This window comes from Leptospira johnsonii (assembly GCF_003112675.1).
Classification (GTDB): Bacteria; Spirochaetota; Leptospiria; order Leptospirales; family Leptospiraceae; genus Leptospira_B; species Leptospira_B johnsonii.
In genome coordinates this window covers 173,015-288,357 of record NZ_BFAY01000007.1, presented here as the reverse complement: position 1 = coordinate 288,357, position 115,343 = coordinate 173,015, and the positions used below count along the sequence as shown (strand labels likewise).

Sequence of the window (115,343 nt, the reverse complement as noted above, 5' to 3'; positions counted from 1 at the left end):
ACTTCAGATGTTTCCCTTTCCATATCACATCAATAGAGCTAGACGTGAATATGAATCCGAACCAGAGGATGAAAGCAATCGATTGGCCATGAGCTTTATTTTGTAGGCTCATATATTGTAGTATTAATGAGAGAGAAAAGGCCGTGGCTAAGAAAACGCAGAAATTCAAAAATATTCGGAACCCAAGATTTTTCTTATCTTCTTGTGTAGGTAAATTCAGAAATTTTGAAAGACCGAAATAAAGAGGGCCGCTAAAAAGAAATGCGCAAATAAATCCGGCTATTCCGGAAACGATAGGTGCAATGATACTTTGTGTCATGAAATCTCTCCCGACAAACTACCTCAGGCGAATATTTATTCATTTTTACTTTCTAAAGTAAACAAATTTCCGAATCTAAATTCTATTGTAGGAATTCCAACAAGGTAGAACGAGGGATTTTCTCTTGCTAAGTGGAATAAAATGTGGTAAAGCAGCTTCGTGTACCACCGCACCGGCCCCCCTTCGCAGCGACAATAGGAGAGAGAAGACGACCGTCTTTGGCGAGTCGGTGGCCGAAAGAATTGAGGCCAAACGAGACTGAAGATAGAATGAATACGAAGCGATCATATCGAAAGCAGCTTCATGTACCACCGCACCGGCCCCCACCCAAAGCAGGGTGGGGCGCGCTTTTAAATCCGGTCAATATCATTAGTATATCTTCTTATAGTACAAACAATATCCTCGGGAGCTGCCTTCCAAATCCCCAGCATGATCATCACATGTGCTTCGAAGATAGAAAAGTTTTGAGAGAGTATTTTCTGAACTCTAAGCGTGTAATTTGGATCACTACTTTCTATTCGAAACGACTCTATGATCGGCTCTTTTAAGGTAATCAGAACTGAAATATTTCCGACTACCTCTGCCACTTCCCAAGATTGGAAAGATGCCCAAGGAATTGTGTGACTACCGTTGCGCAAACCGATAGTAAGCCCTTCTTCTGAGAATTGGAGCCAACCAGAAGGTGTTCTCTTAATAAGAAGGAATAATAGAACAAAAATACCTATTATCAATATTAAACTTACGGCAATCATATATATTGCATTAATTCGGACAAAAACGACCGCATGACCTCCAAAAAGGATTAATGCAATTCCGATAAATAACATCTTATTTCGGTTCGCAACAATACGGTCATTCGGTGAGAGAAGCTTTCCGGATGGGCTCGCAAATTCTTTTCGAATTCTGCGACGATCCAAAAAGGAAAAAACAAATGAGCCTATAATAAACGTAAAGAATAAGCCGAAGGAAATGAGTAAATGCATATCTCTCGGAGCTTAAGATCCGAAGAAGTAAATTCAAGTAGGAATTTGCATTTCTATTTTTCACCACCAGAATGAATAGATTTTCGAATCAAGTATAAAAATGTAGTAACTACAACATTATGCTTGATTTAAATTTGATGTCGCATAAAATTGACACTGACTTCAGGTATGGGGGCGATTTCCAGGATGGGATTACGTGAAATAAAGAAAGCCAAAACTCGAAAACTCATTTCAGATATTGCTCGTGATCTCTTTATTGAAAAAGGATACGACGCGGTCACCATTACTGAGATAGCCGAAAAAGCGGAGGTCGCAGTTACTACACTTTTCAATTATTTCCCGACTAAAGAGTCTCTTATTTTTGATCTTGAGGACGAAATAGATCACGATATCTTGGTAGCGATCCGAGATCGGAAAAAAGGCCAATCCATCCTGGATGCTCTCCAGCAATATTTTTTCTCGAGTAAACTATTCAATCCGCCCGATAAGAAGACCTTCTCCGGATTTGGGAAACTCATTAGATCTTCTCCTGAACTTACTTCCTATTTGCGCGGGCTATGGGCCCGCTATGAAAATACCTTGGCTAAAGAAATTCAAAACGATTCGGGTGCGAATAAAATCGAAGCGGAATGTGTCGCAAAATTGATCTTAGAAGGAGTGAGTTTTGCGTGTAACTCACCGTCCCCTAAGGAAACCTTAGGTCTCACATTTAAGGTTTTGAAGAATGGATGGAATAAGTGAAACAAGGCCAATCTATTTACGATGTCATTATTTCCGGCGCTGGCCCAGTTGGACTTTTCCTAGCTTGTGAATTGGCGCTGGCCAAATGTGGAGTTCTTATATTAGAAAAAGCAGATAATCCAAACTCACCAATGAAAAAGCTCCCCTTCGGTATAAGGGGACTCTCTTCTCCTACTATCGAAGCTCTGTATCGCCGCGGATTATTAGGTGAACTTGAGATTCATAAGCGTCTAAAAAATCCTCATGCAACCGCGGTTCAACAAGGACCGCGTCGTCAGGTAGGCCATTTCGCCGGTATTCCATTTCATGAAGGCAATATCGACACTTCACAGTGGCAACGTTTGCCAAGTTCTACTGAAACCAATTTGATATCTGAAATGGAAGAGATTGAAACTGTTCTGACACGTCGTGCACTAACCTTAGGTGTAGAAATTATGCGAGGGCTCGCATTGACTTCCTTTCATCAAACAGAGGAGGGAGTAACTGTTCAATCAGGTGAACAAACCTTTAATGGTCGATGGCTTGTGGGTTGTGATGGAGCTCGTAGTATTGTCCGCAAGTCGGGAGGTTTTGAATTCGCAGGTACAGAACCGGAATTTACAGGCTATTCTACTAAGGTTGATATCGCCGATCCGGAGAAACTTGGCTCGGGACGTAACCTAACACAAACAGGTATGTATTTGCAATCTCAACCTGGATTCATCATTATTCAGGATTTTGATGGCGGTGCATTTCATAATTCTGAAAAACCGATTACAAAAGAACATGTGCAAGAGGTTCTTCGTCGAATCTCGAACACGGATGTTACTGTCACCACACTTCATTTCGCAACAACTTGGACGGACAGAGCAAGACAGGCTACGAGCTATCGAAATGGAAGGATCCTTTTGGCCGGGGATGCAGCACATATCCATTCTCCTTTGGGAGGCCAAGGACTGAACCTTGGATTGGGCGATGCAATGAACTTGGGATGGAAACTTGCCGCAACCATCCAAAACAAAGCGCCGGAAGATTTGCTGAACAGTTATCATACGGAACGATTTCCGATAGGTGCCCAAGTTCTGGATTGGTCGCGGGCTCAGGTTATGATCATGAAGCCAAATGTAGAGGCACGTGCACTGAACTCTATCATTCGCGATCTAATGGACACTCGCGATGCCGCCACCTATATGGCGGGAAGGGTATGGGGTATTTTCACTCATTATGATCTAGATGGGACTCATCCTTTCGTAGGGTATAGCGTCCCGAACTTTGAGTTTATAGATGGCAGAAGGATTGGCGAATTTATGCAGGACGGCCACGGAATACTTCTCGATTTTGATACAAATCCTTCCCTTAAAACTTTGGCAAATGAATACGGAGATCGAATAAAATACGTTTCTGGACCAGCAAATGAACGATTAGGCTTAAGTAGTGTATTGATACGTCCTGACGGGGTAATTGCTTGGGCTTCTGATGGCGAACCCGATGAGCAATCTATCAAGAAAGCTGCTTCCAAATGGTTTACTCAATTTATTTCCTGAAAATTATATGAGAGAATCATTAACAGAACGAACGTTCTGTTTTTTATATGCTTTCGGATCGCCAAAACCTAGGAAAATAACGAGATTTCCAAGAATTCTGTCCCATTAGGGCTAAAATGAACGCTTAATCAGCCATGTTTTTCTTGATTGAATCGACCCTGGCGAAAAATTAGGATTAGAAACTCTCGCAAGAAGGGAAAAGATGTATCAGGAACTGACTGAGCAACAAATCGAGATTAGGGACACGATCCGCAGCTTCGTTAAGAAGGAGATCACCCACGAAGTTGCAATCCACTGGGACGAAGAAAACAAACATCCAGAAGAACTTATCAATAGAATGAGAACCGAGTTAGGAGTCAATGGACTCACTATCCCCGAAGAATACGGTGGATGGGGACTTGGTTCCGTAGAGCAGTGTTTAGTAACTGAAGAGCTTTCCAGAGGATGCCTTGGAATCAGCCTTTGCTTCGGTTATACTGGCCTTGGTATCCTTCCAATCATGAAAGGTGCAAGCCACGAACAAAAGAAAAAATGGCTTCAACCGGTTATCGACGGAGAATACGGAGTTTCTTTCTGTCTTTCCGAGCCTGGTGCAGGTTCTGACGTTCCGGGTATGAGCACTACTGCCGTTAAAAAAGGCGACAAGTGGGTCATTAACGGAACTAAACAATGGATCACTGGTGGTGGTAGCGCTGGAGCATATACAGTTTTTGCTTATACCGATAAAGGTCGCGGAACTCGTGGAGTTTCCTGCTTCTACGTAAAACGTGATACCCCAGGTTTGATCGTTGGTAAAAAAGAAGATAAACTAGGAATTCGTGCATCTGACACTCGTCAGATCATCTTTGAAGATTGTGCAGTTGAAGAAGCTACTATGATCGGAAAAGAAAATCTTGGATTCATCTACGCTCTTCAAACTCTGAACGCTTCTCGTCCATACGTTGCTGCTATGGGAGTTGGTGTTGCTCAAGCTGCTTTAGATCACGCTTCTAAATATGCTCGTCAGAGAGAGCAGTTCGGTTCCAAAATTTCCAGCTTCCAAGCTGTTCAGCACATGCTTGCAGATATGTCTATCGGTGTGGAAACAGCTCGTCAGATCTGTTATCTTTCCGCTCGTATGTCCGACGCTGATGATCCTCGTCTTCCGAAATATTCCGCAATTGCGAAAGCATATTGTTCTGAAACCGCAATGAAAGCGGCTACTGACGCGGTCCAAATTTTCGGCGGATACGGATACACTAAAGAGTATCCAGTTGAAAAACTGATGAGAGATGCAAAAATCCTTTGTATCTTCGAAGGAACCACTCAAATCCAAAAGAACGAGATCGCAGCTTATGTGATCCGTGAGGCAGCTTCTGCTAAATAATTAGAATTTTCTAAATTAGAAAATTTTTCTAAAAGGCGTCGGATTCCGGCGCCTTTTTTATTTTCTCTTCGCTCTAATCCTGCTTAAGGAAACAGGTGTGATCCCCAAATAGGAAGCGATATGATACTGGGGGACAATATCTTCTATATCCGGTCTGGATTCTAAAAGTAGATCATATCTTTCTTCTGCGCTGAGCGCCAAGAGTTCGTATTCTCTTCTTGCTTTTTTTAAGAATAAGTTTTCAGCGAAAATCCGACCAAGTCTTTCCCAAACGATGTCTTGGGAGAAAAGTTTTCTGAATTCTGAAAACTTTGCTACTGCAAGTTCGCAATCTGTGATTGCTCGGATATTACAAGTGGAAGGTTGTTCAGTAAGCAGGTCGAAATAAGATCCTGTAAAGTCTCCCGGAAAATTAAAACTTTTGATGTACTCGTTTCCCTGGTCAGTGAGATAATATTCTCTCAAAACTCCTGAGAATACGAAAGCGAACTCTGTGGGTTTGGCTCCTTGTTTGATCAGAAAATCCCCGTATTCTAATTTGCGAACCGTGTATAGTTGTTCAGACTTTTTCCAAACTTCTTTTGGAATAGGAGAGATTCGGTTCACGGTCTGGTAGATTTTTTCCCAATCAAGATCTTTCTGATCCATACAATTCCCGCTAACGGATTTCTCTTAAGAAAGTCCGCAAACGGAAATTTTACAAATCTATTTATTGGAAAAATCCAAAAACAATCATATGGAATTCAAAAAGGGGAGAGCTGTCTTCAGGAATTCCTGAGGGTTTTCCGCAAAAGGTACATGTCCCGTTTTTAGATACACGAGTTTTGAACCTTTTACTTTTTCGTGAAGTCTGAGTGCAAGTTTGGGATCTATAACCGGATCATATTCTCCCCATACGATCAATGTGGGCGCTTGGATTTGGGAGACTTTTTCTCTTAGGTCATGTCTTTCGTCTAAAAAACTTTTCCAGATGGAGGCATTCACTTCTTTTGCTCCTTCTACATTTTCTCTTTCTTTGATCCTGGTTAGAATGGACTCTGTATATTTGTTTCTGATCTTTATATAATGGTTTGGGAAGAAGTTCCAAACGAGTCCGGTAAACCATACCTTGGATTTTAATCCTGCAAAACTTTTAGTGATCCAGTCAGGATCGTTTAATCCTCCGGAGTCTACGATCACTAGTCCTTTTACCAGTTCCGGTCTTTGGACGGCAAGGTTCATGGATGCAAATCCTCCTAAGGAGTTCCCTATAAATATCCCGCCTTCCGGAGCCAATTGTTGGACCAGGTCAGGTAATATTTCTGCATACTCTACTGCAGAAGCGGAAGTCGCTGGTTGCGGATTTTCGGATAAGCCGTGACCTGGCCAGTCCAGGGAGATTACTTTATATTTTTCTGATAAACTCGGTAGGATGGATTCGAAATCGTTATGATCATGTCCTGCGGAGTGGAGTAAGAAGATCGGTTTTCCTTTTCCTTCTATCCAATAGGCAATCTTTCCTAATTTAGAAGAATAATATCCGCTGGGCAATTTTGGGGATGTAGTTTTGTTTTCTAAAACAGTTTCCATCTTTTCTCCTCCACTGCATTGAATAAATAACAAGCCGAGTAATAGACTTGTCGTTAGTGTTCGTTTCATACTCGGATCTTCTCTTAAAGAAGACTACAAGTCAAGAAAGGAGAAGGGGATCTGCTGATAAACGGATTATCCTATGTTAATCGGTTTTCATCTTACAATGGCCCATTTGACTAATTTAGCGACTGGGTTTAACCATTTTGCGACCTTCTTACGATATGTATGAGGGAATAATAAGAAGTTTTCTAGAGGATAGATCAGACCCTCATCTATTAATTTTTGTTTATTCTGCATTGATCCTAATTTATCTGGGTTGAGAACCGAATAAATTTTAGAGATCCCATCTTCGTCTATAAGGAAGCTTTGCATATAAGCCGGTTGGTCTTTGTAATAACCGATTAATGTTTCCGCTCCGTTCACCATTCCAAAATAAAAATCCAGAGTGTATTTGAGCTTGTTACTACCTGTTCGGATGAAGAAATGGGAAGCCCGTTCTTTTCCAATGATCGGAATTCTGGCGGCATTTACCTTTCCACCACCATCAGACCAAAGAACGATTTCTTCTTTCAAGAAAGGAACAAGTAGTTCCGGTTTTCCCTTGGAAGATGCGAGTAAAAAATCACGGAATATCTTCTTTCTTTTTTCGGAAGGCGCGTCGTATTTTTTGCGATCCGATTTGAGCGATTCTTTGGCTCGTTTTAGGATTTGCCTGCAATTCTCTTGATTTTTTCCCACAATTTTGGAAATGGAATCGTAACCCATCTCGAAACTTTCTCTGAGCAAAAAAACTGCTCTTTCAATCGGATTCAATTTTTCTAATAGATGTAAGAATGCCAGATCTAATGTTTCGGGATCCGGCTCTTCTTCCATAGGTTCCGGAGCCAACGGCTCCGGTAACCAAGGACCGATATAAGTTTCCCTTTTTCTTTTTGCTTTTCTTAAAGAATCCAGAGAGAGTCTGGCTGCAACGGTGGATAAGAATGCTTTTGGAGATCTGATCTTTTCTTCCTTGGATTTTTCCCATCTCAGAAAAGTTTCCTGCACTATATCCTCTGCTTCTACCACACTCCCTGTCATCTTATAGGCGATTCCGAAGACCAAACCTTTGTTTTCTATGAATTGATCTAGTCTTTCTTGGGTGCTCATTTTTCTGCCGTTACTAATCTTTCGTTTTCTTTGACTAAAGTTTTTTCTTTAGGTGTGGGGATTACATAAAAATCGAAATATTTTTCGGCCTTAAAGGAGAAGACTGTGAATTTACAAATTAGCTCTTTCACAATGGCTCCTAATCTTCCTGTCCAAATTTTTTCCTTAGGGCTATCGTCGTAGTTTAGGAATTGGAATAGTCCTTCTTTTCTTCCTAAACTCACGCAACGTCCCACATATGCTAATTGAAAAGGTTTTTGCCCTATTTCAGATTTTTTCCCTATTAGATTTGAGATCCTTTCTCCCAGATAAATTCCCATAGGAAGTGCCGTTGCACAGGCCATTCTTAAATAAGAATATTCTTCTCCAGGAACTTTCACTCCATCTCCTGCACCTAGAATATTAGAATATTCAGGAACCTGCATATACTCGGTCAAGTATATCTGGCCGATCTTATTTGCTTCTAATCCCGAATTTTTTCCCAGGTCGGATGCCACAAGTCCAGCGGAGATCACACAATAATCGTGAGGGACTTGGATTCCATTAGAAGTTTTGATCTTATTTTCTAATAGATATTCTCCTCTTTCTCCTTCAATCAGATCCACTTTCAGATTTTTCAGGACTTCTTTCATATAGAGAACTGCATTTGAGGAGAAATTTTTGCCTATCTTATCCGAATCCAAAAGTGTTATTTTTGCGAGTGGATAATTTTCCGCAAGTTCTGTTGCTACTTCGATCCCTGAAAGTCCTCCACCTAATACGGTGATTTTTGCTTCAGGATGCTTGGCCAATTCCTTTCTCAAACGTTCAGAATCCTGGAAACTTGCGACTGAGAAATAATTGATCCCTTTAGTGCCCGGATCTCCTGCTCTCATTCCTGCAGTATAACCCAGGTAATCGTATTCAAAATAGGTCCCGTCATTTAAGAGTACTTTGTTCTCTTTCGGAAATATTTTTTCGACTCTTTGGATGATAAGACTTACCTTTGGATTTAACAAATTTCGGATCTGGAAATCTTTTCCCTTAGTCCCTGCGATGACTTGGTGGTTTCTGATCTTTTCTCTAAAGGTCGGCTCTGCCGTGATCAACGTAATTTCTACCGCTGAATTTTTGCGGGACAATCTATTTGCCGCCGCGATCCCTGCATAACCTCCCCCTACGATCAATACCTTCTTCTTTGACATACTTGCCTCCGGTTCTACAAGCAAGACGAGTCTCGGTCATTTCTTGTGACAGTGTTTTCTATTTTCTTTGAGAAGAGGTCTCAGGCGACTTTTGGAAGGGTTTTCATTAGGAGATTGACAGAGGCATTCTTTTGAGCATCCTGGATAAGGAATTATGAAGCGTAATTTTTTCCTGATCCTTTCCTTGGTTTCGATCTTAGGATTGATCGTATGTAAGGAAAAAAAGCCTATCCCTGAACTGGAAGGATTTGTTGTTAAAAATGTAATCCATCCAAGTAATAATCCGTTCAACCAAGAAAAGGTAGAGCTGGGTAAAACCTTATATTTCGATCCAAGGCTTTCCTTTAATCAAGATGTAAGTTGCGCGAGTTGTCATAATACCTCCTCACCTTCCGAAGGTTTCCCTCGTACTAAGATCCATAATCCTGCTCCTTCTCTCACAAATGTCGCATTGTATAAAGATGTATTTAAGGATCCAGAAGCAAAAGAGCTAGAAGATATCGTAAAAGAAAAAGTACATTCTAAGCTATTATTCCAGAATGAAACAAAGCTCATACAAAGGATCTCTTCTATCCAAGGATATAAGGAACTTTTCGAAAAGGCTTATGGAGATCCTGAAATTTCTGGAGAAAGGATCGTTTTAGCGCTTTCTACCTTTCAAAGAACGATTGTGAGTAAAAATTCTAATTTCGATAAATTTGTGATGGGAGAGGAGACTGCTTTGACTCCTGCTCAGATCAGAGGTTGGAACGTTTTCCAGAACAAGGCAAAATGTATCCAATGTCACCAAGGTCCTAATTTTTCCGATTCTGAATTGCATACGACCGGTCTTGCAGGGATCAAGGATAAGGTTAGAACACCTACTTTGAGGGATGTTACCAAAAAGAAAACTTTCATGCATAACGGGATTTTTGGATCGATAGAAGATACTGTGAACCATTTTGCGGAAGGCGGACATTCCAAAGCGGTACATGATCCGATGTTAAGACCTGCGGAGCTTTCCGATCAGGACAAAAAGGATTTGATCGAATTCTTAAAAGCATTAGAAGGAGAACCCATTCAATGGGAAATCCCTTCTATTCCAAAAGCTTAATAGATTCTAAAATTAATTGTTGGAAGGAGTAGCCTGCTGTGCTTTTGCTACTTCGTTTTTGATGATGGTGTCTACGATCTCATCTACATTCACTCCGAACTTTTCAAAAACGGAATTTCTTGCCAGTTCGTAGCGGATAATATCCACGTTAAAGTTGATCCTTGCTTGGGCCACTTGTAGCTCGGCTTGGATCAAACCGTCCAAAGCGGATTTTACCAATACTGCGGTGAATCTACCCTGATTGAAGCGTGCTTGGACACCTCTGTAGAACTTCTCCGCTTCTTCTTTTCGAGTGTTTGCGGTTTCCAGAAGTTCCTGTCCTGCAACGATCGCATAATATCTATTGTCCAATTCTTCTTTAATCAGAGTTCTCAATTCGGTTTCTTGTTTTGCCAAAATATCCAATTTGAGTTTCGCATCTCTGATATCGGTTTGGATCCCTGTATCGAAGAGAGGATAAGAAAGTGCGAAATTTAAAGTTTTTTCGGGATATTTAAAAGACATCATCCCGGTTTCAGGATTCACATAGTTCGTCTGAGGATTTAAAAAGGTCTGGCCTCTTGTGGAATAACTTCCTGTAATTTTTAGAGAGGGCATATCTTCCGCATTTTTGATCTTCAGCTCTAACTCTGCGATCTGTCTTTGGCGGATCAAATTTTTTAGATCTATTCTATGATCCAAAGCGTATTGATAATCTTTACTAGGATTGATATCGTTCGGAACTTTTTCTTGAAGGTCGGTGATCCCGGAAATTTTAGAACTAGGATCTACGTTTAAAACACGGATCAAATTCCTTTCCGCTTCCGATCTGGCAAGTCTTGCTCTTTCTAAACTATTTTCAGTCTGAGTAAGAGCGCTATTCCATTGATTCACTTCGAATCCTTCGGAAAGACCTAGGTTCCGTTTTCTAACGGTTAGATCCCGGATGTTTTTGGTATTCTTTTCTAATCTATCGAATGTCTCTACCTGAGAATCGTAAACACTTAAGCTCCAATAATCTACCAAAGTTTTTACTACAAGCTGTGCTAGAATATTGACTAGCTCGTCCCTACGAATGACTGCATTTTGTTTCAGTACTTTTTGTTTTTCTTTCTCAGTTTGGCCGAAAGAATACTTTAAAAGTTCCTGACCAAGAGTTACAGTCAGAGCATCTGTGTATTGAGGAGGGGCTGCTAAATAAGAACCAACTGCACCTAATCTGGATGCGGCTGCCTGGGTCTCGAATGCGTCCGCGTCGAATCGAGTATGGCTGAGCTCTAAACTGAAATATGTCTGGGTTTCGAAGTTTTTTTGGATCCCTACGTTCACCCTATCGTTTGAGATCTTTGTTCCGGAGAGAACGTTATTATTATTCAGAGGAAGAGTAGTTTTTGTTTTCGAAAAACCGCCGACCAGCGTCCATGCATATTGAGATAGATTTTTTAACTCGGCAGTATCCGCTTTTACGAATTCCATCCCAGCGTTTCTAACTGTGATATTATTCGCTAGGACATAATTGACCGCTTCTTTCAAAGTGAGTTTAAGAACTCTAGGCCTATTTTGAAAGGATGGGTCTAACTCTTGGGCGAACTGGGAAGCTGGAAAACCGAAAGCTCCGACAAGCAAGAGTCGCAGATAAAATTTCCTTAACGAAGGAATATTTGCAGGCCTAAGCATATGTCGTTGGTCTTCCTACGGAGCATGGTTTTTGGTTCGGAAGAATTTGCCAAATCGAAAAATCTAAAGTAAAAGTCTAGACAGCTTAAAATCGATGAAAACTCCTGATAAAAAATTGAACCGACTCGCGTCTGAAAAAAGTCCTTATTTACTCCAACATTCTACCAATCCAGTGGATTGGTTTCCTTGGTCGGAAGAGGCATTTGCAAAGGCAAAATCCGAGAATAAACTGATCTTCTTATCCATTGGATACGCTACTTGTCATTGGTGCCATGTAATGGAGAAGGAATCGTTTGAGAACGAAACAACTGCGGAAGTTTTGAATAAAGATTACGTTTCCATCAAGGTGGATCGGGAAGAAAGACCGGACGTGGATCGGATCTATATGGATGCGTTACATGCCATGGGACAGCAGGGAGGCTGGCCTTTGAATATGTTCTTAACGCCTGAAGGTAAACCGATTACAGGGGGTACTTATTTTCCTCCTGTTCCTAAGTATGGAAGGAAAAGTTTCACAGAGGTTTTGGGAATTTTAACGGGCCTATGGAAGGAGAAGAAGGAAGAATTACTCGAGGCTTCCGAAGATCTGACCAAACACTTAAAAGAATCCGAAGAGACTAGAGCACTTGCGGGTGCTTCCGAGATTTCTTCGCCCGGATCCGAAGTATTCGAGAATGGATTTTTATTATATGATCGATTTTATGATCCGGATTACGCAGGTTTTAAATCTAATTCCGTAAATAAATTTCCGCCCAGTATGGGACTTAGCTTTTTATTACGTTATCATAAATCTACAGGTGAACCCAAAGCTCTCGAAATGGTAGAAGAGACCCTGACTGCAATGAAGAAGGGTGGGATCTACGACCAGATCGGTGGAGGACTTTGTAGGTATTCCACCGATCATCATTGGTTGGTCCCTCACTTCGAGAAAATGTTGTACGATAACTCTCTCTTTTTGGAAGCATTGGTAGAATGTTACCAGGCAGTAGGGGAAGCAAAATACAAGGACTATGCATACGATGTGATCGAATATCTTCATCGAGATATGAGATTACAAGGTGGTGGGATCGCAAGTGCAGAGGATGCAGATTCGGAAGGAGAAGAGGGGTTATTCTATCTTTGGACAAAAGAAGAAATAAGAGAAGTCTGCGGACAAGATTCTTTTCTCTTAGATGAATTTTGGAATATTACCGAAAAAGGAAATTTCGAAGAGAAAAATATCCTGCATGAATCTTTTAGAATGAATTTCTCCAGACTGCATGGTTTGGAGCCTTCCGAGTTAGCAGAGATTGTTTTACGAAACAGAAAAAAACTTTTAGAAAGACGTTCCCAAAGGATCAGACCTCTCAGGGACGATAAGATCCTATTCTCTTGGAATTGTTTGTATATCAAGGCATTGACAAAAGCTGCAATCGCATTTGGGGATGGGGACTTATTAAGAGAAGCGGAAGAAACCTATAAGTTCCTGGAAAAAAATCTGATCCGAGAGGACGGAAGATTGCTCAGAAGATTTAGAGAAGGTGAAGCCAGATTCTTAGCATATAGTTCTGATTATGCGGAATTCGTATTAGCTTCTTTATATCTATTCCAAGCCGGAAAAGGATTCAGATATCTGGAGAATGCGATCCGATACACAGAGGAAGCGATCCGACTTTTCCGAAGTCCTTCCGGTGCGTTTTTTGATTCCGGGATAGATGGAGAGGTATTACTCAGAAGGACAGTAGATGGGTACGATGGAGTGGAACCTTCTGCCAATAGTTCCTTTGCGACTGCATTCGTGCTACTTTCAAAGTTAGGAGTGGACTCGGAGAAATATCTGCAATATGCGGATTCTATCTTCTCTTATTTCAAACCTGAATTGGAAACATATCCTATGAATTATCCATATATGCTTTCCGCATTATGGCTCAGAAAATCTCCAGGAAGAGAACTTGCAGTAGTATATTCCAGCCAAGAGGAACTATTACCGATTTGGAAAGGTGTAGGTTCCTTATTCTTGCCGGAGACAGTGTTTGTATGGGCAAACGATAAGGAAGCGGAAGAGAATGGAGAAAAATTCCTACTTCTAAAAAACAGGAATTCAGGAGGAGGAGTGAAAGCTTACGTTTGCGTAGGATTTCACTGCGAACTCCCCGTATCAGACTGGACTAGTTTAAGAGAAAAATTGGTAGAAGATTAAGAGAGTTCTATTCTCTCTGCATCTCTCCAGAGCCTATCTAGATTATAATATTCTCTTTTTTCCGGGGTCATGATATGGACTATGAATTCACCGTAGTCCAATAAGGTCCAACCGGAAGAAGCGGACGTTCCTGTTTTATCCGTTTCTTTATGAGGTAATTTAAAACTTTTTAATGCTTTTTTGATCTCTCTTGCGACTGCATTTGCTTGCACTGCGGAGTTCACAGTACAGATCAAAAAGAAACTTAGGTATGAATGCACGGATTCTAGGTTTAAGACCGCGATCTCTTCGCATTTTTTATCCTGCATGATCTTATGGATAGTTTTCAGGATTTCCATTGTGTTTTCCGGGGTATTTTTGGGAGAAGAAGGACTCATATTTATTTTTTAGGCTCTATATCGGATCCAAGAAGAACTGTGGAGTCCAGTCCTAGATCCTTTCTTAATACATGATATACTTTTGTTTTTTCTAATATGGAGGAAATCTTATCCGCCACGGCGGTGTTCCCGGAACGATCTAAGATGATCGTCTTCTTAATATCTTTGGTCCAAGCATTGTCCACGGAAAGGACCTTGATCCTTTTATCAGCCAGAGTAGTTCTTACATCTTTTGCAAGTCCTGCCACTTCGGTTCCGTTCAATACTTCCGTTCTGGCATATTCTCCGTCTGTGAAAATTTCAGCAGATACATCCTTATGAAATTTTCGAACAGCAACAGAAGCCCTCGCAGGATCTGCAGTTAAGAATAAACGTCTTGTTTTTGGATCTAAAGCCGGCTCACCTGGGAGCTCGGTGATCCCGAATGCAAGTCTATGAGAAGTTGCGAATTTTAGAAGAGTGTAAAAATCTTCCTTGGAAAAATCGGAATCTACCAGACTGAAAACCATCTCCGACCAAAATGAATTCAGTAACTCTTTGTTTTCGTATAAGGTCTCGTAAACGGATAGAACCGCACTTTCTTGTCTGCTGATACGGTCCAGATAGTCCAAGGTTTCCTTCTTATCCATATAAGAAACGTAATCGTACGCATCTTCTCCAGAATAAGAATACAAACCTGGTTCTCTCACGTAAGAAGGAGAAACTCTATTGGTCCTATTATCAGTATATAAATTCACTCCACCTAAGATATCCACTATCTTAATAAAGGCAGAAGCGTTTATCTTTACAGTATAATTCGGCTTGGAACCTAAGATATCCTGGACTGCATCTTTTACTACGGATGGTGCCTTGGATTTAATTTGTTCTAAACTATCTTCCGGATCTTCGAATGTAGTGATCGGATGAAAGAAGAATAAAGCCACCCTTTCTTGAGAAGGGAAGATGGTCGCTAAAAACCCGAACTCATATACATCGTCGTTCCCAACTGCATGGAAAAGTATATGGATCGGTTTACCTGAGCTGATCTTTTCGTCCAGGCCGGTCCTTCTGAAATTACGAAAAAGAAAAAATAACAATGCCAAAAACAGAAAGCCTGCGGCGATCCATAGTGGAAAAAGATTAAAAGTTCGAATCGGTTTGTTAGGACTCAAGTCAAAGCCTCGGATTCCATTCAGAAAGAAAAAATAACCCTGTCAATTGGATAATTTTCCCAAGGCGAAATGATACATAGAGATCGTTCTTTTATGGATTTCTCTTTTATGATCCAAAAGGTCCTGCATGGTATGGATAGCCTTATTCAAAACGGCAAAGTAAAGATTTTCCTTTGCCTTGTGTCTCCATTCCGAATAGTCCTTTTGTTTTTCCGCAAACTCGGAACCTAAAAAGTCGGCTGCATACAAGATACAAGCCAAAAGGTTTAAGTCCTCTCCGCCTAATGTATGGTGTTTCACAGCATCTAAAACGGATCTTGTCTTTAAACCGTATTCTGTTTCCAAATAATAAGCCGCGGATCTGGAATGCCAGGCTGCTTCCGGAAGTTTAGGAGATTCAGAGTCCTTTACTTTTGCAAAAAGTTCCAAATGGAATTCTTTGGTTTTTTGTTTGGTGATATCGTGAACCACACCTGCTAAATAAGCTTCCTTGGATTCATTAGGTGAATGAACATTTGCAAGCTCTTCTGCGATCTCGGCCACCCTAAGACTATGTTCCCAACGTGTCTTAGTGATTTCCTTCGGGACAATATCGGTAAAATATTTTATCTGTTCTGGAGTAGTATTCGGAAGCATTAGCAATAAGATCTATTTTTAAGTATGATATCCCATACTTTATCAGACAAAGCAACCGGTTTCCGATTTTCCAAAATACATTTGGGAAGTTCTTCTCTCAGATCTATGGACGCCGCTTCGATGATCCGATTTCGTAAAAATACGATCTTATCTTTGAATTTTTGCAGGTTTTGATTTTGAGGAATGGACTCTGAAAATCTTCTGAACACCAATAGATAATCTAGCTTATTCAAAATATTCTCCCAGTTTTTCCATTTATGGAATTCGGAATAATTATCCTCCCCGATCAAAAGGCAGAGTTTCGCTCCAGGCATCACTTTCAAAAGTTCTAAAATAGTTTCGTCAGTATAACTTGGGGTTTCTCTTTTGATCTCCCAGTCCCAAACTTTTGTATTCGGGAAACTTTGGAACTGTGCCTGAACTAGATCTAAGATCATATCCGGAGGAGTTTTTTTATTCTTTTTCCATGGAGAAGTATGGTTGGGAACGATCAAAAGTTCTTTTGCGTTCGGGAAATTTTCCCAAAAACTAGACGCCACTTCTGCATGGCCTAGATGAGGAGGATCGAAACTCCCGCCAAACACTCCGACCAAACCGGAAGAGTTCATGAAGATAGAAGGTCCCTTATCCTCGGACCTGTCCTTCTCCTTCTGCGTATGTAGTGGTAGTTGTAAGATGTACAAGTCCCATCGGACCTCTTACGTGCAATTTTCCAGTAGAAATTCCAACTTCTGCTCCGAGTCCGAATTCTCCTCCGTCATGAAAGCGAGTGGAGATATTTACAAAGATCGCAGCGGAATCCAAGGAACGACTGAAAAAATTCGCAGCGCTAATATCTTCCGTTACGATCGCTTCCGTATGACCTGAGCTAGTCGCCTCAATAAATTCGATAGCTTCTTCTATCTTATCTACCGTTTTTACGGAAAATCTCAGATCTAAAAATTCTTCTAGATAATCTTCGTTCTTAACAGGTTGTCCTTTCGGAAAAATTGCCAAGGATTTTGGGTCCAAAAGAAGTTGTACACCTTTGGATGCAAGTTCGTCCAAAAGTTCTTTAATATAAGGATATTCGGAATGTATAATTAAGTTTTCGGCTGCATTACAGACCCCAGGTCTTTGCACCTTGGAATTCACCGCGATCGGTAAAACTTTTTTAGGATCTGCGGACTTATCTATATAAAGATTCACCACTCCCTTATCATGTTTTACAACAGGGATGAGAGAATTTTCCGAAACAAAACGGATAAGACCTTCTCCACCTCTAGGAACTACTATGTCAATGTATGAAGTCTGTTTGAGGAAAGGAACCATGTATTCCCTTTCCGTTCTGTCTACGAAGGTGACAGCATTCGCAGGCAGACCTTCTTCTTTTAAACAGTCTTGGAAAATTTTTGCGAGTATCGTGTTAGAGTGGATTGCTTCGGAACCGCCACGCAAGATACATGCGTTCCCGGATTTGAAAGATAAGGCTCCCACATCGATGGTAACATTCGGTCTGGATTCGTAAATCACCATGACCACACCCAAAGGAACTCTTTTTGTGTTTAGTCTGATCCCATTCGGAAGAGTAGCGCCTCTTACAGTTTCTCCCACAGGATCGGGAAGAGCCTTAATTTCAAGAACTGCGTTAGACAGACTTTGGATCCTTTTTTCGTCCAGGGTCAATCTGTCCAAAAGTGCAGAAGATAAACCTTTTGATTTTCCTGCTTCTAAGTCCTTTGCATTCTCTTTTAAAATTTCGGATTTTCTAGAAACCAAAGCAGAGGCTAACTTTTCCAAAACCTTATTCTTTTTGGAAGTATTGATGGATCGGATTTGTCTATAAGCATCTTTCGCGGATTTACAAAGTTCGTCTACGTAGATGGATTCTGCGGATCTTTGGATCATTCCTGACCTCCGTTACGTTTGGCTCGGAGAATGGATTTAATTTCCTCCTCCGTAAAGTGTTTCTTCTTACCGTTAGAGACAACCAATGTCCCGAGTGTATTCGTTTCTATAAACTCACGCACGCAATTTTTGCGATTTCCGTCTATGATCCCGCAAGGAATTCCTGCCTCGCTTGCGATAGAAGCCGCCTTGAGTTTGGTATACATTCCTCCGGTGCCTGGGCCGCTTGGGCCTCCCGCTTGAGAAAGTTCAGATTTTCCTACTTCTTCCAAGAAAGGCAGAAGTTTTCCATCTTTTAAAAAACCTTCTACACCTGTGAGTATGATCAGAAGATCCGCCTCTACGATTAGACTTACGATAGCGGAAAGTACGTCGTTATCTCCGAATTTTACTTCTTCCGTGGCGACTGAGTCGTTTTCGTTTACGATCGGAAGAATGCCCCAATCCAAAAGTTGTCCAAAGGTATTTTTTAGATTTTTAAATCCTTCCGGATTTTCCATGTCCAAGACGCCGAATAGTATCTGAGCGATCGGGAGATTTACCTTGGAAAAAAAACTGTCGTATAAATTCACCAGGCGGTTTTGGCCCATGGCAGCCAGAGCTTGCTTTTCCGGAAGAGATTCTCCGGCTTCTGCGGAGTTTGGAAGTGTTGCTAAAAGTTTTCTTCCTCTTGCGATTGCTCCGGAGGAAACTAGGATCACTTGTTTTCCAAGATCCCTGAGATGGCGTATGTCCGAAACCAGACTAAAAAGGAAATCATTCACTTCCTCTTCCGAGCCTGCAAGTCTTGCGGAACCTATTTTAATTACTATTTTATTGGATGTTTTGATTCTCTCGTTCAGATCATTTCTATTCATCTGAATTTTCCCGCTGTTCTTCTTCGTTAAAATGTAATTCTTCCAGTTCTTTTTGGAAGAATGTGGAATCCATTACAGAAAGTAATTCCTCTAAGTTAATTTCTTCCTGGGCGGAGATTGGGATCACCCTTCCCAAGGAAGAAACGGACTTGAGTAATTCTTCCGTAAAACTCTGGTCTTCCCAGATATCGATTTTATTTAAAACGATCAAATGCGGTCGGTTGAGAAGTTCCGGATTATAAGATCTCAATTCTGCCTGCAGCATCTTGAAATCCTCTTGGATGTCCAATGCAGCTGCATCAAAAACGTATAATATACCTTTTACTCTTTCTATATGTCTTAAGAAGGAAAGTCCTAGGCCGATACCTTTGCTTGCGCCTTCTACGATCCCTGGAATATCCGCCAACGTATAACGGTAGATATCTCCTTTTCTTTTTACCACACCTAGGTTAGGAGAAAGTGTGGTGAATGCGTATCCTGCGATCTTAGGATGTGCTTCCGTAATTTTGGAAAGTAGGGTAGACTTGCCTGCATTAGGAAGTCCTACAATTCCCACATCTGCCAGTAATTTTAGGCTCAGGCGTAGATGTTTGTATTCCCCGTCTTCTCCCGGTTGGGAAAATTTAGGGGTTTGGTGGGTAGAAGATTTGAAATGGGTATTTCCTTTTCCTCCTCTTCCGCCTTTGACGACCTGGAACTCTCCGTCGTCCTTTATAAAATCGTAAAGTAGTTCTCCGCTTTCCTCGTCGTAGATCTGTGTCCCGAGAGGAACAAAAAGGATTAGGTCTTCTCCTTTTTTTCCGGATCTTTCGTTACCTTCTCCTGGAAATCCGTCCTGGGCTCTAAATCTTCTTTTAGTAAGATAACGATCTAATGTGACCATGGAAAGGTTAGGGCGGATGATAATATTACCACCGATCCCACCGTCACCACCATCAGGTCCTCCGAATTCCACGTATTTCTCTCTTCGAAAATGCATGGATCCGGCTCCACCATGTCCGGCGGTAACTTCGATCACAACTTCATCTATAAACTTTTCCATGTTGAATTAGGCCCTTAAAATAAAAAAAGAAAGGCTCGAGGAAAAAATCCCCGGAAGGCCTTTCTTTTCCACGCACTAAATCTGAGATCTAATGCTTATTTCGGGTAAACGGAAACTTGAACTTTAGTTTTGGTAACTTGTTCAAATTTAACGTGACCTTCGACAAGAGAGTAAAGTGTATGATCTTTACCTACACCTACGTTTTTTCCGGCGTTTAATCTTGTTCCTCTTTGGCGAACGAGAATATTACCAGCTAAAACTAGTTCTCCTCCGAAACGTTTTACACCAAGACGTTTGGATTGGGAATCGCGTCCGTTTTTGGAAGAACCGCCACCTTTCTTATGTGCCATGTTTATTCTCCTATGAGTTCAATTTCAGAAGGATATTGTTCCTTCAAGTTGACCAATCCGCTTTTTACGAGATTGAATCCCGCATGAACGATCGGATCGGTCGTTTTTCCGGAGACGATCTTGAAGTCCAAGAGCCCGTCTCCGATTACCGCTTCTTTTGCCAACCCTTCCTTGCTTAAATGCAGGTAAAGAGTTTGGATGAGTACTCCGACAGCGGCGCAGAGAAGATTTTGTCCTTTGGATCCGTGCATCTTGGAAGCATGCCCGGAAGATTCCAAACCTAGGATTTCTTCTCCTTTTCGGAGTATCTTAATCCGGATCAAACTGCCGAAAGAGAAACTACCTTAACTTTTTGCAGTTGTTGTCTATGTCCCCAGGTTCTCTGAGAGTTTTTACGTTTTTTGTAAACGTAACCTCTTACTTTTTCTCCCTTTACGTCTTCCAATACTTTCAGAGAGACTTTAGCGGATTTAAGTTCCGGAGATCCGATATGGACCTTATTATTTTCAGCAAATAGTAACACCTTAGCGTCGAAGGTGTCTCCGGCATTCTTACCGGTCTTTTCAGTCAGGAATTCAAGATCCTGAGTGACTTTGAATTGTCGGTTGCCGACAGAGATGATCGCGAACATGATTACTGGCCTAGTTTTCTCGAGTTTTGACCAGTTTTGACTGGTCTGGGCCGGTGTCAAGGGTTTTGGGGTACGATTTCCAAGGAAGAAGATTCGCTTTCACCCGATACCTTCCGTTATTCGGGTTTTAAATCTTGCTTAGAATTCAGGGAATCGGATCTAATAGTCTATACTATTATGAGATATCTTATCGCTAAGAAAAAAGATTTGGGAGACGGTTTTTTTGTAAGAAGAGTGCTTCCTCAGATCGAAGCCAGGTCCGTGGGACCTTTTGTTTTTTTGGACCATATGGGTCCACTTCCCATCAAGACCGGGACTGAAATTGTAGTCCGCCCTCATCCTCATATAGGTCTTGCAACAGTCACTTATCTGTATGACGGAGTGATCACCCATAGAGACAGCATCGGAAAGGTAGAAGATATCCGCCCTTTCGAAGTGAACTGGATGACCGCAGGTTCCGGAATCGTACATAGCGAAAGATCCAAACTAGATCCTGAATATAATATCTTAGAAGGTATCCAGACCTGGGTGGCGCTTCCTAAAGAATTCGAAGAAACTTCTCCTGAATTTTTTCATCATGAAAGAGAAGAATTGCCCACAGTCAGCGGAGGAGGTTGGGAACTCAGGCTGATCGCAGGTTCCTTCATGGGAGAAGTTTCTCCGGTTAAAGTATATTCTCCATTATTCTATGCAGACCTCGAGGTCGAAGCAGGCGCAGAAGTAGAACTGCAAGTCTCTCAAGAACAAGAAGCGGGCATCTATGTCGCCAGAGGAAAGGTCGACGCGGAAGGAAAGGACGTCTCAGTAGGAGATATGGCAATCTATCCGAAAGGTGGAGCCGTAAAATTCAGAGCGGAAGAAACTTCCAGGATCGTACTCTTAGGTGGGACCCCACTTTCTACCCCAAGGCATATGTATTGGAACTTTGTATCCAGTTCTTTAGAAAGAATAGAACAAGCAAAAGTAGATTGGAAAGAAGATCGATTTGCTCATGTGCCCGGTGAGACAGAAAGGATCCCATTGCCTGAACATTAAGATCTTTAGGATCGTTTAAAACTGGCTATTAATAGCGATTTTATAGGTTCTTTTTCATCTCTTTGAAAAGAATTTCCTAAAATTCCACCTTGTCACCCTGGCCCCTGCGTAAATTTTGGTCATAGCATGGAAATCCGCAATATAGCCATTATCGCACACGTTGACCACGGTAAAACAACCCTTCTAGACGGCATTTTACGCCAAACCGGCGCAGTTACTGCCAAGGAAGATGGGGAAAGAATCATGGATAGTAATGATCTCGAAAAAGAAAAAGGGATCACTATTAAAGCCAAAAACACTGCAGTTATTTATAAAGGAACTCGCATCAACGTAGTGGATACTCCAGGTCACGCGGATTTCGGAGGAGAGGTGGAGAGGGTTCTTTCCACAGCGGATTCCTGCCTTCTTCTTGTAGACGCATTCGACGGACCCATGCCTCAAACCAGATTCGTATTAGGTAAGTCACTTCAATTAGGACATAAGCCTATCTTAGTGATCAATAAGATCGATAGAGATGGAGCTCGTCCTGACGCAGTCGTAGACATGGTTTTCGACTTATTCAGCGATTTAGGTGCAACCAACGAGCAATTGGATTTTCCGATTGTATACGCGTCTGCAAAACAAGGTTGGGCAGTCAGCAAATTGGAAGATGCTCCTAGCACTAATTTAGATGCACTGTTAGATACAGTGCTCTCGCATGTTCCTCCGGTAAAAGCGAATATAGACGCTGCGTTACAATTCCAAGTTACTTCTTTGGATTATAACGATTACGTGGGCCGTATTGCGATCGGTAAGATCTATAACGGAAGACTACAAAGAGGAATGAACGTAGTTCAACTTTCCCCTAAAACAAATGGAAGGGACGAGACCCAAATTTTAAAAGTCACTAAATTATACAATTTTGAAGGTCTGAAACGTAACGAGATAGAAGAGGCGGAAGCCGGAGACATCGTTGCGATTGCAGGACTACCTGATGTATTTATCGGAGACACTGTTTGTGAACCTGGAAGGCCCGCAGCGATGCCTGCTATCGAGGTAGAAGAACCTACAGTATCCATGTATTTTATGGTAAACAATTCTCCTTTTGCAAGCAAAGAGGGTAAATTCGTAACTACCAGAAATATCCGTGAACGTTTGGATAGAGAATTAGAAACAAACGTAGCGATGCGTTTGGAAGAAACTGAAGACAAAGACCGCTTCAAGGTTTTAGGCCGAGGAGAATTACATCTTTCCGTCCTCATCGAAACCATGAGAAGAGAAGGTTTCGAGCTACAAGTTTCCCGCCCTGAAGTAATCATCAAGAAGGGAGAAAACGGAGAAAAGCTGGAGCCTTACGAGTATCTCGTAATGGATCTACCTGACCAATTCACCGGAAGTATTATCTCCGAGCTGAACCGCAGAAAGGGAGAGCTCCAATTGATGGATGCTCATCCGTCCGGAATGACCAGAGTGGAATTCGTAATTCCTACCAGAGGTATCATCGGATTCAGAGGATATTTCGTAACGGAAACCAAAGGAGAAGGAGTGGCATCCAGCCGCTTCCTACGATTCGATCTTTATAAGGGAGAGATCCCAGGTAGAAAGAACGGAGCATTGATCTCTATGGACTCCGGAGAAACTACAGGTTATGCTCTTTGGAAAATCCAGGAAAGAGGGGAACTTCTCATCGATCCTCAAACTCCTGTTTATCCAGGAATGATTATCGGGATCCATTCCAGGGACAACGACCTGGAAGTGAACCCAGTAAAAGAGAAAAAACTGACTAACGTAAGATCTTCTGGGGCGGACGAAGCTATCCGTTTGATTCCACCTCGCAAATTCAGCTTAGAGCAGAATATCGAGTTCTTGGATGATGATGAACTTCTAGAAGTAACCCCTCAGAGTATGCGTCTTCGTAAGAAGCACTTAGATGCAAACATGAGAAAACGCGCTGGAAAATAAATAACTTCAAGGGTTTTCCCAACGAACCACATTGTAAAAAGCCCCTTATTGGGGCTTTTTTATTGTCCTTTTTCTTAATTCCATAGGATTTATGAGAGTAGTATTTGAGGGCTTAGTATGAAGTTATTCTGTTGCAAACGGTTTGTCATAGCGTTCATCATAGTTCCTTTATTTAACTGTTTCGGGTTCATGTTGTATTCAACTCGAGACAGATTCAGAGTAGATACACTATACTCAGATACTGTAAATTCTTATCAAAAATCTATGAATAAGCCCCCTTTGCGGATTGAAACCGATGGAGCTTGTATCGTACATTATTATAAATCCTATTCTAGTGATAAAAATGGGCTTATATTTGGTCCAATTCCGATCTTTTGGTCTGCTCCCGATCGAGAATCTGTTTATTTGCTGAAGAATGAAATTCTTGTAAGAAAGCTTTCGGGTCCAGTGTCTTGCGAGCACGGTTGTTGGTGTACATTAAAACTTAGCGTTTGGAGCCAGGGTGGGTGTTCCTGTTCTTGGGGATGCGCAGATTCTGTATCACTTTCTGAACAGATTGAAAGTATATGTTCTAAATAAGTTTCACAATGTATCGATCGATACAGAGATTCTGCTACACCGAATGGTGTAAAACATATTATAATTTCAGAATATTCTTTATCTTTATTTTTAATTGAACGATCGGTTTAAGATCATTTTTTCCTTTTCACTTATAATTCTCTTATTTTCTCAATTGACAATTTAACGCCGTTCTATAATCAACTTTGTGAGCCGGAGACACAGAAGAGGTGGACAAAGGTTCAAATAGCGAACGTTCGAAATTAAATATCTAAATCGATTGTTTGTTATATATAAAAAGAACTCCTTCCTAAAGAGGCAAAGCCCAGGGAAGTGGGATCCGTAGAGAGAATAGTTTAAAAGAAGAGGGTTAAGGAGAATGTTAAAAAGAGCAAAGTTATTGGTAGCTGGGGTTCTATTCCTAGCAGCGGGAGCAGTGAGCGCATCTGGTGGAGGTTCTTCAACTAAACCTTTAGCCGGATCTTATCCGATCATATTGACTCATGGTATTTTTGGTTGGGGTAAATCTACTGGTATTGTTGACTATTGGGGCGGAAACGCAGCTTATCTTCAATCCCAAGGAGCCACTGTTCTCACTCCTACTGTGACCGCTACGAACTCTTCTGCAGCGAGAGCTGCTCAGTTAAAAACAGCGATCCAAACTGCGATGGCAGCTAATAATTACACCGGAAAAGTTCATATCCTTGGACATTCTCAAGGTGGATTGGACGCTCGTTACCTTGTTGCGAATCTTAGTTTTGCAAGTAAAGTGGCAACCCTCACCACAATCAATACGCCTCACAAAGGAAGTCCGGTTGCAAGCGTGATAGAGGCTGTGATCCCGAATTGGGCTCTCCCTTACGTAGGAACTGTAGTAAATACTTTGGTAGGAGTGGTTTATGGCCAGTCTAGCCAAAACGCAGTTGCCGCATTAAAACTTCTTACTGTAAGCGGCGCTACTTCTTTTAACGCAAGCGTTCCGAATGCTTCCGGGGTTAAGTATTTCTCTTACGGATCTTATATGATCGGTAATGATCTTATCCAACACCCTGCAATGGGACTTCTTGCGCCGATTTGTTCCATCGGAGCTCCTTTCTATGGAATGAGCGTATGGAATGACGGTGTGGTTCCTGATGATTCTCAAAGATGGGGAACCTGGAAAGGTGGTCCTTCTTACGGAATACTTACCACAGGTGTGGACCACCTAGAAGCAACCAACGCATTATACCTCGGACAGACCTGGTATGATACTAACGGTTATTACTTAAAAATGGCTTCTAACGCAAAAAGTAACCAATAAGAAGTCAGTTTCGATCTCGTAAAATAGGATGCGCCTCCATTCGGAGGCGTTTTTTTTTATCCCCAACATAGTAAGTGTGCTTATTATATTGCTTGCATAATATGTGCACTTATTATACAGATGTCCATATGGTAAGTGCGCTTACTATCTGGAGGAATAAAATGTGGAAGTATGAGTATAATACAATAGTAAAAGGAATAGATGCGGAATCGCTTTGGAAGGCAAGGGCCGACGTTGCGAACTGGTCTAAATGGGATTCGGACATTGAATGGACCAAGATAGAAGGAGAAGTTTCCGTAGGTAAGGAATTTGTCCTAAAACCAAAGGGTGGATTTGTTTGTAAGGTCCTTATCACTGAATCCGAAAAACCTTTTGTATTTGGAGACGTGACTTATCTGCCCGGTGCGAAAATGAAGTTTATGCATTATTTCTCTCCTAAAAAAGAAGGAACTGAGATCAAAGTAGAACTTACGATCTCCGGTCCCCTGGGATTTTTATGGAAAAAGATCATCGGAGAAGAACAAGCAAATGGAATGGAAAAGGAGATCCTACACTTTTCAGAACTGGTCCGGAAGGGTTTGTAGAAGTGTCGAAGGAAAAAATATTCAGATACGATAAATCCGACGATAGCCCTGGATTTTTGTTATGGCAGGTCACAAATCTTTGGCAAAGGGAGATCCGAAAGGTTTTAGAACCTTTGGATCTAACCCATGCACAGTTCGTTCTTTTAGCTGTTACCCATTGGCTGGAGCTCCACGAAGAAGAGACTACTCAGATCAAAATTGCAGACAGGGCAAAAACGGATCCTATGACTACTTCTACCGTACTTAGGACTTTAGAATCTAAAAAGTTAGTCAGACGTATCTCTCATGAGACTGACACCCGTGCAAAATTAGTGAAGACCACTTCCGAAGGCCAAAAGACACTTAAGCAGGCAGTCAAAGTAGTGGAAGATTTTGATGAGGACTTTTTTTCTATTCTGGGTGGGAAAAGGAAAGATATGATTTCCGGCCTGCAGATACTTTCCCGGAAATGATCCGGAAAAGTTTTTTAAGGGCCTGTCCTCAAAAGTTCAGGCTCTTGAAAGCTCGTGAGTTGGACTTATTCTTTGGTCTTAAGCTTTTCCAGTTCCCGGATCAGCTCTTCTTTAGAAACGTTCGGGTCTTGTTTTAATCTTCGGATCAATTCGTCCGTACTCTCTTTTTGAGAGATTGTTTTGCTATCCACTACACCATCTAAAATTATAGAAGAGAAGTTTTGGATCTTGGGAGCTGCAATCCCGGGTTTGGTCTTGTTCAATTCTACAACCGCTACATTTTCGAAAACTTCTTGGACCTGGCCCGGAAATTCGGCGATCTTGATTGGAGTTCCTACAGCTAAAGTATCTGTGGTGGAAAATAGCGCGAAGAAGTTTTGTTTTCCTTCCGTTTGAGGGAATGCTTGTGCATCTAAAGGAAATAATATTACTCCTGCCACCTCGTTATCTATGGTCTTTTTGAATTTTCCAAGATTGATGGAGATCCTCCCCAAGAGAGGATTGCCTATCCTTCTGTAAACATCTCCGTTGGAAAATACGATGGAGTTTTTGTCCTGGGAAAATTCTGCGGATCTTCCGGTTCCTTCTCCCAATAATTTGCCAAATTCTTTTACTTTTATAAATGGCCCGAAGGAACGTACCTCCCAGCTTTTAGGGTCTTCCGTATTTTTGCCGTGGTAGTTGCGATGGAATTCTCTTGCAATTGTTTCGAAAAATAAAAGTTCTCTATCGCTCGTTTGTATCTTCCCTGATTTGACTTTTAATTCTTCCCTATTTTCGCTAATGCTAAATTGGAGTCTGGTCAATGTTTCGCCGGAAAATTCCATTTCTCCTTTTGCCGTACGTCGGATCCAAAGAGTTTGTATTTTGATCTTTCCCTTGTCGAACCACTCTTTTGATTTCTCGTTCACATAAAATCCTGCCAGTTCCGGTATCGCCTGCGTAGGTTTGCCTCTTAAGCCATCTCCACAGTTCCCGATAATAGCGAACACGGTTAAAAGAAGTACATTTATTTTGAAATGGTTTCGAAACATTTGAATTACGTTAGTTTTCTACCGAAAAGGGTAAAGAAAAAAAAGAAATCCATAATCTCTTGACAAAGCCATCGTTTTGTTAGATCACTGAGCGATAAAAACAATGGACCCCGAGCCGACAGCTTTCCGTTTTCAATATTTACTTTCTATAATTTTCTGTATCTTTTTAGTTTCTTGCTCATCTGGAGATGCACCGGTCGCTCAAAAAGGAATTTTGGATTTAACCCGTTGGGATTATAAATCCAATCCTACTATCAATCTCCAGGGAGATTGGTCTTTTTTTCCGAATACATTTCAACCGGATCTTAATTCCGAAAAATCCCCCGAATTCCGTAAGATCCCTGGAGTTTGGCAGGGTGCAGGTTATGCGCTTCTTAAATTAAAAATACTTCTTCCTGAAAAACATGGGCGTTTAGCGATCTATTCCAAACACCAGGCAACAGCTTTTGAAATTTTGGTCAACGGTGTTTCCGCAGGTAGTTCGGGAAAACCAGGAACTTCTTTTGAGACAAGCACTCCGGACAATCGGCCGGTTTATTATGAATGGAATGAGCCCACCCGTGAAGTGGATATTAGTTTCAAAATTTCTAATTTTCATCATAGGTTGACAGGACTTTGGTTCGATATCCGTTTCGGAGATGCGGAGGCTCTTTATAAAGAAATTCTAATACTTCGGGATTGGGATCTTTTTTTGGCAGGACTGTTCTTCATGTCCACTATTTACCATCTTGGTCTTTTCTTTCTCAGAAGGCAGGATCGTACTCCTTTGGTTTTCGCATTATTCTGCTTTTGTTTATTCTTTCGTTTGTTTGTGACTGAGGAAAAATTGATCCAATTCTATTTTCCTTGGGTAGGTTATCGTATTTCCATGAATCTGGAATATCTGACCATGTATGCGGCTTTACCTTTAGGGCTTCATTTTTTACGACATTCCTTTCCGGCTTACTTCCCGCGAAAATGGATGTTATTATTCTATCTGATTGCTTTTACATTTTCCTTAAGTACACTTTTCCCTTTCCCGATGGCTTCGAAGCCTGTTCCTTATTATCAGATGGTCTTTTTAGGTGGAGTGGTATTCGCACTCATAGTACTTTTTAGGGCGATCATTCACAAAGAACAATATTCTCTTACAATCGGATTTGCGATCTTCGCATTAATAGTGGCGGGGATTTTCGATATGCTTGCTGCCAGACAGATCATATTCGCAAGGTTTATTATTCCGATCGGTTTGTTTGTAGCAATTCTTACTCAGACATTTATTCTTTCTTCCAGATACAGAGATCTATATAGAGAAAAGGAAAAACTCTCGGATCGCCTACAACGTTTGAACGAAACATATAGCAGATTTGTTCCTATCAGCTTTTTGGAATTTTTAGGAAAAGGAAAGCTGGAGGATATGAGGCCAGGGGACCAGATCAAAAAGGAAATGACCATCCTATTTGCTGATATTAGGTCCTTTACAGAGATTTCGGAAAGTCTGGATTCCAAGGAAAGTTTTGAATTACTAAATTCTTATATTTCAGAGATGGAGCCTCTTATTCATTCCAACCACGGTTTTGTGGATAAGTATTTCGGGGATGCGATTATGGCACTCTTCCCGGAAAGCTCTGACGATGCGGTGAACGCAGCCATCTCCATGCAAAATCGTATTTTGGATTATAACCAAAGAAGAATGGACCAAGGAAATCGAGCAATCGGAGTTGGGATCGGGATCCATACCGGTTCCTTGATGATGGGTTTGGTCGGTTCAGGAGATCGTATGGAAAGCACAGTGATCTCTGATGCGGTCCATCTGGCCTCTAAATTAGAAGCTTTGAATAAATATTACGGTTCTAATATATTGATCAGCGAAGATACTTATTCTAGATTAAAATCTCCCGAAAAATTCTTACTTCGTAAATTGGATAAACTCAAATTTAGAGGAAAAGAAGAACCTAGAGCGATCTACGAATTGGGAGATTACTTAAGCAAAACCGAAAAAGAGGCATTCTTAAAATCTAAAAGTAATTTTGAAAGGGGAGTGGAGCTTTTCCATTTCGGGAAATATTTAGATTCTGGAGAATCTTTTAGAGAGGCTCTAAGGATGTATTCCGGAGACAGGGCCGCGAACTTATACTTAAAACGTTGTACGGAACAAATTTATTCTTCGACCGTAAGAGTGCAGCCCGGTCCGGATCTAGCGTAATATTAGATTATTCTCCGTTTAAAAACAGAGTTTCTTCCGCATCTTCTTGGGAATCATCGGAAGTAGAATCTAAGGACTTGCGGACTTTGGCTCCAAGTTTACGAATATTCTCCGCTCTTCCTAAAAGATTTCCTCTGCCTGATTTTAATTTTCCTAGAACTGCATCATAGTTGTCCTTGGACTTATCTATGGACTTTCCAAGTGCTTCCAATGCGGTGACGATCTCTACGATCTTGTCGTACATCTTGCCGGATTCTTCTGCGATCTGTTCTGAGTTCTTGTTTTGTTTTTCCTTTCTCCAAAGATTGGCTACCATCTTTAAGGAAACCATTAGAGTGGAAGGAGTAACTATCAGGATATTTTTTGCATAAGCTTCTTCTAAAAATTTAGGATCTGTACGAACAGCTTCATAATAAGAAGGTTCCACTGGAAGGAACATCAACACAAAGTCCAAGGATTCTATTCCATACAAAGACTGGTAATTCTTCTTGTATAATCCGGAAACATGCTCATATAAACTTTTGAGATGTCTTTGCAGAGCTGCCTTTTTAATATCTTCCGTTTCCGCGGAAGCGTATTCTACATATGCGGTTAAGGAAACCTTGGAGTCTATTACGATCGATTTTCCGGAAGGAAGTTTGACTACTATATCCGGTCTCAATCTTCCGTCTTCCGTTTGTACGGATTCCTGAGAAGTGTATTCTCTTCCTTTGACTAAACCGCTATTTTGAAGGATGTTTTCTAGGATTCCTTCTCCCCAATCCCCTTGGGTCTTGGAGTTTCCTTTCAGAGCGGAGGCCAAGCTTTTGGCATCTTCAGAAAGTGTTTTATTCATTTCTAATAGATTATTGATCTGAGCCTTTAGGTTTGCGGTATCGTCCTTATGCTCTTTATGAGAAAGTTCTACTTTGACCCCGAACTTTTCTATTTCTTCCTTAAAAGGACGAAGTAGGTCGGTCATTTTTTCGTGGGTTTGTTGGTTGAATTTTTGGGAATTGTCCAGCAACGCCTGATTGGCTGCATGTTTGAACTTTTCGTCCAGCTTGGTCATGAGCTCTTCGAATTCTTTTTTTTGGTTTTCCAATCTTTCCTTTAAAAGATCGGATTCTTTTTTCATGGCTTGGTAATAGCCGATCGCTTTTTCCGTTTTTTCGGAATTCTCTTTTAACTCTTTTTCTAACTGAAGGATCCTTTCCTTAGATCTTTGCTCCGAGGTGAGAAGTCCCGCTTTGTCTAATTTTAACTTTTCGTGTTCATTCGGATTGATCCCAGACTCTTTGGAATAGAGAGCCTTTGCCAAGAAGAATGCCAGGCCAAAGCCGATGAGAAGACCGGTGAGTAATACGATTGCAAATTCCATTTTGACTCCTTTTTGGAATTCGGTACAATTCAGGATACCTATTTCCAAAATAGAATTTCCATTTTATGGGGACCCCGGACAAATTCGGGGCCCTTTGTTGAAAGTTTAGAAAATTAACGTTTTGCTTTTGGGCGAGAAGAGCCACCGCCGGAGGAGCTGGAGCTGGAACTTTTTTTCCGACTTGGATGGAATCGATTAGAATTTCGATTTTTATCCTTATGATCTCTTTTTCCTTTTTGATTGGATTTTCCACCAAAACGTCTGTCGTTACGAGACGGAGCTTCTTTTTCTCGGTAACCTTTTGGATCTTGGTCAAAACGTACTTCGGAGTCGAATTTTTCGGATTTTTCCGCTAAAGCCAATTTGAAAAGTGCAGCCGCCAAACGTTCTGCGGGGATACCTTCGGAGGTGAGCTTCTTTACAAGTTTGGAATATTCGGAAACGTCTCCTTCTTCCGAAACTTCTTTTACTACATGTGAATATTCTAAAAATTTCTTTTCTGTGAGTTCTGAAATATCGGGGATCTTTCCGAGTTCCATTTCAAATTCGTGGTCTTCTCTGATCCTGCGTAATGTCTTGAATTCTCTACTGGAAACGAAGCTGAGTGCGAGACCTTTTCTTCCTGCTCTTCCTGTACGACCGATACGGTGCACATAGTCTTCTGAATCTCTCGGAATATCGTAATTGACCACTGCTTCTACGTCGCTTACGTCAATTCCTCTACCTGCCACATCCGTTGCCACAAGAACGGTTACCAGTCCTGCGCGGAATCCGGACATCACCTTGTTCCTTTGGTTTTGGGAAAGATCTCCGTGTAATCCTTCGGAAAAGATTCCTTTGGATTTTAAGAATTCAACAGTTTCGTCCACTTTGACTTTAGTATTGCAAAATACTAATGAAGCCTTAGGAGTATGATATTCTAAAAGACGTATCAATGCCTCAGGTTTGACGCTTTCTCTCATTTCGAAATAGATCTGGCGGATCTTAGGTCTGTCCGCTTTTCCTCCGGTAACGTCTACGACCTTAGGAGAATTTTGGAACTTTTTAGTGATCCCCATCACTTTTGCGGAAAGGGTTGCGGAGAATAGAATGGTCTGTCTTTCTTCAGGGACTTTTGCGAGGATGATTTCCATATCCTCTAAAAATCCCATGTCCAACATTTCGTCGGCCTCATCCAGGATCACCATTTTGACCTTGCTCAGATCTAATGTCCTGCGATCCATATGGTCCATGGTCCTACCTGGAGTTCCAACGATCACTTGCGGACTTCTTTTTAAAGCTTTGAATTGTTTAGTAATATCGTCTCCACCATAGATCGCGGCTACTTGGAAATCTTCTTTATATTTTCCTAATTTTCTAAACTCTTCTGCGACTTGGACCACCAATTCTCTGGTAGGGCAGAGTACTAATACTTGTGGGGATTGTTTTACTTCTTCTAATATTTCTAAACTAGGGATTGCGAATGCAGCCGTTTTGCCGGTTCCAGTACGAGAATGCCCGATTACGTCTCTTCCGGAAAGAATGAGTGGAATAGCTTCGGATTGAATGGAAGAAGGTTCGGTAAATCCTAGATCGGATACTGCTTTTAAGACGTCCTCGGATAGTCCGAGTTCAAGGAATGTTTTTTTAGGTTTCAAAGATTGCTCCTGGGATTTTTGCGTAAATTTTTACGGTATCCCCACGATTATGCCTGTCTGGCTAAGAGCTTGGATCTTTATAGAATGGTCCTATTTAAAACATAAAGGAAAGATTTAGGCTCTGGTATCGTTTCTTCCATGAATTCAAACACGACTCACAGGTATAGCATTAAAGGCCTTTTATTCCTTTCCTGCTTTCATATATTTCAGTCTTAGCTTCTCAGGAAACTTTTCTATAGCATATCTAAGCATGGTTCTAGGCATCTTATGGGCATGTTTATCTAAAAAGTCGGTCTCGGGTTTTAAACTTCTATTCCCTACTTCTCTTAGCATCCAGCCCACTGCTTTATGGATGAGATCCTCTTTATCGGTTAAGAGTAATTCAGAGATCTTTAAGGTATCTTTAAAGTCTCCTTTACGGATAAAGGCGTAAGTAGAGATGATCGCAACCCTCCTTTCCCATATATTGTCCGACTTAACGAGTTTATATAGGATGTCTCTTTTCTTATCTAAAAGATAATCTCCGATCAATTCTCTGGAACTTAGATCTACGATGTCCCAATTGTTCACGTATTTTAAGTTTTTTAAATAGAATAGGTGTAGTTGTTCTCTTTCTTGTTCGGGAGTTTTTTGGAACTTCTCACATAGTATAAAAAAACCTAGAAGTCTTTCTTCATGGTATTTCGATTTAACGATCTTTTGTAGTTCGGGTAACGGAAGTCCTTGATACGATTTGGAAATTTTTCGTAAAGGTGGGACTTTTATCCCTAAGAATAGATCACCTTCTCCATATTCTCCCTTTCCAGTTTTGAAAAATCGGGAGAGTATCTCCACAGCTTTCGGGTCGGCGATATTTCGGACCTCGCGGATCACATCTTCCGCCTTGGAATCTTCTCCCCCTAATAATTTAGTTTTTACAGCTGTTTTGGACTTGGGCATGGGACAAAATTTTCTTTTGATAGAAGGGGAGGGCAAGCATTATAGAAGGATATTTATCAAGTTCCAAATTCAGGTTTTTGGGCTTGCCAGTTAGGAGGTCCCACAAATCCTAATTTTTAGGAAAGATCCGTTCTACTATGAAACATAAACCTCTTCATAATATTTACAGTAAGGATATTCTCAGAAAGAAGTTAGAGGCAGAAAACTTCGAACGCACTACTATTTCCTTTTATCGATATGCGATCTTAGATGATCCGAACCTTCTCCGCAACGAATTATACAAAGAATGGGAATCCTTGGGAGTGCTCGGAAGGATCTATATCGCGAGAGAAGGGATCAATGCTCAATTATCTGTGCCTGAATTTAATTTTCAAAAGTTCAGAGACTCTATTGATGCAAGAAAAGAATTCAAGAATGTTCCGTTCAAGGTTGCTGTGGAACAAAAGTCTTATTCATTCTTGAAATTGGACATACGAGTCCGCAATAAGATCGTCGCAGACGGTCTTGCAGACGATACTTTCGATGTAACCAATGTTGGGACACATTTAACCGCAGAAGAATTCAATAAAAAGTTAGAATCTCCCGAGACTATCGTAGTGGATGTTCGTAACCATTATGAATCCGAAATAGGGCATTTCGAGGGTGCATTACTTCCGCAAGCGGACACTTTCCGGGAAGAATTACCTATGATCATTGAACTTCTACAGGATAGAAAGGATAAGGAAATCGTAATGTATTGCACTGGAGGTATTCGATGCGAGAAGGCTTCCGCTTATCTAAAACATCATGGATTCCAAAATGTGTATCAGCTGCATGGGGGAATTATCTCTTACGCTTCCGAAATTAAGGAGAAGGGACTGGACTCCAAGTTTAAGGGAAAAAATTTCGTGTTCGACGCGAGACTCCAAGAAACCGTGGGAGAAGAGATCCTAAGTGAATGCCACCAATGCGATCAAAAATCCGCAAGGCATATCAATTGTGCAAATCCTGCCTGTCATATTCTATTCATCCAATGCGAGTCCTGCGCGGAAAAATTTGATAATTGCTGCTCTGTGGAATGCCAAAAGATTGCGGCTTTGCCTGTGGAAGAACAGAAAAAATTAAGAAAAGGTAAAGCAGCCTCTAACCAACATTTTTCCAAATCCAAGATCCGGCCCAAGGTTTTCGAACTTTACAAAGGAAAATAATCGGATCTTTTCAATTTTCCTTAGAAAAATCGAAATATCTTGTAATAATTTTAATTACAAGAAGTCTAAAAGAAAAGAAGGAAATCATGCAGAAATTACCGGTATTTTTTGTAGGCCATGGAAGTCCAATGAACGCTCTCGGACCAAATCCGTTAGCCGACACTTGGGCGGAATCCACGAAAGATTTTCCGGAACCTAAAGCCATCCTAAGTATTTCTGCTCATTGGTTTACTCGAGGAACATACGTAACCGCGAACCAGTCTCCTCCTACTATTCATGATTTTTACGGATTCCCTCAGGAATTATTCGATGTGCAGTATTCTGCACCTGGAGATCCAAAACTTGCAGAAGAACTTTCCAAATCCAAAGAAGCGCAAGTAATCCAAGATGATTCTTGGGGACTCGACCATGGGACTTGGAGTGTTCTTAGGAATATGTATCCTAAGGCAAATATTCCAGTGGTCCAATTGAGTTTGGATGCTACTAAGCCAGGAGAATGGCATTATGAATTTGCAAAGTCTTTGTCTAAGCTAAGAGAGAATGGCGTGCTAATCTTGGGAAGCGGAGACATGGTGCATAACTTACGTCTTTACGATTGGAAAAATCAAGACAAGGCTCATGACTGGGCTTTAGAAGCGAATAGCACATTCAAGGACCTGATCCAAAAGAGAGACTGGAAGAACCTCGCCAATTACCAAAAATTAGGGACTGCAGTGCAGATGGCCATCCCTACTCCGGAACATTATTTTCCTATGTTATATGCTTTGGCATTGGCAGAGGAGAAGGAAGAAATCCGTTTTTATAACGATATCATCCAGAGCTCGGTATCTCTGACTAGTATGAAGATCAGTTAAGATCTTTTTCTCACTCGTAGGGACGAGGTACTCAGGTCGTTTTTTCTCTTCCCCAGATAGCTGCTAAGAAGAGCCCGCTAATCAAATGCCAGACTCCCCACCAAGCAGCGATGAGCGCCATAGATCCGATTCCTTGGAAGAATGTAAAAATTAAGATAAGACCAAGCCCTGAGTTTTGGAGTCCGGTTTCTAAAGAGATGGTTTTTCTTTCCTTATGAGCAAGGCCAGCGATCCAAGAAACAAGATATCCAACAGTCAACGCTGAGCCATTATGAAGAAGTACGAGCCAAAATAAAACCGCTCCGAACTCCACAAATGATCTCCAGTTTCCCACGAATGCGATCAGAATAAAAACCCCGAGTAAAACCGTAGATCCGATCCTCATCGGTTTTTTTAAAGAAGAAGCAATCTTAGGAAGAAAACGATTTGTAAGAGCTCCTAAGATCAAAGGTAAGACCAATATTAGGAAAATCGAAAGAAATACATCTAACGGATTTAAACTGATCTCTTTTAATCTGTCTGCAGCAGGCGAATATAATTTTCCCCAAAAGAAAAAATTAAACGGAGTAAAAAACCATGCTAAAACGGTAGTAGTCGCGGTAAGCGAAATGGAAAGAGGAACGTTTCCTTTTGCAAGGAGGCTTATAAAATTGGACATGTTTCCACCCGGACATGCTGCCACTAAGATCATTCCAAGAGCCAAACCCGGATGAGGTTTTAAAATATAAAGTAATCCGACCGTGAGTGCTGGCAATAATACTAATTGGGAGAATAGACCTACAATCGCTGCTTTAGGTTGTTTTCTTAAATTCGTAAAATCTGCGATGGTCAATTCCAGTGAGACTCCATACATGATGAGTCCCAAACATATATTCAGTACAAAGAGTCCTCCTTGACTGAAATTCAATCTAACTAAATCGTAATCTTGCATGTATGTCCCTAAAGTCGGGCGAATGCCCGCTGTTTAATATTTTAGGATTTTTTAAATTATATTTTAGTCCGTCCAGGTGACTAAAATTTCCCTTGGGCCGGAGAATGGTAATCTTCCGTGGGAAACCGAATAATTGTCTATCAAAAGTACGTCCCCTTTTTGCCAGGAGAATATAGACAAATGTTTCCAGAATGTTTGACTGACCTTGCCGATCTCCGAAACGCTGATCTCGGAATCATCTCCGAAGATCACATTCGTGTCTTGGTCCTTTGGTTCCACAAGCTTTTTCTTCAAGAATGTGAGAACGTACAATACTCCTGCCAGGATCAGGCTTCGGAAAGATCCTTGCTGTTTTAGAATTTTTGCATATTCTAATCTGGCCGCGTCTTGGTGGAATACCTGACTATGGTTATGCCAAGCTTTCGTTTTAGCGATTGGGTGCTTTCTGACTGCAACCTGCTTATTTGTGAGTTTTAATCCGTCTTCAGGTAGCCATTCTACTTGGAATCTTTGTTGGGCAGCGATCTTTTCTACCTGCTTTTTTTCTTTGGTAGAAAACATCTCGTCCCAACGTTTCGTTTTCCAAAGATTATAACGAGAAGCATTCGGGCCGTCGTACTTGCGGATGTATTTGACTCCCTTGGTTTCAAATTTCTTTAATAGATCCGGGTCCAGGTCCTCGTATATTTTCCGAAGGTCTGTGATCGGAGTCTCTCCGTGTTCTTTGGGTGCAACAGCGCAGAAGAACATTAGTTTACGAGGAGGTTTGTCTAAAAAGCTCATCTCAGCATGTTGCATGATAGGATAATGAGGGGGAAGTTCGCTTGCAGTGTGGACAAACTGGGTAACTTTGTTTCTGGGAGAAGTTCCCAAATAATCTGTCTTTAGATTTTTATCCAAGCCTAGAGCAACGTCTTCGAATTCTTGAGGGGAAGAAATTTGAAAACCTCTGAATAAGATAGCACCGTATTCCAATAGATCCGCTTCGATGGATTTTTTATTTTTAGAGACCCATGCAGCCAAAAAGCCAGGCTCTAAAGCGTTCGTGTCTCCCGGACCGTAAATCCTGGGGAGTTCCTTTCCTGGGAAAAAAGATCTTTCTACCCGGCCTATACCTTTCGGCTTAGTTTTGTTAGGGGAAACTTTCTTAATTGCGGATTTGCCAGATCGGGAAATTGTATTTGTTTTCATGTAAGCTCTCCCGTTAGAGAATGAAAACTTTTATAAAACTACAGAATGGAAAGGCAAGTCTTTTCATTTTCCGTGTTGATTGGTCGACTCCTTCTAAAATACGAATACCATGCTTATGGAGCCGGAGAAAGAAGATAAATACAAAGAAGGTCCGGGTTTTTCCAGGCTGGGGATGTAGGCGATTACATATGGACCCGAAAGGGACAGGGACTCATCGCATTTTAGAAAAGATAGAAGTTTGCCTTGAATCCGGAATAGATACATTCGATCATGCGGATCTATATGGAGGATGCGGAAACGAAGAAAGATTCGGCGCAGAATTTGATCCGCTCATGAAAGTTCATTAAAAAAACTGAATGTAGATGGGATAGATCTGTTTCTGATCCATAGGCCTGATCCTCTTATGAATGCTGACGAGGTCACAAGAGCATTTCGTTCCTTGAAAGAAAGCGGCAAGGTTTTGTATAAAACATTAGAAGTCCTTGCAAAGAAGAAGGATACAACATTGGATGCGGTTTTATTCTCTTGGCATCTCTTCCATCCTGCACAATTGGTCCCAGTTTTAGGGACGAATAGGCCAGATCGTATCAGATCTGCTACCAAAGCATTTCAGATTCAGTTAGAAATAGAGGATTGGTTCCGGATTTTAGAAGCTGGAATAGGTAAAAGAGTCCCATAGCAGAAAAAAATGACCATATAAGAAAATTCTAATTAGAATATAATACTTATATTTATACTGCTCGTTCGATATCAAAAACGGAGAACGCAAAATGAAAATCGAACAAGGCAAAAAGGGACTTCCCCTTTTGGTAGGGATCTTATGGTTCCTATTCAATTGCAACGGGGATAAGGTCATAAATACGGAAAGTTTACTCGGACTGATCCAGAAACCGGACCAAGCGAAAATGGGTGCTAATTATTCGGACTTCGCAGTCATCAATACTGTAAACGGGACCGGAACATTTTCCCTACTCACTTACAATGTGGCCGGACTACTGGAACCTTTTTCCAGCTCGAACCCGAGTGAGAACACTCCCTATATGGGACCTTTGATGACCCCATTCGATCTGATCCAAGTCCAGGAAGATTTTAATTACCATGCGAGTTTGTATGCCAACGATGTACATCCTTACAGATCTGCTACAAGTGGAGGGATGGGCATAGGAGACGGTCTAAATACATTGTCATATTTTCCATTTTCGGATTTCCAAAGAGTGGATTGGAATGCTTGCAACGGAACGGATTGTTTAACTCCTAAGGGATTTACTTTGGCAAGGCATAAGGTTGCACCCGGAGTATTTTTAGACGTGTATAACTTGCATACGAACGCAAGTACAGAAGAAGCGGATCTAGCCGCAAGAAGATCCAATATATTGCAAATATTGAATTTTATAGAATCTAATTCTTCTGGAAACGCAGTGATCGTAATGGGAGATACGAATACAAGATATACTAGATCCGGAGATAATATCCGAGAATTTATAAATCATGGATTTACGGATGTTTGGATCCAGCTGATCCGTGGAGGATCCTATCCTACACAGGGAGCTGATGCTTTGACGGACTGCGAGGGGCATCGAACAAGCCCTGGCTGTGAGGTAGTGGATAAAATATTCTACCGTGGGAATTCCTATATTTCCTTATCTCCTAGTTCTTATCTGCTCGAAGATGCGAGATTTGTACATCCTGTAACAGGAGTCCCTCTTTCGGACCATTATGCTGTTTCTTCCACATTCAATTATTCTCTTTTGCAGAATCTATTGTTTAGCGATGCATTCGGTGGGCCGCATGGAACCGCTTTCAACGACGTGAATTCTTTACCTTCTTCTCCATCCGCATCTAAAATAAGTTTAAGATCCGGATCCAGAGTGGATGCAGTCTCTTTACAATTAACAAATGGAACTGTCTTAAGCCACGGAGGCACAGGGGGAAGTTTGCAAACTTTGAGCCTGGGAACGGGAGAATACTTAGACCAAGTAAAACTTTGTAGTGCGCAAAAAAGTGGACATACTCGGATTTTTTATGCACAATTTCGCACAAACCTAGCTAGGTTTCTCACAGGAGGCTCGACCACTTCCAGTTGTGTCACATACTCCGCTCCTAACGGCTGGGGAATCGTAGGATTCCATGGAAGAAGCGGGGATGAAATAGACCAATTAGGTGTGATCTTTGCTCCGGCTCTATAAATGATGCAGAAAGTATTTCACCCAAAGATTCGATAAAAACCGAAGGAATAAAAAGCGATCCATTTGTTTCTAATAGAAAGTTCCCTAAATATGTCCGAGGTTCGATGCGGGACGTATAGGATTTTTAGGAGAAATGAATGTTTCGCTTTCTAACTTCAATCTTAATCGTATCTTTTCTTTTCGTCTGCAAGGCCGAAAATTCCCAAAAACAATCTGAAGAACTTTCAGACTTACGTTCTAGATCCGCGGCGGCTCCCATGCCTTCTGCGGACGAACAACCGATGCAAGAGGCCGAAAAAAAACTTAGCGGCAAGGCTGGTGAAAGGGAGGAAGCACCGGAGGACCAGATCAAAACCTTTGCGACTCCTAAGATCGGCAACCTAAAGATAGGTAGGCTTTTAGAATATAAGGTAGATCTAAATTTCGAGACAAAGGATTTTATCGCGGCTCGAAAATTCCTATTAGAACTCTCCAGCAAGTATGGATTCGTGCAGAGTGAAAGTCTTCAGAACTGGGGAGGGGATACCGAACCAAGCATGACTGCCGTTATTCATGTAAAGTCTTCCGATCTATACCAAGTTTTGATGGAATTAGAGAAGGTCGGCACACTCACTTCTGAAAATATCCAAGTAGAAGATCATACTGAAAATTATACATTAGAACAGATCCATTCCAGAAGGGAGAAGATCAGGATCGCTAGAAGAACGGAACTAGGCGCAAGATCTACTCCTAAAAACGCGGCAGAGATCGAAGAATTATTAGGGCAATCTGAAGATTCTGCGGACTCCGCTGAATTCGAAAAATGGAAAATTCTGGATAGAGTTAATTGGGCGAAGATCAGCATTCATATGTACGGTCCTAAAAAACCAAAAGCAGTAGAAGTTCCTAGTTTCGGAGATGCGTTTATCGATCTAGCAAGTCTTGGATTAAAACTGATACTTTCTTTGATCTATATTATTCCTCTGGCTTTGATCGCAGCAGGGATTTTCAATCTGATTAAATATCTGAAGAATCGTCTAAAATAAGAGAGTGGGGCCTCGGGCCCCGCCAAAATTATTTTGTTTCCGGGGAAACCATGGTTTTTAGCCTAGAAGAAAACAGCTTGGGGAAAAGAATGCCAACTCTGGAAGAAGCTCAAAAAGAAATTATCGCCGAGTTCTCGGAGGCGGCAGACTGGGAAGAAAGATACCAGATGCTGATCGAGATCGGAGACGAGCTTCCTGTTTTGCCTCCCGAATTAAAAACGGAAGATAGATTGGTCCCAGGTTGTCAGTCCAGAGTTTGGGTTGTTCCCGAAGAAAAAGAAGGCAAATTATTTATCCAAGCGGACAGCGATTCCGCGATCACAAAAGGAATGATAGCTTTGCTTTTGCGAGTTTTTTCGGGCAGAACAAGAGAAGAGATCAAGTTGGCTTCCCTGGAATTTTTAAAAGAGATCGGCCTGGACAAACATCTTTCCATGAGCCGCCGTAACGGCCTCTATTCCATGGTAAACAAGATTAGAAGTTTCTAATATTTCTAACTTATATAAGGTTCGTTTGAGATCTCGTTCGGATTTTTCTTTCCGGCAGGGAAATATTTACTTAGTTCTTCCGTAAGCTCTTTGATCCCCGTGAGTATCGCGTCCTTAGGAGCTTTGGATCTAAAACCTTCTCCTATTTTTGACGAGATCAAATTCAATTTTTCCTGTCCTATCTTTTTGTAGATCCCGCGATCTGCCAAGGTCACGATCTTCTTTTCGGAAAGAAGAATATAGATCAGTACTCCCGTATTTTCTTCCGTATCCCAAACTTTTAAGAAAGAGAACATTTCTAACGCTCTGTCTCTTGCTGTTTTGCCTGAGAATATCTGGAATAGGGGGATCTTTGTTTCGATCGCTACCTTTAATTCCCCTCTATGGGTTTTTTCGGAACTTGCAACTGCGGATGTGATCTCTCTCAGATCTTTTGGACTAAAATATTTTCTTAATAAAGTAAAACCTGATAAAGGTCCGTTCCCTATCCTAAATAGGTCCAGGAAACCCGCAAAAATATTGCGTATCAGTCTTTCGGTTAAAGAAGGATTTTTGCTCATAAGAATTACCAATCCGAAGAGGATCCCCCTCCACTGAAATCTCCTCCACCACCGCTGAAAGAATCACCGGAAGATGAGGAACTCCAACCTGAATCGCTGGAGCTATAGGAACTCCAAGAACCTCCGGACCATCCCCCTCCGCCAGAACCTGGATTCTTGGCCGCAATGTATATTATACAGAGAAGTATAAAGAAGATCACCAAAAGTGGAAGCATTACTTCTAAAGAAAAACCTAATAATCCGCCCACCCAGTACCCGGCGTAAGTAGCAACTCCCGCTTGTAGCAGGCTGAATAATTTCTTAAATATGAACCCTACTGCAATCCCTATGACGACCAATGCGGCAATATAAAGTCCGAATTGATCCTCTTCTGGCGCTGCGTTTGACTCGTAGCTAGTAGAACTCGGTTCCGGCAAAGGTTCCCCGTCTATAAGGCCTAGGATTTTATCTATCCCTTGATCAATCCCTTCGTAATACTTACCTTCTTTGAATAAGGGTCTAACGTATTCCAGCTGTATCCTTTTACTTATTACGTCTGGGATGGCTCCTTCTAATCCTCTTCCGATCTCGAAACGCATTTTACGATCGTCTTTTGCGACTAGGAAAATGACTCCGTCTGCTATGGTCTTTCTTCCTATTTTCCAATCTTCTGCAAGACGTATGGAATACTGTTCTATGGTCTCTTCTCCAGTCGTTGGGATAATGACCAAGACCACTTGGCTTCCTTTTCGTTTTTCGAAGTCCTTTAGTTTATTTTCCAAATTGGAAACTTCTTCTTCGTTTAATGTGGAAGTCAGGTCTGTGACCCTGTGCGTCAATTTGGGAATAGGGATCTGGTCCGCGAAAATCCCGGAACAGAATAGTAAAATTGGAAGAAAGAGCAGTCTTCTCATCTGAGATCCAGGTTTTAAAATTGGACTTGAGGAGGTTTAGAAATTTCTTTTTCGTTTTCTACGCTGAAATTCGGTTTTACGTCGTAGCCGAAAATTTTAGCGGTGATCACGTTTGGAAACGTCCTGACTGTAATATTGTATTCTTGGACAGAAGTGATATAACGGTTTCTTGCGACAGCGATCCTGTTTTCAGTACCTTCTAACTGAGCTTGTAGTCCGATAAAACTTTTGTCGGATTTTAGGTCCGGATATTTTTCTACTACCACCATCAATCTGGAAAGCGCAGAGGTCATTTGTCCTTGCGCCTGATTGAATTTTGCAAACAGTTCAGGATTATTTAATATTTCAGGTGTAGCCTGGACGGAACCTACGCTGGCTCTAGCCCTGGTTACTTCGATTAACACTTCTTTTTCTTGTGCAGCGTATCCTTTGACTGTGTTAACCAGGTTTGGGATTAGGTCCGCTCTTCTCTGGTACATATTGATTACTTCTGACCAGGCAGCCTTTACCTGTTCGTCTTGGACTTGGATCGTGTTATAACCGCATGAATTCGTGAAAAACAGGATCAGACCGGCAAAACCGATCAGAAAACTTTTACGGATCCGAAAAAAATCGCCTTGGGACATTTCTACCTCCGACTTGCGGAATTTTGTAAGGAAAACGTCCCTTGGCAATCGGTTTTTTCTGACAACATTCCGTTTTATGCCGCCTCTTTTGGGAAATTTTCGTGTTTTTCCAGGGCTCTTTTGCGGATTTCTTCGATGAGTTTGTCTGCGAGCATTTCGGCGAGAGCAGATATTTTTTCTTGGTTGATCGAGTTTCTATATTCGGTTTTCATTGGCGCCTCCTTGTGGTCCGCATATAAAGATACATGGACCCCCGGACAAATTGGTTGGGCAGAAAATAAAAAACCGGGAAAATTCCCCGACTGCCTCAACCGATAAATAGAAAAATGGCAAGGGCCGCCCGGTACGAATGGAATTGGATTTTAAGAGCCGACTCGAGGAAATCGAGAAGGTAGACGGTTATTTTCGTAGGTCCCCGGAAGGGATCTGGTCCTACGAGTTGGATTCTCCTTTAGACATCACTCTTCCTATAGAGGAGCAGTGTAGGCTGATCTATGAGAATGCAAGACTCACGCATTGCAACGATACTATGGCCAGGATCTACGGGTATCATAATGCAGAAGAGATCAAAGGTGTTCTTTTAAAGGACATCGTTCGTCCGACTAACAAGATGAATATGTTCGGCATTAACGAATTTATTCGTTCCGGTTATAAGATACACGACAGCGAATCTGAAGAAACAGATCTAAAAGGAAAACGTAAATACTTTCTAAGCTCAGCCTTAGGTGTGGTGGAGAAGGGACTTTTACTTCGGGCCTGGGGAGTGTTGAAGGACATAACCTCTATTCGTGCCGCCGAATCCAGGCTCAAGAGGACAATCGCATTAGAAAGTTTACTCACACAACTCTCCAGATACTTTTTAAGTGTAGAACCTGGAAACACAACTGAAGCAGTAAACCATGCTTTAGGGGAACTTGGAAAATTCTGCGGAGCGGATAGGGCATTTTTATTTTTATACACTCATGCAGGTCTGACAATCTCTAACACGAACGAATGGTGTGCGGACGGGATTGAACATAGGATACATCTGTTACAAAATCTTCCCATCGAAACATTCCCCAAATCGGATTACGAAACAATCAGCAATAAGGGACATATCGTTTATGATTCATTGGATAATGTTCCTTCTTCCCATGTTTCCTTAAGAAATCTTTTGGAAAGAAGAGGGACTCGTTCCTTAGTGGTGGTTGGCCTTTCTTCTCGTGACGAAGAGCTTGGTTTTATAGGATTCGATTCTGTAAAAGGCCATAAACTTTGGACGGAAGAAGATATTTATATCCTGAGACTAGTAGGCGACCTAATCGTTTTGGCATTTGATAGACAAAAAAGAGAATCCGATCTGAACGATTTTTATGAGAGAATGAATCATGATCTGGAATTGGCGCGTCTTACACAAAGATCCTTGGTTTCCAGAGAATTTCCTAGTTCACCTTTTTATAAAATGGATAGTTATTTCCGTCCTTTCGAAAAAGTGGGAGGAGATATCATAACGTATATCCAGCATGAGAACGGCGTGTTGGATATTTTATTTGGAGATGTTTCCGGTCATGGGATCTCTTCTGCCATGGTTTCCGGAATGGCGGTACTTTCGTTTAGGCATCATGCAAAGGCTGGTCTTTCTCCTGCGGAAGGTATCCAACAGTTTGTGACGGATCTAAAACCTATGGTGGTCGAACATCATATCGCTGCAGTATGGGCCAGATTTTTTCCATTGGAGAAGAGGTTGGTCTATTCTTATGCTGGACATCCTCCTATCGTATTGTTTAGGGGAGAAGAGAAGATCGAGCTGAAAGGTATGAATCTTCCTCTTCTTATCTTTGATTCGATAGAATATTTTAATGAATCAGTTAAATTGCAAAAAGATGATAGGATTGTATTCTATTCGGACGGGATGTACGAAGTTTTCAATGCGGAGGGTAGAATATTGGACCTTCCTGGTTTCCAGGACATTCTACTCCAACATAGAGACCTAGGAAATTTGGATGAGTATTTGGACCAGGTTGTCTCCGACGTATTCCGATTTTCGGAAGGTGTATTCGGAGACGATATGGCAATGCTTGTCATAGATATTAACGGATGAAATTTTATTTCTTACTCTGGGACCTTTTTCTTTCTTCCTAATAAAAACACTCCCGAAAGAACGATAATCGTTCCAACTACATTTTCCCAGGTGATGATCTCTCCCAAAAGGATCGCCGCCAAAAATAAAGTAAATACTGGGCCGACACTTCCTGCGATAGATGCTTTATTGGAGCCTATTCTTTGTATCCCTGCGGTAGTTAAGAATGCAGGCACCACTGTTGTCAAGAATCCCAATGCAAATCCGTAGCCGTATACTTGCCAAGGTTGGTGCATTAGGATTTCATAATTTTTCGTGGAGAAGAAATGAATGAGCACAAATACACCTGACCAGATCATTAGAAGTGCTGTGAACTTTCTTGATCCAAGTTTTGGGATCATCTGTCCGCTTCCTATCAGATAAATTGCGTAAGCTAGAGCGGATAAAAATACAAGGGTGCCTCCTATCCATGCGGATTTCCCTTGTGCTTCTGCGTCAGGTAAAAATGCCAATAAGATGCCTGAGTATGTGAGAGCCACGGAGTAGATCTCTATCTTGTGGACCTTCTTCTTTAAAAAAACAAAACCTAAAAGAAGAACAAGTGCAGGGAATGTAAATAGGACCAATCGTTCCATAGAGGCGGATAAATATTCTAATCCCCAAAAATCGAAAAAGCTGGCCATATAATAACCGATGAATGCAAGTAAAACCACTATCCCATAATCTTTCCGAGAGATTGGGGTAACTGATTTTTTAGAAGTTTCTTGGTAAAGAACGAATGCGAAAAACGGGATGGCAAATATCATTCTCAGTGCCAAAACAGTGACCGAGTCTATTCCGAATTTATAAACTAGTTTTACGATCACTCCCTTAGAAGAGAATAATACCGTTCCTGCCAGAGCGTATAGATAACCCAAGGTTTCTTCGCTGAATCCTAAAGAGAAGTGTTCTTTAGTTTTTTCGGAAGTTTGGCTCATTCTTCCAGGTTTTTATAAGTCGGATTTGATTAAAGTAGGAATCTGGAGGAATGAACGAAAGAATTTTGTTTAGCTTGAGTGGGTCCTGTTGGAGTTCCTACATACGGAGTCTGAACCTAACGTCCTAAAAAGAAATAATTCAATTCCTTCCTAGAAGTGATAAATCCTCCTCCCGGATACGTAGCTGGGAAAAAAGAATCTCCTGCAATTTCGGAGCTGGACTTTAGATCTCGGATCTGTCCGTAACATTCCGAAAGATAGAATGCATGCCCGCATCCTAATAGATGGTATCCTTCGTGGACCATAGTGTTGGAGGCTCCGCCTACGAGCAAATGTCCAAGTGATGCTGTATGAGCTAAAACAAATCCTCTGGTTCCGGTGGGGCTATCCACTGCTCCTAAAACTTCGAATGTTGGAATGAAAAATAATGCCAGAATATAAGAAGCGAATTCGTATGCGATGTCCGAGAGTCGAACTCCAGCCAAGGCCAAGATCCGATCGCAGCCGTCGGGTAATTCTGCTTTATATAATTCTTCCATGATCGCTTTTCCAGTCCAGCCGGGCCTTTTCCAATCTTTTACTTGGGAAACTTTTGCCTGGAGATTGTAGAGGATCAATTCTTCATTCCAAGAATCGAATAGATAGTCCATTCTTTCCTTGGAAACGTTTTCGTCCTTCCATACGCATACTCGGATAGTTTTCATTTTCCCGTATTCGTAGGTCTCTCGCACAGAAGATCTATGAAATCCCACTGTGGTGCAGGAGGTTAGTAGGATAAGAAGAAGGAAACGAATATGTCGCATGTTTGCAATTCTTTAGAACCTTAGAAAAACTCCTTGGAAAAGCAAGGACTTTCGTTCGATACTAATAGAGGAAGCTTGTGTCTGCACAGTCAAAGTTTTAAGTCATGAATTCTGTAAAACCTAAGAATAAAAAACAAGCGAAGAAGGTCCCTTCTAATAATAGATCTTCTGCTTTGTTCCTGCTTTTGGTAGGAATTCCATTCTGCTTCTTTTTGATAAGCGCAATGCTCGGAAGTGTGCTTAAGATAGATCGGGTTAGTTCGGAGTCTGCATTTGAGAACAGGTTGAATCCGATAGAAAAGGCTTGGAGAGGTCTGAAACTAAAAGTCTATGCCTATGAATACGGTTCCGATTACCGAAATAAGATTCCCGAAAACGAGGGACGTGCCTTAGGTTTAATACGTGAATCCATTCTAGAATCCACTCTTCCTAGATATCTTTTTCTATTCCTGGCAATCGCCGTACCATTTTACTTTTTCGTAAGGTTGTTCAAGGACAAACCGCAGAAAAAGGCTTTATGGCCCGCGGCTATAACTGCAGATCCGAAGGTCAGAAAAACTTCTACACTTCCCCAAAAAAAATCTTAAAGAATTAAAATAGATTTGATTACGTTATTATAGCGTATTGAAGATGTCGTATGCTTCCAAGTAGACGATATTCGAATTTTTGCAAAATTTTTACCCTAATCGGTATAACCGCATTACTTCTCCAAAACTGTACTTTAGATAAAAGGATAGAATTCGCTGGAGAAGATAAACTAGGCCTGGAATCAGGAAGTAAACCTTGCGAGGAACTAGTACATTATAATCGTTGGTTCGCTCTTTACGGTCTTTGGCGTATCCCCGGTTCGAGGGATATAGAAATAGAAAAGAAAGAAGGTAAGGTCTACTTTGCAGAACATTCTGTGAACGGATGGCAGGCGACTCTGAATGTGCTTACCGGTTTTTTCAGCACTATAGTATTCTATAAAGTAACGCTTACCGAATGTGATCTGGGAACTAGATTCGTTCATAAAGACCAATACGAAAAATTCTTCGAGGAAGAAAAAACAAAGGCTCATGCTGAATTTTTCTCCAAAACCGAAAAGGAATTAGAAGATGCTCTACGTAAGTATCTGGATAAGACAAGCCCAGCGGAGCATGCGGGTAAAAATTACAGCATGATCATTCTCAGAACCGGCAAAACAACCGAAGCAAGAGTAGTAGGCCAAGACGTGGATTCCATCAAACTGGAGACAGACGATTCCAACGGACAAAAGCATGAGTTTACTCTTTTGAAAAAAGAAGTATATAAAGTGATCTTCGCAACTAAGATCATCAAGGTAAAAGATACTCCTCCAGTTAAAGAACCTGGGAAAGAGACAGGCAAAGAAAAACACTGATCTTATAAACGTATCCCTCCTTCGAGGGATGCGATATCTCTTCTTCAGTCTATAAATTTACTTATTTTGAAAATCCTACTTGTGCAAAGGTGGGATTTTCGTTTATCATACGGACAAGGGAATTCTCCGATGTCATTTTATCGTTTTCTATCCAATTTTGTACTTTATAAATTAATAATATTATTCTTTGCGATCCTGGTTTTGGACTGTGGATTAGCTTTAGGATACCAAGCCGAAGAAGCAGCTGCTCAGGCTTCTGAGAAAAATACTAACAACGATTCGATTTTGACTGCTTTAGGTTTGTTAAGCGGAAAATCCGGCGCTTTGCTTAGTTTTTCTCCTTCTCCATTAACGTTTCCCGTCTCAACGGGAAAAGCAGCGTATGATCTTACTGTTAATTATTGGCCTGGTTCCGGCACAGGGGAGTTACGTATCGATCTGGTTTGGAATGGGATAATGTCTTGCGCTCCACAAGAAGGAGTGTTCGCTGTATATAATGACGATACATATCCTGTGACTTTTGCGGATGTTTCTTTTAACTGTTTTATTACCGGAACTGGCCAAGTATCGCACTATGTGGATACTGCCATCGGATCAGGACTTCCGAGTGTAGGAACGAACCTCGGAGATCTAAGCGTCACTGTAACTCCTTAGTCCGAGTTTTGGAAAGATTTACCTAGCCACTCCGAAACAAACCGCCATCATATCTCCTTGGTCGAATTTTTTGACTGCCCAATCTGCGACCTTCTTAGAAGTTTTATAAAAGATCCCTGATCCTTTTTTTGCGGTGAGGCCACTTCCGTAAGAGATATGTCCTAATGGAATATAACCCAATTCGTTTCCTAAAGAAATAATACCTGGCAAACTATAATAATAGAGATGTTCCGGAACGTTTAGATATCTCCATTTAGGCCCCAGGTATTTTGCAAGAACTCCATATCTGCATGTGGAAAGGATCATTCTTCCCCCTGGCTTCAAATGTTTTAAGATTTTCTGAAGTGTTTCTTTCGGATGATGCAGATGTTCTATACTTGCCCAAAGAGTGACTAAGTCGAATTTTTCTTTTCCATCGAGGTCCCAGGTTAGAAAGTCTTTTTGTTCCACATCTAATCCTAAAGTTTCTTTTGCAAAACGAACAGGTCCGCTTGCTATATCCAATCCTTTGGTTTTCCAATTTCTACTCTTTAGATAATCCAAAAAATAACCTGCGGCACAGCCCACATCTAAAGCTGACTTTTCCGAACCTAATAATCTTTCCCAATCGAAGAAACCTAGATCTTTCAGATTCAGATTGAATACTCTTGCGATCTCCTTTTTGGTTTCTTCAGAATAGTAATTATCGTAGCCTCTGTCTGTTCTTTGGGTGAAGTAAGAATCTTCATAATACTTGGAAACTTCTTCCAAGCTGGGTTGAGGATTGACCTGTACAAGTTTACATTTTTTGCATTCTACTATTTGGAAGGTCTCTCCTTTGGGGCTTGCCTTGGAGAAGAGTGGAGTGAATTCTGAATTAGAACAAGTATTGCAAGGGATGGATTGCATACTATAAGGATCGGTGATTTGCTGGAATTTAGAACATAAAATGCGAATTTTCTTATGTAAAAATTTCCTTGCGTTCTAATATAATCGAGCTAGTTTGTAAATCGTTCTTATGGACACGAAACTTTGCATATTCAAAATTCGGTTTCGGTCCATTCTGTTATTTCTGGCCCTGATCTTTTTTGTGCCTTCTTGCGGGGTATATCTTTTATTCGATGAAGAGAACGATTATTTTACCGAAGAAAGAAAGAACCAATCGGACAGGCTGGCTATTTTCGGACTTCTACAATCTTATAACAGTTCGGTTCCTATAGTATTTTCTTCCACCGAGTTTACCACTCCTACTTGGGGGCCTGCGACTTATTCGATTTTTGTGGACAGTATACCTTCTTATTGGCTGGAACAAAACTTTCAGTTTAATATCTTTATCCAGGCAGTCTGCAGTAATGTTTCGGTTAATTCCGTTAACGGAGTTCAAGGTTCTGCAGATTCTTCCCAAATTTTTTTCGCTCCCAACTATTCTTCGATCCTAATACAGGTAGACGGTAACACTGCAGGGATGGATTGCAAAGTTTCAGGATATTGTGATATATCGCATAGTGTACATAATCCTATACCGCAATTATTGAGTCAGGGCCAAGCTCTGGGAACCGTTAGGGCACACTTTCCTCCTACTTGTTCTTTTTAAGGCTTGCTTTTTCGTTTAATCCATTATTAAACATAAGCATGCGAACTTCTCTTTGTCTTAGAAATAAATTAATAACAAGTTTTATCTTTCTTATGCTCATTGTTCATAACGTAAGTTGTGGACTTGTGCTTACTGGAACGGATGTGGGCAAAGAGTTCTTAGGTCTTTCAGAAGAAGATAAAAAAGACCCGGAAAAGGCGACTGCGGCTTTGTTGTCCTTGCTGACCGGCGGAAGTAATTCATTGTTAGTGTTTACTCCTGTTGCGCTTTCAGTAACTGCAGGTGCAACTGCCACATACCAAGTAGCCCTTAGATCGGTTCCTACCGATTGGACGAGCAATGATGTGACAGTAGGTTTCGATATAGACGTATCCTCTTGCCCTTCCGGTACTTTTCCAAATTTTTGGCCTTTTACTTTTAGTCCTCCCTATAGCCCTATAAACAATTTGAATTTTAGCACCGTTAATCCAGGATCTTGTATCGTAAAATACACTGTGAGTGGAGAAGTAACTTCTCAAGTTTCCGGTTTAACAGTAGGCGATGATGCAGGATCTCTTCCTTTATTGATCCAGCTGAACGGTGTAGTTACAGCAGGTAATTAAGGGGACCTTGCCATAGAAAAACCGCTTTGCCAGAGATAGGGTTTCTAAAATCCTTCCCCTATGTATAGAATCCTCGTATTGTCCTCTCTTTTGGGACTCTCAATTTTATTTTCCGAATGCCAACCGATCGAATCCGTAGAGCCGGAAACTTTGAAGATCAAAGCGGTGGGAGATTTGGTCATGGGAACCAATTATCCGGAGAATAAACTTCCTTCCGATCCTAGAAACACTTTGTTCTCTCAGGTGGAACCTAGTTTGAGAGGGGCAGATATACTATTTGCTAATTTTGAAAGTACTCTGACCGACTATCCTCATTGTGCCAAGAATATCAATCGTCCTCTTATATTTGCTTTTAGAACTCCTCCATCATATGCAAAAATCCTAAAGGATGTTGGATTCGATATAGTTTCGATTGCCAACAACCATAGTTTGGATTTTCACCAACAAGGTTTTGAGGATACCGCTAAAAATCTTTCAGAAGCAGGAGTTCGATTCACCGGAAAAAAAGGCGCGATCACTTATATGAACGTAAAAGGGATTTCCGTGGCTTGGATTGGATTCAGTCATATGGAAAGCGCTCATAACCATGTGAACCAAATAGAAGAAGGTGTAGCTCTCGTAAAGGAAGCTAAGAAAAAAGCGCAGCTTGTATTCATCTCCGTTCATGGAGGAGCAGAAGGTGGACCTGCTTTACACGTAAAAAACGAACAGGAAAGATTTTACGGAGAATATAGAGGGAACCTTGTCGCACTTTCCCATGCTCTCATCGATGCAGGGGCGGACTTATTTATAGGACATGGTCCTCATTTGCCTAGAGCATTCGAATTGTATAAAGGAAAACTGATCGCTTATTCTTTAGGAAACTTTTTGGGTTATAGAGTATTCTCTACAAAAGGATACGGAGGTTACTCTTTAGTTTTAGAAGCTGATCTGGACAAACAAGGGAATTTTATTAAGGGCAAGATCCATTCACTGCAGTTAAGCCAAAACGGTATTCCAGCTCCTGATCCGGATGCAAAAACTACTGAGCTGATCCAATCTTTGACTAAGTCGGATTTTCCAGGCAAAGGACCTAAGATCCAATCGGATGGAAGTTTCCATCCTTAATCTAGGTCTGTCATGTAGGAGCTCCTACAAATTTCGCCCCTATTTTTAGTTGTAAATTTTGCGATTCTATGATATAGGGGAGTGGCTTCTCCCACTAACCCGCCTCCACCACCCAAGATCTGGGTGGGGTCGGCTTCGAAACTACGTTGGAGTTCCAACATACGACGCCAACAGAACTCTCTAAAATAAAAAAGCCGATGAGGTAACCCCGACATCGGCCTTCTACTTAATAAAACCTTAATGTGAATTATTGGGTTTTGCCGGTAGGTTCCAATGCTCCTGCAGGAGCTTTGAAATTGATCTCATAAATATCATAATGAGAATCTCTCCAACCTGTTACATAAGCCACAGAAACTCCTAAGAAATATCTAAGTCCGAATTTTAGAGCGTTTGTAGCGAAGGCTGCGATCTCTTCGTCGGTGACTGAGAAAGGATGGACTTTATTTCTGGTCTCGTCCAGATATAATCCTTCCCAAGTCCCTATCGCGGTTCCCTTATATTCTAAACTTAGAATACGGCCTGTAACGGAAAAATTCCTTTTTCCTCCGGATTTGGTTTTGCTTACGATCTTATCGGGAAGACCCTTAGGAAGCGATTTCTCTTGAAGTTGTGCTCCTACAACTTCGTAATCGGAAGACAATGCGATTGCTTCGAATCTGTGGATCCTATATTGGACCAAAATTTCTTGGTTTAAATTTTTACTTAAGAAATTTACAACGTCTGCATTTTCAGGACGCACGCTGAATTCGATCTTTTGTTTTGCCGGAACAAAACATTCGTCCTTCATTTCGTCGCAAGCTTCTGAATCGTTTATTGTATAAACTTCTAAAAGACCTTCGTAGGATTCGAAAATGACCCCTCTGCTTTCGAATTGGATCAATTTGGCAACTGTCCAACCCTCGGAATAAGTTCCGGCCGCGGATAAGGATGAGGTAGTTAAAAGAAAGATCCCTAATAGAAGAAATCTTAAGGATGGAATTCGTTTCATTCGAGTTCGGTGCTCCCTGTTATGTAGGTAGACCCGAAGGAGTTTCCTTTGGGCCACGAATTCGTGAATCCTTTCCGGTTTTTATCTTACATCAAGAAAATATTTCTTTGAACGGTTGAAAATGTTGGAACTCCAAAAAGGGGTTCAAGGGGCCGCCTCCTCACTTCGTTCGGATCGGGCTGCTCCGGGCTCGGACAAATGTCCTCGCACTTCGTGACTAAAGCCCTTCGCATCCCGAGCTCCTTTTTGAGATTGCCCCTCCAAGTCGGGTTGGGAACCTGGTCTTGCTAGTAGATCTGAAAAGGGAATCCGGTGAGAATCCGGAGCTGTACCCGCAGCTGTAAACGCCAAAACGATCGGACAAAACCACTGTCGAAAGACGGGAAGGGTCCGAACCGGGCGTGAGTCAGAAAACCTATCCGAGCTACTTTCAATACTATGGCTTTCGGGAGTTAAGGCCTCATGCACAAAAGACCCAAACGAATCGGTAAGATCCTTCATCTAGGGCTCTTTCTATTTTCCATTCAAATATTTTCCCAAGAGAACCAAAAGACGGAGACTTCCACTGTAAAAGTGGTGGGAAAGACCAGCTCAAATTCTCAACCCGAAAATTTCAGAAAGAATCCAACTGGTTTCCAAACTTCCATTGATCTGGACCAATACAGTGCACGTTATACGAATCTTCCCGACGTTTTAGAAAGAGAAGCAGGAGTCCGGATCAGAAGATACGGAGGACTAGGTTCTTATTCTACACTTTCACTCAGAGGGACGAATCCGAATCAAACCAGGATCTTTATAGACGGAGTTCCCTTTAATAATGCGCAAGGAGGAGAAGTAAACCTAGCAGATCTTCCCTTCGACAATTTACAAAGTATAGAAGTTTACAGAAGTGGTGCACCTGTCGGATTTTCAGGATCTGCAATCGGTGGAAGTGTAAATTTAGTCACAAGAACGGGATCGGGTCCGCCTAAAACTCGAGTAAATATAGGTGCTGGAAGTTTTAATACTGGAAAGGGTAGCATAACGCATACAGGGACTTATGGCGGGATCGGGACCAGTGTATTCTTATTGGGAGAAAAATCGGACCAAAACTTTTCTTATCTAAACAATCATGGAACCTTGCTCGTTAATCCTTTGGATGATACGATTGATAGAAGAAGGAACGCACAATACGAAAGGACTTCCGGTATGCTCGGACTCAGTGGGGATATCGGAGCTACTAAGATCAAATTTTGGAATGATCTAAATTATAGATTCCACGGAATTCCAGGTCCTGCAAGTAACCAGACCCAACAAGTACATCGCAGATATCTTAGAAATACTTCCTCTCTTGGAACGGATACAAAAGGTTTGTTCGACGGGTTATTAAGGTTGGAAACCCGAGCTTTCACTTCATTTACGAACGACGATCTATTCGATCCTAAATCGGAATTCTCCAAAGGAACTCCTAATTCTACGGCTCATATGGGACAGTCGGGATTTCAGATCACTCCTACACTTTATTTATTAGAATATTATCAAATTTTGAAATTCCATGCAGGGGTAGAAAGGGAAACTTTCGAAAGGTCCAGGAGTACACCTCAAAATATAGATTTAAAATACGAGCCCGGTAAAACTAGGACGTACACTACTTTTCAAGTGGAGGATGAATTCAGATTTTTAGATGGAAAATTGGTTTTGACCACGGGAGTTTCTTGGGATTCTTACCGGGATAAATTCCAATCCGACGAACCTTGGTATAGAAAACAGAACCCTTTCGCTTCTTCTATTAAAACTACCGAATTTTCGAATCCTAAAACGGGGCTTCTCTGGAGATTTTGGGAAAAGGAAAATTATTCTTTGGAATTCAAATCTAATATTGCAAGGCAATATAGGATCCCAAGTTTCTTGGAACTTTTCGGGGAAGTGGGGACGATCATAGCAAACGACTCACTCAAACCGGAAAGAAGTGAGAACGCGGATGCAGGCATCACGGGGAAATATAAAAACGGAGAACTCAAATCTAATATTACGATTTCCTATTTTAGAAAAAGGATCAAGGACATGATCCTATTCATTCCGAATTCTCAGTTTACCTTGAGACCCGAAAATGTGGACTCTGCTCGGATAGACGGTGCGGAAGTTTCTCATAAGACGGAATACAAGGGCTGGAAATTTTTATTAGAATATACATACCAAGAGGCGATCAATACTTCCCCCGCACCTTATTTAAACGGTAAATATCTACCTCTTAGGCCGAAACATGAGATTTCCGGGACCGTCGCATATAGAGGAAAAACCTGGGAACTTGGTTTTGAAGGTGTTTATGTAGGAGCGGTCTTCAAAGACAGGACAAACGAATATGTGAATTACCAACCCGCCCGTCAGATTTGGAACGCATATCTCACACTTGTATTGTATTCTTTTCCCGAGGAAGAGGATCCTACAAAAAAAGGAGAAAAGACTCCCAAAGAACTGCTCTTAAGTATAGATGTTAGGAATATGGGAGATAAAAGAGTAGAGGATATTGTAGGATATCCTCTGCCGGGAAGAAATTGGTTTATCACATTAAGCGGGAGGTTTTAAGATGAGATATAGATTTCCTTCCATTCTTCCAGCTTTACTTATTTTCTTTTCCTTCTGTGGAGATATTGAAAGGCCACCGTTATATACTTTATTCTTAACTCCAAATCTTCCGAACAATATAGGAGTGGTGACCACTGACTTTGCAAGCGGGGGCAGATTTAAGGTATTAAATCCGGAACTTCTTCTTTCTTATCCTGGGTTAACGCCGATCCATTCGGATGCACTAGCCAGATTCGGGAATGGTAGAGTGTATATTCTAAATCGTTTAAATAGGGACAGCATTCAGGTTTTAGATCCGGATTTTGGGTTCCAAACCGTGGCGGAATGGTCCATGGGCTCCGGGACAAACCCGACAGATATTGCGATCGTCGGTCAGAATAAGGCTTATGTATCACTTTATGGATCTAGAATATTAAGGATCATTCATCCTTTGACTGGTGCGAATTTGGGACAAATAGATCTGGGGGGATATTCCGAGCCAAGTGCTATTCCTGATAATCTCCCTGAAATGTCCGGAATGCAGATCGTAGGTACGAGTCTTTTTGTGGTATTACAAAGGTTGGACCGAAACGATCCGAGCGGGTATTTTCCTCCCGGTCCTTGGGGATCCCTTCTTTTAGAAATAGATACTGTAACGGATTCTATTGTTTCCACTTATACATTTCCAGTTCCGAACCCGGTGGGTAAACCCCAGATGTTGGAACTTTTCGGAGAGACACATATAGTCTTTGCCGCTGCGAATAGAATGGGTTTTTTAAGCCAAGTTGACGGGGGAGTGGTGGCATTTCGACTTTCTTCCCGTACTTTTCGCTCTGGCTTTTTATTTCCGGAAACTGCGGCAGGCGGGGACATACTCGGAGTGCAGATCAAAAGCGAACAGTTGGGTTATGCAAGCGTTCTGGATGCATCTTTCAATAAAACATTACAAGTATTTAATCCAAGCACAGGACAGAAACTGGCAAGTTTACTTTTTGTTCCTTCTTCTTACGATGCAAGTTTGACCACAATCTTGCTCGGGGACGACGAGATTCTTTACGTTTCCAATACTCAATTCACTCAGCCAGGAGTTACCATGTTCGATACGAGAGACAATCGGCTTTTAACCCCGGTTCCAATCTCAGTGGACCTCCAACCTTTCGACCTAATACAACTCAAAGAATAATTCCAATAGAATTCTTGACCTAAGGTCGAAACCGGATTGACAAAGCTCTAAAAGAATGGATGATCCTTCGTTGTTTTTCGGAGGCCTATTCCTTGAGTTCCGATATGTTCCAAATGATCGCCGCCGGTCATAAAGCCCAAGTTATCTATTCTTTGAGAGAAAATCCGGACCTAGCCTCCAAACAAAATGCGGAAGGGATCACTCCATTACTATTCGCTCTTTATTACGGCAAAGAAGATATAGTAAATTCGTATCTTGCCCTGGGAATTCCGCTCAATCTATTCGAAGCGGCAGCTTTAGGAGACGAGGATCGTGTCAAAGAACTCGTAAACTCCAATTCGAGTATCGTTCATTCTTATAGTCCTGATGGTTGGACACCTTTACATTTGGCATCTCATTTCGGAAGACTTTCCATAATTCAATATTTATTGGAGAAGGGCGCAGACATCCAGGCTAAGTCCAGAAGTAAATTTTCGATCGGTAATACAGCATTACATTCCGCAGTGGCTTCTTGGAGAGCGGATGCAGTTGCGTTGCTATTGGAGAATGGTGCCGATCCAAATTTTACCCAAGATGGAGGCTTTTCTCCGCTTCATATCGCAGCTTCCAGACAAGGGAATGAGCAGATCGTTTCTCTACTTCTAAAGAAGGGAGCAAATCCGGATCTAAAAACGGAAGATGGAAAAACTGCCAGAGAGATCGCGGCGGAGAGAGGAGTCGCCTTTAGCGCTTAGGTATTTCGAAGTTTTCGTCCTTTGCGAACGACTGTGAATATTAATAGATCATAATTTACTAATTTTACTAAAAATTCCAAATAGGACTACGATTTGAATGCCTAAAAGAAGATAGGCCCAGGCCCAACTTTTCTCTTTCGTGTGTTCTTTTCTTTCTGTTTCCAATTCGGTTTTTAGTTTTTCAATTTCTAAGCGGAGAAGGTTGACACTAAGAGTTAAATCTTCCGTGCTTTTATTGTAAACATTTTGAATGAGAGAATTGTTTCTAAGCGGCATCGGCGATTTTTTGAATTGAAGATGAGAATTTTCTAATTCTGCAAGTTCCTTTCGGATATTTTCATTCAAAGGCCATTTCTCGTAGGCTTTTCCTAAATACTCTTTTGCCTTTTGAAAATTTCCTTTTTTCCTTTCCTCTTTGCCCATTCCGATCCATGCCTGGGTCAGTATAAATTCTGCCTTAGAGTTGGAAGGATCCGAGCCTAAAATGGAATTTGCTAATAGTTCCGCTTCTTCGAACTGTTTGGATTCTAATAGTATATTTCCTTCTTTGATCCATTCGTTTTCCATTGGCTCTCCTTCTGAATATAAGAACAAAGGAGAAGCTAATAGAAAACAAAATATGAATATTCTAAAAAATGCAGATATGCAAAATTTTATTCTCATCTGTCGATCCGAACCGCTTTATGCGCATATCTTCTTCTTGGCATAGTCGACGTATGAGCCGCCCATGCGGACCCAAGCGGATTTCCTGAATCCAAAGAATATACAGTATCTTCCGGAATATTGATGGAAGAAGCTCCGCCGAAGGAAAAAATTTTACGAGTCTCGTAAGAAGTTTGGACAGCTGGAAAATATAGAGAGTTAGGGAGACTCGGACCCAAAGAAAAGGAAGAAGAACCTAATTGGTAAAACTCTGTCCGATTTGTTGGAATGATGGAAGTCGCAGGTTGGAACACATTTCCGGAACCGGTCGATCCTCCTACAACTGCAAAGAAAACTCCATCCGCAGGAAAAGGATCTTGAGAAGAAGGTAAAATACAAACTCCTCCTGCGCCATGTTTGGATTCTCCTAAACTTGGTTCGCCAAAAGAAGTGGTCGTATTTGCAGAAGCAGCAAAACCATCCGTGCTGGAGTTTGCACTTCCGCTATTATAGGTCCTTCCACCTGTATAAAAAATAACACCGTTGATAGCGCAACCGAACATATCTACTCTGCTAAATATAGTAGATGCAGAAGAAAAAGAAATCCATTGGCCGTTTACTCCAAGCTCCGGATAGAACTTTAGAATTGTATTAAATACGGGACCATTTGTTATATCCGTAGAATTCGAACCGGAAAGAATATAGATCTCATCTCCCACGGAACCTGCTACTGCGCCGATAGACCCGGAAGGCAAAGAAACCTTTGTCTCCCATAGATCTGCATATGGATCATACACTTCTACCTTGGAAGAAGAAACATAGGTCCCGGAAATATTCTCCATACCTCCGATCAAATATATTCTATTTTTATGATGTAGGATAGATGCAAAGATACGAGGGCTCGGAACGGACGTAATGGAAGAATACCAAGTATCAGTTACAGGATCAAATAGATCTACCTCTTTGATAGGTAGCCCATCGTTACCGATCCCGCCTAAGATCCAAATCCCTCTTGTTTTGGGAGGATCGTTCGAGATCCAGGTTGTGAATTCTAAAATACTACCTTCTTCTACCTTTTGAGATCCGCAGGTTAAGATCACTCTGTAAAGAGTATTTGAAGTTAAATGTTTCCATTCTAAAAAATGAGTTTTGGAAGGCTGGATGCTCAGGACTATGCCATCGCTCGTATACATTGTTCCTTTGGAGGCTTTCGAACAATTCCAAGAAAGAACCGCTGAATTCGGGCCTAGTTTGGCTACAAATGCAAATTCGGCTCTGGAGGATTCTTCTCCTAAAATTTCAGACAAACCTGAGACTGTGCAAAAACAAAAGTGTAGGATTAGAAAAAGAATTATAAAAATGGAATATATTGTCCTCATATTGCAAACCCCCAAGAGAGTCGGAGCCCTGACCTACAGAAATTGGAACCTTCTTCCATACTACATTGAGATCGAATTCCGATCCGTAAGGCAGATCTTGGCTCTGTCTGCCAATTCCAACCGAATTCAAAAATTAAATCGGGATTGATCGCAGAGATCTTTTCGTCTCCCGATCGGACCAAATTGCTGAAACCCGCACCCACCAACCAATAAGGAGAAGAAGGCCCGTAATATTTTCCAAGATAAGCGGATTGGCTCCAAATGTACAGGTTCCCATTCTTACCTTTTCCAAGAGAAACCTCGGAAAAAATTCCATAAAACCAAAACTTGGAACTTGCATCTCTTTCTAAGAATGCTCCTCCTCCATAGGTGATAGGGAATGCTTGTCCCCATGCGCCCCAAGAATAATATCCCGAACCGAACAATCCAATTCTCCATTCTCTTTGTTTAAAAGATTCTAATAGAAATTGTTCGGGGATAATCGGTGGTTCTGATGTGAGTTCGTCAAAATTCAGATAAAGGACTTTACTTTTGTCCAATTCTACAAAACCCAGTTCCGTCTTTAGAATGAGTTTATTTTCTCTTTTTTCGATCAAGATCCCTTTGAGTTGGGTTCCATCGGTTAGTTTGAATTCGGAATAACGATATGAAGAATCCGGGCCCTTCTTCCTGGGGTCTATTCGTTGGAGTTCCGATCTAGGGATCTTGTATTTTTTCTCCTTCCAGGAAAGGAAGATGTAATCTGGTTCTTCCGAAACTTCTTCCGTGATAAATGCATCTCCATTCTTGAATAGAATTTCAGAGGCGAAAAGATAAGAGGGAAAGAAGAAGATCCCGCAAAAAACAAAGATTAATTTTTTGTGCATAAACGTGTTTCAGCTGAGAAAGGTCGAAAGAAAAATATGGACCGAGCCTTATATGGATGGGATGTGGCTTCTTCGAGTAAAAAGAAAGAAAATTATTTTGAATCTCTTCAAAATATCCCAATTTAGTATATTTTAAATATTGTATGTTCTGTTTGTGATCTCTTTATTTTTATTTGATCTTAGGATTCATGCGGAATATAGATTCAGATTAAGAAATAAGCAATTCAAGTGAATCCTAATTCGGGATATTTGAAAAAAGAATGTGAAAATTGTGATTTTTAATATCCCGAATTGGGATATTTGTGTTTGACATGGGAAATTTTAAACGCGTTAGTGCTATTAAATATAAAAATCACCTTTAGGTGATGTGCTCACAGCTCGGCTAATTCCGTTCCGGAACAAAAATCCGGAAATTTAGAGAAGGATTTGGCAAGCTAATGTTTAGGACCGGAAAATATTATGTAATTCTTATATTTTGTAGTGCAATCTTGCTTTTGGCCTGGAATCCTCTTCGCCCGATATATTCTTTTTTCTCCACATTTTTTGGATTAGAGACCGAGATTCCTCTTCCATTTCCGGACGTTAGTGTAAACTCCTATGGCAAACCTGGATTTTCGCTTTCTATCCAGGTCCCTCCCGGAACTAGAGATGTGGTTCCTGGTATCAGTATTCAATATTCCGGCTCAGGTTCAGGGATCTTGGGGAAGGGTTGGTCCTTGAGCGGTTTCCCTCAGATCTCTAAAAATCCAAATCTGGGAGTTCACTACACTTCTTCCGATGGATACATATCTTCTCAATTCGGTGAGATGATTTCAGATACTAACGGAAACTATCGATTCAAATTCGAAAGTTTCTCTAAGGCTGAGTTCGATGGGTCTGCCTGGAAGCTCCGAGATAAAAACGGGATCATTTACGAATACGGCAAAAACTTTTCCGGGGGATCGAATTCCAGATTGGATGGCGATGGAGTTCCTATCGCTTTTTATTTGGATAAGGTCAGAGATAGATTCGGGAACGGGTATGATATACAATACGATCCGGAAAATTTACAATCTGCGGATGTTTTGCCTAAAGAGATCGTATATGCCAGAGGAAACGCAAGAATACTTTTTATCTACGAAAACCGCTCCGAAAGATTCGGAGAAAAGATCTTCTCACTGACCAAATCTCTTTCTCGAAAGAAAAGATTAGAAAAAATTGAAGTATATGCAAAGGATTCTTCAGGCTCAGAGAACTTAAGTGAAGTATATGAGTTCGATTATAATACTATCGATGGAGAGGTATTTCTTTCTTCCTTTCATCGTAAAAATTATAAACCGATCTTGTTTTCTTATTCGAGCAGGTCGAATCAAGCTCAGTACGTAAAATCTTCCGGAAAAACATTCCAAAATTCTTATAGAGCCTCAGATCCGAGTGTAAGGTCCGCTTGTGAGACCACCGCAGCATTCTGTGCCTGCACTGCGGATTGGGGTTGTATTGTTGCAAGTAAATACAGTGCTCCTTCTCTCTGCCAAATTGGGATCGAGAACTATCAGGATATTTGTACGAATGGTGTGGAGATGTCTTTCGCAGTTCCTGCGGATCTGGATGGAGATGGAAGTCCCGAAATGGTCCGTGTTCTGGGAAATATGGACAGCCAAAGATTTTCCGTTTCTAAACTTACATCTTGGGATACGGAAAACTTAGATCCGATTTCTGTAAGCGGAGAATCCAAAGGAAATCCAATCGGAGTCACTACAGAAGGGAAGATTTTTCCGGGGGATTTTAATGGAGATGGTAAGACCGATTTTCTTGTCCTGAAATCCAATGGCGCCAAGGGGATCGTGTATTATGGCCCCGATCTGAACTCTGTAGAATATTCTGAATTAATCGCAGAAAATCTACAAGAAAGTAAACCGTATCATTTTTTGGCGGATGTAAACGGAGACGGCAAAATCGACTTTTTGCAGGCCAAAACTTCTACAAAAATACAAATCTATCTTTCTACGGGTTCCGGTTTTCAAAAATCACAATTATTGAATATTACAGATCCTGGAAATTCTTTCCAAGGGTTTGTGGACATGGATAGGAATGGGATCCCGGACTTGCTTCGGATTAGTGGGACTTCCGACCCTAGATTGATCTTAACATTCTACGATTTTAAGAACGGGAACTTGATCGAATTGGAAGAAACTGAAATTTCAAGATCTTCGTTTGGGAATGATGGAGACCAATTCATTTCGGATCTGAATGGGGACGGTTATCCTGATTTTGCATTTTTCTCCGGAGCTACAAGCCAAGGGACCATTCATTATTATCCATTCGACGGGAGAAGGTTTAGAACGAACGGAGGCAGCGCATTTCAAACGGTAGAAGTGAACGGTGCTTATGCATCCAAACAAAAACAAAGTTCTTCAGGTTCCAGCCAACCTTATATGGAAATCGATCTCACCGGCGATGGGATCAAGGATCGGGTTACTTATAATTATTCGGATCTAACAAATCCATATTTTATAGTGGAGGTTTACGATACTTCTCAGACCAATTATCTTCCCGGTTTTTCTTTGTATTGGAATCAAGATTTGGCCCAGGACTTAAACGGAGATGGGGTTCCGGATATTCTAAGAGCAAATGTTAGTAGTACAGAAGAGCCTGATAACGAAGACTCTGATTCTTTGCCTCAGACAGTAACAGTTCGGAATTTTTCGGTAAACATTACGAATATTACATATTATGAAATATCTATAGATCTGAAAAATTATCTTCCTTCTGCAAATCCGTCGGGAAGCTCTTCGGACAACGCTTATTTCAATTGGAGAAACAGAAAAGAATTCATCGATCTAAACGGAGATGGAAGGGCGGATTTTCTAAGATATGACTCTTCCGGATCTAGGCTAATCGTTTCTTATTCTAATACGGACTCGGATGGAAATCTGTTTTATTCTGCTGACGGGGACGAGTCTTGGGTGACCGGAGGATACCTTCTCCCCTTGGATATCAATGGGGACGGTAAGCCGGAACTCTTGGGACTGAATGGAGAGAAAAAACCTTTCCAGTATCCTGTTGCTTCCAGTATTCCATTTGTGAATACGATTGGAGTTCGCCAGTTCCCTTATGAATCCAATTTAGAATTACATCTTTTGAGATTTCGTTCCGAAATTCCTTCCGGACTTTTGACTAAGATAGAAAACGGTTCTTATGTTTCCGATGGGGATGTAAGCGTTCAGTTGGAGTATTCTCTTTCTAAAAATCATCCGACTGCAAACGGACTTGGTTTATATGATCCGGATCATCCTGAAATTCTTCCATTCGTATTTCCTGATTTTCTAACGGTCAAACTTTCTCAGAAGGCAGGAACGACGGTCTTAGGAGAAAATTCATACAAGTACTTCTCCTCCAGATTCTATAGAGGCGGGTTTAGGAATTCCGGATATTTAGGGTTCCAAAAAATAGAAGAGGCGAATGCAATCTCCAATTATATTACGGAAACAAAATACGATTCTCCTTTTTTAGAAGCTGTTGGAACTCCTAGAGCTCAGACAAAATTTAGAAATGGGATCAAAGTTTCTGAATGGTATAAGAATATCCAAAAATCCAATTCTTCTAACGGAGGGATACAGATCTTAGAATCGGATTGTTTGGAGAATGTATATAGGGCAGGTAAATTATTCCAATCTTCTACTGTCTCTAAAACATACGATACTTATGGGAATATGATCCGTAAGGATACGAGTATCAACGGGACTACGGCCAGTGAAAAAGTTTCTTACCTGAACGATTGGAATGAGGGCGTATTAGGAAAGCCGACAGATATTCAAGTCCTGAAGAATGGAGAGTTAGTCTCTCACAGAATAATAGAATATTCTAATTTTCAAATATCAGCAGTTAAGGAGGAGATGAGTCCTGGTGTTTGGAAGACTGAGGCCATCCAGGCATACGACTCTTATGGAAATCCAAACCTCGTAAAAGAGTCTAACGGCAATTTGATCACTGTAGAATACGATCCGATCTTACATAAATTTCCGATAAAAATGACCAATGGATTGGGGCAGGTTACATTAAAAACTTATGATTTTGCGAATGGTTTAGAATTATCCAGCACGGCTGAAAACGGAGAAATTTCCAGAACGGAATACGATTCCCAGGGGAGGGCAGTAAAAAGTTATCTGCCAGGGGAGAGCGACTGGTCTGAAAAAATCGAATATGAAAATACCGGGGACCTAGAGAATCAGCTTGTCCGAAAAATCTTCCGCCGAAGTAATGGTGAGACTTTGCAGGAAGATTTGAGTAATAATATTACCAAGATCTCTAAAAGAAGAAGCAGCCTGGTAAACGGGTATGTTCTGGTAGAGGAGACTCGCCGGAATTTGGAGGGGCAAGTCACCAGGAAAATCGATCCGTACTTGGAAGGATCGAATCCTTTTTCCTGGACGGATTATACGTATGACGCCGAAGGGAACCAAGTCCGAAGCGAAAGGAACGACGGAACAGTAATCGAGTCCGAAACCGAGGGTTTGATCTCTAAAACCAGAGAGCTTCTTAACGGAAATCTAATAAAGGAAACCATTGAGGAGAAGAATGCTCTGGGCCAGGTAATTTCTTCTACCCAGCAGGGAAAGACCACACGTTATTCTTATGATCTCGCAGGTAGAATTTCGGAGATCATAGATCCGGAAAATGGGACCACAACCATAGAGACAGACTTTGGTGGAAGAAAGACCAAGGTTATCAGTCCGGATTCAGGCAAGATAGAATACGAATACGATCCTAACACCGGAAAATTATCCAAACAAAAATACCAGAACGGTTCCAGTATCCAATACGCTTACGATAGCTTAGGCAGGGTTTCTCAAGTCAAAGGAGATTCTCCTGAAACCGGGGCAGTGTATTATTCGTACGAATATGATGATCCTGAAAAAGAAAATGGGATCGGAAGATTGACCAAGGTTACTGACCCGTTAGGAACTACTGAGTTCGGATATGATCTGCGGGGAAATCAAAATCTGGTGGTGAAAAAATTAACGGAAGAAGATCTAGAATTTGTCATCCGGAAAAAATACAATCTACAAAACCAGATAGAAGAGACTGTTTATCCGGACGGAAGTATAGCAAAAAATCTATATTCCGAAGCAGGATTTCTTTCTGGGATCACTTTGACTCCAGGAGATGGAAGCGGTTCCGATTTTCCTGTTGTTCAATACCAAGGCCCTATCTTAGAGGATGGAGAACTTAAGATCCAAAGACAATTGGGGAATGGCGTTCGAACGGATATATATTATGATTTGATAAAACGTAGACCTAGTAGATTCGTTTCTGTTAAAGATACTGAAATTTACCAAAGTATAGAGTATAATTACGATCAGTTCGGAAATTATCTTTCTATTTTGGATAAAAAGAATCCTAGCAGGACGCAAAATTTTCAATACGATTCGGTCAATAGATTGGTGTCCGCTTCCGGAGTTTACGGAACGGAAGAATACACATATTCCGATTCAGGAAAATTGCTCCAAAAGGGAAATTTATTCTATTCTTATGAAAATCCTTCTCATAAGAATGCGGTAACAAAAGTTACAGGGCAAAATCAATCTTACCAATATTCTTATGATGGTTCCGGAAATATCATCTCCAAGAACGGAGAAAGTTTCCGTTACGATCCTTTCCAAAAATTAAAAGAGATCAAAACTGAAGACCAGGATAGCATCCGATTTGATTACGATTTTTCAGGAACCAGGATCCGAAAAACAAAATCCAGCGATTCCAGTAAGACGATCAGCTTAGGCGGATTGTACGAAGTTGTAATTTCTCCAGGAAAATCTCCTCAGCACACATTGTACTTCCGAGGAAATTCGGGAGATTTGGTTGCTCAATGGACCAGAGCGGATGCAGTACTTGTAAGTTATCAGGGCGATCGTATTTTTTCTCGAACTTCCGGAATAGAAACAGTTTGGAAGACATTGGCTTGGGCCGCAAAAGACAATTCGATCCGAGGAATTAAGTATTTATTCTTAATGCCAGGAACTAATTTAGGATTTTTGTATATAACAATCCTATTAGGTCTAGGATTCGGATTTATTTCCTTTAGAGAAGGACTTTGGAGATCTGTCTTAAAGTTTACTTCTCCGATACTGATCGTTTCTTTTTCCAACTGTTCCGTTTTGATACCGAATAGTAATGGAAATCCGCCTTGGTTGCTTCCTCCTCAATTCGATTCTAATACTCCGAATGTGAATACTCCTTTTGAACCTGGGGGGCCAGGTTCAGGCGCGGGACTCCCAGTCGGAGGGTTCTTATTTCTTCATCCGGATCATTTGGGATCCATCACTATGGCCACAGACGGGAATGGAAACAGGATCGCAGGCGGGGACCAAGGAGGAGCATCACATATTTCTTATAAACCGTACGGGGAGATCCAAAGAAACGATTCCTCCGGACCTGACGTGTTCCGCTATAAATATAACGGACAGGAAGAAGATAAGGAAACTGGTCTCTATTATTTCAAAGCGAGATACTACGATCCAATCATCGGAAGATTTTTACAGGCGGACTCGGTCATGGACACAACAAGACCGATGGGAATGGACCTGTACATGTATACGGAAGGTAATCCTGTTCGATACACTGACCCAAGCGGGAACAGTATTCTGAGTAGTTTCTTGGAAAGGAACGGACTCGGTTTTTTGAACTTTAATCTTTCATTAAGTACATTTTTCAGAAATGCGTTTTACGTAAGTTCTCAGAGGTGGAGCGATGCAGGTGCAGGAATTGCTATGGCATTAAATCCTGTAGGAATGATTGGAACTGCTTTTGGAGCGGGAGCGGTTGCTTCTATGGCAGGGGTTACTGCCGCAGCGACCGGGCTTGGACTTGCGATCGGAGCAGGAATGGGAGCTAGCGCAGCCGCTACGATCATTGCATTAAATTCGGTCGGATCTATGGGCTTAGGCTTAAACGCTTCTTCCTTAGGCTCTATTTCCGCGGCTACTTCGATCGGAACTACTATCGGAGCAGCAGCCTTAGCAGGCGCTGCCGCCCTTACATTAGGATTTACTTTAGCAACTGTGGCGGCTGCCACAGGGATTGCGACCGCTTCTTTGGTCTCAGCATTGGCTGCGTCCGCTGCAGGTGTAGCAGTACTTGTTGCTTTGGGAGCATTAGCAATCGCATCTATTTTGGCAATTACGGCTCTAACGGTTGCGGTAGGCACTGCGTTATTCGTTATCGCAATGATACCGATCACAGCAATGTTCGCTCTTGGGGTGGGGATGGGAATCGTAGGGGCGACCTTGTCTCCTTTCACTTTGCAAGCCTATGTGGCAGGCGGATATTCTAAATCAAGTTTTAATAATATACATTGGGATGAGAAGAATGCGAGGATCGCTGCTTGTTATTCCGTGGCAGGGCAGATGTTGGCCGTTACTGGGTTTTACGGGTATTTGGGTTATACGGCAGTTACGGCACAAGCGGCGATTATTAAGGATATTGTTACATACGGTGGTTATGCACTGACTGGAAAAAGTGTTTTAGAACAAGATTGGGGATCGGCGGGCACGGATCTTCTAAGTTATGGAATTAAACTTATTTGGGATAAGGATCTGCCACTCGGTCTAATTGTCAAAGCAGGAAATGCAACTCAGCAGACGTGCGGAGGAACTTTATGAAAAAGAAAGTTCTTTCACTACTTTTAAGTCTGCCATTTGTTTTTCCGAGTTGTATACCTTTAGCGGGGTTAGGCAGTTACGACCGAGGGTGGACTCCGAAAGAATTCCATCAAAATTACTTAAAGTTCGAGATCAAAAATTATAAAGAGAGAAAGAACTACGAACCGGATCTTTCTTTTTCTAAGGCGAATCAATATAGATTCATTTTAAAATGGTTAGATCCTGATGTTTACTTTCCTTATACTGAAAAGGATCGAATTCCACGTCCTATCAACCCTCCAGAAGCTTACTATATAAATAAGAAAGATCTTATTAATCGTAATCGGTTTCGGCAAATACTGGAAGGCGACCGGAGAAGTTACTTTGCTTACGACTGCGAGTATTGGATGCCTATTCTCCCCGGAAAGAATCAATACGATTTTTATATAATTGATGAAAGTGAAGGAAGGAGAGATGGAGCATTGTCAGAGTTTGAACTTCCGGAAGATCACTCCGTCAGAATGAAAATTACTCCAGCAATGCGAACGAAAGGATCTGACCCACTGAACCGAATTACTGGTTGGTATTCCACAGATCCTGAACTTACCAGAAAAGGATTCATCATCGAATTCACGATAGAGAAGAACCGCCCCGGTGAACAAGAGCCGATTTGCGATCTTGGGATACAATCTTAATCATATAAAAAGTAATAAATTTAAAGAATCAAAGGCAAATGAAAAAAATGAAACGAATCTACATCACAATATTGATCATGCTTTCGATTGCGAACTGTGTGGCAGTAGATACATTAGGATTAACTGATACTTACAAAGGAGATGAGGCGAAGAAAAGATTATTAGCGGCAGCAAAAATAGGGGATTATCTGACTGCAAATGTTTACTTCACTGATCAAGGTTATACAGGGTCGCAGTTGGATTCGTTAGTGGCTACACAGGTTATAACTGCGTCCTTTATAGATGAAACTGTATTTAATTTGGATGAGTCCAAATATTACAAAAAGAAGGATGTGGACAATTGTGCTCAAGTGATCCAATTTTTAGGAGTCGCATTGGATTATGATTCTTTTACTACATATTTGACCAATAGAACTTGTCGTTTGAGTCCGAACGATCTGCTTCTTGATCAGAATATTGGTAAAAGTTCTAATAGCGGGAGTTGAAGAGCAGGTTTTATCTCTGCAACTCCTTATCTTCCTGGATGACCTTCGAGACATTGGTTATACCTCCCTGGAAAAGAAGGCCCAAATAATCGGACAATTTTCTAAGATCGTAATTTTCTTCTTTTGCTAAGAGAACCATTGCTTCGAAGCCGGCAGCAACCATCATTACTGAAGTAATCCGGATAGGATGCGCAGGAAAACCTCCTAACCCTACCATTCTTTCCAAGTCGCTGTCCAATTCTTCCAAGATATAGGTCATGGAACCGCCTTGGAACAGATAACCCCTGATAATATCACGGTTTCTGGTCAATAGATCCAAATGAATTCTATCTTGCATCATCACCTGGAAAACTGCAAAATAAGCGTCGCTTAAAAAAGCCAGAGGAGTTTCCGCTTTTGCCCTTGCTTCTCTAATCCCTCTTCGGATGCCTTCAGCTAGTTCATCTGCAATGTCCTGCATTACGGATTCTTTATCTTTATAATAATTATAGAATGTGCCTTGGGCTAAGCCACTTTCCCGGATTATTTCCCTGGTGGAACACGCCTCGAATCCCACGCTCGCGAAAACCCTTCGGGCTGCGTTTAGGATCGCATTTCTGTTTTTTGTTTTATTGTCCTGTCTTCTGGACCCGGATATTGCTAGTTTCATTTGGAATAACGAATATGTTTTAGTTTATAAATTTTTTTTAATACTGCTTTGGCCGCGTAGTACCCGCACATTCCGTGAACTCCTCCTCCCGGAGGTGTGGACGCGGAACAAATGTAAATATGAGGGTTTGGTGTAGTATACGGATTCATTTTTGCGATAGGTCTAAAAAATGCCTGGGGAAGGTCCGCCGCTCCTCCGGTGATCGCTCCTCCAATATAGTTTAAATTATATGAGTAAAAGTCTTTTGTATTCATGGAATGTCTGGCTAATATCCTATCCTTGAAGCCAGGCGCGAATCTTTCGATTTGGTTTTCTAAAGTTTCCGTCATGTCCTTTGTGGAACCGGAAGGCACATGGCAATAGGCATATCCAGTATGTTTTCCTTTTGGAGCTCTGGTGGGGTCGAATTGGCTTTGTTGTACTACCAACATATAAGGACGATCCGGATGTTTTCCTGACCAGACTTCTGATTCTGCCTTTGCGATTTCGGACAGTTTTCCGCCTACGTGAACAGTAGAGGCCTGCAAACAACGTGGATCTTTCCAAGGGATGGGGCCATCCAATGCCCAATCCATCTTGAATACTCCAGGTCCGTAATTAAAAGAAGAGATCCTGCGTATATAAGAAGAAGATAATGTATTTCCTGCAACCGATCCCAACTGATCGGGACTTGTATCAAAAAGAATGGCCTTTGTTTTTGGAAGTTGCGAAAGATTTGAGACCTTATAGTTTGTTTGTATTTTTACTCCGAGACCTTTTAGATAAGATTCCAGAGATTTTGCGATCATCTCAGATCCGCCTTCTACTACAGGCCAAGAACGTACATGTCCTGTTAAGGAGAATAAAAGTCCCAGCGCCCCGCTTAAGAATTTATCTAATGGGAAGATAGAATGCCCGGCACAGCCCGCGAATAACGCTTTAGCTCTTTCTTCTTTGAACCATGAATTTGCGATTGATTTCGCGGATCGTAGTCCTAATAATCCGAATCTTGCCAATAAGAATGGATGTTTTGGGATACCAAGAGGAGCTAATGCGTCAGACAAAAGTCCTTCTGGATTTTTTAAAAAAGGAGAAATGAGTTTTATATAGGACTTTTTATCTGCGCCTAAATTCTCCGCGGTTTCTTCCAAAGATAATTTTAAAAGTACAGCGGATTCTCCGTCTAGAGGATGTGCCACGGAAGCTTCCGGCTCTATCCATTTGAGTCCGTGTTTTTCTAGAGGAAGTGTTTTTAGATAAGGAGATAAAATGCCCATAGGATGTGCTGCGGAACAAACATCATGGTGAAAACCTGGTAAGGTTAACTCCTTAGTTCTTAAACCGCCACCTATCGTATCCGAAGCTTCCAATATTAAAACAGAAAGTCCGGAGCCCGCCAGAACGGAGGCAGCAGCCAATCCGTTCGGGCCGGATCCTATGATACAAATATCATATTCTTCGGAGCTAAAATCCATTATTTAGTCGGCCAAGGTTGGAGTTCCTTCAAATCGGCGACTTCTATCTTTCCGTCTTCCAATAATCCTTTTTCTGCGTCGTGGATCCTGTAGTTAATAGTAGATTTTCCTAATGGTTGACCTTCTATAAAGATACAGCGTAATTCTTCGTCTTTGAATCCACATTGTGCTTGTACGGATCGAAGTAGTTGTTCGCTATGTAAGTGACCTTCTCCAAAGTTCCAGCCTACTACCATACCAGCGATCAGTTCACCTTCTACCCATTCATACTTTTCAAAATTTTTAACTGCTTTTGGCACTAACTTTTGGAATGCTTTTCCATGCAAGTGCATGAGTCGGAAGGCCATTACCTTACTCACTAAACCTACTGATACTTTTCTTTCGTAGAACATATCCAACTGGTCGTACAGCCATCCTGAGGTTTTGGTGAGCTTCTCCAATTTTTTATAACTATCTTCTTTGAACATCCATACACTTACTGCCCAGTTTCCTGCGTAATATCTCATTGCTAGTAAGAAGGAGATCCAATCCGGTCTGATATTTCCGATCAATGGAAGAGCAAAAGAGAACACGAATAAGAAAGCTGCAACAGGTGCAGAATCTAATTGGAAAGGAGTGATGCTAGGGTTAGCGCCAAACAAGAAAAAGGCGGAGTAAACTACTAAGAAGTTCCATTCTATAGGAACTCCCATCGGGAAGTTGCTCGTGATATAACTATGTAGGAATACCATCATTCCGAGTCCCAAATACAGGATCGTTTGAGAACCTGTCATAATCCCTGTAAATAGAACGATAGGAGTTCCTAATTCTAGAACGATCCCCATATTCGCTTTTGCAACTGCGGTAGAAGAAGGACGAAGATCCTCTGGATAATTCTTATACATCGCCTTTCTGAACCAAGAGAAAGGTGTGAAAGGGCTATTACTCGCCATCACGCAAACTACGCTTGGGAAGTGTGCGTTCAGTTTGGAGAATCCTGCAAACAACCAGATAGAAAGCTGGACTATCATTGCCCCTGCGATCCAGTTCTGTGCGAATGCAAATACTACGATGGTGACCCAATAATGTTCCGCTCTTGCAGCAAGAAAAACAGTTTTATCTAATATACCTGCAATCACCAAGCTGATGATGATCGGTAAAAATTGTTCGAAGCCAGGAGCAGGATGGATCAAACAGAGAACTGAATACACTAAAACCGAAGCATAAGATACGATTTCCAGAATTCCTCTGGTTCTTCCTCCAATGATAGGAGCTCCTTCGAATAAAGGCATTTTGGTAGTTTTAGGTCTTAAAAAATATAAGAAGCCGCCTACTGGAGGGAAATATCTTCCGGTTAATGGACCACTTCCACATCCAAATCCCAATACTTCGAATAGCAAACTCCATACGATCGCTTTCTGGAAAGCAACCGGAACAAACCACCAGGAGATGGTTCCCCAGGTTCCGAGTCCCGGACTGAAAGAACAGAAATAGATCCAACCTGCTATGTACAATGCGATCTTTAAAACATAAACAATATAAGCTCCGAGAGGGGAGCCGTAACCTTGGACCGCCCAGGCTTGGCAGGACAAACGGGCCCTGTCCGCGAACGACATTTTCGCCCAGGCCAAGGCGTCATAGGGGGGAGCTTTAGGAAGGAACATCTTTCTCTCCGAATTCTATATTTAGAGGCTGTGATATACAGGAGTCCAAAGAAATGTCAAGAAAAAATGACTAATTGGTCACATTTAGAATGTGTTTTATAGAGGTAGGGGAAAAGGATAGGGCCGCGTCCCTCGCTTCACTCGGGTCAGGCTCTACGCTCCGGTCAAAAAATCGCATGCGCGATTTTTGTGACCCCGCTGCGATCCTTCGCGGGGGATTTCTTAATCTATGATTTTCTGACTTTTGAGCAATACTAATTGAACGAACGACGGAATTCCACTGGAGTAAGTTTTGTCTTACTTTTGAATAGCTTACTAAAAGATTGAGAGTGTTCGAAACCGAGTTCATAAGCGATTGCGGTTATCGGCAAATCGGTAGTAGACAATCTTTCTTTTGCCTGCTCAATCAGCTTATCATGAATATGTTGCTGTGTACTCTGACCGGTTAATACGTTCAGTAGCCCACTTAGATATTTCGGAGAAACATTCAATAGATCCGCTATATATTGGACCGAAGGAAGACCTTTTTCTCTTAAGTCTCCCTCTCGAAAATACTCGATTAAGATTTCTTCCAAACGATCCAAGATCTTGTGATTCGTGATCTTTCTTGTGATAAACTGACGATGATAGAATCTCTCTGCATAATTGAGTAGAGTAGTAATGTGAGAAATAATGATCTCCTGGCTAAATTTGTCGATATTGGAATGATATTCTTGCCGAATGTTACTGACAATACTGTTCAATACGACTTCTTCTTTTTCCGACAGGAATAAAGCCTCGTTCACCGAGTAATCAAAATATTCGTATTTCCGAATATTCTTAGCCAATGCGGAATTCCAGATGAAGTCCGGATGGATCAATAAGATCCACCCGGAATGTTCCGGTTTTTTGTCGTTGCCAATCTCGATCCTAAAAACTTGACCTGGAGCCATAAAGAACAAGATACCATCGTCAAAATCATATTCCTGCTGCCCATATTTCATTTTTACTGCGGGATTCCTTTTCAGAGAAATGGAATAAAAATCGAGAGTCCAACTTGTAAAATTAAATTCCGAAGAATGTACAATAGATCCATAATCCACTACACTAATCAGAGGATGTTCAGGTTTTGGCAAACCTCTCAACTGATGAAACTCGCTAATGGTCTTGATTCTATATGGCTTTTGAATGTCTTTCATGTAAGCCTACTTCATTTGCTCATAAGCCGAAGCAAAATCTTTGGCAAAGTCCTTTAATTTGGTCCTTTCCAATATTGGTCGATTTCGGAAATAGTCCTCATACAATACTCCACCTCTTCTGGAAGCATTCATTTCCATGAAACCTTCGGCAGTTTTTGGGTTCATGCCGGCTGCGATCATACCGTTCAATGCTTCTTCATCAGAGATAACCGTCCATTTCAGATCCGGCTTTCCGATCGCCTTACCCAAAGTTTTTGCGATTTCGTTTGGCGAAACTTCATCACTTGCGATATAACGGATACTTCTTCCTTCGAATGGTTTTTCGATCTCTTCCGCAATTACCTCCGCAATATCCAAAGGAGAAACCCAAGGCTCTATTTCATCTCCCCCATAATTGGATATGATCGCTCCTCTTGTCTTTATCGTTTGTATAAATGCGAACATATTATAATAAAATCCAACCGGACGCATAAACTTAATCGAAACGTCACTTGGTAAATTTCTTAGAATATTTTCCGCGTCATGATGAAAAGCAAGTATCCCGCTATCTGTGGTATGTGCTCCTATGCTACTCAAATGGATCACTCGTTTAATTCCTGATTGTTCGATGGCTACTTTATAACTATTTGCGATCCGACGAATTGCTTCCATTATATCCAGGTTTTGATCAAAAAAGTTCTCGTAGCCGATTGCTTCCATAGCATAAACTATATCTGCACCTTGAAAGGTTTGCGATAAGAATTCGCTATCTTCCATTTTGCCGATAGCAGAAATTGCGCCTATCGCTTCTATTTCCTTTTTCCTCTCCGGTTTACTACTGATAACAGTAACTGAATGGTCCTTTCGGATCAATTCTTCGACAAGTGGTTTGCTTATATGTCCGAGTGAACCCGTAATAATAATCTTCATAGGTATTCTCCTGAATTAGAGATGCTTGTATAAGCGGTATTTCCTATTCAGATCGATTTATGATATGAGAAGTTCTTTTCTCAGAGATTATTCGTGTAGCCGAACTTCAGACGAATGTAGCCGTTTTGCAGGACTGCACCTACCGCAAGCGACCCATAGGGAGCGAGGTAACGACCCGAAGGAGTCGGTGATCGAGTGTAACGAGATCAAACGAGTCGGCTGCTTTAAATTGCGAGAATGGTTAAAACCGAACGAAAAGTTACAATTGCAGGATTGCACCTACCGGGACTCGCCCCGACGCAGTTGTCCATCCTGGCCAACTAAGCTCTGGGGCGTCTCAAGCTGGGCTCAACACATCCTGTGTTTCGCACGCGATCTTTCACGCTCCCTATGGGTCGCTAAGATCGCTTTCCAGCTTTCGCTTCGAGTCCAGTTGATTAGTTGTTTGGAATTCTGCACCTACCGGGACTCGAACCCGGACCCCAGGCTCCGGAGGCCTGTACTCTATCCGTTGAGCTATAGGTGCGTATGTTGGTGAGTTTTTGTGACTTGCCCGAGCAGTCAATCTGATTCCTTGGCTTAAGATTTTACGTAAATGTCAGAGAAGTTGCAGAGGTTTTTAGCTTACATTTTATTACTCTTGTTCAACTTGCCTATAGGCGCTTGCATTTGTTTTCTCTTCGGCATTTTTTTATAGCCAGTATCTTACTTCCTATTTCGATTTTTTCGGAAGGGGAGAAGGTTGCAATCGACCTGAACGAATCCAAACGTCTTTCCAAACAAGAACTGGAAGAAAAAAGAAACGGTTGGTATGCGACTGGTCTTCCGGTTTTTTCGCAAGATCCTGTTAGAGGACAGGGTTACGGAGCCAGAGGATTTTTATACCAGAACGGAGATCGTAAGGATCCTTATTTCGAATTCCAACCTTACAAATATAGATTCGGCGCTCAGGCATACAAGACTACAAAAGGCGCTGACTACTACGAGTTCACTTTTGATAGTCCTTTTCTTTTCGATACTGCGTATAGATTGAAGACGAGTATTTCTTATAGCACGAATAAAAATTCTCAGTATTTCGGGATTGGAACTGACACGTTACGCGAAATTCAGTATAGAGATCGAAACCAACCCACAGGTGAACTGAGGAACGGAGGCAGCTTTTCCGATCTTGAGGATGCGCTTTCCTATCGCAGACCTACTTCTCCCGGATCCGTTTATCCGTATGAAAGTAATGTTTTATACAACACATACGAATTTCGTTCTACTACAGCTACATTCTCTGTGGATAAAACCTTTTGGGGAGCTTTTCGTTGGATTGTTGCTCCCGAGTTTTCTCAGAATATCATCCGCACGTACGATTATCCAAATGGAAAGCTTTCGACGAATCGAGATTATTATTCCGTTGCAAGAGATCCGGCTACCGGCTGGGATTCTTCTTATCCCAACGGAACTTCTAAACTTACCCAAGACTACCAAGCTGGTTTGATCAATGGGTATCATGGTGGAAATGTAAATTATATTCATGTGGGTCTTGCTTACGATACAAGAGACTTCGAACCGGATCCGGATTCAGGTGTTCTTTTAGAGATGAATTATTCTTCTTCTTCCAAACGTGCGGGTTCCGATTTCGAATTTGAGAAGTTTTTTACACAAGGGAAATTTTTCTATATGCCTTTCCCGAAATTATTCGAAGAGCTTGTGGTCGCTGGAAGAGCTGGACTTCATTATTCCAAGGGAGAAGTTCCTTTTTCGGAATATCGTTATATGTGGTCCATTGACGGACCTATCAACGGCTTGGGCGGTCTCCAAACTCTTAGAGGTTATAGACAGGAAAGGTTTATCGCTCCTATGATCGGTTTCGGAAATTTAGAGATCCGTTGGAGATTCGGCACCTTCAAATTTTGGGATCAGTTGATCACATTGAGCCTGGTTCCATTTTATGATTTCGGAAGAGTCTGGAACGGATATCATGATATTAGCACCCAAGGTTATAAATTTTCTTATGGTACTGGCTTAAGGATTATCTGGAATCAGGCTACAGTCATCTTGATCGACTATGCTAAGTCTAGAGAAGATTCTCAATTGTTTATAGACATAGGCCAAATCTTTTAAGAATTTGAGAAGATAGAAATTTGCTGTTCAGGATTGGTACCTTCGAAACAATTGAGTTCGGCCGGACCAAAAATACAGATCGGCCTTAGAACAATCAAAGAGAGTCAAGATGAAGATCCAATCACTTGTCGGACTAATTTCAATTCTGTCCCTGTTCCCATTTGCACTTTCTTCTTTCTCCGCAGAAGAAGAGACAAAACTGATCGAAAAGGCCTTGGTGGAAAGTTTATCCACACAAGAACAAAAAGAGGCATTCAAAAAATACCTGGCCAATCTTTCTAAAAAGAAAAGGGATGAGGCGACCCATTTGAGAGAACTTGCTTCTTCCGAACCGAAACATCATTCTTCCGGTGCTCGTAAGAAGAAGTTAGTGGAACTCGCAGCTCAATTGGACAGAGAAGCTTCTATCCACGAAGAGACTTTGAAAACCTTGCAACAATCCTTGGTTCAATAAGAGATTTTTTCGGTTACGAGTTTTAATAATTCTTCCGTAGAAAGTTTCGCATCCAGACGGACGGTATTTTCCGGAAGAATTTCTTCATATGCTTTTTTGATCTTAATCAATGCGCTGATCGTCTCGAATCGATCTTTTGTAGTGTCTCTTCCCTTCAATCTCGCCAAAGCTTCTTCGGGTTCAATTTCCAGATAAAAAACTTTTTCAGGCTCCGGAAATCCTCTGTCTAAATTCTTTTTTAGGATCTCTTGCGCTGAAAAAAATTCCCCTGACTGATAAGCAGCCGTGGAATACATATACCGATCCAGTAACACTATTTTTTTTTGGGAGAGTGAAGGCAAAATATTCCTTTGAAGAGAAACTTCTCTGTCTTCTAAAAAGGCTTCGATCTGTTTTTCGGGAGAAAGTTCTATTTCTCCGCTTAAAAATTTTCGCAAGAACAGCCCGGATTCGTACCGAGTCGGTTCCGCAAAACAAATTGCTGGAACATGTTTGGAGGTGAGAAGGTCTAAGACCCGGACGGAGAGGGTACTTTTACCACTTCCGTCTAAACCTTCAAAAACGTAAAATCCTGGTATTTGTGCCATGCCTTTGAATTGGAAAGCCACTTGACATGAGTGGTTTTGCTTCGAATGCTGAAAGCTCATCTACCGGAATCCCATTCTCGAGGGCAGGAATCCATGAAAAAAAACGACAGATTCAAAAATTTCCTGGTGATAGGCATATCCGTTATGGCCGGAGTGATCCTTTCTCCGATCTTGTATTGCGGAACAGGAAATGACAGCGCTTTATTCTTAAACGCGAAATCAGACAGGGAACCAAGCGCATCTGCGAAAGCCGCAGTATCCATCCAAAAAGCATTCGAAGAAGTTTACGAAAACGTTTCTCCAAGCGTGGTGCTGATCGCCACCGAAGGAACAGTCAACGTTCCTCAATACAACGATCCGTTTCAGGAATTTTTTTACGGACCGCAAGGTAGAGTAAGAAATCAGAAAAGAAAAGTGAGCGGATTAGGTTCCGGTTTTATCCTCAACAAAGAAGGATATATTCTCACTAACGATCACGTAGTTCGTAATTTCGATAAATTTAAAGTAGTTTTCAAAAATGTAAAAGAACCTGTTTCCGCTAAGTTGATCGGAACGGATCCAATGATAGATGTTGCTCTTCTAAAGGTAGAAGCGAACCAAGATCTACAACCGATCGAGATCGGAGATTCTTCCGCAGTGAAAGTGGGGGATTGGGCGATCGCAATTGGTGCTCCGTTCGGATTGGAACAATCCATGACAGTGGGAGTGATCTCCAAAGTAGGAAGGGGCGGCATTGATAATTCCGGAGTTCATTATATCCAGACGGACGCCGCGATCAACCAAGGGAATTCTGGAGGACCACTTCTGGATATCAACGGAAGAGTGGTTGGTATCAACCGTATGATCGTTTCCCCAAGCGGCGGTTCGATCGGCTTAGGTTTTGCGATCCCGATCAACGAAGCTAAGGCAATCGTAGAAGAATTAAAATCCGGCGGAAAGGTCAAACGTGCTCGCTTGGGAGTAGCGTTAGACGATCTTACGGAAGAAACTGCAAAGGAGCTTAAACTTTCCGGTCCGGAAGGAGCATTCGTTCGCCAAGTCCAGAATGGTAGTGCGGCCGCAGAGGCAGGTATCGACGTAGAAGACGTGATCCTGGAGATCGACGGAGCCAAGATCAAGAACGCAAATGACGTGGTTTCAAAGATCCGAGCTTCTAAAGTCGGGCAACGTGTTTCGATAGTCGTATTCAGAAAAGGCCAGATCCTAAAAATTTCGGTCAAACTGGCGGAGTAAAAAAGTCTTTTGGCAGGACATACTTTAAATCCGGAGGATAAATTCGACGATGAGATATCTCTTCGTCCCTCCTTATTCTCCGAGTTTATAGGACAAAAAGAGATCCTGTCCAATCTAGGCGTTTTTGTAGAAGCCGCCAAAAAAAGAGGCCAGGCCCTGGATCATGTACTTCTATCAGGGCCTCCTGGTCTAGGTAAGACTACACTTGCGGGTATCATTTCCCAAGAACTGGGCACAAGGATCGTAGTCACTTCTGCTCCAGTTTTGACAAGGGGAGCAGACCTTGCAAAATTACTCACCGATCTAGAAGAGAGAGATATATTATTTATAGATGAAATACATTCCCTAAGCCGCAAGGTAGAAGAGATCTTGTATCCTGCGATGGAAAATTTCATGATCGATCTCCTAGTGGGAGAAGGTATCACCGCCCAAACCATCCAGATCAAATTAAAACCATTCACTTTGATCGGTGCCACGACTCGAAGCGGACTCATCTCGGATCCTCTCAAGAGTAGATTCGGTATCCATTTCCGTTTGGAATATTACGATGATGCTGAGATGAAAGATATCGTTTTAAGATCCTCTAAGATCCTGGGTTACGAGATAGATGAGAACGCAGCATTCGAAATAGGAAGAAGGTCCCGAAAAACCCCTAGGATCGCAAACCATCTTCTCAAAAGAGTGAGGGACTTTGCGGAGGTAAAAGGGGAAAGAAAGATCCGTATCCCCGCCTGCGAGGAGGCATTTTCTCGCCTCGGAATAGACGAATTGGGCCTGGATAGAATGGACCGCCAGATCCTGGAATGTATGATCGATCGGTACAAGGGTGGCCCTGTTGGTCTGAAGCCCATCGCCGCAGTAATCGGAGAGGAAGAAAGGACTCTCGAAGATCATTACGAATCCTATATGGTAAGAGTTGGCTTGATCAATAGAACCTCTTCCGGTAGAGTTGCCACAGAGAAGGCCTATCAGCTGATGGACAGAGTTCCCCCGGCTTTCGGCAAAAGAATAGAAGAAGATGCGGCTCCCGGCCTTTTTTAAAAGTGAAATAGATAATACAGGAGATCTAGGAGAAGATGACCGTCGCCTTCTATTCGCCGCATTTTTCGTATTTGCTTTTGCTTCTTTCTTAGTAGCTCACTTATTCACACGCAATATTCTTTTTAAGATCTTGGGAGAAGACCCGCTAGTTCAGGTCAAAGAAAGAGCGGAGAGGGAAAAAATCTACGAAGTACTATTGGAACAAGAGTTCGTAGACAAAAGGATCAAGGACGAATACAAAGCATTGTCTAACGTTGAGTCCGCTGGTTCCGGTGGGATCACTAAAAAAGAAGGATTTCATACACTTTCTCCTTTTCGCGAATTCGTGATGGGAAATATTTTTAGAAATCCTTCCAAGGCAAGTCCTCAAAATTCCCAAAAGAAAACGGAAGAAGAGAAAGTATACGAGGTCGCTATCCTAAAACAGGATCCAGTAGAATTCACTAATCCGAACGAACAAACTCCGGAGCAAACTCCAGCTACCGGAAGAATGACCAAGATCCCGTTTAATTATAGGTTCCAACAGGACATGCTCTTTCGTTGGGACGGAAGCTCTTCTATGAGTGTTCCGACTAAAAAGTTAGTCGGCTACGAATATTTCAAAAGAATGCTCCGCCAGATCGAGCAGAGTTTTTCCCCTCCAGGCGGAGGAAATTACGGTTATCGCGACGGAGCCGGGAAGGTGATCAGACAAGCGATAGAACCGGGAGAGGTGAAGGTCCAATTTATGCTAAATGACGCAGGCCAAGTCGTTGATACTAAGCTCATTTCTTCCCAGGGGCAAGCGCTTGTGGATCAATCCTGTGTGGATGCGCTTCGAGGACAAAACTTCGGAAAAGTCCCGGAAGAAGTAAAAGCCCAAGGAATGATCTACGGAATTACTTTTATTTTCCCTCGTTTTTATTGAAGATAATGAATTTTTAATATTCCTTCCAAAGCTGCAGAGATCAAACTGCGCTGAATTTCAGATTTAATTCCGTTCTTAAAGTTTCGAATTTTTCATTTGGAAAAATCCCTTTGGAATCCACGGATAATTCGGGGCGGATGGAACTTACAAAATACATATCCACTTCTCCCTTTCCTTTTGCTTGGATCTTTCCTCTATGCTCGCATACAAAAAAATCTTTTACTATCTCATATGTGGAGCCGGAGATATTTAGATGTCCCGGTTTACCTGAGGATTCCATTCTACTCGCAAGATTGACCGCATCCCCCCAAACATCGTAAGCGAATTTGTTGGAGCCGATCACTCCCGATGTCACTGGACCGGTATGAACTCCCACTCTTAATTCCCAGAATGGAAGACCCATTTGTGATTTAGCATTTGCGATCTTATGCATGAATCTTAGGAATTCTAAACCTGCTAAACAATTGTCGACAGCATGAGTGAAATTGATATTCGGAATTCCTCCGGCACACATGTAAGAATCCCCGATCGTTTTCAGTTTTTCTAAACCTAACCGGGAAACGACTGAATCGAATTCCGAAAAACAATTGTGTAGATCTTCTACTAGATCTTTTGGCAACATATCTTCTGCGATTTTAGTAAATCCCACGAAGTCTGTGAATAGTATACTCGCGGATTCGTAATATACTGGAGTCACCGATCCTTTGGATTTTAATTCTTCTGCAACGGGTTTGGGAAGAATATTTAATAATAGTAAATCTGTACGATCTCTTTCTTCTGCGAGTTCCTTTGTTCTTTCTACTACCTTTTTCTCCAGATTGACGGATAGTTCTTCACTGGTGTTGAATGCGCTTGCGATCCTTCTGCCCAGTAGGGCCGCATCCGCAAACGTTAATAAGAATAGACCTGCAGGAGTGAGATACCCAGGTCCAATGTGAAACTGGTAAAAAATAAAATCATTTAGAACGGATGCATAGAATATTCCTAAACCGAGTAACATCAGTTTTGCGCCCTGTAAACCTTTGAAGATAGCTACTGCCAACATGATCATACCATATATTCCGCCGAATACGATCAATGCTTGGTAATAAGGGAGCGTATAACTAAAAAGTGAGGGAGGAAGCACTATAATTGAAAGGCATGGGGGAATAGATAACGTAAAAATGACAATCATGGATGTCTTTTTGAACTGAGAAGGATACAAGGTCCTCATAAACATAGCCATGAAGGGAACGCCTAAATAAAAGGAGAGGTATTCTATTCTGATAAAAATATTCCAAGGAATATTTCTGAACGCTTCTCCTATGAATCTTTCTCCGCTGGTAAGTACTCTGGAGGTGATAGCAAGACAGGTTAGAGAGAACCAAAAAATCTCCATTTCTTTTTTGCGAAATAGGAAAAGGCCCATATGATACAGGCCCATGATGAGTAGGGCTCCTGCTAAAAATGCGCTGGTCATCCTGTTCCTATCTCTTGCCGCAAAAATCTTGGATGAGTCACCAAGTAAGATCGGCATTTGAAAACCGCCATTTCGATGATAGTGATTTGAAATATGCATCACTAGATCGACTTGTTTGGAATAAGGAACAGAACTTGTTTGTGCAAGATACTCAGGACGTTCTTCTTCAGGAGACGGTCCGGGACTTCCGTTATACGCCACTAACTTACCGTTCCAATATAAGGAATACGCGGAACCTTGGCCGTCATCTATTCGTATCGCAAGATCAGGAGTGTTTTCAGGAAGATACAATCTTAAATGATAAGTGATGTATCCAATCGCAGGTAAAGGTTCGCCGTTTAAAATATGACCGTTCCATACTCCTGGAATAGGAATGAAACCGCTCGGATCGGCAACAAGATCGTCTTGGAAATTTTTGGGTGGAATGAGTTCCTTCCAATAATATCTCCAATCTCCGTTTAATTCTACTGTTCCGTCTTTTGTAAAATCCCAAGCACTTAAATCTAAGATACCGTTTTCTGCCTTAGGCCTTTCTTTCCCTTTTGCTTCGGCACAGGAGAAGAAGGATAAAAAACAAATAAGAATTCCTAAAATGAAAAAGCGAGTTGGATGACCTGAATCACTCATATGCGTAGGAATCAATAGGGTAGAAGAAACCAGTTCCAGCCAGCATTTTTTGCGATCCGGTCGGTCCTTCTGGAATTATTTGATAGAAGAATGCCTACATCGCTCGTTCGAGTAGTAGGAGGGAAACTTAGAATAGATCTTTGATCGCCTTCCAAAGTTTTGCGTATTCTTTTTTTCTCTCGTCTTTATCTTTTAGTTTTAATAATGTTTTTTGGAATCCGTTTGTTCCTGTGATCTTAACCCTATTTTCGTTCAGGACTTCCACTTCGTAATAGACCTCGTCCACTTTATAGGAAAAATTCAAAGTGCTTGTGGACTTCATAGGATATTCTTTATCTTCTAAGATTGCCTTTGAATTCCTGAAATCCAAATACACACATTGTGTATTTTTGAGCATAGGCTCGCAAAATTTTCCTGCAGGAGGAGGTACAGGTTTTACCCCGCATCCTAAAAAAGCTAAAAGTATAATGAAGAAAGAATATTTCATTTTTTTAATCCTCTACCGGTAATTTCGTTTTCAGGGTTTGGTTTTTAGAGAGTATCTCTTTTGCAAGAAGTAGAACTTCTTCCTTTCTGTCCCCTGAATTAGGATAATATTCTTCTAATAATACGATCGCTTTTGGCGAAAGGTTTTGGTAATAAAAGATCCTTGCTTCTAAAATTTTAGAACTTCCCGTTAAAAAGTCTTCATTTACGTTTTTGACCCTTCTTAAATAATTTAAGGAAGAAACATATTGTCCGGCCCTGAATTCGGATAGCGCGATCAGAAAATCGGATTCTCTCGCGGAGAGTAAAAGAGAACCGGAGACATCCTGTTGAGAGAGTATCTTTTTTAAGAATTCGGTATTTCCGGAAAGTGCGCTTCCTACTAAACAGGTCCAAGCGTAACCCGATTTTAATTCTGGACTTAATTTCTCGGGCTCTATGGAGATCAGGAGTTTGTTCAATGCGGAGCGACTGAGTTTTTGTCGAATGGATTCTCCGAATGCGATCAGATAACGATTGTCAGTCGATTCTAAAAATTCCGGATCGATTGCTTGTGCTCTTAATGCCTGTCTGTATGAATCTTCTACAAGAGGGAGATAAGAACTATCTTGTTCTAAAAATTCTTGGAAACCTGTATATGCAATTTTGGAAAGAGTAACAGAGTCGAACCTAAAACCTAATAGTAAAAATTCGTAATATCCCGAAAGCGCCGCATAATGGTAGGAGATCCCTTCTTTAGGATTAGATATTACAAAATCTTTTGCGGTAGATTTGAACTCTTTGATCTCTCCTTCTTTAGGCTCACCTTTTACGATCCCTTCTTGGAGTAGTTTCCTCTCTTTCTCAAGAAGTACACGTCTGTCTCCCGCGAACAGATTTTTGATATCTTGTCTGAGAAAAAACGCGATCCCAGCCAAACCTAGCAGGATCAAAAAGAACACTAACGGTTTGTAATTCGCTTTTTTTCTGTAACTTCTGTGGTTGGCTTGGTAGAGCATGCTAAAGTCAGATTTTAAAAAAAGCCTAGACCTTTCACTTATTTTTTGGGGTTGGAACTCCTACTCTAGCTTGACTCTCGGACCCCTCCTGGATTCCGTGTAAATATGCCTTATAATTATGATTTTGACGAGGATTACGAAACAGACGGCGACGCGGATTACCTCGACGAGGACGCCGTAACTTTTGTATGTGAGGACTGTGATCATCGTTGGGAAGATGACGCCGAAGGATCTTTTGACGGCCCAGAAAATCATATCTGCTCCATGTGCGGCTCTTCAAACGTAATCGAACTCTAATCTTTTTGCGGTCCGACTTTTTTCCAAAAGTATCATTTCGGACCGCTCCTATCATTCTTATCGTAATCTTTTTATTTTCGAATTCTATCTACGCGGTGGATTTCGACCAGGTGTACGAATATTATAAAAAAGGAAACTATGACACCTTAGTAAAAGTCTCCAGATCGGGTCTTAGATCGGGGGAATTGGATTATAAGATCCTTTTGTTATACGTCGCTTCCGAATCCAGTTTAGAAGAGATAGATAAGACACTTTTGAGCATTTATTCCAGATCCAAGGAACAACCTTCTATCTTTTATAATTCTGTTTTTTTATTTTTAGAACGTGCATTGGTATTAGAATCCTATGAGTCGGGCGCTCGCTGGGGAAAAATTTTCCTAAATAAGGGTGAGTCTTCCGTTCGGTACTCCGAAGGTGTTTACACATACGCCTGCATATTGTATTCTTCTCAGGAATACGAAGCGGCGAGTTCCGTTTTGGCAAAACTGAAATCCGTACCAGCGGATTCCAAATTGGGAAAACGGATCCGGATCTTAGAAATAGGTCTGGAAAAGAAAAAAGAGGAAAAATGAAACCGGGAAAAAAAACAAAAGGACTTCGGATCCAAACCGGGGAACTGAAAGGGAAATTGATCCCTTCTCCAGTCAGCCCTGAGGGTAAGAGTAATTTTACACCTGCGATCATTAAAAAATCATTATTTGATATTATTGAATCCTTACAGCTCCAAGGCCGTTTGAATATGGAAGATTCCGCGTTTGTGGATCTATTTGCCGGGTCCGGACAGATGGGGATTGAATCTTTGAGTAGAGGGTTTGCAAGAGCGGTATTTTTGGAACTTGCCTGGGATAGATTTGAAAGCCTGAAAGGTGTTTTGGATAAATTAGGAAAACCTCATTTAGTCTTACGAAAAGACGCTTTCCGATTCTATTTGGGATTCGATATTCCTGAAAAAACGAAAGTGTATTTTATGGACCCTCCTTATTCATTCTGGGAAAAGAAGGCGGAAAAATTGAAGAAGGTAGTAGAGGAGATTGTCCAAAACGAACCAGGTGTGGTTGCGATTATCGTGCAGTCTCCGCTTCCTTTGGATTGGGAAAATTTTACTCCTCGTTCCTTCGGCAGGAATACTTTGAATGTCCGAGTTCTGGTCTAAATTTAAAAATTCCATCCGATCCGAATTTAACTCCGGGAACCCTTGGATCCATTCAGGGGTTTTCGTATTTGTTCTGACCCTTCTTTGTCTTCTAACCAATACTTCTTTGCATGTAATGGGAGTGGATATCAGCGAATTTATTTCTCTTTTTTACGGGCTTATTCCCTTATTACTGAGAGATCTAGGCGGAGTATTCGCTTCTTCTTATGCGTTCTTTGTTGGAGCAGCGATCTTATTTTTAGGTCCTGATTTTTCGGAATGGAAGAAAGGAAAGAAGATTAGAATATATAAGATTTATTTAATTTTATTCTCGGTCTTATTTTTTCTATTTTGTGGATCCGTTTCGGAATATCCTCAAGTATATGGAGAATTTTTCTATTACAGACATTCTTGGGCGATCGGGTTTTTATATTTTATTACGGATCATTTTTCTCCCTTCTTCTTTAAATCGGTTTTATTCTTATTTTTGGTAGTTCAAGTCGTTCGAACCGGATTGTCTTTTTGGAAATCTAAGTTCTATGAATCTCTGATCAGGTATTCCGTTTTTATAATATTATTTTATTCTTTTCATCTTTTAGGGTCTGCTTGGGGCATTTTGACTGCTTCTGCTTTTTATTCCTTTGATATTCGATTCTCTCGTTCTAAAAAGGATCTGGTTTTTGTTGCGGTTGTACTCATAGGTTTCGGATTTTCTTTTTTTACGAAAACTCGGAATGGGAGCTCTGTATCTAAAGAAGCTTTGGAATATTCTTCTAATACGAATGTACTTATCATTTCTGCGGATAGTATTCGCCAGGACCAATTGGGCTTTGTAAAAGGGGAAAAAGATAAAACTCCGAACATAGATCGTCTTGCTTCCGAATCTCTCGTACTTTTGGATCATCATTCTACGATCCCTAGGACATTTCCTTCTTGGGCGGATTTTTTGAGTGGGAAATATTCTTTCGAACATGGGATCCAGGATATGTTCCCTGATAAAGAAGATCGTTCTAAATTAGGGAATACGATCGCTACACTTCCAGGCATTTTAGGAAAATCTCATAAGACCTTTGTGGTCTCTTCCTTTGCAGGAGATATTTTTCCGAGAGCGAATTGGGGATTCCAAAATGTATATGCTCCGAATTTTAGCGCGGAGACATTAACACAACAAAGGACGATCGAATCTCAGGTCTTCTTTCTTCCTGTTTTGACTGGGACTTTTTTTGGAGGAGGGGAATATCTTTCTTCTATCCGGTCCCTTCCCAGCTTGGGCGATGATTCTAGGATTTTACCGGATCTATTCTCGGTGTTCGATAAAAAGGATCGTCCTTTTTTTGCACTGTATTTTTCTTCCGTAACTCATTTCCCTTATAGTCCGCCTTATCCTTTTTATAAGAATACAGATCGCCACTATTACGGACCTTCTAAATATTTCCGTTTTGTGGATCCGAGTAATTCGGAGAAGCCTGATAAAAAAGAACAGGAACAGATCCGTTCTATTTATTCCGCTTCATTGACTGCTTTTGATTTTTCCGTCGGGAAAATTTTGGAAGAACTGAAAAGAAGAAAGTTGTACGACGATACACTTATCATTCTTACCTCTGATCATGGAGAGTCCTTGTTTGAAGAGGATCATAGTCATGGGCATGGGGAGCATTTGAGAGGGGAGGGTGTTACCAAGATCCCTCTCATCATCAAGTTTCCAAAATCATTCGAAAGAAAGGAAGTCCGCAATTTTAAAGGGATCACAAGCTCATTGGATGTGTTTCCTACAATTCTTTCCGTTTTGGGAATATCTTCCGAAAATCTTTCGTTGCGAGGAAAAGATCTGACCAGGCTCCCGAAAGAAGAAACCTGGACAGAGGATCGTTCCGTTTATTCAGAGACAGGGATTTGGTTTTCGGATCGGGGAGATCATTTTTTCCAGAAAGATAGGATCCGTTATCCGAATATTTTGGAGTTACATTCAATCGATCCAAACGATGGGAATAGTGTGACTGTTTCCGATCCTTATGCAAAAGAGACTGTTCTATTTTCCAAACATAGAATGCTCCAAACCAGGACCAAAAAGCTGATCTATATTCCGAGTCCAAATGGTGTTTTATACACCTGTTACGACAGGATTTCCGATCCATGGAATACGAATCCACTTCCGGCTTCTTCTTGCGGCGATTTGCAGCGTAAGTTGGAGCTCCTACTGATCGGTTCCGGGAAATGGAAGAAGGCGGGAGACTATTTCCTTCCAAAAGCAGAACTTTGATCGTAATGCTTTTTTCTTTCTGTCTCGGAAAGACTTGAAGTACAGGCCAGAATAAAAATCCTGGAAATAATATGCCCAAAAGGGAAGATCTCCGCTCCGTTCTGATCCTGGGATCCGGGCCGATCGTTATCGGTCAAGCTTGTGAATTCGACTATTCCGGCACCCAGGCCGCCAAAGCCCTCCGAGAAAAAGGAATCCGGGTAATCCTTCTCAATTCCAATCCTGCCACCATCATGACTGATCCTGATCTGGCGGATGCGACTTATATAGAACCTCTAACCGTCTCGGTTGTCCAAAAGATCTTAGAAAAAGAAAAACCGGACGCAATCCTACCTACCGTAGGAGGTCAAACGGCATTAAACCTGGCTTTGGCCTGCCATAACGCAGGATTATTAGAAAAATATAATGTAGAACTCATAGGCGCCAAAATAGAGGCCATCAAAAAAGCCGAAGATAGAGAACTTTTCAAAAGAGCAATGGAGAAGATCGGGGTAAAAGTCCCTCGTTCCGGGCTCGCTAACAATCTGAAAGAAGCGGCAGAGATCAAGGCTCAGATCGGACTTCCTCTGATCGTAAGACCCGCGTTCACTCTGGGAGGAACCGGAGGAGGGATCGCTTACGACGAAGAAACCTTCGACGAAGTGGTAGGCAAAGGACTCAAGGCTTCTCCTATTAGCCAGGTTTTATTAGAACAATCCGTTTTGGGTTGGAAAGAATTCGAGTTAGAGGTCATGAGAGACCTCGCGGATAACGTAGTTATCATTTGTTCTATTGAGAATATAGATCCAATGGGAGTTCATACTGGTGATTCCATCACAGTTGCTCCTCAGCAGACACTTTCCGATAAGGAATACCAAAATTTAAGGGATATGTCCATCAGTATCATCCGAGAGATCGGGGTAGAAACCGGTGGATCCAATATCCAGTTCGCAGTGAATCCGGAAGACGGTGACGTGATCGTGATCGAGATGAACCCTCGGGTCTCCAGATCTTCCGCGCTCGCTTCTAAGGCGACCGGATTCCCGATCGCAAAGATCGCTGCGTTACTCTCCATTGGTTACTCTCTGGATGAGATCAAAAACGATATTACAAGAGTTACTCCTGCTTCTTTCGAACCGTCCATAGACTATGTGGTGACAAAGATCCCAAGGTTTGCCTTCGAGAAGTTCCCAGGGACAGACGATACTCTCGGAGTCCAGATGAAAGCCGTGGGAGAAGCCATGGCAATCGGAAGGACTTTTAAAGAAAGTTTTCAAAAGGCTATGCGCTCTTTGGAAATCGATCGTTTCGGTTTCGGTTCCGACGGAAATTTTGCAGAGTTAGTCGAATTCCATAGCTTATCTGTTCCTCAGAAAAAAGAAAGAATCGATTCATTCTTACGCAGACCGAACGATAAAAGGATCTTCTACGTCAAAAAAGCTTTGGAAGAAGGTTATAGCGTAGAGAAAATCCACGAACTTTGTAAAATAGATCCTTGGTTCTTATACCAATTCGAAGACCTGCAGAATTTAGAAAAAGAATTCGAGCAAAAAGGGAATTCCGTTTTAGGAAAACTGAAAAAAGCGGGATTCTCTAATAGACAGCTTGCCTATCTTTCTAAAAAAGCGGAGATAGAAAAGGTACTTTCTTCTTCTCAAACTCCAGATAAGAAAAAGGCAGAGATAGGTTCTATTCTCAAAAAAGAAGAAAAGAGCCTCGAGGCAACATTAGAATCTTCTAAAATAGAACCGATCTATAAGAGGATCGATACCTGCGCCGGAGAATTCGAAGCTTATACGCCTTATTTTTATTCTTCTTACGACGAAGAGGATGAGACAAACGTAACCTCTAACAAATCGGTAATCATTTTAGGCGGCGGACCGAATAGGATCGGACAAGGGATAGAGTTCGATTATTGCTGCTGCCATGCCTCATTCGCTCTACAAGATCTGGGAGTGGAATCCATCATGGTGAATTCCAACCCGGAAACTGTCTCAACGGACTACGATACTTCCGACAGATTGTATTTCGAACCTCTGACCTTAGAGGACGTAATGCAGATCTATAAAAAGGAAAAACCGAATGGGGTTATCATCCAATTCGGTGGACAGACACCTCTAAAACTTGCGAAAGATCTGGAGAGTAGAGGGGTTCCAATTTTAGGAACAAGCCCGGATTCCATAGACAGAGCGGAAGACAGAAAACGTTTCGCAGAAGTATTAGAAAAACTGAAATTGCTCTCTCCAAATAACGGGATAGCGACTTCTATGGAACAAGCTAGAAAGATCGCAAATAATATCACGTATCCTGTGCTCGTTCGCCCTAGTTACGTATTGGGTGGAAGAGCGATGCTTATCATCAGCGAAGAAAAAGAGCTAGATAAGTATATGGAAAAAGCCGAGGAAATTTCGGAAGACAGACCTCTACTCATCGATTCCTTCTTAGAAGACGCGGTAGAAGTGGATGTGGATGCACTTTGCGACGGCAAAGACGTGTTTATTGCCGGGATCATGGAGCATATCGAGGAAGCAGGTATCCATTCCGGAGATTCTGCCTGTGTTCTTCCTCCTCAGTCCTTATCCAAAAAAGTATTGGACGATATCAGAAGCGCTACGAGAGCACTTGCATTAGAATTACAAGTCAAAGGACTTATTAATATCCAATACGCAGTTAAAGAAGAAGTTGTTTATGTGATCGAGGTAAACCCTCGCGCTTCCAGGACGGTTCCTTTCGTATCCAAGGCTCTTGGCCATCCTATCGTAAAATACGCTACCCGTATCATGATGGGAGAGAGCTTAAAGCAACTTCCACTTCCAAAAGAAATGGTATTCCCGACCGTAAATGTGAAGGAAGCTGTATTACCTTTTAATAAATTTCCTGGAGTGGACACAATCCTCGGACCGGAAATGAGATCCACAGGTGAGGTGATGGGAATTGCCGACACTGCGGGAGAAGCATTCTTAAAATCCCAATACATGGCCGGAGAAGAACTTCCTTCTCAGGGAACTGTATTCGTTTCCGTAAATGATAAGGACAAAAAAGAATTATTAAAGTATATCAAGGATCTTTCAGGTTTAGGATTCAACCTGATCGCCACCGAAGGAACCCATAAGTTCTTATCTGAAAATGGAATACTTTCTTCCAAGATCAATAAGGTATACGATAACCAATTCCCGACTGCATTAGATTATATCAGAGAGAACAAGATCCATCTTATACTGAATACACCTCTTAGCAGAGTGACCAGAGATGATAGTTTTGCGATCCGCCAGGCTGCTATCCGTTATAAGATCCCGTGTTTGACCACTGCGAGTGCGGCCAAGGCTTTGATCAAAGGAATGATGGAGATGACAGATAAGGGATTCACCATCCGTTCTCTGCAAGAGATCCATAGTCCTAAATAAGTTTACGGATAGGATTCACGCCGGAAATTTTAGATCTTAATTCTTTCCGGTTAAGAGTTTTAATTTCAAAGAAGAAACAGCTGCATTCGACATCTCGGCTAGATCGGAGAGCAGACCTTCTCTATATCTACTTGAATAATAATCCTTTCTCTTATCAGTCCAGATGATCTTGCCTGATTGTAAGTCTTCTACATTGATATTCAAATGAATATAATTTTCATCGATCTTAGAATCCACGTTTAAGGAATATCGTAGACTGGCCAATTTTCCGATCGATAAAGGATTTTCTACTAAACCTGTGTTCTCCATCGTTTGCAGATCTACGATCTTTTTCAGATTCTCCGGATCTCTTGTAATGATTGTGAAGCCGCTCTTGGTGAGCTCTTCCGTAAAAGCTGATCTGATCTCGTTTACGAATTCACCGTTTATTTTTCCGATATGAATGGCAGGAAGAGGGAAGGTCTCCGTAGAATGGAAATATTTTTGGATATCCTTCTGATCTATGTTGCTCAAATAAGAGCCAAGCTCTTTGGCCAAAATAGGAGAAATTTTTAAATTATATTTATCTAATGCAAAAGAACTTCCTGTATGGACTTCTCTTCCTATTTCAGCAACAGGGGAGGCGAGTAATGGGAACCATCCGAATGTTTTCACTCCAGTGATCTTTATATTTTTAGATAAGACTACCTGGCCTGTTTTTTTATCAATAAAATCAAACGTGCCAGTCCCGGTGCAAGTCTCAACTAATGGATAAACCCCAAGTGTGATAAAAAATAGGAACCAAGACGCCTCTTTACTCGGTTGCACAAAAGAAGAATAACGGATCAATACTCTTGCATCAGGCCTAAGATCCAGTTCGGAAAGTCCCGAGACCGCTTTGCCTATATGATCGTTCCCATATCTGCTATTCAGATTCAGATCCAAAAGATAGGAATTTCCTTCACTTCTGCTCATTACAAAGTCGCTAATAAGTTTTGTGCGAAAGGTCGGATTTTGATTCTCTCGTTTTTCCCGAAGAATGATCCCATGCAATGTGCAATTCCCTAAAAGGAGGACTAAGAGTAAGGTCTGAAGATATATTTTAAGCTTAAAGAGAAACATGGGAGGCCTATTCCGAAGCATTCAATTCGTAATGTCAAGATATCTCATGGATCAGGCGGAATAGACATTCTTCTCATTCTTTTTTACTATATTGATAATAAGACTCAAAATCAATTTGACAATTTCCTAGAACAAAAGACCCTGATAAGAAAGAGGATATCTATGGAAGAATACTGCCGCCCGATCCGGATCTCAGAAAGGAGCTATTTTGTCGCGGATCTATGCGCTAATTGCGGACATGTGCATCTGCATTTTGAGAACGGCTCCTTAAAAATGGACCTTCATAAGTTGGAAGATTTGTACAAAACCATCCAAGACGCTCATTCATGGATCTTGGAAGAACTCGCCGGCTATAATTGAGGTAGGGAGCTCCTACCTAGAGTTCGCTCAATACGACATAATCCAATAAAGGAAGAAGATAATCTTATAATTCTATCAAGGAAATCTCGGATCTTTCGATCCTTATACTGCAAGGGGCAAACTATGCAGATCAGAACGGAAGGACCAAGCAGAGAAGAAGGATATCCACTTTCGGCGGAGCCAAAGGTATCTAACGTTTCCGAAAAAACTTCGGCCCCTTCCGTAAGTTTTATGGACCTGATGAAGTCCATCCAACTCCGCTCCCAAAAGGTTTTGGAAGAAGGACAAAAGTCCGAGATCAAAGAAGAAAAATCTTCCGAAGTGGAAGAGCCCAAAGAGCCTGAATTATTCGTAAGAGCCGAAGAGGAAGAAGTAGAAGAAACCTCTTCAGAGGAAGAGGACGATGAAAAACTGGTTCGCCTTTCCGAGAAGAAGGTCCAAAAGGCGGAACTCGGAGAAGCCGATCCGGAACAGGAAGAAGAGATCGACTCTGAATTCGAGTCCGAAGAATTAGATTCTCCTTTCATTACACAGATGAGTGTATTCTTGGCCGGATTAGAAGCCAAAAAGGAAAAAGAAGTCTCCGCCGCTGCAAACCAAGAAGAATCGGTATCATTCAAAAAGATCCAAAAACATTCAAAAGAAGAAGCTCCTAAGACAGAACAAAAAGAAGAAGCTGGAAACCTTTCCGTTTTAAGATCTAATCAGCCAGAAGAAAAACGTTCTAGTAAAGAAACTAAAAAAACTTCTGAGAAAGAAAGTCTGGATGAAGGTTTAAAAAGTCTGGAAGAAGCACGCAAATTCTCCAAACCCGCCAACGAAGAAAAAATACTAACCGTATTAAAAGATTCTCATAAAGAAAATTTCATCCCTGAATCCGAGAACTGGAAAATCACCAGAGAGAAAAAACAAGAAACTCTTTCCATGATTTCAAAAAATCAAGCTGCGAAAGCGGCTCAGGTGGAAGAAGCTTCTAAGTCTGATACTTCTGGAAAAGGTTCCCAGAACCAGGACTTCTCTCAAAGAAACGGTAACGAGACTACCTTTTCTTTGTTAAAAGCAGGTCTTGGGGTCGCAGAAAAGAACCAAGAAGTTTCCGGACAGAATTCTAAACCTTCTAAAACGAATCCAGGTTCTAACATGGATCGTTCTCAGATGAAGGAGAATTTCCAAAGACTGGTTCAATCAGCAAAATTGAATATAGTCGAGAATGGAAAATCGGAAGCCACTCTTAGGTTGAATCCGAGAGAGTTAGGTAGAGTTTCCTTACGTATTACTGTAGAAGATGATAAAGTACAAGGTAAAATTTTAGTAGAGTCGGATCAGGTAAGAAAGTTATTCGCCGGAGATCTGGAACAACTTCGTAAGGATTTTAAAGAACAAGGCTTGGATCTTCAGTCGTTAATCGTAGAGTCAGAGGATTCTTTACGCATGAGTTGGGATGGGCAGGACTCTTCCCGCTTCTTCGACCAAGAGGGTTTTGGATTTGAAACTTCGGGTCTTTCGAATTCTTCCGATTTGGAAGAAGTTTCAGAAATGGACTCTATCGAAAATCCGGAATTTGCCGAAAAGAATACTGATAAACGCTTAAACATCTTGGTTTAAGGAGAGGATCATGCCTGAAGCAAACGCGGTTTCTAACGAAGCTACACGTAGCCGTTATCTCGAAGGAGACAGAAGTTACGATTTAAGGAAGCATTTCGATAAATTGGAGAAGGAAGAAAAAAGCGGCCTCCAAGGGATCGAGATACGTTCCACCGCAAAAGCATTAGGAAAAGATGATTTTCTAAAACTGTTGATTACCCAACTTTCTTCTCAAGACCCTACGAACCCGGTTAAGGACCAAGACTTTATCGCACAGATGGCCCAATTCTCTTCCTTAGAGCAGATGAATAATATCTCGCAAGGGATCGGCAAGATGACTAATCGCCAAAGTTTCTCGCTCGTAGGTAAGATCGTTTCCGGTCCTGATTTCGTGACAGGAGAGAATGTGGTGGGAACCGCAGGTGCATTGTTCTTTGACGGAGAAGGTAAATCTTTCGTAAGAGTGAACGGTAGAACTGTAGAGATCGATGCAATCACATTGATCACCGATCCTGCGATCATCAACCAACAAGAAGGGCAAACTGGAGCACCGGCTCCTAAAACTGCAACTCCGGCTGCTGCGGGAACTTCTCTTAATGCCCCTGCAGGAGCTCCAACATCGCAATCACAACAAACTCAACAATTCCAAGATACATTACAAAACCAGAATGATACTAGTTTTGAAGAAACAAGTTCCGGAGCTCCAGGTTGGAGTTTTCCCGGAAAACCGAACGATAGCAATTATTAATTAAATAGAAAATTTCGAGGTATAAGCGCCATGATGAGATCCCTTTATTCAGGAGTTTCCGGTTTAAAAAACCACCAAGTGCGGATGGACGTGATCGGTAACAATATTTCCAACGTGAACACCCACGGTTTTAAAACGGAACGTGTCACTTTTCAGGACATGATCTCCCAAGAGTTAAGAGGGGCTTCCGAGCCTAAGGAAAACATTGGTGGGGTGAACCCTCAACAAGTTGGTCTCGGAGCATTGATCGCTGCGATCGACAAGATCATGACCCAAGGTGCTTTGCAAACCACCGGTAAAAACACCGACGTTGCAATCTCTGGAGAAGGTTTCTTCATCGTAAAAGACGGAGACAAGCAGTTCTATACCAGAGCAGGCGCTTTTAACTTAGATAAGAACGGTTATTATGTGAACCCAGCAAACGGTTTGAAAGTCCAAGGTTGGAATTCCCGTTTAGATGAAAAAGGGAATAAGTATATTAACTCTTCCGCTTCTATCGAAGATATTATCATTCCAGTATATTCTAAAGAACCTGCAAGAGCTACTTCCAAAGTGGATTTCAGATCCAACTTGAATTCTTCCGTGCAAGCTGTTCCGCCTGATGCTACTCCTGAAGAGATCACAGCTATGATCAACGATCCAGATCCTAAGGCAAGAAGAGGACATGTAACCACTATTAAGGTTTTTGACGACCAAGGTGCTGAGAGAGAATTCAAAATGGAATTCTATAAAGTCCGTGAAAATACCTGGAAAGCAAGGACGTCTTTAACAGATTCCACTCAATTGTCGGTGGATGTTGCAGCCACAGGCGGACAAAATACTCAGATGCCGGGACTCACCGAGCTTGAGTTCGGATTCACTCCTGATGGTAAGATCGTATATGTTTCCGACGGAACAGACGTGATGAACACCGGAAAACTGAATGCAAAAGTTTCCTTTAAACTTCCTGGCAATCCGCAAACACAAAGTTTTGATCTGTCTCTAGGTGAGGCTGGAATGGTAGATGGGATCACTCAGTTCTCTTCCGACTTTACTACTAAGGCAGTAAAGCAAGATGGATATACCATGGGATATTTGGAGTCCTTCTCTATTGATAATTCTGGAACTGTTACCGGTGTTTATTCCAACGGGATCAAACAACCTTTAGCAAGAATCGCAACAGCAGTTTTTAATAACCCAGCCGGTTTGGATAAGGCGGGAGATACAATGTTCGCATTCTCCAATAACTCTGGAGAACCTTTGATCGGTGAAGCAGGTATCGCAGGTAGAGGAAAGATCAACGCAGGTCTATTAGAAATGTCGAATGTGGATCTTTCCGATCAGTTTACTGATATGATCGTAACTCAGAGAGGTTTCCAGGCCAACTCCAGAACGATCACTACTACAGACCAAATGTTGCAGGAAGTCCTGGGTCTGAAACGTTAATCGTTAACTTAGATCTCCTATTCATTTTGTTTGCGCCCGTTGGATTTTTTCCTTCGGGCGTTTTTCTTTGTGTGCTCTGCGCGAAATAATTTTTATTACCAAATCCAGGGCGAAAATCGATATTATTTCAGATTGCAGAATGTATACTTTTTACCAGTCTGTTTTTTAATATATACCAGAGACTAACACTGTGAGAGAAAAAAAGAAAAAACCCGGGACGGTGATCGGGACAGAAGAAAGGGACGGATGGTTCGGATTTATACTTTTGTCCAATCGCGAAATGTTCCGAGATTGGAATCCGGCAGAAACTGAATCATTTACTAAACTTTTCGAATATAGATCTGTAAACTCCGGCACGGTTCTCATACAACCGGAAAAATCCTCAGAATGGCTTTACTTTCTTTTAGAAGGAAAATGTGAAGAATTCACTAACGCTTCTTCCGGAGAAGAGTTGATGATACGAAGCCTAGGACCGGGCTCTCATTTCGGTGAGGCCGGATTCTTTCATTGGAAAGAAGGGAAGTTTGGAGTAAGAACCGAAACTGACTCCAAACTTTTAAGGATCAGCTTTAAAAATTGGAGTAAATGGGAATCGGAAAATCCGGAAACTTCCAAACGTTGGAAGGAAAGATTAGAGACCAAAAGATTTTTCAGAATGGCTTCTTATGAGCCTAGCGATAAGGAAATTTTGGGATTTATTTCTAATCTGGAATTACTCTTTCATGTGGATCGTAAAAAGATCGGAGAATTGACTCCTTATTTAAGATGGTTGTACGTTCCAGGCGGAGAAAGATTGATGCTCCAAGGGGAACCTGGAAATTCACTTTTTATAATATTATCGGGCAGGTTCAGATATACTGTCGCGGACGATCATGGAAATATAACCGGAGAAGGAGAATTCGCCAAAGGAGATATCATCGGAGAAATGTCCCTGTTAACCGGAGAGCCTCGTTCTGCTTCCGTATATGCAGTCAGATCTTCTCAGGTGATCCAAATTTCTCGGAATGGATTCAGAAAATTTATCTCAGAATCTCCGGAAGCATTGTTTCATGTGACTGAAACCATCGCCAGAAGATTGGGAGAACGGAATAAAGAATCCTCCCGTTTCGGTAGAAAAGTTCATACGATAGCGTTGGTCCCAGTTACCGAAGGTTTTCCACTCAGGGATTTTTCCAATGAACTTTCCAAATCCTTAAAATCCTTCGGTTCTACTTTATCGGTAAACGAGGGTAAACTTTCCAAATTTCTAAAAGAGAAAAGGATCCATCAAAAAAATGGAATGCGATTCGGGATACCTGACCTTCTTTCCTGGTTTGGAGGATTGGAAAAAGAATACGATAACGTCGTTTTCGAAGTAGAACCTACTGGAGACCCACTCTGGACGGAAACAAGTCTCAGACAAGCGGATCGTATTCTTCTACTTGCCGAAACAGGACGGCCAATATTAGAAAACTCTTATTCTTGGAACCTGATCCAAGGTGGAAGTTTGGGCGAAACCATGAAAGAATCCGTAATCTATTTAGAAGATTCTTATACTCGTTGGGAAGAATTGGAGAACATTCTTCATGAATTGCCCGGCCAAAAGCTAATTTTAAGAAAGAATAGAGCGGGAGAATTTGATCGTATTGCAAGAAGATTGGAGAGTAGATCCGTAGGGATCGCACTTTCCGGCGGAGGTGCAAAAGGTTTCGCGCATTTAGGATTGCTTAGGTCATTGACCGAAGCAGGTATCCCGATCGATCTGATCGGAGGAACAAGTGCCGGTTCTATTATGGCTGGATTATTTGCGATGGGGTATGGATTCGACGAGTCTCTCCGACTGATTAAAGAGGTATGGATAGAAGCAAAACTAACCAGGGATTATACTCTTCCGTTCGTTTCCATTTTGAAAGGGGCTAAATATTCTAAGGCAATCAAAGAATTTTTCGGGAATAGAAAGATAGAAACATTATGGATCCCTTTTTTAGCTGTGGCCTGTGATCTCACAAATTCAAAACCGAAAGTATTCGAACAAGGAGAAGTGTGGAAAGCGATCCGTGCCAGTACTTCTATTCCGGGGATCTTTCCTCCTTTTTATAGCGACGGTGCATTGTATGTGGACGGAGGACTTTGGGACAATCTTCCCGGCTCTTTAGTAAGAAGAAAGGGAGCGGACGTATTAGTCTCGGTGGATCTAGGAGCAGGTTCCCAGCCGAACAAAGACCAAACCTACGGATTACTAGTTGAGTCCAGATTTCCGGGTGAAGGACCTTCTGCCTTAAAACTTTTGGGAAATCAGTTTATGAAAAAGGAAGATAGATATTCATTCCCTCATATTGGTGAACTATTCATGAGATCTATGTTATTATCCAGCCGGAACAATCTGCTAAAAACAAAAGAGACTTCTGATATATTCGTGGAGTTACCTGTGAGAGATTTTTCCACATTCGATTGGGATGAATACAAAAGATTATATGAGATCGGCTATGAGCATTCTCAAAAATTCGTAAAGGATTGGGCCAAGATCATTAAAGACAAAGTATATTCCGAGAGGAAGAGAAATTAGACCGATCTATGGGTCGTTTTTCGAAGGATACCAAGGCTAAAACTTGAAAAAAACTCCTTTTCATGATTTTAAAAGATGCTTAGGATGGGATAATCAGGATGGAATCCAAATTTAAGCAATATATCGTAACGGATTCCGTAACTCTTGCCGGAAGACTTTCGATCCTCCGCACTAAGATCCAGGCAGAACTGATCGATCTAAAAGATTTTTTCGAGTCTGTAGAGATCAGGGATACACCACAATTTGTTAATACTCTCTTTTATATCTCTTCCAAAACATTAGAATCCGAACATACTAAGATCAGGGAACAACTTAAGAATAATCCTCTGATCTTGGCCAGATTCATTTTAAATGCGGACCTTGGATACGAAGGTTATAAGAATACTGAGATTGAAGATGATTTGATTTTTGGAATATTGCCCGATATCACTACCGATCTTCATCTTTCTAAAACATTCGCAAACGGATTTTTACATCTACATATGATCACGGATCAGTTTGATCTATTACATAAGATCAATACTGCAAAATACGAGATCAACCGATTGACCAGGATCGGTATCAGCTTAGCTAACGAAAAAGATTTCGATAAACTATTAAGAGAGATCTTATATAGCGCGAGAGAGATCAGTAATGCGGACTCCGGTTCCTTATATCTGGTGGAACAAGACGATATAGGATTTGTTCGGAATTTACGTTTTAAAATTTCAGCTTTGAGTATAGATACGGAAGAGTTCATTCTCCCTATCAATAAGTCCAGTATCGCCGGTTATGTTGCATCAACAGGTAAAGTGCTGAACATTCAGGACGTTTACGATCTACCGGAGGATGCCGAATTCTCCTTCAACGGTAATTTTGATATATTATCGAATTATCATACAAAGTCCATGTTGGTTGTTCCTATGAAAGGCCATAGGGGAGACGTGGTAGGTGTTCTTCAGCTTATCAACCGCAAAAGGAATTTTAACCAGAAATTGTCCGTCGAACAGATGAAAGGGGAGGAGATCCAACCTTTCGACGATTATTCGGCTCAATTGGTGCTCGGAGTAGCTGGGCAAGCAGCAGTCGCCATCCAGAACAATTATCTTCTAAGAGAGATCGAAACATTATTCGAGGGATTTGTGACCGCTTCTGTAAACGCGATCGAAGCCAGGGACCCTACCACAAGCGGTCACTCTTTCCGAGTGGCTTTATTGACTGTGGGACTCGCGGAAACCTTAGATCGTGCGGACTCCGGAAAATATAAGGACACAAAATTTTCCAAAGAACAGATCAAAGAGATCAGATACGCTTCGTTACTTCACGATTTCGGGAAAGTAGGAGTGAGAGAAAAAGTTTTGGTCAAGGCCAAAAAATTAGAAGATCTAGAGATCAGTCTGATCGATTGGAGATTCCGGTACTTAAAGAAAGATTTTGAATCCAAATTGAACTTAAGAAAAGTGGAATATTTGAAGAAGCATGGCCCAGCTGGATATTCCGATTTTGAGAAAGCGATAGAGTTCGAATTTTCGGAAGAATGTAAAAGACTCAGTTCCATGTTCCAGATTATCAGCCAGAGTAATGAACCTTCTATCCTGGAAGAGGCAAATTCTCAGTTCTTAGAAGAGATCGCTAAGATGCAGTACATCACTACAGAAGGTGAAAATCTAGATCTGATCTCTGCTTATGAGTTTGGGTTTTTAACCATCAAAAAAGGTTCTTTGGATTTCGAGGAAAGAAAAGAGATAGAGTCCCATGTGGAGCATACATTCCAATTCTTGAGCAAGATCCCTTGGACAAACGATCTGAAAATGGTGCCGACCATTGCACATGCTCACCATGAAAAATTAAATGGAACAGGATATCCAAGAGGACTATCCGGAGAAGATATCCCGATACAATCCAGGATCATGACCATCTCCGATATATTCGATGCATTAACAGACCAGGACAGACCTTATAAGAAAGCAGTTCCAGTGGATAGAGCCTTGGACATTTTAGAAATGGAAGCGAAGGAAAATCATTTGGACGGAGACTTATTAAAAGCATTCATCGAGTCCAAAGTCTGGGAAAAATTAAACCACCAAGGACATATTAAATAACTAAGGTTCTTCTCTCGTCCAATCGGAGACAAGTTTTAAGAAATGTTCTCCTCTTTCCTCAAAGTTCTTATATAGATCGAAACTTGCACAAGCGGGCGAAAATACTACTGAGGTAACTCTTGCTCTTCCTGAACGGACTGCGTTCTTGATCTGCGCAAAACCTTCTTCTAAATTATCCGCTAAGATTAAATGAGAACCTAAAATAGGGGAGATCACTGGAGCCCAGCCTTCTCTTGCTTCTCCGATCAATAAAACCCAGCCGATGCCTGAGCCTAAAAATTCTTTCAGAGGTTCCAAAGGTTCCGCTTTTGGCCTTCCCCCCAAGATCAAAAAGGTAGCTTTTTTGTCCTTCCAAGTGCTTAAACCGGCGAGCATACTATGAAGGTTTGTGGATTTGGAATCGTTGATAAATGAAATACCGGCCGCATTACCTGCGTACTGGAATCTATGAGGAAGTCCTTTAAAAGTCCCGATCTGGCTTTGTATATGACCCGGTTTGGCACCGATCGCTTCTGCGGCTAAGATAGAAGCTGCCAGATTATCCAAATTATGACCTCCAGGAAGAGGAAAGTTTTTGGTATCGTAAAGAGCTTTCGAAGTCTTGATGGTTCCTTCTTCTTCCGAGATGATCGCGTCGTTTCCTGCTTCTCTGCCAAAGACTACAATTTTACAAGACCATCCTAATTTTTGGATCCTCTCCTTAAAAAGTTTGGAACTAGTTACAAGAGTATGATTAGGATTGGATTGATCTACGATCCTGCTCTTGGCTTCAAAATAATTGTCCAAACTTTTATGCCTTTCCAGATGATCAGAGGCAAGATTTAATATTACAGATACGTTAAGTTCTAAAGGACCCGAATCTTCCAACTGATAGCTGGAAAGCTCTAATACGGAAAGTGGAACCGGTTTTAGACAAAAGTCGCTGAATGCCAAACCTATATTTCCTCCCGCAGTCGCTTCGGGAAAATCGGAAGAAACCAAATGAGTCGTGAGGGAAGTTGTCGTTGACTTTCCATCTGTGCCGGTGACTCCGATCAATTTTCCGGAATAGAAGGCTCTCGCCAATTCCACTTCGGAAACTACCGGGATCGCGAGAGAATGAGCTTGAGAAATTACTGAGTGAGAAGGAGAAATACCCGGACTTTTTACGATGAGAGCGATTGGAAGAAGGTCCGCTAAAATTATATCTTCGCCAACAAACGTTACATCTAAATCTGGAAGGGGATTCGAATTACAAAGAACAGCATTCGCCTGTCTCTCTTTCAAGAGTCGGAGAGCCGCCATGCCGGAAACTCCCCCGCCGAGAACCAGGACTCTTTGGCCTAATAAGGAGGTAGGAAAATTCTTCATCTTGGGGAACTTGGTTGACAGGCTATTTTTCGGACCGAGAATTGTCTCTAATTTATCGCTAGGGTAGGTTCCTTTGCTCGATCACAAGGTACAGGACGGAGTTCTCATAGTTTACCTCAAGGGACGTTTAGACGTTTCTATCGCAAACGAGGTGGAAGAAAATCTGAACGATCTAATCGATAACCAAGGACATACCAAGGTTATTTTGAACATGCAAGACGTGGACTATATGTCTTCGTCCGGATTCAGAGCATGTATTTCTACACTCAGAAAATTGAACGCAAAAGAAGGCGGTCTTAAGATCTGCGGTATCAAACCTGCAGTGAAAAGAATTTTTGATGTGATCGAACTTACCTCTTTATTCGACATCCGAGAAACGGAAGACGAGGCTCTTCGAACTTTTCGTGCATAACCGATGATGGCATTACATCGGGTGCTCCAAGAAATCGTAGAAGAAAAAAAAAGGGAAATCGAGACCATTCCTGAATATAATCCATCCCCCTACGCGGGGATTGGATTGTGGCAATCCCTGCGTTCTCGCAAATTTTCAATCATCTCAGAATGTAAAAAAATGAGTCCTTCTTCCGGGATTATCCGGCAAGAATACGATGCAGTCTCCATCGCAAAAACTTATTCGGAATGCGGGGCCACTGCGATCTCAGTGCTCACGGACAGAAAATATTTTGGCGGGTCCCTTGAGGACTTAAGGAATGTTTCTTCTCAGGTAAATATACCTATATTAAGAAAAGATTTTATACTAGATACAAAGCAGGTGGCAGAAGCTCGGGAGTTCGGAGCGGCCGCAATATTGCTCATTGTACGCATACTCACACCCGAAAAACTCGCAGAACTTATCAAAGAAGCCAAAAAGTATAATATGGATGTTCTCACAGAGATCCATACGGAAGAAGAAGCAACTATCGCCGCCAAGGCAGGTGCAAATATAGTAGGAATCAACACTCGGGATTTGGATGATTTCACTATCCACCAGGATCTGGTCCCGAAGGTAGCATCTAAACTTTCTCCCAATATTGTAAAAGTGGGAGAGTCAGGTGTTAAGAGCAAGGCCGACTTGGATGAGTTCCGTTCCCATGTGGATGCTGCCCTTATCGGCACTTACTTCATGGAAAAGGCAGATATCCGCAAAGCTTGGCTGGAACTGTTTTAAAAAAGTATTCTCTATTTTTCTAAAACGTACGTTTGGAGAAGTGATCTCCTTCTTTTCAAATTGGAAAAAAGATATTGCCTACCGAATTGTGTGGAATGTAGAATGCCCTTTCGTCTTTTCTAAGGCCAGTTGGGAGGTTTTTTCATGGCGTTTGAAGAATCAGGGGAAAGTTCAAGCATATTCGGATCGATTGGTGATTCATTCAAAGGAATGTTGACTGGGGTAGTATTATTCCCAGTTTCCTTATTTTTGATATTCCAAGTGGAAACTTGCGAACAAGCAAGCGCGGCTTTTAAAGGCGCATTACCTGCAGACCAAGCAAAACCGGGTATTGCTTCCTATGTAACCGGTAAATTAAGTGCTGATGCACTCGGTGGAGAATTCGTAAAACCTGGAAAATATATTTCCTATTCACAATCTTCCGAGGTATACGCTTGGGAAGAAACCAGCAAAGAAGATTCTAAAACAAAAAAGAAAGTCTACGATTGCGAATTGGATTGGATCTCTTCACCTAAAAATCCTAAAAATTTCAAAGATCCTGCATGTAAGTCTAAACCATTCCACCAAGCGACTGTGGATGATAGAAGTTCGGTTGCATCCGATGCGAAAGTGAAAACCGCCGAAGGCAAAACGTATAGCGTGAATTTGAGCAAGGTGAATCTAACTTCTGCAGTACCTTCCGTAAGTCCAGGATCGGGCGAGTTATCCAAAGGAATCGCCGAAGGAGATTATATCTACCTATCGCAAAAATGTGCGAGCGATCAAACTGAAGGTTGTGAAAGGATCAGTGTGTCTCTCGTCCCGGTTCCGGAAGAAAATATGACTTTCGTTGGCTCAGTGAGCGGAAGTTCCGTAGGAGAATTCACCAGCGAAGAAGGTAATAAGTTTTTGAACGCTTCTGTCGGTGATTTCCAAACCACTATGAAAGACATCCAAAGCGACGATAATACAACAAAATGGCTGATGAGAGCAGGTTGTTTTATCGCAATGTGGGTGAGTTTTAATCTTCTCGCAGGACCGTTACTATCTCTCTTAAGTTTTGTTCCTTTCGTGGGAGAATTGGGCAAGGCCGCTCTTTCTATCGTGTTCGGAGTTGTGGCATTCGTGATTACTGCAGTTACCATTCTTCTTGTGAAGTTCTGGTATATTTGGCTGATATTGGGACTTGCGGCAATAGGTTACGCTATCTATAAAAAGAAAGCAGCTACAGCTTAATCTCCATATTCAAAATGTAATAGAGAAAAAGGCCGGGGTTCCCTCGGTCTTTTTTATTTTTCGGGTATCCTAAAACTACACTCTGTCAATAAAAACTTTCCAAAACAAACGACCGTTCACTCTCGAAGCATAGATTAAATCATGCTTTAGAACATGATTTTAAGTGGAATTCGGAGAAAATAAGGGACGTATAAGACGGTTAAAAATAACGTACGTTATCCCAAAAAGGTTCAATTATGGTGAAAAAAATCCTTGTCTATACCGTTATAGTATGTACAAGTATAGCGATCGATACACGATTAGAACAGTTGATATAAAAAAAGATTGAAGATTTTTTAGACCTACGGTATAAATAGAAGCCGTTCTGGTTCTGAAAAATAACGACTGTTCAAAAAAGCGAACACGGACCCAGAGAGGTTTAAGGGATGAAGATGCGGCCAATAGGGGAATTTGCTGGGGGGACTATTAGCCTCCGGGATTTTAAGAAAAATATAATTTTCATTTCTCTTATATTGTCATTATCCGGGGCCTGCTCTCACGCCGGAACTGACAAGAATGGAATTTCACAATTTTCAGATAATACTGACGACTACCAAGGCGTTTCTTTATTCAGTTTTTTGAATCCTTATCCTGTGGTGAAGAGCTTTTTCACCAATATGGACCCAGTTGGCTTCAATGAAGCGCTGGGGGATGCACTCTCCCAAGCACCAAGAACGGACAATTTAGGCACAATTCGCGCCTTAGAATCCGCTATGTTGCAGAGTAGAACTAGCGTACAAACCCTTTCTTTGGGCCTTGCAGACATGATCGAAAAGATGCAAACTTCGAATCCTGCTGCATATTCTTCTATCCAGCCGGTTTTTGAAAAGATCCGTCATTATAAAAAACCAGTGGTTCGTAATTTGATGCCTCTCGGCGCGAACCAACTTTTGATCGAATATAATACTAAAACTGCGAATCAAGTCGCGACATCTATCCACGATACAGCGGATCTTTTAGTAGATCCGGATACCGTGGATACTCTTCATGATATAGAAGATTTTCTTTATAAAGGATTACGTAAAAATACCACATTCCGCACGGGGGTGGAGAATTTGTTGGGAGGTTTTTTTGCTCCTTCTCTACTTACGGATCGTACTTTAAAAGAAGGATTTATCTCTCTCGTTTACGATTTCGGCGAGATGATGTATAAGGCCGCTGGGTTCGAGGATCAAATGACTCCTCAAACCTCATTTAAGAATTTTATAATAAACGCTGAGAACTTCTTCACCGCGAATACCGTTTCTCCTGTGGAACCGAGCGCTAACGAATATTCTACGAATGCAGCTTATAATTCTCCTGGTGGGACCTTAAAGCCCGCTGAATTGAGAACAATGATTCGCGATCTTTTTGTAACGGTTAAAGGGCTAATTTTTGCTCAGGGAGATGTAACTGTAAACGTTCTGAAAGAGACGGCAAAGAATGCTTACTTACTGGATTTTATGCGGAATTCTTCCGGTTCCAGCCAGACATTTAAAGATCTTTTACAGTTAGATGGAGATGGACGAAATCGCCAGACGGATGTAGAGAGCCGGCCTCTTTCTTCTCTCGAAACTCTTTTTATCGTTTTGACTCTTGCTGATAATTACGGTTACAGATGGAATCCGGCCCAAACCACTCATAATGCTTTAACCGATACAGGCCCTTTCACTACTGGAGGGGAGTTAACCTTAGGTGATGCAATGTTCAGTATGGGTTCAGTGATCGGGTCCGGTGATTCATTCAATTTTAAGAATATTACGGAATTAAGTCGTACTAGTTCAAAGGTATTTAGAGATGGCTCAATTTACAAAATAGGTTTTAATACTAGGGTTCTTTCCATTTTAGAAGCTGCTTCTCGCGGAGAAGCGCAACAAGTTACGGACCCTGCTTCTGAGGCAACCTTCGACAAATTATACAATAAGACAGTTCCTTGGATGTTGGATTGGATCGTTAAGGTTACCTTAGAAGGTTACGGTCCTTATTATAGCCAAACAGACGGTGGGGGACAGCCGATTGCTCCTAACGGAAATGTTCTGCAATACCAACCTAGCTGGAATACGTCCAAATATTACGTTCAAATTGATCCGGGCACAGGTGGAGAAAGACGTATTTATCTTGGAGGAGTGGATCAAACTGCTGCATCCGCCGTATTAACCAATAAAGGATTTTATTCAATAACTGAAACCGCTCCGGCACCCATCCTAGTAGCAAGTGCGGAAGAAGCATTTTACAAAAATCTACAATGGCTTCTATACGAAAAAAGATTCGTAGCAGTTCTTCCTGTGAGAGCTAAGTTAGCCGCAACGGTTACCTACCAAGAGGCATTATTCATCACTGCGATCGGGAACGGGATTATGGGGATGATGAACCTAAGTCCAAATTGTGGTCCATTAAAAGATGATTGCACAAACTTCAATGGGTTCTGGCAGAAAAAAGGAACGCCAATTAAGTCCTTCGATTCTGGAACTCAAGCTGGACCTTGGGTAGTTCAGGATACGAATTTCCAAGATCTATCCAATGAGCCTGGTGATTCCGTTTTCTTAGTAGAAGGTTGGGGATACGGTTTGGCAGGTAACGAAGGTTTCCAAGTTACAGCAGTATATTCTGCCTTATTCCCTCTTTTGATTCCTGATCCAACTACTGTATATGGAATGATCCCTCCGGTAATATCTCAAAATGCGGGAGTAATTAAACAACTTGGTTTCTTGGGAACTATAGATACTCCTGCTTCTCAAGTTAACACAAACTGGAATAAAAGAAATCGTCTGACTCCGTTTATCGTAGCATTGGCGAAAGCCTTAGGTGACGATGCAAAAAGTGACCCTAATCCGTTACATCCAAGAAATCCATACAAATTATTCACCGGTCTTGCGGAGATATTCTCTCGCCCGTATGTTTATTATGGTCCGGATCAAACTTATGGACCTAACGGTGTCTATGATTCAAATGTAAGTCCGATCCAAGGAACTGGAATTCCTTCTCCAGGACCTTCTTTCATTCAAATCAGAACTGTGGGAATTGCGTCAGGTTTACGAAATCCGAAAGCCACTCCTGTAGAATACAAGGCTTCTAAGAATTACAGGACTTTATTAAGTGTTTTAATAGAAGGAACATCTACACCTACAAGCACCGATCGGAACCGTATGACTGACGGTCCTTTGGATCTATTAAGTAAAACTGATATTCTTTCCGGACTGATCAAGTTCACTACGAATCTTGGAGACCCTGCTAAAACGGATGCAAGAGACAAGGTGATGGATGGTCTTTCCGGGATCTTAGGCCAAACAAAACTTTGGTCCGATTGTGGCGGTGAAGCAAATTTCCAAACAAATTGTCCGAACCAGTTTGCAATCGATGAGGCAATTGATTGGTTAGTATTCCGTATTGCGGATAAATACGACGATCGTCCTCGTAACGATCTTTACGATCCTTCTTGGGTCAAAGTGGACGATCTCGTCAGAAGAATACGCGACTACGTATCCAGAACTTCCGGTTGGTCTTTAGTGAAATCTTTGGATTTCTTATTGGACCTCCTGTTGGATATCCAACTCACTGCTGGAGAGATTACAAATACTTTGGATCTTATTTCTTCTCTATTCTATGTGGGAGATATAGCTGACCCGAACAACTCTGCTCTGGACACAAGGACTTATACCCTTTCCGATATTTTGACTACAAGCCTTCCTCCTGTTTTGGATTCTATGGCTCCTTACGGAAGGAACTTATATGCAACCGGTTACCAATTGGGTAAACCTGGAAGCTTCTTCAGTTTCTTGGAGAAGAATGCAAACATGTCTTCTCAATACACTGTAGAAGAACTATTCGAAAATACTAAAGTACTTCTGAGATCCGATATGATCCAAACTTCCCTTATGGATAACAGGGCCTTCCTGTATTCTGCGGGAACTCTGATTGGATTGTTTGGAGATATTTACGAAAGAGGTCGTCGTTTCTCGGGATCCGATGCCTTCTTCTATGATAATTGGAATGATGGACAGCCCACGTCGACGTACTGGGACGATCTGAATGCGATATTCTCACTTAAATGAAAAATAGATATATAACGGGACTACCGAAACAAATGAAGATGCAAACATCCAAGGGATTTTTACTTATAGGTTTCACATTATTCTTCGTATCGATTGGATGCGGGGGAGAAAAAGCGGGGAGCCTATCCGATTCTATTTTTGCAAGTCTCGGGATTGCTTCCGATTCGGGAGGAAGTCTTCCTCCAAGTGCCGCTTTAACTCCTTATAAGGATACTGACGAGCCGGCGACTCTTCCTGTGGATTTCGGAACTGCAGGACCCCAAGCATTATTAAATCTTTCTTCTACCGATCAAGTGGATCGTTATAAAAGTTTAGAGATCGTTTTCTCCGAGCCTATGACCCAATCTACTGTGAACGGTGATTTTGTTCTTAAGGAAAAAACCGGAACCTTATTACCTGGTCCTGCTGCGGAAAAGGGCGGATCCTTTTATTGGAAATCCGGCGGAAGATTGATCTTCGACCCATACAAAGAACTTAAACCGAATACTACTTATCAATTGAGTCTGACCGGTGCTTCTAAAGGTTTAGAAGGCGGGGATCTTCAGGCTTATACTGTGGAATTTACTACTGAGCCAGACTATTTGATCAGCGCTACGTTAAACGGAACAGCAGTTGGTCCTGCGAATTCTTCCAAAGACTTAACTTATACGGATGCGGCTCCTGGGACGATCGCGATGAATTTGAACGCGAGTTTTACTTCTCCGATCAGTGGCGCGAATTCTATTCAGTCCATCAAGTTGAAACATTTAAGTTCTTCTGCTGAGCACGTAATTTGTGCTGCTCCTCCCTGTGATATGACTGCAGCTCTTGCTTCTTCTTTGAATTTGAATGCTTTCTCTGGGGCTAAAGCTGGACTGAAACCTTTCCAAGGTGGAAATGCTTATATCTTTGAGGTCACTACTACCGCCGGTAAAGTATTCCGTAGATCTTTCGGATTCAATTATGGAAAAGTAAATACCACTCCGTATGCTTTGATTACAAATGGCGCGGCGGCGATCGTAGATGAGACTCAGGCTTTAAAACTATTCGGCCAAATTTTAGAAAGATTTACCAAGAACGATTATAAGATCACTGGAAAATCTTTTTCAGATTTTTCGAATACTCCTAAGAGTACTACGAAAAGAACCAGTCATTGTATTGATTATTATTCTACAGGTGGATCTGCGGTGAATTTTATCCGCAGTTTCGGCGATTCTACTGATCCTGAAAATGGGGACGGTTATTGCGGGGGAGCGGGAGCGAATCCTGGAGCATTCGTGGGTAACGGTTGCTTCTTGGGTTGTTCTGACTTCGATATGGACGTTTATATCACCGGCGTGAATATCCCACCTACTACGGGAGCCGATCCAACGATCACTGCGAGCCTAAGCGTTCCTGCAAATAATAACCTGAAGGTAAACATTAACGGTCGTAAGGCGATCATCAATCTTGCTATCATCGCAAGGAACCGTAGTTCTATCGGTTTGGGACTCGTGGGTTCCGGAAATAGATTCTATTTTACTACGATTGCGGAAGTGAACCTGGGAGAAACTGCTAACCCTCGTGCTGCAGTTGCAAACACAAACACTGTGGTGGATACGAATGGTGAATTTAATATCGCAATTAAAACTCCTCTGACTGCAGCTGCTCTCCCTACGAATGTTCCAACGGACAATTTTTATACGAAAGAATGGTCCGATCATTTACGAGTGAAAAACAATGCGGGTGATCTTGATTCTGTGGACTATATCGACTCCACTTCCTGGGCAGCGGACCTTCTATCTTCCGTAACCGCGTCTATTGCGAACGGGATGGTCCCGGCTTTAAAGCCTGCAATCACTCAGTCCATGTTGAGAGACGTAGTGCAGAAGGTCGCACCTAATGCGCTAAATGCGGTTGTGACCTCCTTAGCTAACCCTGGTTTGGATGTTGTATTGCCGGATTATCTTCCTGCGCCTCTCCAAAATTTCCCTCTTTCCTTGAAGTTGAAATTTCAGACGGATGTAGTTCCTACAGTTTCCGGAGCGAATAAGGGTCTCGTGGGTTCCGCTTCTGTGGCTTTGGTCGCTAAAAATCCGCTTATCAACACCGATCCTAATTATCACGGGCACCAGTTAGCGACAGGTTTTGTGAGCACTAGGCCTATTCCCGCTGCGGATGCTTTGACAAAAACTTTCCCATTCTCAAAAAGTTCTACGAATCCTGGGCTTCTTCTTACCTTGACTGCAGACACTGTAACTCAGGCTGCGTATAGCCTCTGGCAAAACGGTGCCTTAAATTTAAGGATCAATAAACCTTTCATCGATTCCATCACTGCGTATGCAGGTTCTGACCCTCTCTTCCAGTTGACTCAAGAGTTGGTGAAAGTTGGAACTCTTCTGAATATTTTAGCTCCGGGGAGATCAACATTAGTTGGTTTGAATCCGAGTGATTCTACTAAGCTTATCCAGAACGTTAAATCTTCAGATGATGTGGATATAGACGTGTATGCGATCCATGCTCCTAATGGAGAGTTTAAATACGGGGGCGCTAACGCTATTCCTGCTCTCGTTGTGAACTTTACGGATTTGGAATTGAGGATTTATGGAAGAAGGCCGAATGGGACTCAAATCGGATATCCTACTTTAAGTTCGATTACCTGTTCTTCTGCGGCCGCAGATAATGCTGCAAACAGTTGTCGCTATCTTCTGAACACGGTGCGTGTGAGTATCAAAGGAGATGGATCTTTTAATTTCATTCCATTCGATAACCCGGATCCTGTAGGAAAACCTCAGTATAATAATTTGAACGCAATGAGTCTTGTGATCAAGAAAGATGAAACTAGTATGGCCTATACTCTGGACATTCTGGAAGGAAACTCAGTGAATCCTTTTGGTCTGGATCCTAAGGGAATTTTCCAGGTAGTGGATCCACTTATTCGTTCCTTGATCATTCCATTGGTGAACAACGTATTACGCCAAGTTCCGTTACCTAAATCACTGAATGTTTCTGCGATCACGAATTACTCTTCCGGCGCAGTATGTAATCTTCAGTCTACTACGGATAAATTGAAATTGATCACTATCCCGATCCCTAATACGGAACCATATCCGTATCTGTTCGGAGGCCTTCAGTTCCAAGGTGCTGCGGCTACGAATCCGGGCTCAGTGGTGCAATGTCCTTAAGAACATATGAATAGGAATGAAAGAGGAATAACATAGAAAAATAATATTATAAAAATAGAATAAATCCAGAACCAAGAGTTTTCTCCAAAATTGAAAATAAACTCTTAAGGGCGGTCGGTTTTTCGAAAGAAGAAGGTCCGCTCGAGGTCGGATAGGCACTGACGAGTGCCGATTCCTGCCGAACGCGAATGAAATCATGTGAATGTGATTGAGAAAACTGGAGAAAGAAGATGGTTACCGGATTGGGTGAAAGAGAAAGAATTTTTATTAAACGGACGGTTGTTATAAGCTGCCTGGCGGTTCTTCCTATACTTTCGGGGTGTAAAGAGTCCGAAAAGAGCGGGGGAATGCTCGATTCATTCTTTAGTTCTATCGGGATCCCCGTAGACGGAGGCGGCTCCGTTCCCAGGACCGTCAATAATATCAATTATACTGAGACAGATACCCCGGCCACATTGCCTGTGGATTTCGGTACTACCGGCCCCCAAGCTGCATTAAATCTTGCGTCATTCGATCAGGTGGATCGATACAAAAGTTTGGAGATTGTTTTTTCCGAACCGATGGATCGAAACACTGTATTTACCAGTTTTACCTTAAGAGAAAAAACAGGACCTTCCAGTTTTGCTCCTTTGCCAGGACCTAGCTCTCCAGCTGCGGAAAGTAAAGGGGGCGTCTTTTATTGGAAATCAGGAGGAAGGCTGATTTTCGATCCGTACAGGGAACTTAAATCGAATACCACCTATCAATTGTCTTTAACCTCAGATGCAAAGGGAATAGAAGGAGGAACTTTAACTGCTTATACGGCGGAGTTCACTACCGAACCTGATTATTATGTTACCATGAGTTTGAATGGGAAATCCGTAGGCCCAGGAAATTCCGTGAATGACCTCACATATGCGGACGCACTTCCTGGAACTTTGGCTATGAATTTAACCGCTAGTTTTACCAATCCGGTAGCGGGCACAAATTATATCAAATCCATCAAACTGAAACATATGGGTTCTTCGGTCACTTACGATGTATGTAATTCTCCGAGTGTTCCTTGCGATATGACGAATGCCCTTGCTTCTTCTTTGAATCTGAATGGTCTATCTGACGGACTGAAACCTTTCCAAGGTGGGAATTCCTACGTATTTGAGATCACCAATTCTGCAGGAAAAGTATTCCAAAGAAGTTTCGGTTTTAATTACGGCAAAGTAAATTCGAATCCTTATAATATTCTTACCAAAGGAGCCGCGGCAGTTTTGGACGAGGCTCAGACCTTAAAATTATTCGGCGGAGTGTTAGAACGTTTTGCAAGAGGAGATTTTAGAATCAAGGATCCAGCGGACAACGGGATTAAAACTTTTGCAAACTTTTCTAATGCACCTACTTCAGGTACAAAACGGTCCGGATATTGTATGAACTACGACTCTTTTAACTTCATCAGAAGTTATGGAGACGCAAGTGATTATACTTCCGCCACTTTCCAAGACGGATACTGCGGACCGAATGGAACAGGAAGTAACCAAGGAGCATTTACCGGATACGGATGTCCTCCTTTGAGCGATTGTATGAATTTCGACGTGGATGTGTATATCACAAGCGTGAATATTCCTACAACTGTCGGTGCAAGTACTACTAAGGATTGTAATAATTTAGATATTACGAATGCGACTGAGAACATCAAAGCATGTTTGAAAGTAAATGGAAATGGAGATCTGGGAGTAACCTTGAGAGGAAAGGCGGCAACCATAGGTCTTATTGTAGTCGCTAGGAACCAAGGAGATATAGGAGGTTTTCTTTGTGGGCTTG

General features: G+C 41.6%; 98 protein-coding genes, 1 tRNA gene and 1 riboswitch (2 of these 100 running past the window's edge). Of the genes, 53 read left to right on the top strand and 46 right to left on the bottom strand.

What is annotated here, in order from left to right; genetic code table 11:
* On the bottom strand, window positions 1-319 hold the 5' portion of the coding sequence (locus LPTSP_RS06770; protein ID WP_108928045.1) for a DUF1761 family protein. The gene continues 77 nt to the left of window position 1, outside the view; the window shows 319 of its 396 coding nt (coding positions 1-319); its start codon is at window positions 317-319; its stop codon lies off the left edge, out of view.
* Window positions 320-669: 350 nt separating this feature from the next.
* The gene (locus tag LPTSP_RS06765; protein WP_108928044.1) at window positions 670-1,146 is read right to left on the bottom strand and encodes a hypothetical protein; all 477 of its coding nucleotides are present in this window, start codon (window positions 1,144-1,146) and stop codon (window positions 670-672) included.
* Between the two features lie 342 nt (window positions 1,147-1,488).
* Here LPTSP_RS06765 and LPTSP_RS06760 point away from each other — a divergent pair, with 342 nt between their 5' ends.
* From LPTSP_RS06760 to LPTSP_RS06750, 3 genes are all read left to right on the top strand, one after another.
* Window positions 1,489-2,043 carry a TetR/AcrR family transcriptional regulator gene (locus LPTSP_RS06760; RefSeq protein WP_108928043.1) on the top strand — a complete coding sequence of 185 codons (555 nt, stop codon included), beginning with the start codon at window positions 1,489-1,491 and terminating at the stop codon, window positions 2,041-2,043.
* A complete protein-coding gene (locus tag LPTSP_RS06755; RefSeq protein ID WP_108928042.1) occupies window positions 2,040-3,566 on the top strand; it encodes an FAD-dependent monooxygenase in 1,527 nt (508 codons plus the stop codon). Before LPTSP_RS06760 ends, LPTSP_RS06755 begins: the two co-directional genes overlap by 4 nt.
* A gap of 202 nt (window positions 3,567-3,768) precedes the next feature.
* Entirely contained in the window at window positions 3,769-4,932 is a 1,164-nt protein-coding gene (locus LPTSP_RS06750) for an acyl-CoA dehydrogenase family protein (RefSeq protein WP_108928041.1), read from the top strand.
* Window positions 4,933-4,989: 57 nt separating this feature from the next.
* Here LPTSP_RS06750 and LPTSP_RS06745 read toward each other — a convergent pair whose 3' ends face one another.
* The 4 genes from LPTSP_RS06745 to LPTSP_RS06730 all read right to left on the bottom strand — a co-directional run bounded on the left by LPTSP_RS06745 (window position 4,990) and on the right by LPTSP_RS06730 (window position 8,837).
* A complete protein-coding gene (locus tag LPTSP_RS06745) occupies window positions 4,990-5,580 on the bottom strand; it encodes a Crp/Fnr family transcriptional regulator (protein WP_108928040.1) in 591 nt (196 codons plus the stop codon).
* An 84-nt stretch (window positions 5,581-5,664) separates the two neighbouring features.
* On the bottom strand, window positions 5,665-6,501 hold the full coding sequence (locus LPTSP_RS06740) for an alpha/beta fold hydrolase (RefSeq protein ID WP_108928039.1): 837 nt from the start codon (window positions 6,499-6,501) through the stop codon (window positions 5,665-5,667).
* 156 nt (window positions 6,502-6,657) lie between these two features.
* Window positions 6,658-7,653: a sigma-70 family RNA polymerase sigma factor gene (locus tag LPTSP_RS06735; RefSeq protein ID WP_108928038.1), complete on the bottom strand. Its 996-nt coding sequence runs from the start codon at window positions 7,651-7,653 to the stop codon at window positions 6,658-6,660.
* Window positions 7,650-8,837 (bottom strand): NAD(P)/FAD-dependent oxidoreductase, encoded by a 1,188-nt coding sequence (locus tag LPTSP_RS06730; RefSeq protein WP_108928037.1) that lies wholly within the window; start codon window positions 8,835-8,837, stop codon window positions 7,650-7,652. Before LPTSP_RS06730 ends, LPTSP_RS06735 begins: the two co-directional genes overlap by 4 nt.
* Window positions 8,838-8,991: 154 nt before the next feature.
* Here LPTSP_RS06730 and LPTSP_RS06725 point away from each other — a divergent pair, with 154 nt between their 5' ends.
* A complete protein-coding gene (locus tag LPTSP_RS06725; protein ID WP_108928036.1) occupies window positions 8,992-9,930 on the top strand; it encodes a cytochrome-c peroxidase in 939 nt (312 codons plus the stop codon).
* 12 nt (window positions 9,931-9,942) lie between these two features.
* Here LPTSP_RS06725 and LPTSP_RS06720 read toward each other — a convergent pair whose 3' ends face one another.
* A complete protein-coding gene (locus tag LPTSP_RS06720) occupies window positions 9,943-11,586 on the bottom strand; it encodes a TolC family protein (RefSeq protein WP_108928035.1) in 1,644 nt (547 codons plus the stop codon).
* Window positions 11,587-11,680: 94 nt separating this feature from the next.
* Between LPTSP_RS06720 and LPTSP_RS06715 the strand changes: the two genes are divergently transcribed.
* A complete protein-coding gene (locus LPTSP_RS06715; RefSeq protein WP_108928034.1) occupies window positions 11,681-13,765 on the top strand; it encodes a thioredoxin domain-containing protein in 2,085 nt (694 codons plus the stop codon).
* Here the strand turns inward: LPTSP_RS06715 and rsfS are convergent.
* From rsfS to rplU, 10 genes are all read right to left on the bottom strand, one after another.
* A complete protein-coding gene (rsfS, locus tag LPTSP_RS06710) occupies window positions 13,762-14,142 on the bottom strand; it encodes a ribosome silencing factor (protein ID WP_108928033.1) in 381 nt (126 codons plus the stop codon). The genes LPTSP_RS06715 and rsfS overlap by 4 nt on opposite strands.
* Window positions 14,143-14,144: 2 nt before the next feature.
* Window positions 14,145-15,293: an LCP family protein gene (locus LPTSP_RS06705; RefSeq protein ID WP_108928032.1), complete on the bottom strand. Its 1,149-nt coding sequence runs from the start codon at window positions 15,291-15,293 to the stop codon at window positions 14,145-14,147.
* 42 nt (window positions 15,294-15,335) lie between these two features.
* Window positions 15,336-15,929, bottom strand: a complete 594-nt coding sequence (gene yqeK / locus LPTSP_RS06700; protein ID WP_108928031.1) for a bis(5'-nucleosyl)-tetraphosphatase (symmetrical) YqeK — start codon at window positions 15,927-15,929, stop codon at window positions 15,336-15,338.
* Window positions 15,929-16,537, bottom strand: a complete 609-nt coding sequence (locus LPTSP_RS06695; protein ID WP_108928030.1) for a nicotinate-nicotinamide nucleotide adenylyltransferase — start codon at window positions 16,535-16,537, stop codon at window positions 15,929-15,931. Before LPTSP_RS06695 ends, yqeK begins: the two co-directional genes overlap by 1 nt.
* Window positions 16,538-16,553: 16 nt before the next feature.
* Entirely contained in the window at window positions 16,554-17,816 is a 1,263-nt protein-coding gene (locus tag LPTSP_RS06690) for a glutamate-5-semialdehyde dehydrogenase (protein ID WP_108928029.1), read from the bottom strand.
* The gene (gene proB / locus LPTSP_RS06685; protein ID WP_174704442.1) at window positions 17,813-18,679 is read right to left on the bottom strand and encodes a glutamate 5-kinase; all 867 of its coding nucleotides are present in this window, start codon (window positions 18,677-18,679) and stop codon (window positions 17,813-17,815) included. Before proB ends, LPTSP_RS06690 begins: the two co-directional genes overlap by 4 nt.
* Window positions 18,666-19,715 (bottom strand): GTPase ObgE, encoded by a 1,050-nt coding sequence (gene obgE / locus LPTSP_RS06680; protein ID WP_108928027.1) that lies wholly within the window; start codon window positions 19,713-19,715, stop codon window positions 18,666-18,668. The genes proB and obgE overlap by 14 nt, the downstream gene beginning before the upstream one ends.
* A gap of 95 nt (window positions 19,716-19,810) precedes the next feature.
* Entirely contained in the window at window positions 19,811-20,065 is a 255-nt protein-coding gene (gene rpmA / locus LPTSP_RS06675; protein ID WP_108928026.1) for a 50S ribosomal protein L27, read from the bottom strand.
* 2 nt (window positions 20,066-20,067) lie between these two features.
* The gene (locus LPTSP_RS06670) at window positions 20,068-20,388 is read right to left on the bottom strand and encodes a ribosomal-processing cysteine protease Prp (protein WP_108928025.1); all 321 of its coding nucleotides are present in this window, start codon (window positions 20,386-20,388) and stop codon (window positions 20,068-20,070) included.
* A complete protein-coding gene (gene rplU / locus LPTSP_RS06665; RefSeq protein WP_008593635.1) occupies window positions 20,385-20,696 on the bottom strand; it encodes a 50S ribosomal protein L21 in 312 nt (103 codons plus the stop codon). The genes LPTSP_RS06670 and rplU overlap by 4 nt, the downstream gene beginning before the upstream one ends.
* 177 nt (window positions 20,697-20,873) lie before the next feature.
* Between rplU and LPTSP_RS06660 the strand changes: the two genes are divergently transcribed.
* The 5 genes from LPTSP_RS06660 (at window position 20,874) to LPTSP_RS06640 (ending at window position 26,566) form a co-directional block, all read left to right on the top strand.
* Window positions 20,874-21,731 carry a pirin family protein gene (locus LPTSP_RS06660; RefSeq protein ID WP_108928024.1) on the top strand — a complete coding sequence of 286 codons (858 nt, stop codon included), beginning with the start codon at window positions 20,874-20,876 and terminating at the stop codon, window positions 21,729-21,731.
* Window positions 21,732-21,857: 126 nt separating this feature from the next.
* Window positions 21,858-23,672 carry a translational GTPase TypA gene (gene typA, locus LPTSP_RS06655; RefSeq protein WP_108928023.1) on the top strand — a complete coding sequence of 605 codons (1,815 nt, stop codon included), beginning with the start codon at window positions 21,858-21,860 and terminating at the stop codon, window positions 23,670-23,672.
* Window positions 23,673-24,609: 937 nt separating this feature from the next.
* Complete coding sequence (locus tag LPTSP_RS06650; protein WP_108928022.1) at window positions 24,610-25,530, top strand: esterase/lipase family protein; 921 nt, start codon at window positions 24,610-24,612, stop codon at window positions 25,528-25,530.
* Between the two features lie 161 nt (window positions 25,531-25,691).
* Window positions 25,692-26,114 carry an SRPBCC family protein gene (locus LPTSP_RS06645; RefSeq protein WP_108928021.1) on the top strand — a complete coding sequence of 141 codons (423 nt, stop codon included), beginning with the start codon at window positions 25,692-25,694 and terminating at the stop codon, window positions 26,112-26,114.
* 2 nt (window positions 26,115-26,116) lie between these two features.
* A complete protein-coding gene (locus LPTSP_RS06640) occupies window positions 26,117-26,566 on the top strand; it encodes a MarR family winged helix-turn-helix transcriptional regulator (RefSeq protein WP_108928020.1) in 450 nt (149 codons plus the stop codon).
* A 65-nt stretch (window positions 26,567-26,631) separates the two neighbouring features.
* On the opposite strand, the gene LPTSP_RS06635 is transcribed toward LPTSP_RS06640, so the two are convergent.
* Entirely contained in the window at window positions 26,632-27,600 is a 969-nt protein-coding gene (locus LPTSP_RS06635) for an LIC12353 family lipoprotein (RefSeq protein ID WP_108928019.1), read from the bottom strand.
* Window positions 27,601-27,814: 214 nt separating this feature from the next.
* Between LPTSP_RS06635 and LPTSP_RS06630 the strand changes: the two genes are divergently transcribed.
* Window positions 27,815-29,785, top strand: a complete 1,971-nt coding sequence (locus tag LPTSP_RS06630; RefSeq protein WP_245915488.1) for an adenylate/guanylate cyclase domain-containing protein — start codon at window positions 27,815-27,817, stop codon at window positions 29,783-29,785.
* 7 nt (window positions 29,786-29,792) lie between these two features.
* On the opposite strand, the gene LPTSP_RS06625 is transcribed toward LPTSP_RS06630, so the two are convergent.
* The 3 genes from LPTSP_RS06625 to LPTSP_RS06615 form a co-directional block, all read right to left on the bottom strand.
* Window positions 29,793-31,145 carry a DNA recombination protein RmuC gene (locus tag LPTSP_RS06625; RefSeq protein ID WP_108928198.1) on the bottom strand — a complete coding sequence of 451 codons (1,353 nt, stop codon included), beginning with the start codon at window positions 31,143-31,145 and terminating at the stop codon, window positions 29,793-29,795.
* A gap of 113 nt (window positions 31,146-31,258) precedes the next feature.
* The gene (locus LPTSP_RS06620) at window positions 31,259-32,782 is read right to left on the bottom strand and encodes a DEAD/DEAH box helicase (RefSeq protein ID WP_245915487.1); all 1,524 of its coding nucleotides are present in this window, start codon (window positions 32,780-32,782) and stop codon (window positions 31,259-31,261) included.
* Between the two features lie 180 nt (window positions 32,783-32,962).
* A complete protein-coding gene (locus LPTSP_RS06615; protein WP_108928017.1) occupies window positions 32,963-33,721 on the bottom strand; it encodes a DNA alkylation repair protein in 759 nt (252 codons plus the stop codon).
* Between the two features lie 137 nt (window positions 33,722-33,858).
* On the opposite strand from LPTSP_RS06615, the gene trhO reads away from it, so the two are divergent.
* Both trhO and ygiD read left to right on the top strand, forming a co-directional pair.
* On the top strand, window positions 33,859-34,908 hold the full coding sequence (trhO, locus tag LPTSP_RS06610) for an oxygen-dependent tRNA uridine(34) hydroxylase TrhO (RefSeq protein ID WP_108928016.1): 1,050 nt from the start codon (window positions 33,859-33,861) through the stop codon (window positions 34,906-34,908).
* A gap of 86 nt (window positions 34,909-34,994) precedes the next feature.
* Window positions 34,995-35,762: a 4,5-DOPA-extradiol-dioxygenase gene (gene ygiD / locus LPTSP_RS06605; protein WP_108928015.1), complete on the top strand. Its 768-nt coding sequence runs from the start codon at window positions 34,995-34,997 to the stop codon at window positions 35,760-35,762.
* Window positions 35,763-35,793: 31 nt separating this feature from the next.
* On the opposite strand, the gene LPTSP_RS06600 is transcribed toward ygiD, so the two are convergent.
* Both LPTSP_RS06600 and LPTSP_RS06595 read right to left on the bottom strand, forming a co-directional pair.
* Window positions 35,794-36,693 (bottom strand): bile acid:sodium symporter family protein, encoded by a 900-nt coding sequence (locus tag LPTSP_RS06600; protein WP_108928014.1) that lies wholly within the window; start codon window positions 36,691-36,693, stop codon window positions 35,794-35,796.
* Between the two features lie 63 nt (window positions 36,694-36,756).
* Window positions 36,757-37,884 (bottom strand): TauD/TfdA family dioxygenase, encoded by a 1,128-nt coding sequence (locus tag LPTSP_RS06595; protein ID WP_108928013.1) that lies wholly within the window; start codon window positions 37,882-37,884, stop codon window positions 36,757-36,759.
* A gap of 188 nt (window positions 37,885-38,072) precedes the next feature.
* On the opposite strand from LPTSP_RS06595, the gene LPTSP_RS19245 reads away from it, so the two are divergent.
* The 5 genes from LPTSP_RS19245 to LPTSP_RS06575 all read left to right on the top strand — a co-directional run bounded on the left by LPTSP_RS19245 (window position 38,073) and on the right by LPTSP_RS06575 (window position 41,583).
* Window positions 38,073-38,231, top strand: a complete 159-nt coding sequence (locus tag LPTSP_RS19245; protein WP_245915486.1) for a hypothetical protein — start codon at window positions 38,073-38,075, stop codon at window positions 38,229-38,231.
* A gap of 5 nt (window positions 38,232-38,236) precedes the next feature.
* Window positions 38,237-38,563 carry an aldo/keto reductase gene (locus LPTSP_RS19240; protein WP_369689655.1) on the top strand — a complete coding sequence of 109 codons (327 nt, stop codon included), beginning with the start codon at window positions 38,237-38,239 and terminating at the stop codon, window positions 38,561-38,563.
* A gap of 91 nt (window positions 38,564-38,654) precedes the next feature.
* Window positions 38,655-40,070: a jacalin-like lectin gene (locus LPTSP_RS06585; protein WP_108928012.1), complete on the top strand. Its 1,416-nt coding sequence runs from the start codon at window positions 38,655-38,657 to the stop codon at window positions 40,068-40,070.
* A gap of 137 nt (window positions 40,071-40,207) precedes the next feature.
* Window positions 40,208-41,095: a DUF4349 domain-containing protein gene (locus tag LPTSP_RS06580; protein ID WP_108928011.1), complete on the top strand. Its 888-nt coding sequence runs from the start codon at window positions 40,208-40,210 to the stop codon at window positions 41,093-41,095.
* A gap of 89 nt (window positions 41,096-41,184) precedes the next feature.
* Window positions 41,185-41,583, top strand: coding sequence for a SufE family protein (locus LPTSP_RS06575; protein ID WP_108928197.1), 399 nt, complete (start codon window positions 41,185-41,187; stop codon window positions 41,581-41,583).
* Between the two features lie 5 nt (window positions 41,584-41,588).
* Here the strand turns inward: LPTSP_RS06575 and LPTSP_RS06570 are convergent, their stop codons facing one another.
* The 4 genes from LPTSP_RS06570 to LPTSP_RS19080 form a co-directional block, all read right to left on the bottom strand.
* Window positions 41,589-42,143, bottom strand: coding sequence for a TPM domain-containing protein (locus LPTSP_RS06570; RefSeq protein ID WP_108928010.1), 555 nt, complete (start codon window positions 42,141-42,143; stop codon window positions 41,589-41,591).
* A 5-nt stretch (window positions 42,144-42,148) separates the two neighbouring features.
* On the bottom strand, window positions 42,149-43,036 hold the full coding sequence (locus LPTSP_RS06565) for a TPM domain-containing protein (RefSeq protein WP_108928009.1): 888 nt from the start codon (window positions 43,034-43,036) through the stop codon (window positions 42,149-42,151).
* A gap of 14 nt (window positions 43,037-43,050) precedes the next feature.
* Window positions 43,051-43,662, bottom strand: a complete 612-nt coding sequence (locus LPTSP_RS06560) for a LemA family protein (RefSeq protein WP_108928008.1) — start codon at window positions 43,660-43,662, stop codon at window positions 43,051-43,053.
* Window positions 43,663-43,736: 74 nt separating this feature from the next.
* Window positions 43,737-43,874, bottom strand: coding sequence for a hypothetical protein (locus LPTSP_RS19080; protein WP_165780177.1), 138 nt, complete (start codon window positions 43,872-43,874; stop codon window positions 43,737-43,739).
* 137 nt (window positions 43,875-44,011) lie between these two features.
* Here LPTSP_RS19080 and LPTSP_RS06555 point away from each other — a divergent pair, with 137 nt between their 5' ends.
* Window positions 44,012-45,742 carry a GAF domain-containing SpoIIE family protein phosphatase gene (locus tag LPTSP_RS06555; RefSeq protein WP_108928007.1) on the top strand — a complete coding sequence of 577 codons (1,731 nt, stop codon included), beginning with the start codon at window positions 44,012-44,014 and terminating at the stop codon, window positions 45,740-45,742.
* Window positions 45,743-45,753: 11 nt separating this feature from the next.
* Here LPTSP_RS06555 and LPTSP_RS06550 read toward each other — a convergent pair whose 3' ends face one another.
* A complete protein-coding gene (locus tag LPTSP_RS06550) occupies window positions 45,754-46,698 on the bottom strand; it encodes a DMT family transporter (protein ID WP_108928006.1) in 945 nt (314 codons plus the stop codon).
* A 116-nt stretch (window positions 46,699-46,814) separates the two neighbouring features.
* Window positions 46,815-47,501, bottom strand: coding sequence for a hypothetical protein (locus tag LPTSP_RS06545; RefSeq protein ID WP_108928005.1), 687 nt, complete (start codon window positions 47,499-47,501; stop codon window positions 46,815-46,817).
* Between the two features lie 104 nt (window positions 47,502-47,605).
* Here LPTSP_RS06545 and LPTSP_RS06540 point away from each other — a divergent pair, with 104 nt between their 5' ends.
* The 3 genes from LPTSP_RS06540 (at window position 47,606) to LPTSP_RS06530 (ending at window position 49,536) form a co-directional block, all read left to right on the top strand.
* Complete coding sequence (locus tag LPTSP_RS06540) at window positions 47,606-48,088, top strand: hypothetical protein (protein WP_108928004.1); 483 nt, start codon at window positions 47,606-47,608, stop codon at window positions 48,086-48,088.
* A gap of 50 nt (window positions 48,089-48,138) precedes the next feature.
* A complete protein-coding gene (locus LPTSP_RS06535; protein WP_108928003.1) occupies window positions 48,139-48,882 on the top strand; it encodes an LIC_13076 family protein in 744 nt (247 codons plus the stop codon).
* A 129-nt stretch (window positions 48,883-49,011) separates the two neighbouring features.
* Complete coding sequence (locus LPTSP_RS06530) at window positions 49,012-49,536, top strand: hypothetical protein (protein ID WP_108928002.1); 525 nt, start codon at window positions 49,012-49,014, stop codon at window positions 49,534-49,536.
* 18 nt (window positions 49,537-49,554) lie between these two features.
* On the opposite strand, the gene LPTSP_RS06525 is transcribed toward LPTSP_RS06530, so the two are convergent.
* Window positions 49,555-50,424 (bottom strand): class I SAM-dependent methyltransferase, encoded by an 870-nt coding sequence (locus LPTSP_RS06525; RefSeq protein ID WP_108928001.1) that lies wholly within the window; start codon window positions 50,422-50,424, stop codon window positions 49,555-49,557.
* 109 nt (window positions 50,425-50,533) lie between these two features.
* Here LPTSP_RS06525 and LPTSP_RS06520 point away from each other — a divergent pair, with 109 nt between their 5' ends.
* From LPTSP_RS06520 to LPTSP_RS06510, 3 genes are all read left to right on the top strand, one after another.
* Window positions 50,534-51,109 (top strand): hypothetical protein, encoded by a 576-nt coding sequence (locus tag LPTSP_RS06520; RefSeq protein ID WP_108928000.1) that lies wholly within the window; start codon window positions 50,534-50,536, stop codon window positions 51,107-51,109.
* Between the two features lie 92 nt (window positions 51,110-51,201).
* Window positions 51,202-51,711, top strand: a complete 510-nt coding sequence (locus LPTSP_RS06515) for a hypothetical protein (protein ID WP_108927999.1) — start codon at window positions 51,202-51,204, stop codon at window positions 51,709-51,711.
* Between the two features lie 60 nt (window positions 51,712-51,771).
* Window positions 51,772-52,818: a CapA family protein gene (locus LPTSP_RS06510; protein WP_174704440.1), complete on the top strand. Its 1,047-nt coding sequence runs from the start codon at window positions 51,772-51,774 to the stop codon at window positions 52,816-52,818.
* Window positions 52,819-53,065: 247 nt separating this feature from the next.
* Here LPTSP_RS06510 and lsa26 read toward each other — a convergent pair whose 3' ends face one another.
* Window positions 53,066-53,806 (bottom strand): surface adhesion protein Lsa26, encoded by a 741-nt coding sequence (gene lsa26 / locus LPTSP_RS06505; RefSeq protein WP_108927998.1) that lies wholly within the window; start codon window positions 53,804-53,806, stop codon window positions 53,066-53,068.
* A 259-nt stretch (window positions 53,807-54,065) separates the two neighbouring features.
* A riboswitch (cobalamin riboswitch) is annotated at window positions 54,066-54,240 on the top strand.
* Between the two features lie 28 nt (window positions 54,241-54,268).
* On the opposite strand from lsa26, the gene LPTSP_RS06500 reads away from it, so the two are divergent.
* The 3 genes from LPTSP_RS06500 to LPTSP_RS06490 all read left to right on the top strand — a co-directional run bounded on the left by LPTSP_RS06500 (window position 54,269) and on the right by LPTSP_RS06490 (window position 58,267).
* Window positions 54,269-56,371: a TonB-dependent receptor gene (locus LPTSP_RS06500; protein WP_108927997.1), complete on the top strand. Its 2,103-nt coding sequence runs from the start codon at window positions 54,269-54,271 to the stop codon at window positions 56,369-56,371.
* Between the two features lies 1 nt (window position 56,372).
* Window positions 56,373-57,533, top strand: coding sequence for a YncE family protein (locus LPTSP_RS06495; protein WP_108927996.1), 1,161 nt, complete (start codon window positions 56,373-56,375; stop codon window positions 57,531-57,533).
* A 104-nt stretch (window positions 57,534-57,637) separates the two neighbouring features.
* The gene (locus LPTSP_RS06490) at window positions 57,638-58,267 is read left to right on the top strand and encodes an ankyrin repeat domain-containing protein (RefSeq protein WP_108928195.1); all 630 of its coding nucleotides are present in this window, start codon (window positions 57,638-57,640) and stop codon (window positions 58,265-58,267) included.
* Between the two features lie 48 nt (window positions 58,268-58,315).
* Here the strand turns inward: LPTSP_RS06490 and LPTSP_RS06485 are convergent, their stop codons facing one another.
* The 3 genes from LPTSP_RS06485 to LPTSP_RS06475 are packed head-to-tail and all read right to left on the bottom strand — an operon-like array spanning window position 58,316 to window position 61,154.
* A complete protein-coding gene (locus tag LPTSP_RS06485; protein WP_108927995.1) occupies window positions 58,316-58,930 on the bottom strand; it encodes a tetratricopeptide repeat protein in 615 nt (204 codons plus the stop codon).
* The gene (locus LPTSP_RS06480) at window positions 58,927-60,288 is read right to left on the bottom strand and encodes a Kelch repeat-containing protein (protein ID WP_108927994.1); all 1,362 of its coding nucleotides are present in this window, start codon (window positions 60,286-60,288) and stop codon (window positions 58,927-58,929) included. The genes LPTSP_RS06485 and LPTSP_RS06480 overlap by 4 nt, the downstream gene beginning before the upstream one ends.
* A complete protein-coding gene (locus LPTSP_RS06475) occupies window positions 60,285-61,154 on the bottom strand; it encodes an LA_3334 family protein (RefSeq protein ID WP_108927993.1) in 870 nt (289 codons plus the stop codon). Before LPTSP_RS06475 ends, LPTSP_RS06480 begins: the two co-directional genes overlap by 4 nt.
* Before the next feature lie 437 nt (window positions 61,155-61,591).
* On the opposite strand from LPTSP_RS06475, the gene LPTSP_RS06470 reads away from it, so the two are divergent.
* From LPTSP_RS06470 to LPTSP_RS06460, 3 genes are read left to right on the top strand one after another with little or no spacing between them, the layout of a single operon-like run.
* On the top strand, window positions 61,592-68,791 hold the full coding sequence (locus LPTSP_RS06470; RefSeq protein ID WP_108927992.1) for an RHS repeat-associated core domain-containing protein: 7,200 nt from the start codon (window positions 61,592-61,594) through the stop codon (window positions 68,789-68,791).
* Window positions 68,788-69,465: a hypothetical protein gene (locus LPTSP_RS06465; RefSeq protein WP_108927991.1), complete on the top strand. Its 678-nt coding sequence runs from the start codon at window positions 68,788-68,790 to the stop codon at window positions 69,463-69,465. Before LPTSP_RS06470 ends, LPTSP_RS06465 begins: the two co-directional genes overlap by 4 nt.
* 47 nt (window positions 69,466-69,512) lie before the next feature.
* Window positions 69,513-69,950: a TIGR04452 family lipoprotein gene (locus tag LPTSP_RS06460; RefSeq protein WP_245915485.1), complete on the top strand. Its 438-nt coding sequence runs from the start codon at window positions 69,513-69,515 to the stop codon at window positions 69,948-69,950.
* 10 nt (window positions 69,951-69,960) lie between these two features.
* On the opposite strand, the gene LPTSP_RS06455 is transcribed toward LPTSP_RS06460, so the two are convergent.
* From LPTSP_RS06455 to LPTSP_RS06430, 6 genes are all read right to left on the bottom strand, one after another.
* On the bottom strand, window positions 69,961-70,599 hold the full coding sequence (locus LPTSP_RS06455) for a TetR/AcrR family transcriptional regulator (RefSeq protein ID WP_108927989.1): 639 nt from the start codon (window positions 70,597-70,599) through the stop codon (window positions 69,961-69,963).
* Complete coding sequence (locus tag LPTSP_RS06450) at window positions 70,596-72,053, bottom strand: phytoene desaturase family protein (protein WP_108927988.1); 1,458 nt, start codon at window positions 72,051-72,053, stop codon at window positions 70,596-70,598. Before LPTSP_RS06450 ends, LPTSP_RS06455 begins: the two co-directional genes overlap by 4 nt.
* The gene (locus tag LPTSP_RS06445) at window positions 72,053-73,696 is read right to left on the bottom strand and encodes a DUF3556 domain-containing protein (RefSeq protein WP_108927987.1); all 1,644 of its coding nucleotides are present in this window, start codon (window positions 73,694-73,696) and stop codon (window positions 72,053-72,055) included. Before LPTSP_RS06445 ends, LPTSP_RS06450 begins: the two co-directional genes overlap by 1 nt.
* 254 nt (window positions 73,697-73,950) lie before the next feature.
* On the bottom strand, window positions 73,951-74,874 hold the full coding sequence (locus LPTSP_RS06440) for a helix-turn-helix domain-containing protein (protein WP_108927986.1): 924 nt from the start codon (window positions 74,872-74,874) through the stop codon (window positions 73,951-73,953).
* Between the two features lie 6 nt (window positions 74,875-74,880).
* The gene (locus LPTSP_RS06435; protein ID WP_108927985.1) at window positions 74,881-75,783 is read right to left on the bottom strand and encodes an SDR family oxidoreductase; all 903 of its coding nucleotides are present in this window, start codon (window positions 75,781-75,783) and stop codon (window positions 74,881-74,883) included.
* A gap of 454 nt (window positions 75,784-76,237) precedes the next feature.
* Window positions 76,238-76,309, bottom strand: a tRNA-Arg gene (locus LPTSP_RS06430).
* A 143-nt stretch (window positions 76,310-76,452) separates the two neighbouring features.
* Between LPTSP_RS06430 and omp85 the strand changes: the two genes are divergently transcribed.
* Window positions 76,453-77,895 (top strand): Omp85 family outer membrane protein, encoded by a 1,443-nt coding sequence (gene omp85, locus LPTSP_RS06425; RefSeq protein WP_108927984.1) that lies wholly within the window; start codon window positions 76,453-76,455, stop codon window positions 77,893-77,895.
* Window positions 77,896-78,004: 109 nt separating this feature from the next.
* Entirely contained in the window at window positions 78,005-78,349 is a 345-nt protein-coding gene (locus LPTSP_RS06420; protein WP_108927983.1) for an LIC10421/LIC12816 family protein, read from the top strand.
* Here the strand turns inward: LPTSP_RS06420 and tmk are convergent.
* The gene (gene tmk, locus LPTSP_RS06415) at window positions 78,343-78,936 is read right to left on the bottom strand and encodes a dTMP kinase (protein WP_108928194.1); all 594 of its coding nucleotides are present in this window, start codon (window positions 78,934-78,936) and stop codon (window positions 78,343-78,345) included. The two genes, LPTSP_RS06420 and tmk, sit on opposite strands and share 7 nt — an antisense overlap.
* 93 nt (window positions 78,937-79,029) lie before the next feature.
* On the opposite strand from tmk, the gene LPTSP_RS06410 reads away from it, so the two are divergent.
* Genes LPTSP_RS06410 through LPTSP_RS06400 form a run of 3 tightly spaced genes read left to right on the top strand, consistent with a single transcriptional unit; the run spans window position 79,030 to window position 82,117 of the window.
* A complete protein-coding gene (locus tag LPTSP_RS06410) occupies window positions 79,030-80,169 on the top strand; it encodes a S1C family serine protease (protein ID WP_167396415.1) in 1,140 nt (379 codons plus the stop codon).
* A 9-nt stretch (window positions 80,170-80,178) separates the two neighbouring features.
* Window positions 80,179-81,210 carry a Holliday junction branch migration DNA helicase RuvB gene (ruvB, locus tag LPTSP_RS06405; protein WP_108927981.1) on the top strand — a complete coding sequence of 344 codons (1,032 nt, stop codon included), beginning with the start codon at window positions 80,179-80,181 and terminating at the stop codon, window positions 81,208-81,210.
* On the top strand, window positions 81,188-82,117 hold the full coding sequence (locus tag LPTSP_RS06400; protein WP_108927980.1) for an energy transducer TonB family protein: 930 nt from the start codon (window positions 81,188-81,190) through the stop codon (window positions 82,115-82,117). Before ruvB ends, LPTSP_RS06400 begins: the two co-directional genes overlap by 23 nt.
* A gap of 40 nt (window positions 82,118-82,157) precedes the next feature.
* Here the strand turns inward: LPTSP_RS06400 and LPTSP_RS06395 are convergent, their stop codons facing one another.
* The 3 genes from LPTSP_RS06395 to LPTSP_RS06385 all read right to left on the bottom strand — a co-directional run bounded on the left by LPTSP_RS06395 (window position 82,158) and on the right by LPTSP_RS06385 (window position 85,687).
* Entirely contained in the window at window positions 82,158-84,203 is a 2,046-nt protein-coding gene (locus tag LPTSP_RS06395) for an adenylate/guanylate cyclase domain-containing protein (RefSeq protein ID WP_108927979.1), read from the bottom strand.
* A 127-nt stretch (window positions 84,204-84,330) separates the two neighbouring features.
* On the bottom strand, window positions 84,331-84,690 hold the full coding sequence (locus LPTSP_RS06390; protein ID WP_108927978.1) for an LIC12806 family lipoprotein: 360 nt from the start codon (window positions 84,688-84,690) through the stop codon (window positions 84,331-84,333).
* Window positions 84,691-84,694: 4 nt separating this feature from the next.
* The gene (locus LPTSP_RS06385; protein ID WP_108927977.1) at window positions 84,695-85,687 is read right to left on the bottom strand and encodes a hypothetical protein; all 993 of its coding nucleotides are present in this window, start codon (window positions 85,685-85,687) and stop codon (window positions 84,695-84,697) included.
* 105 nt (window positions 85,688-85,792) lie between these two features.
* On the opposite strand from LPTSP_RS06385, the gene LPTSP_RS06380 reads away from it, so the two are divergent.
* The 5 genes from LPTSP_RS06380 (at window position 85,793) to carB (ending at window position 92,759) form a co-directional block, all read left to right on the top strand.
* Window positions 85,793-85,984 (top strand): hypothetical protein, encoded by a 192-nt coding sequence (locus tag LPTSP_RS06380; protein ID WP_108927976.1) that lies wholly within the window; start codon window positions 85,793-85,795, stop codon window positions 85,982-85,984.
* 5 nt (window positions 85,985-85,989) lie between these two features.
* Window positions 85,990-86,556 carry a hypothetical protein gene (locus tag LPTSP_RS06375; RefSeq protein ID WP_167396414.1) on the top strand — a complete coding sequence of 189 codons (567 nt, stop codon included), beginning with the start codon at window positions 85,990-85,992 and terminating at the stop codon, window positions 86,554-86,556.
* Window positions 86,553-87,137 (top strand): RsmD family RNA methyltransferase, encoded by a 585-nt coding sequence (locus LPTSP_RS06370; protein WP_108927975.1) that lies wholly within the window; start codon window positions 86,553-86,555, stop codon window positions 87,135-87,137. The genes LPTSP_RS06375 and LPTSP_RS06370 overlap by 4 nt, the downstream gene beginning before the upstream one ends.
* Window positions 87,118-89,376 carry a sulfatase family protein gene (locus tag LPTSP_RS06365; protein WP_108927974.1) on the top strand — a complete coding sequence of 753 codons (2,259 nt, stop codon included), beginning with the start codon at window positions 87,118-87,120 and terminating at the stop codon, window positions 89,374-89,376. The genes LPTSP_RS06370 and LPTSP_RS06365 overlap by 20 nt, the downstream gene beginning before the upstream one ends.
* 71 nt (window positions 89,377-89,447) lie before the next feature.
* Window positions 89,448-92,759, top strand: a complete 3,312-nt coding sequence (carB, locus tag LPTSP_RS06360) for a carbamoyl-phosphate synthase large subunit (RefSeq protein WP_108927973.1) — start codon at window positions 89,448-89,450, stop codon at window positions 92,757-92,759.
* Window positions 92,760-92,795: 36 nt separating this feature from the next.
* Here the strand turns inward: carB and LPTSP_RS06355 are convergent, their stop codons facing one another.
* Window positions 92,796-93,860, bottom strand: a complete 1,065-nt coding sequence (locus LPTSP_RS06355; RefSeq protein WP_108927972.1) for a hypothetical protein — start codon at window positions 93,858-93,860, stop codon at window positions 92,796-92,798.
* A gap of 162 nt (window positions 93,861-94,022) precedes the next feature.
* Between LPTSP_RS06355 and LPTSP_RS06350 the strand changes: the two genes are divergently transcribed.
* The 6 genes from LPTSP_RS06350 to LPTSP_RS06325 all read left to right on the top strand — a co-directional run bounded on the left by LPTSP_RS06350 (window position 94,023) and on the right by LPTSP_RS06325 (window position 102,603).
* A complete protein-coding gene (locus LPTSP_RS06350) occupies window positions 94,023-94,220 on the top strand; it encodes a hypothetical protein (RefSeq protein ID WP_108927971.1) in 198 nt (65 codons plus the stop codon).
* Window positions 94,221-94,343: 123 nt separating this feature from the next.
* Window positions 94,344-95,825 carry a flagellar hook-length control protein FliK gene (locus tag LPTSP_RS06345; RefSeq protein WP_108927970.1) on the top strand — a complete coding sequence of 494 codons (1,482 nt, stop codon included), beginning with the start codon at window positions 94,344-94,346 and terminating at the stop codon, window positions 95,823-95,825.
* 10 nt (window positions 95,826-95,835) lie between these two features.
* Window positions 95,836-96,552: a flagellar hook capping FlgD N-terminal domain-containing protein gene (locus tag LPTSP_RS06340; protein WP_108927969.1), complete on the top strand. Its 717-nt coding sequence runs from the start codon at window positions 95,836-95,838 to the stop codon at window positions 96,550-96,552.
* Between the two features lie 30 nt (window positions 96,553-96,582).
* Window positions 96,583-97,977 carry a flagellar hook protein FlgE gene (flgE, locus tag LPTSP_RS06335; RefSeq protein ID WP_108927968.1) on the top strand — a complete coding sequence of 465 codons (1,395 nt, stop codon included), beginning with the start codon at window positions 96,583-96,585 and terminating at the stop codon, window positions 97,975-97,977.
* A gap of 190 nt (window positions 97,978-98,167) precedes the next feature.
* Entirely contained in the window at window positions 98,168-100,522 is a 2,355-nt protein-coding gene (locus LPTSP_RS06330; RefSeq protein ID WP_108927967.1) for a patatin-like phospholipase family protein, read from the top strand.
* A gap of 98 nt (window positions 100,523-100,620) precedes the next feature.
* On the top strand, window positions 100,621-102,603 hold the full coding sequence (locus LPTSP_RS06325) for an HD family phosphohydrolase (protein WP_108927966.1): 1,983 nt from the start codon (window positions 100,621-100,623) through the stop codon (window positions 102,601-102,603).
* Here the strand turns inward: LPTSP_RS06325 and murD are convergent, their stop codons facing one another.
* A complete protein-coding gene (murD, locus tag LPTSP_RS06320) occupies window positions 102,604-103,953 on the bottom strand; it encodes a UDP-N-acetylmuramoyl-L-alanine--D-glutamate ligase (RefSeq protein WP_108927965.1) in 1,350 nt (449 codons plus the stop codon).
* Window positions 103,954-104,026: 73 nt separating this feature from the next.
* Between murD and LPTSP_RS06315 the strand changes: the two genes are divergently transcribed.
* From LPTSP_RS06315 to LPTSP_RS06290, 6 genes are all read left to right on the top strand, one after another.
* Window positions 104,027-104,365 (top strand): STAS domain-containing protein, encoded by a 339-nt coding sequence (locus LPTSP_RS06315; protein ID WP_086446186.1) that lies wholly within the window; start codon window positions 104,027-104,029, stop codon window positions 104,363-104,365.
* A gap of 3 nt (window positions 104,366-104,368) precedes the next feature.
* Complete coding sequence (locus LPTSP_RS06310; RefSeq protein WP_108927964.1) at window positions 104,369-105,121, top strand: beta/alpha barrel domain-containing protein; 753 nt, start codon at window positions 104,369-104,371, stop codon at window positions 105,119-105,121.
* Window positions 105,122-105,265: 144 nt separating this feature from the next.
* Window positions 105,266-106,336, top strand: a complete 1,071-nt coding sequence (locus LPTSP_RS06305; protein ID WP_108928192.1) for a TMEM43 family protein — start codon at window positions 105,266-105,268, stop codon at window positions 106,334-106,336.
* Window positions 106,337-106,761: 425 nt separating this feature from the next.
* Entirely contained in the window at window positions 106,762-110,406 is a 3,645-nt protein-coding gene (locus LPTSP_RS06300) for a hypothetical protein (RefSeq protein ID WP_174704438.1), read from the top strand.
* 32 nt (window positions 110,407-110,438) lie between these two features.
* Window positions 110,439-113,549: an Ig-like domain-containing domain gene (locus LPTSP_RS06295; RefSeq protein ID WP_108927963.1), complete on the top strand. Its 3,111-nt coding sequence runs from the start codon at window positions 110,439-110,441 to the stop codon at window positions 113,547-113,549.
* Window positions 113,550-113,779: 230 nt separating this feature from the next.
* A protein-coding gene (locus LPTSP_RS06290) for an Ig-like domain-containing domain (protein ID WP_108927962.1) crosses the window boundary here: on the top strand, window positions 113,780-115,343 show its 5' end (the start). The gene runs 1,646 nt beyond the window's last position; only the first 1,564 of its 3,210 coding nucleotides appear in the window; its start codon is at window positions 113,780-113,782; its stop codon lies beyond the right edge, outside the window.

Bases quoted from the DNA above. Each gene is read 5' to 3' on its own strand.
- LPTSP_RS06595 (WP_108928013.1), bottom strand. From the start codon at position 37,884: ATGAAAACAAATACAATTTCCCGATCTGGCAAATCCGCAATTAAGAAA.
- LPTSP_RS06550 (WP_108928006.1), bottom strand. From the start codon at position 46,698: ATGAGCCAAACTTCCGAAAAAACTAAAGAACACTTCTCTTTAGGATTC.
- LPTSP_RS06525 (WP_108928001.1), bottom strand. From the start codon at position 50,424: ATGCAATCCATCCCTTGCAATACTTGTTCTAATTCAGAATTCACTCCA.
- LPTSP_RS06715 (WP_108928034.1), top strand. From the start codon at position 11,681: ATGAAAACTCCTGATAAAAAATTGAACCGACTCGCGTCTGAAAAAAGT.
- LPTSP_RS06445 (WP_108927987.1), bottom strand. From the start codon at position 73,696: ATGTTCCTTCCTAAAGCTCCCCCCTATGACGCCTTGGCCTGGGCGAAA.
- LPTSP_RS06540 (WP_108928004.1), top strand. From the start codon at position 47,606: ATGAATTCTGTAAAACCTAAGAATAAAAAACAAGCGAAGAAGGTCCCT.
- LPTSP_RS06740 (WP_108928039.1), bottom strand. From the start codon at position 6,501: ATGGAAACTGTTTTAGAAAACAAAACTACATCCCCAAAATTGCCCAGC.
- LPTSP_RS06545 (WP_108928005.1), bottom strand. From the start codon at position 47,501: ATGCGACATATTCGTTTCCTTCTTCTTATCCTACTAACCTCCTGCACC.
- lsa26 (WP_108927998.1), bottom strand. From the start codon at position 53,806: ATGAAACGAATTCCATCCTTAAGATTTCTTCTATTAGGGATCTTTCTT.
- tmk (WP_108928194.1), bottom strand. From the start codon at position 78,936: ATGGCACAAATACCAGGATTTTACGTTTTTGAAGGTTTAGACGGAAGT.
- LPTSP_RS06560 (WP_108928008.1), bottom strand. From the start codon at position 43,662: ATGTCCCAAGGCGATTTTTTTCGGATCCGTAAAAGTTTTCTGATCGGT.
- LPTSP_RS06325 (WP_108927966.1), top strand. From the start codon at position 100,621: ATGGAATCCAAATTTAAGCAATATATCGTAACGGATTCCGTAACTCTT.
- LPTSP_RS06495 (WP_108927996.1), top strand. From the start codon at position 56,373: ATGAGATATAGATTTCCTTCCATTCTTCCAGCTTTACTTATTTTCTTT.
- LPTSP_RS06475 (WP_108927993.1), bottom strand. From the start codon at position 61,154: ATGCACAAAAAATTAATCTTTGTTTTTTGCGGGATCTTCTTCTTTCCC.
- LPTSP_RS06695 (WP_108928030.1), bottom strand. From the start codon at position 16,537: ATGAACTCTTCCGGTTTGGTCGGAGTGTTTGGCGGGAGTTTCGATCCT.
- LPTSP_RS06515 (WP_108927999.1), top strand. From the start codon at position 51,202: ATGCTCATTGTTCATAACGTAAGTTGTGGACTTGTGCTTACTGGAACG.
- LPTSP_RS06580 (WP_108928011.1), top strand. From the start codon at position 40,208: ATGTTTCGCTTTCTAACTTCAATCTTAATCGTATCTTTTCTTTTCGTC.
- typA (WP_108928023.1), top strand. From the start codon at position 21,858: ATGGAAATCCGCAATATAGCCATTATCGCACACGTTGACCACGGTAAA.
- LPTSP_RS06600 (WP_108928014.1), bottom strand. From the start codon at position 36,693: ATGCAAGATTACGATTTAGTTAGATTGAATTTCAGTCAAGGAGGACTC.
- LPTSP_RS06585 (WP_108928012.1), top strand. From the start codon at position 38,655: ATGAAAATCGAACAAGGCAAAAAGGGACTTCCCCTTTTGGTAGGGATC.
- LPTSP_RS19080 (WP_165780177.1), bottom strand. From the start codon at position 43,874: ATGAAAACCGAATATAGAAACTCGATCAACCAAGAAAAAATATCTGCT.
- LPTSP_RS06510 (WP_174704440.1), top strand. From the start codon at position 51,772: ATGTATAGAATCCTCGTATTGTCCTCTCTTTTGGGACTCTCAATTTTA.
- LPTSP_RS06370 (WP_108927975.1), top strand. From the start codon at position 86,553: ATGAAACCGGGAAAAAAAACAAAAGGACTTCGGATCCAAACCGGGGAA.
- LPTSP_RS06435 (WP_108927985.1), bottom strand. From the start codon at position 75,783: ATGAAGATTATTATTACGGGTTCACTCGGACATATAAGCAAACCACTT.
- LPTSP_RS06390 (WP_108927978.1), bottom strand. From the start codon at position 84,690: ATGAAATATTCTTTCTTCATTATACTTTTAGCTTTTTTAGGATGCGGG.
- LPTSP_RS06350 (WP_108927971.1), top strand. From the start codon at position 94,023: ATGGAAGAATACTGCCGCCCGATCCGGATCTCAGAAAGGAGCTATTTT.
- ygiD (WP_108928015.1), top strand. From the start codon at position 34,995: ATGCAGAAATTACCGGTATTTTTTGTAGGCCATGGAAGTCCAATGAAC.
- LPTSP_RS19245 (WP_245915486.1), top strand. From the start codon at position 38,073: ATGGACCCGAAAGGGACAGGGACTCATCGCATTTTAGAAAAGATAGAA.
- trhO (WP_108928016.1), top strand. From the start codon at position 33,859: ATGAAACATAAACCTCTTCATAATATTTACAGTAAGGATATTCTCAGA.
- LPTSP_RS06745 (WP_108928040.1), bottom strand. From the start codon at position 5,580: ATGGATCAGAAAGATCTTGATTGGGAAAAAATCTACCAGACCGTGAAC.
- LPTSP_RS06305 (WP_108928192.1), top strand. From the start codon at position 105,266: ATGGCGTTTGAAGAATCAGGGGAAAGTTCAAGCATATTCGGATCGATT.
- LPTSP_RS06520 (WP_108928000.1), top strand. From the start codon at position 50,534: ATGGACACGAAACTTTGCATATTCAAAATTCGGTTTCGGTCCATTCTG.
- LPTSP_RS06465 (WP_108927991.1), top strand. From the start codon at position 68,788: ATGAAAAAGAAAGTTCTTTCACTACTTTTAAGTCTGCCATTTGTTTTT.
- LPTSP_RS06380 (WP_108927976.1), top strand. From the start codon at position 85,793: ATGCCTTATAATTATGATTTTGACGAGGATTACGAAACAGACGGCGAC.
- LPTSP_RS06690 (WP_108928029.1), bottom strand. From the start codon at position 17,816: ATGATCCAAAGATCCGCAGAATCCATCTACGTAGACGAACTTTGTAAA.
- LPTSP_RS06480 (WP_108927994.1), bottom strand. From the start codon at position 60,288: ATGAGGACAATATATTCCATTTTTATAATTCTTTTTCTAATCCTACAC.
- LPTSP_RS06725 (WP_108928036.1), top strand. From the start codon at position 8,992: ATGAAGCGTAATTTTTTCCTGATCCTTTCCTTGGTTTCGATCTTAGGA.
- LPTSP_RS06570 (WP_108928010.1), bottom strand. From the start codon at position 42,143: ATGAGCAAAAATCCTTCTTTAACCGAAAGACTGATACGCAATATTTTT.
- LPTSP_RS06720 (WP_108928035.1), bottom strand. From the start codon at position 11,586: ATGCTTAGGCCTGCAAATATTCCTTCGTTAAGGAAATTTTATCTGCGA.
- flgE (WP_108927968.1), top strand. From the start codon at position 96,583: ATGATGAGATCCCTTTATTCAGGAGTTTCCGGTTTAAAAAACCACCAA.
- LPTSP_RS06635 (WP_108928019.1), bottom strand. From the start codon at position 27,600: ATGTTTCGAAACCATTTCAAAATAAATGTACTTCTTTTAACCGTGTTC.
- LPTSP_RS06395 (WP_108927979.1), bottom strand. From the start codon at position 84,203: ATGAGTGATTCAGGTCATCCAACTCGCTTTTTCATTTTAGGAATTCTT.
- LPTSP_RS06355 (WP_108927972.1), bottom strand. From the start codon at position 93,860: ATGTTTCTCTTTAAGCTTAAAATATATCTTCAGACCTTACTCTTAGTC.
- LPTSP_RS06625 (WP_108928198.1), bottom strand. From the start codon at position 31,145: ATGGAATTTGCAATCGTATTACTCACCGGTCTTCTCATCGGCTTTGGC.
- LPTSP_RS06420 (WP_108927983.1), top strand. From the start codon at position 78,005: ATGAAGATCCAATCACTTGTCGGACTAATTTCAATTCTGTCCCTGTTC.
- rpmA (WP_108928026.1), bottom strand. From the start codon at position 20,065: ATGGCACATAAGAAAGGTGGCGGTTCTTCCAAAAACGGACGCGATTCC.
- LPTSP_RS06650 (WP_108928022.1), top strand. From the start codon at position 24,610: ATGTTAAAAAGAGCAAAGTTATTGGTAGCTGGGGTTCTATTCCTAGCA.
- LPTSP_RS06575 (WP_108928197.1), top strand. From the start codon at position 41,185: ATGCCAACTCTGGAAGAAGCTCAAAAAGAAATTATCGCCGAGTTCTCG.
- LPTSP_RS06565 (WP_108928009.1), bottom strand. From the start codon at position 43,036: ATGAGAAGACTGCTCTTTCTTCCAATTTTACTATTCTGTTCCGGGATT.
- LPTSP_RS06340 (WP_108927969.1), top strand. From the start codon at position 95,836: ATGCCTGAAGCAAACGCGGTTTCTAACGAAGCTACACGTAGCCGTTAT.
- LPTSP_RS06485 (WP_108927995.1), bottom strand. From the start codon at position 58,930: ATGAGAATAAAATTTTGCATATCTGCATTTTTTAGAATATTCATATTT.
- murD (WP_108927965.1), bottom strand. From the start codon at position 103,953: ATGAAGAATTTTCCTACCTCCTTATTAGGCCAAAGAGTCCTGGTTCTC.
- LPTSP_RS06555 (WP_108928007.1), top strand. From the start codon at position 44,012: ATGGAATTGGATTTTAAGAGCCGACTCGAGGAAATCGAGAAGGTAGAC.
- LPTSP_RS06500 (WP_108927997.1), top strand. From the start codon at position 54,269: ATGCACAAAAGACCCAAACGAATCGGTAAGATCCTTCATCTAGGGCTC.
- LPTSP_RS06310 (WP_108927964.1), top strand. From the start codon at position 104,369: ATGATGGCATTACATCGGGTGCTCCAAGAAATCGTAGAAGAAAAAAAA.
- LPTSP_RS06410 (WP_167396415.1), top strand. From the start codon at position 79,030: ATGAAAAAAAACGACAGATTCAAAAATTTCCTGGTGATAGGCATATCC.
- LPTSP_RS06455 (WP_108927989.1), bottom strand. From the start codon at position 70,599: ATGAAACTAGCAATATCCGGGTCCAGAAGACAGGACAATAAAACAAAA.
- rplU (WP_008593635.1), bottom strand. From the start codon at position 20,696: ATGTTCGCGATCATCTCTGTCGGCAACCGACAATTCAAAGTCACTCAG.
- LPTSP_RS06400 (WP_108927980.1), top strand. From the start codon at position 81,188: ATGCGGCTCCCGGCCTTTTTTAAAAGTGAAATAGATAATACAGGAGAT.
- LPTSP_RS06440 (WP_108927986.1), bottom strand. From the start codon at position 74,874: ATGAAAGACATTCAAAAGCCATATAGAATCAAGACCATTAGCGAGTTT.
- carB (WP_108927973.1), top strand. From the start codon at position 89,448: ATGCCCAAAAGGGAAGATCTCCGCTCCGTTCTGATCCTGGGATCCGGG.
- LPTSP_RS06345 (WP_108927970.1), top strand. From the start codon at position 94,344: ATGCAGATCAGAACGGAAGGACCAAGCAGAGAAGAAGGATATCCACTT.
- LPTSP_RS06645 (WP_108928021.1), top strand. From the start codon at position 25,692: ATGTGGAAGTATGAGTATAATACAATAGTAAAAGGAATAGATGCGGAA.
- LPTSP_RS06615 (WP_108928017.1), bottom strand. From the start codon at position 33,721: ATGCCCAAGTCCAAAACAGCTGTAAAAACTAAATTATTAGGGGGAGAA.
- LPTSP_RS06470 (WP_108927992.1), top strand. From the start codon at position 61,592: ATGTTTAGGACCGGAAAATATTATGTAATTCTTATATTTTGTAGTGCA.
- LPTSP_RS06385 (WP_108927977.1), bottom strand. From the start codon at position 85,687: ATGCTCTACCAAGCCAACCACAGAAGTTACAGAAAAAAAGCGAATTAC.
- LPTSP_RS06295 (WP_108927963.1), top strand. From the start codon at position 110,439: ATGAAGATGCAAACATCCAAGGGATTTTTACTTATAGGTTTCACATTA.
- obgE (WP_108928027.1), bottom strand. From the start codon at position 19,715: ATGGAAAAGTTTATAGATGAAGTTGTGATCGAAGTTACCGCCGGACAT.
- LPTSP_RS06535 (WP_108928003.1), top strand. From the start codon at position 48,139: ATGCTTCCAAGTAGACGATATTCGAATTTTTGCAAAATTTTTACCCTA.
- LPTSP_RS06490 (WP_108928195.1), top strand. From the start codon at position 57,638: ATGTTCCAAATGATCGCCGCCGGTCATAAAGCCCAAGTTATCTATTCT.
- LPTSP_RS06450 (WP_108927988.1), bottom strand. From the start codon at position 72,053: ATGGATTTTAGCTCCGAAGAATATGATATTTGTATCATAGGATCCGGC.
- LPTSP_RS06660 (WP_108928024.1), top strand. From the start codon at position 20,874: ATGAGATATCTTATCGCTAAGAAAAAAGATTTGGGAGACGGTTTTTTT.
- LPTSP_RS06760 (WP_108928043.1), top strand. From the start codon at position 1,489: ATGGGATTACGTGAAATAAAGAAAGCCAAAACTCGAAAACTCATTTCA.
- LPTSP_RS06300 (WP_174704438.1), top strand. From the start codon at position 106,762: ATGAAGATGCGGCCAATAGGGGAATTTGCTGGGGGGACTATTAGCCTC.
- LPTSP_RS06750 (WP_108928041.1), top strand. From the start codon at position 3,769: ATGTATCAGGAACTGACTGAGCAACAAATCGAGATTAGGGACACGATC.
- LPTSP_RS06460 (WP_245915485.1), top strand. From the start codon at position 69,513: ATGAAACGAATCTACATCACAATATTGATCATGCTTTCGATTGCGAAC.
- LPTSP_RS06730 (WP_108928037.1), bottom strand. From the start codon at position 8,837: ATGTCAAAGAAGAAGGTATTGATCGTAGGGGGAGGTTATGCAGGGATC.
- LPTSP_RS06735 (WP_108928038.1), bottom strand. From the start codon at position 7,653: ATGAGCACCCAAGAAAGACTAGATCAATTCATAGAAAACAAAGGTTTG.
- rsfS (WP_108928033.1), bottom strand. From the start codon at position 14,142: ATGAGTCCTTCTTCTCCCAAAAATACCCCGGAAAACACAATGGAAATC.
- LPTSP_RS06530 (WP_108928002.1), top strand. From the start codon at position 49,012: ATGTCATTTTATCGTTTTCTATCCAATTTTGTACTTTATAAATTAATA.
- LPTSP_RS06365 (WP_108927974.1), top strand. From the start codon at position 87,118: ATGTCCGAGTTCTGGTCTAAATTTAAAAATTCCATCCGATCCGAATTT.
- yqeK (WP_108928031.1), bottom strand. From the start codon at position 15,929: ATGCTTCCGAATACTACTCCAGAACAGATAAAATATTTTACCGATATT.
- LPTSP_RS06765 (WP_108928044.1), bottom strand. From the start codon at position 1,146: ATGTTATTTATCGGAATTGCATTAATCCTTTTTGGAGGTCATGCGGTC.